The organism is Thermophilibacter immobilis, assembly GCF_015277515.1.
Lineage (GTDB): Bacteria > Actinomycetota > Coriobacteriia > Coriobacteriales > Atopobiaceae > Thermophilibacter > Thermophilibacter immobilis.
In genome coordinates this window covers 1,435,960-1,551,023 of the sequence record NZ_CP063767.1, presented here as the reverse complement: position 1 = coordinate 1,551,023, position 115,064 = coordinate 1,435,960, and the positions used below count along the sequence as shown (strand labels likewise).

At 67.5% G+C, this 115,064-nt stretch carries 106 protein-coding genes and 1 other RNA gene (2 of these 107 only partly in view); 86 read left to right on the top strand and 21 right to left on the bottom strand.

Features of this window, described 5'->3' with window-relative positions; genetic code table 11:
* The 8 genes from INP52_RS06975 to INP52_RS06940 form a co-directional block, all read right to left on the bottom strand.
* Positions 1-424 carry the 5' end (the start) of a glycerol dehydrogenase gene (locus INP52_RS06975; protein ID WP_194370311.1) on the bottom strand. 689 nt of this gene lie to the left of the window's left edge, so 424 of the gene's 1,113 nt are visible here — the first part of the coding sequence; it begins with the start codon at positions 422-424; its stop codon lies beyond the left edge, outside the window.
* Positions 425-436: 12 nt separating this feature from the next.
* The gene (locus tag INP52_RS06970; protein ID WP_194370309.1) at positions 437-1,087 is read right to left on the bottom strand and encodes a transaldolase family protein; all 651 of its coding nucleotides are present in this window, start codon (positions 1,085-1,087) and stop codon (positions 437-439) included.
* A 69-nt stretch (positions 1,088-1,156) separates the two neighbouring features.
* A complete protein-coding gene (locus tag INP52_RS06965; protein ID WP_194370307.1) occupies positions 1,157-1,855 on the bottom strand; it encodes a transaldolase family protein in 699 nt (232 codons plus the stop codon).
* Positions 1,856-1,863: 8 nt separating this feature from the next.
* On the bottom strand, positions 1,864-2,685 hold the full coding sequence (locus INP52_RS06960) for a PTS system mannose/fructose/sorbose family transporter subunit IID (protein WP_194370305.1): 822 nt from the start codon (positions 2,683-2,685) through the stop codon (positions 1,864-1,866).
* Positions 2,669-3,448 carry a PTS mannose/fructose/sorbose/N-acetylgalactosamine transporter subunit IIC gene (locus INP52_RS06955; protein ID WP_194370303.1) on the bottom strand — a complete coding sequence of 260 codons (780 nt, stop codon included), beginning with the start codon at positions 3,446-3,448 and terminating at the stop codon, positions 2,669-2,671. The genes INP52_RS06960 and INP52_RS06955 overlap by 17 nt, the downstream gene beginning before the upstream one ends.
* A gap of 36 nt (positions 3,449-3,484) precedes the next feature.
* A complete protein-coding gene (locus tag INP52_RS06950; RefSeq protein ID WP_194370301.1) occupies positions 3,485-3,958 on the bottom strand; it encodes a PTS sugar transporter subunit IIB in 474 nt (157 codons plus the stop codon).
* Positions 3,959-3,980: 22 nt separating this feature from the next.
* Positions 3,981-4,835 carry a sugar phosphate isomerase/epimerase family protein gene (locus INP52_RS06945; protein WP_194370299.1) on the bottom strand — a complete coding sequence of 285 codons (855 nt, stop codon included), beginning with the start codon at positions 4,833-4,835 and terminating at the stop codon, positions 3,981-3,983.
* A 2-nt stretch (positions 4,836-4,837) separates the two neighbouring features.
* Positions 4,838-5,245, bottom strand: a complete 408-nt coding sequence (locus INP52_RS06940; RefSeq protein WP_194370297.1) for a PTS sugar transporter subunit IIA — start codon at positions 5,243-5,245, stop codon at positions 4,838-4,840.
* 231 nt (positions 5,246-5,476) lie between these two features.
* On the opposite strand from INP52_RS06940, the gene INP52_RS06935 reads away from it, so the two are divergent.
* Complete coding sequence (locus INP52_RS06935) at positions 5,477-5,728, top strand: twin-arginine translocase TatA/TatE family subunit (RefSeq protein ID WP_194370295.1); 252 nt, start codon at positions 5,477-5,479, stop codon at positions 5,726-5,728.
* 223 nt (positions 5,729-5,951) lie between these two features.
* Here INP52_RS06935 and INP52_RS06930 read toward each other — a convergent pair whose 3' ends face one another.
* Positions 5,952-6,821, bottom strand: a complete 870-nt coding sequence (locus tag INP52_RS06930) for a LysR family transcriptional regulator (protein WP_194370293.1) — start codon at positions 6,819-6,821, stop codon at positions 5,952-5,954.
* Between the two features lie 225 nt (positions 6,822-7,046).
* On the opposite strand from INP52_RS06930, the gene INP52_RS06925 reads away from it, so the two are divergent.
* The gene (locus INP52_RS06925; protein ID WP_194370291.1) at positions 7,047-7,274 is read left to right on the top strand and encodes a hypothetical protein; all 228 of its coding nucleotides are present in this window, start codon (positions 7,047-7,049) and stop codon (positions 7,272-7,274) included.
* Positions 7,275-7,398: 124 nt separating this feature from the next.
* Here the strand turns inward: INP52_RS06925 and INP52_RS06920 are convergent, their stop codons facing one another.
* Positions 7,399-8,571 carry a M20/M25/M40 family metallo-hydrolase gene (locus tag INP52_RS06920; protein WP_194370290.1) on the bottom strand — a complete coding sequence of 391 codons (1,173 nt, stop codon included), beginning with the start codon at positions 8,569-8,571 and terminating at the stop codon, positions 7,399-7,401.
* A gap of 212 nt (positions 8,572-8,783) precedes the next feature.
* Between INP52_RS06920 and fucO the strand changes: the two genes are divergently transcribed.
* The gene (gene fucO / locus INP52_RS06915) at positions 8,784-9,944 is read left to right on the top strand and encodes a lactaldehyde reductase (RefSeq protein WP_194370288.1); all 1,161 of its coding nucleotides are present in this window, start codon (positions 8,784-8,786) and stop codon (positions 9,942-9,944) included.
* 101 nt (positions 9,945-10,045) lie between these two features.
* Here fucO and INP52_RS06910 read toward each other — a convergent pair whose 3' ends face one another.
* Positions 10,046-10,411 (bottom strand): phage holin family protein, encoded by a 366-nt coding sequence (locus tag INP52_RS06910; RefSeq protein WP_194370286.1) that lies wholly within the window; start codon positions 10,409-10,411, stop codon positions 10,046-10,048.
* Between the two features lie 300 nt (positions 10,412-10,711).
* Here INP52_RS06910 and INP52_RS06905 point away from each other — a divergent pair, with 300 nt between their 5' ends.
* The 5 genes from INP52_RS06905 (at position 10,712) to INP52_RS06885 (ending at position 19,752) form a co-directional block, all read left to right on the top strand.
* Complete coding sequence (locus INP52_RS06905) at positions 10,712-11,368, top strand: FGGY-family carbohydrate kinase (RefSeq protein WP_194370284.1); 657 nt, start codon at positions 10,712-10,714, stop codon at positions 11,366-11,368.
* Positions 11,369-11,887: 519 nt separating this feature from the next.
* Positions 11,888-12,199 carry a hypothetical protein gene (locus INP52_RS06900; protein ID WP_194370282.1) on the top strand — a complete coding sequence of 104 codons (312 nt, stop codon included), beginning with the start codon at positions 11,888-11,890 and terminating at the stop codon, positions 12,197-12,199.
* Positions 12,200-12,611: 412 nt separating this feature from the next.
* Positions 12,612-13,031: a Trp family transcriptional regulator gene (locus INP52_RS06895; protein ID WP_332307358.1), complete on the top strand. Its 420-nt coding sequence runs from the start codon at positions 12,612-12,614 to the stop codon at positions 13,029-13,031.
* Entirely contained in the window at positions 13,022-16,303 is a 3,282-nt protein-coding gene (locus tag INP52_RS06890; protein WP_194370280.1) for a PD-(D/E)XK nuclease family protein, read from the top strand. Before INP52_RS06895 ends, INP52_RS06890 begins: the two co-directional genes overlap by 10 nt.
* Complete coding sequence (locus tag INP52_RS06885) at positions 16,300-19,752, top strand: UvrD-helicase domain-containing protein (RefSeq protein WP_194370278.1); 3,453 nt, start codon at positions 16,300-16,302, stop codon at positions 19,750-19,752. Before INP52_RS06890 ends, INP52_RS06885 begins: the two co-directional genes overlap by 4 nt.
* Positions 19,753-20,010: 258 nt before the next feature.
* Here the strand turns inward: INP52_RS06885 and INP52_RS06880 are convergent, their stop codons facing one another.
* The 3 genes from INP52_RS06880 to INP52_RS06870 are packed head-to-tail and all read right to left on the bottom strand — an operon-like array spanning position 20,011 to position 22,856.
* Entirely contained in the window at positions 20,011-20,544 is a 534-nt protein-coding gene (locus INP52_RS06880; protein ID WP_194370276.1) for a methylated-DNA--[protein]-cysteine S-methyltransferase, read from the bottom strand.
* Between the two features lie 49 nt (positions 20,545-20,593).
* Positions 20,594-21,238, bottom strand: a complete 645-nt coding sequence (locus tag INP52_RS06875; protein ID WP_194370274.1) for a cupin domain-containing protein — start codon at positions 21,236-21,238, stop codon at positions 20,594-20,596.
* A gap of 13 nt (positions 21,239-21,251) precedes the next feature.
* A complete protein-coding gene (locus tag INP52_RS06870; RefSeq protein WP_194370272.1) occupies positions 21,252-22,856 on the bottom strand; it encodes a DUF438 domain-containing protein in 1,605 nt (534 codons plus the stop codon).
* An 804-nt stretch (positions 22,857-23,660) separates the two neighbouring features.
* Here INP52_RS06870 and dnaE point away from each other — a divergent pair.
* From dnaE to ruvB, 7 genes are all read left to right on the top strand, one after another.
* Entirely contained in the window at positions 23,661-27,488 is a 3,828-nt protein-coding gene (gene dnaE / locus INP52_RS06865) for a DNA polymerase III subunit alpha (protein WP_194370270.1), read from the top strand.
* Between the two features lie 76 nt (positions 27,489-27,564).
* Complete coding sequence (locus INP52_RS06860; protein WP_194370268.1) at positions 27,565-29,046, top strand: hypothetical protein; 1,482 nt, start codon at positions 27,565-27,567, stop codon at positions 29,044-29,046.
* Between the two features lie 85 nt (positions 29,047-29,131).
* The gene (locus tag INP52_RS06855; protein ID WP_194370266.1) at positions 29,132-29,512 is read left to right on the top strand and encodes a desulfoferrodoxin; all 381 of its coding nucleotides are present in this window, start codon (positions 29,132-29,134) and stop codon (positions 29,510-29,512) included.
* A 129-nt stretch (positions 29,513-29,641) separates the two neighbouring features.
* Complete coding sequence (locus INP52_RS06850; RefSeq protein ID WP_194370264.1) at positions 29,642-31,462, top strand: nitrilase-related carbon-nitrogen hydrolase; 1,821 nt, start codon at positions 29,642-29,644, stop codon at positions 31,460-31,462.
* A gap of 65 nt (positions 31,463-31,527) precedes the next feature.
* Positions 31,528-32,034, top strand: a complete 507-nt coding sequence (gene ruvC, locus INP52_RS06845) for a crossover junction endodeoxyribonuclease RuvC (RefSeq protein ID WP_194370262.1) — start codon at positions 31,528-31,530, stop codon at positions 32,032-32,034.
* The gene (gene ruvA, locus INP52_RS06840; RefSeq protein ID WP_194370260.1) at positions 32,031-32,663 is read left to right on the top strand and encodes a Holliday junction branch migration protein RuvA; all 633 of its coding nucleotides are present in this window, start codon (positions 32,031-32,033) and stop codon (positions 32,661-32,663) included. Before ruvC ends, ruvA begins: the two co-directional genes overlap by 4 nt.
* A complete protein-coding gene (gene ruvB, locus INP52_RS06835) occupies positions 32,663-33,727 on the top strand; it encodes a Holliday junction branch migration DNA helicase RuvB (RefSeq protein ID WP_194370258.1) in 1,065 nt (354 codons plus the stop codon). Before ruvA ends, ruvB begins: the two co-directional genes overlap by 1 nt.
* A 174-nt stretch (positions 33,728-33,901) precedes the next feature.
* On the opposite strand, the gene INP52_RS06830 is transcribed toward ruvB, so the two are convergent.
* The 4 genes from INP52_RS06830 to INP52_RS06815 are packed head-to-tail and all read right to left on the bottom strand — an operon-like array spanning position 33,902 to position 36,815.
* Entirely contained in the window at positions 33,902-34,288 is a 387-nt protein-coding gene (locus tag INP52_RS06830; protein WP_194370256.1) for a hypothetical protein, read from the bottom strand.
* A 12-nt stretch (positions 34,289-34,300) separates the two neighbouring features.
* A complete protein-coding gene (locus INP52_RS06825; protein WP_194370254.1) occupies positions 34,301-35,305 on the bottom strand; it encodes a sugar kinase in 1,005 nt (334 codons plus the stop codon).
* A gap of 2 nt (positions 35,306-35,307) precedes the next feature.
* Positions 35,308-36,234 carry an AEC family transporter gene (locus INP52_RS06820; protein ID WP_194370252.1) on the bottom strand — a complete coding sequence of 309 codons (927 nt, stop codon included), beginning with the start codon at positions 36,232-36,234 and terminating at the stop codon, positions 35,308-35,310.
* 17 nt (positions 36,235-36,251) lie between these two features.
* Positions 36,252-36,815 carry an STM3941 family protein gene (locus INP52_RS06815; RefSeq protein ID WP_194370250.1) on the bottom strand — a complete coding sequence of 188 codons (564 nt, stop codon included), beginning with the start codon at positions 36,813-36,815 and terminating at the stop codon, positions 36,252-36,254.
* Between the two features lie 352 nt (positions 36,816-37,167).
* On the opposite strand from INP52_RS06815, the gene INP52_RS06810 reads away from it, so the two are divergent.
* From INP52_RS06810 to INP52_RS06470, 69 genes are all read left to right on the top strand, one after another.
* Positions 37,168-37,494, top strand: a complete 327-nt coding sequence (locus INP52_RS06810) for a PTS fructose transporter subunit IIB (protein ID WP_194370248.1) — start codon at positions 37,168-37,170, stop codon at positions 37,492-37,494.
* On the top strand, positions 37,494-38,615 hold the full coding sequence (locus INP52_RS06805) for a PTS fructose transporter subunit IIC (RefSeq protein WP_194370246.1): 1,122 nt from the start codon (positions 37,494-37,496) through the stop codon (positions 38,613-38,615). The genes INP52_RS06810 and INP52_RS06805 overlap by 1 nt, the downstream gene beginning before the upstream one ends.
* 132 nt (positions 38,616-38,747) lie before the next feature.
* On the top strand, positions 38,748-39,638 hold the full coding sequence (locus INP52_RS06800) for a class II fructose-bisphosphate aldolase (protein WP_194370244.1): 891 nt from the start codon (positions 38,748-38,750) through the stop codon (positions 39,636-39,638).
* 5 nt (positions 39,639-39,643) lie between these two features.
* Positions 39,644-40,795: a glycerate kinase gene (locus tag INP52_RS06795; protein WP_194370243.1), complete on the top strand. Its 1,152-nt coding sequence runs from the start codon at positions 39,644-39,646 to the stop codon at positions 40,793-40,795.
* Positions 40,792-42,408, top strand: coding sequence for a class I adenylate-forming enzyme family protein (locus INP52_RS06790; protein ID WP_194370241.1), 1,617 nt, complete (start codon positions 40,792-40,794; stop codon positions 42,406-42,408). Before INP52_RS06795 ends, INP52_RS06790 begins: the two co-directional genes overlap by 4 nt.
* Positions 42,409-42,410: 2 nt before the next feature.
* Positions 42,411-44,006, top strand: a complete 1,596-nt coding sequence (locus INP52_RS06785) for an acyl CoA:acetate/3-ketoacid CoA transferase (protein ID WP_194370239.1) — start codon at positions 42,411-42,413, stop codon at positions 44,004-44,006.
* A gap of 43 nt (positions 44,007-44,049) precedes the next feature.
* Entirely contained in the window at positions 44,050-44,898 is an 849-nt protein-coding gene (locus INP52_RS06780; RefSeq protein WP_194370237.1) for a 3-hydroxyacyl-CoA dehydrogenase family protein, read from the top strand.
* Positions 44,899-44,945: 47 nt separating this feature from the next.
* Positions 44,946-46,163, top strand: a complete 1,218-nt coding sequence (locus INP52_RS06775; RefSeq protein WP_194370236.1) for a thiolase family protein — start codon at positions 44,946-44,948, stop codon at positions 46,161-46,163.
* Between the two features lie 124 nt (positions 46,164-46,287).
* Complete coding sequence (locus INP52_RS06770) at positions 46,288-47,478, top strand: iron-containing alcohol dehydrogenase (protein ID WP_194370234.1); 1,191 nt, start codon at positions 46,288-46,290, stop codon at positions 47,476-47,478.
* 84 nt (positions 47,479-47,562) lie between these two features.
* Positions 47,563-48,537 (top strand): aldo/keto reductase, encoded by a 975-nt coding sequence (locus tag INP52_RS06765; protein ID WP_194370232.1) that lies wholly within the window; start codon positions 47,563-47,565, stop codon positions 48,535-48,537.
* A gap of 9 nt (positions 48,538-48,546) precedes the next feature.
* The gene (locus INP52_RS06760; RefSeq protein WP_194370230.1) at positions 48,547-49,761 is read left to right on the top strand and encodes an MFS transporter; all 1,215 of its coding nucleotides are present in this window, start codon (positions 48,547-48,549) and stop codon (positions 49,759-49,761) included.
* Positions 49,762-49,912: 151 nt separating this feature from the next.
* Complete coding sequence (locus INP52_RS06755; RefSeq protein WP_194370228.1) at positions 49,913-50,371, top strand: PTS sugar transporter subunit IIA; 459 nt, start codon at positions 49,913-49,915, stop codon at positions 50,369-50,371.
* A gap of 80 nt (positions 50,372-50,451) precedes the next feature.
* Entirely contained in the window at positions 50,452-51,036 is a 585-nt protein-coding gene (locus tag INP52_RS06750; RefSeq protein ID WP_194370226.1) for a DJ-1 family glyoxalase III, read from the top strand.
* A 339-nt stretch (positions 51,037-51,375) separates the two neighbouring features.
* Positions 51,376-52,452 (top strand): N-acetyl-gamma-glutamyl-phosphate reductase, encoded by a 1,077-nt coding sequence (gene argC, locus INP52_RS06745; RefSeq protein ID WP_194370224.1) that lies wholly within the window; start codon positions 51,376-51,378, stop codon positions 52,450-52,452.
* Between the two features lie 24 nt (positions 52,453-52,476).
* Entirely contained in the window at positions 52,477-53,760 is a 1,284-nt protein-coding gene (gene argJ, locus INP52_RS06740; protein WP_194370222.1) for a bifunctional glutamate N-acetyltransferase/amino-acid acetyltransferase ArgJ, read from the top strand.
* A gap of 50 nt (positions 53,761-53,810) precedes the next feature.
* The gene (gene argB, locus INP52_RS06735; protein ID WP_194370220.1) at positions 53,811-54,728 is read left to right on the top strand and encodes an acetylglutamate kinase; all 918 of its coding nucleotides are present in this window, start codon (positions 53,811-53,813) and stop codon (positions 54,726-54,728) included.
* A complete protein-coding gene (locus INP52_RS06730) occupies positions 54,721-55,995 on the top strand; it encodes an aminotransferase class III-fold pyridoxal phosphate-dependent enzyme (protein WP_194370218.1) in 1,275 nt (424 codons plus the stop codon). Before argB ends, INP52_RS06730 begins: the two co-directional genes overlap by 8 nt.
* A gap of 106 nt (positions 55,996-56,101) precedes the next feature.
* Positions 56,102-57,067 (top strand): hypothetical protein, encoded by a 966-nt coding sequence (locus INP52_RS06725; protein WP_194370216.1) that lies wholly within the window; start codon positions 56,102-56,104, stop codon positions 57,065-57,067.
* Entirely contained in the window at positions 57,061-57,588 is a 528-nt protein-coding gene (locus tag INP52_RS06720; protein ID WP_228478288.1) for a very short patch repair endonuclease, read from the top strand. The genes INP52_RS06725 and INP52_RS06720 overlap by 7 nt, the downstream gene beginning before the upstream one ends.
* Before the next feature lie 115 nt (positions 57,589-57,703).
* Positions 57,704-58,477 carry a metallophosphoesterase family protein gene (locus INP52_RS06715; RefSeq protein WP_194370215.1) on the top strand — a complete coding sequence of 258 codons (774 nt, stop codon included), beginning with the start codon at positions 57,704-57,706 and terminating at the stop codon, positions 58,475-58,477.
* Complete coding sequence (locus INP52_RS06710) at positions 58,464-60,320, top strand: GNAT family N-acetyltransferase (protein WP_194370213.1); 1,857 nt, start codon at positions 58,464-58,466, stop codon at positions 60,318-60,320. The genes INP52_RS06715 and INP52_RS06710 overlap by 14 nt, the downstream gene beginning before the upstream one ends.
* Before the next feature lie 128 nt (positions 60,321-60,448).
* The gene (locus INP52_RS06705) at positions 60,449-61,702 is read left to right on the top strand and encodes a deoxyguanosinetriphosphate triphosphohydrolase family protein (RefSeq protein ID WP_194370211.1); all 1,254 of its coding nucleotides are present in this window, start codon (positions 60,449-60,451) and stop codon (positions 61,700-61,702) included.
* 321 nt (positions 61,703-62,023) lie between these two features.
* Complete coding sequence (locus tag INP52_RS06700) at positions 62,024-63,373, top strand: replication-associated recombination protein A (RefSeq protein ID WP_194370209.1); 1,350 nt, start codon at positions 62,024-62,026, stop codon at positions 63,371-63,373.
* A 57-nt stretch (positions 63,374-63,430) separates the two neighbouring features.
* On the top strand, positions 63,431-63,997 hold the full coding sequence (locus INP52_RS06695) for a DUF948 domain-containing protein (RefSeq protein WP_194370207.1): 567 nt from the start codon (positions 63,431-63,433) through the stop codon (positions 63,995-63,997).
* A gap of 8 nt (positions 63,998-64,005) precedes the next feature.
* A complete protein-coding gene (locus tag INP52_RS06690; RefSeq protein ID WP_194370205.1) occupies positions 64,006-64,374 on the top strand; it encodes an ATP-binding protein in 369 nt (122 codons plus the stop codon).
* Positions 64,364-65,194 carry a SigB/SigF/SigG family RNA polymerase sigma factor gene (locus tag INP52_RS06685; protein ID WP_194370204.1) on the top strand — a complete coding sequence of 277 codons (831 nt, stop codon included), beginning with the start codon at positions 64,364-64,366 and terminating at the stop codon, positions 65,192-65,194. The genes INP52_RS06690 and INP52_RS06685 overlap by 11 nt, the downstream gene beginning before the upstream one ends.
* Before the next feature lie 25 nt (positions 65,195-65,219).
* Positions 65,220-66,551 carry an AI-2E family transporter gene (locus tag INP52_RS06680; RefSeq protein ID WP_194370202.1) on the top strand — a complete coding sequence of 444 codons (1,332 nt, stop codon included), beginning with the start codon at positions 65,220-65,222 and terminating at the stop codon, positions 66,549-66,551.
* Positions 66,552-66,965: 414 nt separating this feature from the next.
* Positions 66,966-68,039, top strand: coding sequence for a hypothetical protein (locus tag INP52_RS06675; RefSeq protein ID WP_194370200.1), 1,074 nt, complete (start codon positions 66,966-66,968; stop codon positions 68,037-68,039).
* Between the two features lie 600 nt (positions 68,040-68,639).
* The gene (alaS, locus tag INP52_RS06670) at positions 68,640-71,303 is read left to right on the top strand and encodes an alanine--tRNA ligase (RefSeq protein WP_194370198.1); all 2,664 of its coding nucleotides are present in this window, start codon (positions 68,640-68,642) and stop codon (positions 71,301-71,303) included.
* 1 nt (position 71,304) lies between these two features.
* Positions 71,305-71,718, top strand: coding sequence for a Holliday junction resolvase RuvX (ruvX, locus tag INP52_RS06665; RefSeq protein ID WP_194370196.1), 414 nt, complete (start codon positions 71,305-71,307; stop codon positions 71,716-71,718).
* Between the two features lie 9 nt (positions 71,719-71,727).
* Positions 71,728-72,990, top strand: a complete 1,263-nt coding sequence (gene mltG / locus INP52_RS06660) for an endolytic transglycosylase MltG (RefSeq protein ID WP_194370194.1) — start codon at positions 71,728-71,730, stop codon at positions 72,988-72,990.
* Between the two features lie 40 nt (positions 72,991-73,030).
* Entirely contained in the window at positions 73,031-73,534 is a 504-nt protein-coding gene (locus tag INP52_RS06655) for a YqeG family HAD IIIA-type phosphatase (protein WP_228478287.1), read from the top strand.
* Positions 73,535-73,568: 34 nt separating this feature from the next.
* The gene (locus INP52_RS06650; protein ID WP_194370190.1) at positions 73,569-74,117 is read left to right on the top strand and encodes a shikimate kinase; all 549 of its coding nucleotides are present in this window, start codon (positions 73,569-73,571) and stop codon (positions 74,115-74,117) included.
* Positions 74,114-75,283 (top strand): dehydroquinate synthase/iron-containing alcohol dehydrogenase family protein, encoded by a 1,170-nt coding sequence (locus INP52_RS06645; RefSeq protein ID WP_194370188.1) that lies wholly within the window; start codon positions 74,114-74,116, stop codon positions 75,281-75,283. Before INP52_RS06650 ends, INP52_RS06645 begins: the two co-directional genes overlap by 4 nt.
* A gap of 2 nt (positions 75,284-75,285) precedes the next feature.
* A complete protein-coding gene (locus tag INP52_RS06640; RefSeq protein WP_194370187.1) occupies positions 75,286-76,410 on the top strand; it encodes a M24 family metallopeptidase in 1,125 nt (374 codons plus the stop codon).
* A 548-nt stretch (positions 76,411-76,958) separates the two neighbouring features.
* Positions 76,959-77,945 (top strand): PTS sugar transporter subunit IIB, encoded by a 987-nt coding sequence (locus INP52_RS06635; RefSeq protein WP_194370185.1) that lies wholly within the window; start codon positions 76,959-76,961, stop codon positions 77,943-77,945.
* Between the two features lie 15 nt (positions 77,946-77,960).
* Positions 77,961-78,776, top strand: a complete 816-nt coding sequence (locus INP52_RS06630; protein ID WP_194370183.1) for a PTS mannose/fructose/sorbose transporter subunit IIC — start codon at positions 77,961-77,963, stop codon at positions 78,774-78,776.
* 21 nt (positions 78,777-78,797) lie between these two features.
* Positions 78,798-79,715: a PTS system mannose/fructose/sorbose family transporter subunit IID gene (locus tag INP52_RS06625; RefSeq protein WP_194370181.1), complete on the top strand. Its 918-nt coding sequence runs from the start codon at positions 78,798-78,800 to the stop codon at positions 79,713-79,715.
* 99 nt (positions 79,716-79,814) lie between these two features.
* A complete protein-coding gene (locus INP52_RS06620) occupies positions 79,815-80,201 on the top strand; it encodes a DUF956 family protein (RefSeq protein ID WP_194370179.1) in 387 nt (128 codons plus the stop codon).
* Between the two features lie 361 nt (positions 80,202-80,562).
* Positions 80,563-81,129: an elongation factor P gene (gene efp / locus INP52_RS06615; protein ID WP_194370177.1), complete on the top strand. Its 567-nt coding sequence runs from the start codon at positions 80,563-80,565 to the stop codon at positions 81,127-81,129.
* A 239-nt stretch (positions 81,130-81,368) separates the two neighbouring features.
* Complete coding sequence (gene mobA / locus INP52_RS06610) at positions 81,369-81,881, top strand: molybdenum cofactor guanylyltransferase (RefSeq protein WP_194370175.1); 513 nt, start codon at positions 81,369-81,371, stop codon at positions 81,879-81,881.
* Positions 81,882-82,152: 271 nt separating this feature from the next.
* Entirely contained in the window at positions 82,153-82,629 is a 477-nt protein-coding gene (locus INP52_RS06605; protein ID WP_194370173.1) for a formate/nitrite transporter family protein, read from the top strand.
* A 170-nt stretch (positions 82,630-82,799) separates the two neighbouring features.
* Entirely contained in the window at positions 82,800-83,162 is a 363-nt protein-coding gene (locus INP52_RS06600) for an Asp23/Gls24 family envelope stress response protein (protein ID WP_194370171.1), read from the top strand.
* A gap of 1 nt (position 83,163) precedes the next feature.
* Positions 83,164-83,754 (top strand): transcription antitermination factor NusB, encoded by a 591-nt coding sequence (gene nusB / locus INP52_RS06595; RefSeq protein WP_194370169.1) that lies wholly within the window; start codon positions 83,164-83,166, stop codon positions 83,752-83,754.
* Positions 83,754-84,026, top strand: coding sequence for an exodeoxyribonuclease VII small subunit (locus tag INP52_RS06590; RefSeq protein WP_194370167.1), 273 nt, complete (start codon positions 83,754-83,756; stop codon positions 84,024-84,026). The genes nusB and INP52_RS06590 overlap by 1 nt, the downstream gene beginning before the upstream one ends.
* 1 nt (position 84,027) lies before the next feature.
* The gene (locus tag INP52_RS06585; protein WP_194370166.1) at positions 84,028-84,801 is read left to right on the top strand and encodes a TlyA family RNA methyltransferase; all 774 of its coding nucleotides are present in this window, start codon (positions 84,028-84,030) and stop codon (positions 84,799-84,801) included.
* A gap of 309 nt (positions 84,802-85,110) precedes the next feature.
* Positions 85,111-85,968, top strand: a complete 858-nt coding sequence (locus INP52_RS06580) for an NAD(+)/NADH kinase (RefSeq protein WP_194370164.1) — start codon at positions 85,111-85,113, stop codon at positions 85,966-85,968.
* Complete coding sequence (locus INP52_RS06575) at positions 85,969-87,597, top strand: DNA repair protein RecN (protein WP_194370162.1); 1,629 nt, start codon at positions 85,969-85,971, stop codon at positions 87,595-87,597.
* 102 nt (positions 87,598-87,699) lie between these two features.
* Positions 87,700-89,349, top strand: a complete 1,650-nt coding sequence (locus INP52_RS06570) for a CTP synthase (RefSeq protein ID WP_194370160.1) — start codon at positions 87,700-87,702, stop codon at positions 89,347-89,349.
* Positions 89,350-89,377: 28 nt separating this feature from the next.
* Positions 89,378-90,319 (top strand): site-specific tyrosine recombinase XerD, encoded by a 942-nt coding sequence (locus INP52_RS06565; RefSeq protein WP_194370158.1) that lies wholly within the window; start codon positions 89,378-89,380, stop codon positions 90,317-90,319.
* Between the two features lie 466 nt (positions 90,320-90,785).
* On the top strand, positions 90,786-91,244 hold the full coding sequence (locus INP52_RS06560; RefSeq protein ID WP_194370156.1) for a division/cell wall cluster transcriptional repressor MraZ: 459 nt from the start codon (positions 90,786-90,788) through the stop codon (positions 91,242-91,244).
* A gap of 35 nt (positions 91,245-91,279) precedes the next feature.
* Positions 91,280-92,212, top strand: a complete 933-nt coding sequence (gene rsmH / locus INP52_RS06555; RefSeq protein ID WP_232364349.1) for a 16S rRNA (cytosine(1402)-N(4))-methyltransferase RsmH — start codon at positions 91,280-91,282, stop codon at positions 92,210-92,212.
* 247 nt (positions 92,213-92,459) lie between these two features.
* Positions 92,460-92,972, top strand: coding sequence for an FtsB/FtsL family cell division protein (locus tag INP52_RS06550; RefSeq protein WP_194370154.1), 513 nt, complete (start codon positions 92,460-92,462; stop codon positions 92,970-92,972).
* 5 nt (positions 92,973-92,977) lie between these two features.
* Positions 92,978-94,762, top strand: coding sequence for a peptidoglycan D,D-transpeptidase FtsI family protein (locus tag INP52_RS06545; RefSeq protein ID WP_228478284.1), 1,785 nt, complete (start codon positions 92,978-92,980; stop codon positions 94,760-94,762).
* 19 nt (positions 94,763-94,781) lie between these two features.
* Positions 94,782-96,218: a UDP-N-acetylmuramoyl-tripeptide--D-alanyl-D-alanine ligase gene (locus tag INP52_RS06540; RefSeq protein ID WP_194370152.1), complete on the top strand. Its 1,437-nt coding sequence runs from the start codon at positions 94,782-94,784 to the stop codon at positions 96,216-96,218.
* Positions 96,218-97,249, top strand: a complete 1,032-nt coding sequence (gene mraY, locus INP52_RS06535) for a phospho-N-acetylmuramoyl-pentapeptide-transferase (protein ID WP_194370150.1) — start codon at positions 96,218-96,220, stop codon at positions 97,247-97,249. The genes INP52_RS06540 and mraY overlap by 1 nt, the downstream gene beginning before the upstream one ends.
* Positions 97,250-97,258: 9 nt before the next feature.
* Positions 97,259-98,686 carry a UDP-N-acetylmuramoyl-L-alanine--D-glutamate ligase gene (gene murD, locus INP52_RS06530; RefSeq protein WP_194370149.1) on the top strand — a complete coding sequence of 476 codons (1,428 nt, stop codon included), beginning with the start codon at positions 97,259-97,261 and terminating at the stop codon, positions 98,684-98,686.
* A 1-nt stretch (position 98,687) separates the two neighbouring features.
* Entirely contained in the window at positions 98,688-100,172 is a 1,485-nt protein-coding gene (ftsW, locus tag INP52_RS06525) for a putative lipid II flippase FtsW (protein WP_194370147.1), read from the top strand.
* A gap of 11 nt (positions 100,173-100,183) precedes the next feature.
* Positions 100,184-101,332, top strand: coding sequence for a UDP-N-acetylglucosamine--N-acetylmuramyl-(pentapeptide) pyrophosphoryl-undecaprenol N-acetylglucosamine transferase (locus INP52_RS06520; protein ID WP_194370145.1), 1,149 nt, complete (start codon positions 100,184-100,186; stop codon positions 101,330-101,332).
* Positions 101,333-101,396: 64 nt separating this feature from the next.
* The gene (gene murC / locus INP52_RS06515; RefSeq protein ID WP_194370143.1) at positions 101,397-102,812 is read left to right on the top strand and encodes a UDP-N-acetylmuramate--L-alanine ligase; all 1,416 of its coding nucleotides are present in this window, start codon (positions 101,397-101,399) and stop codon (positions 102,810-102,812) included.
* Complete coding sequence (gene murB, locus INP52_RS06510; RefSeq protein ID WP_194370141.1) at positions 102,809-103,723, top strand: UDP-N-acetylmuramate dehydrogenase; 915 nt, start codon at positions 102,809-102,811, stop codon at positions 103,721-103,723. Before murC ends, murB begins: the two co-directional genes overlap by 4 nt.
* An 8-nt stretch (positions 103,724-103,731) precedes the next feature.
* On the top strand, positions 103,732-104,835 hold the full coding sequence (locus tag INP52_RS06505) for a cell division protein FtsQ/DivIB (RefSeq protein WP_194370138.1): 1,104 nt from the start codon (positions 103,732-103,734) through the stop codon (positions 104,833-104,835).
* A gap of 239 nt (positions 104,836-105,074) precedes the next feature.
* On the top strand, positions 105,075-106,211 hold the full coding sequence (gene ftsZ, locus INP52_RS06500) for a cell division protein FtsZ (RefSeq protein ID WP_194370136.1): 1,137 nt from the start codon (positions 105,075-105,077) through the stop codon (positions 106,209-106,211).
* A gap of 26 nt (positions 106,212-106,237) precedes the next feature.
* Entirely contained in the window at positions 106,238-107,059 is an 822-nt protein-coding gene (locus tag INP52_RS06495) for a polyphenol oxidase family protein (protein ID WP_228478283.1), read from the top strand.
* Positions 107,060-107,061: 2 nt separating this feature from the next.
* Positions 107,062-107,784, top strand: coding sequence for a YggS family pyridoxal phosphate-dependent enzyme (locus INP52_RS06490; protein ID WP_194370132.1), 723 nt, complete (start codon positions 107,062-107,064; stop codon positions 107,782-107,784).
* A gap of 48 nt (positions 107,785-107,832) precedes the next feature.
* Entirely contained in the window at positions 107,833-108,504 is a 672-nt protein-coding gene (locus INP52_RS06485) for a cell division protein SepF (RefSeq protein WP_194370130.1), read from the top strand.
* Positions 108,505-108,512: 8 nt separating this feature from the next.
* Positions 108,513-109,334 carry a pyrroline-5-carboxylate reductase gene (gene proC / locus INP52_RS06480; RefSeq protein WP_194370128.1) on the top strand — a complete coding sequence of 274 codons (822 nt, stop codon included), beginning with the start codon at positions 108,513-108,515 and terminating at the stop codon, positions 109,332-109,334.
* A gap of 22 nt (positions 109,335-109,356) precedes the next feature.
* Positions 109,357-109,626 carry a YggT family protein gene (locus INP52_RS06475; protein ID WP_194370126.1) on the top strand — a complete coding sequence of 90 codons (270 nt, stop codon included), beginning with the start codon at positions 109,357-109,359 and terminating at the stop codon, positions 109,624-109,626.
* A 66-nt stretch (positions 109,627-109,692) separates the two neighbouring features.
* Positions 109,693-110,379 carry a DivIVA domain-containing protein gene (locus INP52_RS06470; RefSeq protein ID WP_194370124.1) on the top strand — a complete coding sequence of 229 codons (687 nt, stop codon included), beginning with the start codon at positions 109,693-109,695 and terminating at the stop codon, positions 110,377-110,379.
* Between the two features lie 814 nt (positions 110,380-111,193).
* Here the strand turns inward: INP52_RS06470 and rnpB are convergent.
* Positions 111,194-111,562, bottom strand: an RNA gene (gene rnpB, locus INP52_RS06465) — RNase P RNA component class A.
* Between the two features lie 114 nt (positions 111,563-111,676).
* On the opposite strand from rnpB, the gene INP52_RS06460 reads away from it, so the two are divergent.
* Positions 111,677-112,357, top strand: a complete 681-nt coding sequence (locus tag INP52_RS06460) for an IMPACT family protein (protein WP_194370122.1) — start codon at positions 111,677-111,679, stop codon at positions 112,355-112,357.
* Between the two features lie 46 nt (positions 112,358-112,403).
* A complete protein-coding gene (locus tag INP52_RS06455; protein ID WP_194370120.1) occupies positions 112,404-112,772 on the top strand; it encodes a VOC family protein in 369 nt (122 codons plus the stop codon).
* A gap of 105 nt (positions 112,773-112,877) precedes the next feature.
* On the opposite strand, the gene INP52_RS06450 is transcribed toward INP52_RS06455, so the two are convergent.
* Together INP52_RS06450 and INP52_RS06445 are read right to left on the bottom strand one after the other, a co-directional pair.
* A complete protein-coding gene (locus INP52_RS06450) occupies positions 112,878-114,371 on the bottom strand; it encodes a C1 family peptidase (protein ID WP_194370118.1) in 1,494 nt (497 codons plus the stop codon).
* A 9-nt stretch (positions 114,372-114,380) separates the two neighbouring features.
* Positions 114,381-115,064: the 3' portion of a C1 family peptidase gene (locus INP52_RS06445; RefSeq protein ID WP_194370116.1), read on the bottom strand. It continues 675 nt past the right edge of the window; the window shows 684 of its 1,359 coding nt (coding positions 676-1,359); the start codon falls outside the window, past its right edge; its stop codon occupies positions 114,381-114,383.

Below are 115,064 nucleotides of genomic sequence, written 5' to 3'. Positions count from 1 at the left end.
GGATAACGATGTCGTTCATTGTGCCGTCGTCGGTGTAGAGAATCGACATCGCGCTTGTGGGGGCGTCTGTCGCCGCGATGGTCGGGCAGACCACGAGGCTCACCTTGCGCTTCGCAGCGAGCATCTTGGCCACGTCGATGACCTTGCCGCCCCCTACGGCTACGATGACGTCGGGAGCTCCGCAGATTTGAGACTCAATGTCCGCGATTGTGGTACGCGAGATCTCTCCCTCAAAGAGCACCGTCTCGTGAGAGCACTCGGGACGAGCCTCATAGGATGAGAAGAGCCGCTTGCCCAGAAGCCCTTGTACGAACGAGTCGATGACAAAGAGGTGTGACGTGCCAAAGAGACCTGCGTAGCGTCCGACCTCACCGATGACGTCCGGTCCCTGCAGATAGTGTCCGACGGATCCCCACGTGCGCATGGCGGTTCCTTCCTATTTGGATTGAGTAAAACCTACGGATGACGTACCCAAAGGCGAGGACGCCATTACCTCGAGCAGGCTTAGGTCGACCGTGACGTTTTGGGCTCCGCAGAGAAGGGCCTGCTCGACGTCGCACGCCGTCTTGAGCGAGGCCGCGCACACCATGCAGTCGATGTCATGCAGGTCGAAGGCGGCGCGTATCTGATGCACGACTCCCAGTCCGCTCGAACCCTGTCGGTCGAGACGGCTCACATAGACGGCGACGCACACTGCACCCGCCCGTGCGGCGAGAAGCGCCTGTCCAACATCGAAGATGGCTGTGCAGGAGGCACGGATGCCCAGTTCGCGGAGGCGCTCGAGGGCGCGATAACCCTCTTGGCAGGCAGGTATCTTCACGAGTGTGTTTCCGCCCACCTCGGCGACGATTCGCTGCGCGTCGGAGACCATCTCGTCTGTGGTGTCGCCCATCACCTCGAGATAGAGCTTGACGTCATCTCCTACGAGCGATCTTACCTCGCGGGAGCGCTCGAAGAAGGAAGTATCGGCGCTCTCAAGTGCACGGACGGCAACGGTAGGGTTATCAGCGAAGCAGTTGCAGGGGTAGACGTCCGTTACACATCTTATTTCCTCGGGATCCATGCTGACCAGACAGAGCTCAATCATAGGTGGCCTTCTTTCAAGAAGGACCTCGCCCTTTGAAGAGCGAGGTCCTATCACGAGGCGAGCTCGCCTCTAGTCGACCATATTTGCTATGCGAATCCCTTTCCCGAACAGGCCCTCCCAGTCGGACTTGAAGGTCTCGAGGGTCTTCTGGGTCATGGGGTGGACAGCGAGTGCGTCGAGCATGTCGAGGTCCACGGTGACATTATCGGCACCGGCCTCGATGGCCTCCTGTAGCGCAAGAGGTGTCTTAAGCGAGGCGGCGCTGACGACGCAGCTGATGTCATGGCCAAGGAACGCCTGCTTGATCCGCCGGACGACGTCGATTCCATTTCCGCCATTCTTGTCAAGGCGGCTCACGTACACGGCGACGTAGGAGGCGCCGGCCATTGCGGCGAGCATGGCCTGATTGAAGGTATAGATTGCGGTGCAGGATGTGGGAATTTCCAGCTCGCAGAGCATTCGAATGGCCTTGAAGCCCTCGGGGCATGCCGCAATCTTGACGAGGGTGTTACCGGGCACCGCCTTGACCATGGCCTGTGCGTCCTCGACCATCTCCTCAGCCGTATCTCCCATGGCCTCGAGGAAGAAGGGCACATCCTCACCGATGACCTCACGGATGTCCAGGGCATTTTGAATGAAAGACTTTCCCGTGCCCTTGAGACATCTGACTGCGATGCTCGGGTTCATGCTGTAGCAGTTGAGGGGATATATCTTGCTAGCCTTCCTTACCATGTCGAGATCGCCCGTATCAAGACAAAACTCAAGCATACATACTCCTATCCAAGGATTCCGAAGATGCCCAGCACAACGCCGATCACCATGATCCCGATAATCTGCGCAAGAACGTTGACACCCCTCTTATTGAGGGCAAAGAGGCCCGCGAACACTCCGACGGGCAGGAGGGCCGGGAAGATGGAGTCAAGCGTCTCCTGGAGTGAGAAGGCCGTACCGCTGAGGTCGAACGCAAGGGGAGTGGTGACTACGACGTTGGTGGCGATCATGCCCCCGATGACCATGAGGCCGACGATCGAGAGCGCGGCGGTTAGCTTCTGCATTACGCTCGCGTCAGACACCTGGGAGATGATGTTCTCACCGAGGTTGTAGCCGTACTTAACGCCCAGGTAGCGCAAGGCAATCGTGATAACGTTGTAGAGGGCGAGGAAGAGGATCGGGCCTAGGATGCTCCCGCCCATGCACAAGCCGCCAACGATGCCCGTCGCGATGATGCGCAGGGTTCCCGCGATGAGAGAGTCTCCGATTCCCGCGAGGGGACCCATGAGCGCGACTTTCATGGAGCTGATCGAGGACGTGTCGAACTCCTCGTTGTTGGCGTTCTCTTCCTCCATGGCTGCGACGATGCTCGTGATGAGAGGCTGCATGGTCGTCTGGCAGTTGTAGAACTCGAGATGGCGCTTGTAGGCCGCGATGCGATCCTCGGGCTTGTCATAGAGCTTCTTGATAGTCGGAATCATGGCGAAGCAGAAGGACAGGTGCTGCTGACGCTCGTAGTGCCAGGCATGCGAGGTGGTGAACGTTCTCCAGAAGATGCTCGAGAGTTCCTTCTTGCTGAGTTTCTTCTCGCTAGAACTCGTTGTCATCGTCAGCCTCCGTCTCAAGTGAGCGATTTTGCGAGGGAATAAAGATGTGCGCCATCATCAGGACGCCGACAATCACGATGGCAAAGCAAACGATGCCGAGGATGGGCACCTTGAGGTAGGCCGCCAGCAAAAAGCCGAGCAGCAGGAAGACGGCGGTCTGCTTGGAGACGATCATGGTCACGAGCTGGGCGAAGCCGAGCGCGGGAAGGATGCCGGTCGCGATGGCGATGCCCGTGGTGAGCCAAGCCGGGATGCTTGCCACGAGTGCGGAGACGGCGTCGCCCCCAAAGAGAAAGGCTACGAACGCGATGATGGCAAAGGTGACGTCAAAGAGGAAGCCGTTGGCAAGGAAGATCGCAGTGATGCCGCGGTCGTTGTCCTGCTCAGCGAACCTGTCGGCCGAACGGGCCATGATGGGGGTTATGACACCGTAGAACAGGTTGACGACAAAGGCGGAGAGCACCGCAGCGGGCATGGCGATAGTGATTGCTGTGTTGATGCCGTTGCCGGTCGTGAGGGCGAAGGCGGTCCCCAGGACCGATCCCACGATCATGTCGGGTGGGACTGAGGCTCCTATCGCCTGCATTCCCATGAAGACTAGCTCGAGCTGAAATCCGATGATGATGCCCGTGCTGACGTCCCCCAGCGCTAGTCCGACGAGGGCTCCCAAGACGAGGGGCCTTCCGAGCAGGGCCGTGCCGACGAAGTAGTCGGCTTTGCCTATGAACACGATGAGTCCGATAAGTAGTGCCTGTAGTAACATCGTCCCTCCTTAGAAATGTGTGGCGTGGGACCGAGGCTAGAGGTCCTCCTCGGCAAGAACGACCTTTTTGTCCTTTGCTACCTGTCTGACTTCCACCTCGATTCCGTCTCGAATCAGCTGTCGAATGATCTTGCGCTCCTCGTCGCTGAGGTGCACGGCGATGCCGAGCGACTTGGTCGTGCTCTTGTTCTTCTCGGTCCCACCTAGGTTGAGCGAAGAAATCCCACATGTTTTTACTAGGCGTGTGGCGTCCGCGACGCTGCCGACGACGATGAGGAGCTTGTACTTGTCGGTGGCACCGCTCTTGATGGCTGCGATGGAGTCCGCGATGCTCTTGATTACGAGCTTCATGCCGACGGGCTTGGCGAGCCTCATCGCTTTCATGCGGATGGGGTCTGCGGCTGCGGCGTCGGACGCGACGAGAATGGCGTCGACTCCGAGCGCATGGCTCCAGGAGAACGCGACCTGTCCATGAAGCAGCCGGTGGTCCACTCTGCAGAGCTTGATCATGGGGAACTCCTTTCCTTACGGCTTACCTCTCGTCAGATCGTGGGTGCAGCTCTTTGAGGCACCTCTCGAAGAGATCCCTTGTCTCTCTCGTGAAGAGCTCGGGCTCCTTGAAACTCATGGGGTGTACGTACTCGAGGGAGAAGCCCCCCTCATAGTCGTTGCGATCAAAGGACCGAAGAAGCTCGAGCATGTCCAGGGAGCCGTGACCCCAGGGCATGTGACCCGTGGGGGTTCCGTCGACGAAGTGACAGTGTGCCACGTCCGCGCCGAAGGCGGAGAACCACTGGTCAACCGTCTCTTTCGCGTCGCTCATGGCCCCCAGGTCGAGCGTGAGCTTGAGGTTGTTGCTTCCGACGCTCTCCTTGAGCAGTGCGATCTTCTCGATGGTGGGAGCTACCTGGGAGGCCTTGGTCCAGATGCTCTCGAGCACGAGCGTCACGTCTCGCCCGTGCGCATAGTCGGCAAGGGTGCGCAGCATGCGAGCGCTGCGCTCGCGAGCGTCTTCGACGGTCTCGTCGTAGTAGTTCCATCCGGGGGTAACGAGGACTTTGGGGCAACCGATGAGCTGTGCGAGATCGATGACGCGTTTGAAATAAGATGTGGTGTTGTGTATGAGGAGCTCGCCACGTGCTGCCATGTTGTTGGGCTTGGGGTTGTTCTGCTCGCCGCACAGGCAGGCAATCTGGACGTCGTATTCCCTCATGAGACTTTGAAGGCGGGCAGGGTCCTCGGAGAACTGGCCGTTGATGAGGTAGTGCTGGGGGCACAGCCATAGCTCTGCCTGCCGCAGGTCGAGGTCTGCGCAAGTCTTGAAGAAGAACTCGAGGTCGAAGTATCTAAAGTCTATGTTCATGGGTATGAGACTCCGAAGGTTCATGGCTAGAACTCCTCCGTTTCCTCTGGGTCTGCCAGATCGTTGCAGACAAGAATTGACTGGGCACATGTGGAGACGGCGTTTCTGACGTCGTCGGGGCTTGGGTCCCCGCAGGAGAGAAGCTCTACGAGTAGGGGCATGTTCATGCCGCTCACAAGGGTGAAGTCGTGATCTGACAGACGGGTCATGAACTCGTTGTTGACGCTTCCTCCAAAGAGATCCGTCACTACGATGAGATGTTCGCCTGCGGGAGCAGAAGCAAGCGCCTCATCAACCTGGGCCTTGAGGGAGACGCTCTCATTAACATAGGCGCACAGCGTCGTGACGTTGGGCAGCTCCCCCAAGATGATGCGAAGCGCATTGAGCATGCCTTCGGAGAGACGCCCGTGCGAGGCGAGGACAACGTGAGCCAATAAAATCACCCTCCTTTTTCTTATTTCATTATGTGTCATGATATAATGTCGCATGACAATATTATTATGAACAGAATAGGGGAGAGTGTCAAGAGTCATTTTTTGTGGCGAGGAAGGTCTTTGCCATACATTTTATAAATGTCATAGCCCTCGTATATGTATTTCACTTATCACATGGGAGGGACTAGCATCGAGGGCGTACGAAGCGTACGTCGTCTGGAGGCACCTCTCATGATCCTTGGCATGGGCGTTCCCGAGCTTGCCATCATCCTTCTCGTGGTCCTTGTGGTCTTTGGTCCCAAGAACCTTCCAAAGCTTGGTGCCACTATCGGCAAGACCGTCAAGAACGTCCGCGAGGGCATGGAGGACGGCGAGCCCGCCCCTGCCGAGGCTGCGGCCTCCGCCGATGTCTCCCAGGCCGTCTCCGGCCAAGAGGCCGATGTCTCCCAGGCCGTCTCCGACCACGAGGGCGACGCCGAGTAGCGCCCCTCTCGTCTTTCCCGTGCGCCCTTCCTTCCCTTGCCCCCGGACTCCTCCCGTCCGGGGGCCTCCTTTGCGAAGGTACGAGAGGGTGGCCTGTGGTTCTCCGGAAGAAGCAATAACTCAGATACCGGAGGGGACGCACGCAAAAAGCTTCCCACGCGGGGGCGGGGCAGGGGACCGGGGCCCGGAGTCGCGGCCTGGGGAGCGCGAGGCGAGCCTTCGACTACGACAGGTCGCCGAGAAGGGCCACGACACGCTCGGCGAGCGGGGAGAGCGCGCGGTCGGCCTTCCACACCACGGCCGCGCGCGTCTCCAGGTCCCTCTCGTCAACAGCCTTCACAAACTGGTCGCCCGTGTCGCAGATGCGCAGAAGCGAAGCGGGCACCAGCCCCACGCCCAGCCCCGCGGTCGCGCACGCGCAGGTCGTGCGCGCGTCCTCGGTGAGGCAGGCAACAAAGGCCTCGAGCGAGCGCGCGGCGAGAAGACGCCGCACGGCCTCGGCGCAGCGCCGGTCGCAGACCAGGGGCACCCGTGCGAGGTCGGCGAGCGTGACCGAGAGCTCGCCGCCCACCTCGAAGCTCGGGGGCATGACGGCCACGAGCTGCTCGGCGGGGGCGTAGCGGCAGCGCAGCCCCTGGCTCGCAAAGGGGGTCCTCACCACGCCGACCTCCGCTATGCCACTGCTCACCAGCTCGAGAACCTCGCTCACCGACCCCTCGCGCACCTCGAGCGCGACCCCGGGGTAGTGCGCGCCCAGCTCGGCGAGGCGAGCGGTGGGGGCGCGCCCGGCAGTCGAGCTCGCCACGGCGAGCGTGAGCGTGCCGGTCATCCCCTTGCCGAGGCTTGAGACCTCGCGGGTGGTCGCCGTGGCCAGAGCGAGGATGGTGGTCGCACGTTCGTAGAGGAGCTTTCCGGCTTCGGTGAGCGCGGTGCCGCGCGGGCCGCGCTTCACGAGCTGGGTGTCGAGCTCGCGCTCCAGCTGGGCAAGCTCGTAGGAGAGCGGCGGCTGAGAGATGTGAAGCCTCTTCGCCGCCGCTGTGATCTGGCCCTCCTCGGCTATGGCCACGAAGTATCCGAGCTGCTTAAGATTCAAAGAGATCCCCCTCCCTGCTTCTGCCATAGAGAAATTGTATGTCGGAAAAGACGGGAGAGAAGGGACCTTGCAGAGTTCTTTCGAATACCTTACCGGGCCGTTACGCCCCGTTTCGGAGTTGTAAGGGTTTCTCCTCAAACCAACCATCTGGTAGAATACGCGCCACATGGTGGGTAGAGTGTGGGAAGCCCTCATAAAGAGGGGAGAGAAGAGAGGAGGTTTGCTATGACAAGAATCAAGGACATGAGTCGCTCGCAGCGCAAGGTGCTCGAGGCCTGCCGCAACGGCTGGTTCATGAGCGGCGAGTACCGCGCGCTCTTCGACGACCACGAGCGTCGCTTCTGCGCGGACAGCCCCAAGATGCTGTTTCACGACGTCGATCGCTGGTATTCTCTGCACACGGAGAATCACGACGAGGCTCCCGTGCTGGTCAAGTGCGTTCAGGCCCATTAGGGCCGGCGCGCGCGGGAGTGGACATGCGCCATACGGAGAGGGGAGCCACGGGCTCCTTTTTTCATGTCGTTCGGTGGTCGCCTGGGCCCGCGCCCACGGTCGCGCCCGGGGCTGTCCGAACCCCCTATGCCCCCGGCAGCTCGGTTGCCCCTGGCAGCTCGACGACATGGGAGAGCATGAGGGCCATGATGACGGCGAGACCTCGTGGCAGGCTCGCCTTCTCGATCCACTCCTCGCGGGTGTGGAGAAGGTCGCCCTCCACGGCGCCCACGGTGTGGGCGGGAATGCTCAGGGAGAGCGGGATGTTGGCGTCGGTGGACGACTCCACGTGGATGGGCTTGACGTCCGCCAGCTCGCGCAGCGCCTCGTCGGCCTGGGTGACCAGGGCTGCCTGACCGGCAGGAACCAAGCCGCCGCTCGCGGGCCTGCGGCCGATGAGCTCGACGTCGATGCGGGTCTTCTCTTTGAGGTGCTCCTCCACGAGCACCACGAACTTGCCGTACATCTTCTCGAGGCACCCCTCGGAGGCCGAGCGGTACTCCACGAGCACGCTCGCCTCCTCGGCAATAGCGTTGACGGTGGTGCCACCTACGAAGCGCCCCACGTTGATGGTCGTCTTGGCCTCGGTGGGCAGCTCAAGCGCGTAGAGATCCTCGATGAAGGAGCAGAGGGCCTCGATCGCGTTGTCACGTCCGAAGTTCTCCCAGGAGTGGCCTCCCTCGGTGGTGCAGCGCACGCGCCAGCGGTGCGACCCCACGGCGCTCGTCACGTGCATGCCCAGGTAGAGGTCGAACGAGGTGAACTCTGTTATGCGCCCGGCGTACTGCCGGAAGAGCTCGCGGGTCCCGGCAAGGTTGCCCAGGCCCTCCTCGCAAGAGTTTGCTACCACCAGGAGGGGGCGCGCGAGGCGCGGGCGCCTCTTCAGAAACCAGCGCGCCGCAAAGAGGAGCCCCACGAGGTTTGCCGTGTCATCTCCCACGCCGGGGGCGTAGAGACGCTCGGCGTCCTCCGCGAGGGGGAGGGGATCGGTGTCGGGAAAGACGACGTCGGTGTGGGCGGAGAAGACCGCGTAGTCTTCTCGGCTCTTGGCCCCGAGCACCAAGATGACGTTGTTCGCGTCATCGATGCGCACGTCGGAGGCCCCCTGGGAGACGAGCCACTCGCGCACGAAGCGGGCGCGGGCGTCCTCGTGGTGGGAGGGCGCGGGAATCTGCGCGAGCGTGCGGAGAAGGTCGAGCTCCTCCTCGACGCACGAGGCGGCGTAGGCGGATGCGACCTCTTTGATCCTCTCGTCCACGATTCCTCCGTCTGGCTTACGGGTGTCTTTTCTTTACCCTACCTTACTCAGGTGGCTGGGGGGCCGTCTTTTCGGCCATGGGGGTCGCGGGCACCCCTCGCGTTTCGCATGGCCTACTCGCGCGACGCGCAGCTACGGCGCACCCGTTGATAAGGACTATGATGAGCCGTAGCCCGCCGGGCGAGGGTCCGGCTGTCACAAAGGAGAGAAGCATGGCAAATCGCATCGCTCTCAACACCATCTCGTATCACGGGGCCGGTGCCATCGAGGAGATCCCCGGCGAGCTCGGGCGCCGCGGCCGCAAGAGGGTCCTCGTGTGCTCCGACCCCGACCTCGTGGAGCTCGGCGTGACCTCCAAGGTCACCGACCTCCTCGACGCGGCCCACATCGCCTGGAGCATCTACTCGGAGATCAAGCCCAACCCCACGATTCAAAACGTCCAGGACGGCGTCGCCGCCTTCAGGGCCGCCCAGGCCGACTCCATCGTGGCCGTGGGCGGCGGGTCCTCCATGGACACGGCCAAGGCCATCGGCATCATCGCGAGCAACCCCGAGTTCGCCGACGTGCGCTCGCTCGAGGGCGAGGCCCCGACCAAGAACCACGCCGTCTTCACCATCGCCGTTCCCACCACGGCGGGCACTGCGGCCGAGGTCACGATCAACTACGTGATCACCGACCCCGAGCGCGTGCGCAAGTTCGTCTGCGTGGACACCAACGACGCCCCCGAGGTCGCCGTCGTCGACCCGACCATGATGGCCACCATGCCCGTGGGCCTCACCGCCGCCACTGGCATGGATGCGCTTACGCACGCCATCGAGGGCTATACCACCAAGGCCGCCTGGGAGCTCACCGACATGTTCCACCTCGAGGCCATCGAGCTCATCTCCAAGAACCTGCGCGACGCCGTGGCCGAGGCCAAGAGCGGCAAGCCCGGCAGCGGTCGCGAGGGCATGGCCCTCGCCCAGTACATTGCCGGCATGGGCTTCTCCAACGTGGGCCTGGGCATCGACCACGCCATGGCCCACACGCTCTCCGCGCACTATGACACCCCGCACGGTGTCGCCTGCGCCATGCTGCTGCCAATCGCCATGGAGTTCAACAAGCCGGTCGTGACCGAGCGGCTTGCTCGCGTGGCCCAGGCCATGGGTGTCGACATCGCGGGCATGAGCGTCGACGAGGCCGCCGACGCGGCGATCGCCGCCGTGCGCCGGCTCTCCGAGGACGTGAACATCCCCAAGGTCTGCGAGGCCATCACGGCCGATGACCTTGACCGGATCGCCGACGACGCTCTGGCCGACGCCTGCTACCCCGGCAACCCGCGTGAGGCCGATCGCGCGACCGTCGTGGAGCTCTTCAAGAAAATCATGAAGTAGCGCGCGTTTTATCAGATTAGCTAGAAAAAGGAGGTGGGGCCCGTCGGCCGTGAGAGCTGACGGGCCCCGCTTTGATGGAGAGAAAACATCCGATGTGCTTGCTATGCGTCCGTGCCCACGATGCCGCCGACGACCATGCTGACCAGCGAGATGACGATCGAGGCCACGATGGCTGAACCAAGTGAGTCAATGACGATGCCCGCATGGAAGATGTTGCGCGCGAGATAGCTCGCGAGCTCGAGCACGACGGCGTTGACGACAAGGTAGAACAGGCCGAGGGTGAGCAGCGTGATGGGTGCCGAGATGAGCTGCATGATAGGCTTGACGGTTGCGTTGAGCAGGGCCAGCACGAGCGCGAACGCAAGCGGCGCCCCCCAGCTGCTGCCCACGGGCGTGATACCCGGTACGAGCCAGATGGCGACCGCGCACGCGATTGCTGTGACGAGCCACTTGAGGATGAAGTGCATGAGGACCTCCCTTGCGGTCGCTTCGGGCGACCTTTTCGGTTAGGGAGAAGGGTACCCAAAATGGGTGGCGCCTCTCGCGGGGCTCTTCTTGGGTTTGGGCTCGCGATGAATGCTCGATGTCGCTCTTACAAAAGTCACGGTCTTATCGACGTTTTCCCAGTTGACACTCTAGAAATCCCGACTTTTGTGAGAGCGCCCTGAGCTCGGAGTCATGAGCTGCGAAATAGGTGGTTGGGTCATCGAGTTTGGATTAGGATGCCGAAAGGATTCTCGCGCTATAGGTCAATGCAGACGGGCGACATGGTTGCGGAATCGACCTCTGGGCTAGTCTCGTCGGTCGCTTGGGATTTTGGCGGCAAGAAGAGCTATGTACTTGAGGGCAATCTCAACTATACAGGTGCCGTGGTCTCCTGGCTCAAAGATCAGCTGGGCATCATCTCCGACTCGTCTGAGGTGGAAATGATAATTTCACAAGCCAATCCCACTGATCGTGCCTACTTCGTTTCCGCCTTCACGGGACTCGGTGCACCATGGTGGGACAGCGATGCCACTGGCTTGCTCACGGGGATTACGCGTACGACGGGTCGCGCTGAAGTGGTCAAGGCTTGCAGCGAGTGTATCCCGTATCAGGTTGGTGATGTCGTTGCGGCTCTGCGTAAGGACACGGGCCTCCCCATTAGAGAATTGCGCGTTGACGGAGGGCCTACGCGCAATGGCTACCTCATGCAGATGCAGGCAGATGTTGCTCGTTTGAACGTCGTGACCTCGAGTCTCGCGGAACTTTCTGCAGCGGGCGCAGCCTTTGTTGCGGGGCGAGCGGTAGGCGTATGGAGCGAGAATGTTATCTATGAGCAGGTTAATCACGTCTCCTTTTTGTCGTCCATGCCGGATGAGATGCGCAAGGAAAAGCTTGACGGCTGGCATGCGGCTGTTAGGCAGGCCATGACACACGAGTAATGTGCTCATGAATACATCGATATGATGTCTATTGAGGCGTTCATGGTCGAAGTTCGCGATATTATGTTCGGCAAGGTGCAATCGATTGCCTACGACTTCGTCGATGACATGTTCCCCGCGCTCGACGCATGGGAGGCTCGTTCTTATCGCCTCGCGTACGGGCGTGCACGCTGACCCGTTCGACGAATAGCTCATAAGAAGCGCGTCAATAAGGGCGCGGATCCTCATGTTGAGCGAGCCCTTGCCCGCCGTTCTCTGAACGCCATCGGCAGTTCGGGGCAAGAATGGTGCCTCCAGACTGTCGAAAACGTTCAAAGAGCGGCGGGGTGCTCGCATAGGATGCCCGCGCGCGGGGCGTTTTCGGAGATGCTCCCGCTCAGGATATGGGGAATCGACGCACGTAAACTAACCGAAGAAGGAGGCTAGGCTGAGCGAGCAGCAGGGGCCCCATGGGCGGATGAGGGATACTTTCGCGAGGGTGGCAAGAAGGCCAACCTCTATCTGACGGCTGACGCCCTCGTGGTCTACAAGGGGAGCCTGTTCAAGGAGTTCGGAAGGGCCTTCGGGGCCGTGGGAGGTCTCGTGGGCGGCCCGCTCGCCGAGGCCCAACAGGCTGACAAGAACGTCCTCTACGCGGCGAGTTTTGCAGACGTTAAGAAGGTCTCTGCGAAGAAGACCCTCTTGACGGGCAGCCCCCTCGACTTCGAGATGAGCAACGGGGACAGCATCAACTTCGCAGGCAACGTGATGAGTCTCGGCTGGCTCAAGAAGTGCCTCGTTGAGGTCTCCGAGATCATACGGCGCGTGAGTCCCGCGCTGGCGGTGGAGTAGCGCTCGCAGCCGAGCGCTCTTCTCCCTGCCCCTGCTTGTGGCACCCCGTCGTTCAAAGAACGGCGGGGCACTTCACGCTCTTTTCGGTAGGAGAGTGCCGCACGTGCCCCGCTCGGCTCTTCTCGGAGACCTACTGCGGGGCGCTTGCGGCTCTTCCGGCATCGTAGTTGCTGCAGATGCCCCGTCGGAAGAATCGAGAGGATCCCAGCGGGGCGCTTGCAGCTCTTTAAGCGACAAAATCCCCGCAGATGCCCCGTCGGAGAAAGCAAGGGGACTTCCGGCGGGGCGCTTGCAGCGTTCGTGGCGTCGAGAAGCTCCAGCCGCCGCCTCGCTCCGTGCTCAGCAGCTGCCGCAGGACCGCGCTCATGAGCTAAAATGCAACGGTGGGAAGAAATCGAGACAGGGAGTGCGGATGCCCGTGACGGAGCATGCAGGCGATGGGACTCAGAGGCTCTTCTCGGCGCTCTGCGCGCTGAGCTCCTCGGATGAGGCGTGCCGGTTTCTGCGGGACCTGTGCACCCCGCGCGAGATAGAGGACCTCTCGCAGCGTCTCGAGGTGGCCACGATGCTGGCCGGGGGGGGCCTCCTACCTCGACGTCTCCCATGCCACGGGTGCCTCGTCGACCACGGTCTCGCGTGTCTCCAAGTGTCTCAACGGTCCGGTCGGCGGCTATCGGCTCGTGCTCGCGGGCCTCGACGGAGCCTCGCCCGAGCGCTAGGGCACTCGTCCTGCCCGAGTCCCGGCGGGGCCTGCGATTGTTGTCCGGCCGGGGGAGTACGCTGGTCCCGGCAATCAAGAAGCGAGAAGACCCGAGGAGCTTCATGCCTCTGAACCTTGTGCGCACCACCGAAGAGGGAATCGTCGCCGCGACGGTCGCGGACACCCTGCGCCGCGCGCTCGTCGCGCGTGGTCGCGCCACGCTCCTCGTGCCGTCGTTCGCACAGGCGCTCGACGCCCAGCGCGCGCTCGCCGCGGCGGGCGGGCTCTCCCTGGGAGTCACCGTGACGACGCCCGCGGCCTGGGCGGCCGAGCGCTGGGAGGTCTGGGGGGACGGGCGTCGCCTGGTGGACGACGTCTCTCGCGACGTACTCTGCGCGCACGTGCTCTCTCGCGCGGGGGGGCTGGAAGCAGCCGTGCGCGACAACCCCGGCACGGCCTCGCTTCTCGCTGACCTCGCGCGCGCGGGCATGCCCTGGCTCATGGCCCGCACCGCGACCCCGGAGGCGGTGAGCGACGCCGAGGCCAGCGTGGTGGCGCTCGTCGACGCCTATGCGGATCAGCTTGACGCATGCGGCCTCGTCGAGGAGTGCTCGGTCATGGCCGCCCTGCCGCAGGCGCTCGACGTCGCCGGGGCGCAGGTGGACCCGCTCGTGCTCGTGGGCTTCGACGAGATGACCCGCGCGGCGCGCGAGCTCGTGTGCGGCCTGGCCGCGACGCATGAGGTCACGTTCGTGGCACGCCTGGACGCGGGCCCCGCCTCGGCCGAGGCCTCCCGTCTCGCGGACGAGCTCTGCGCACTCGCGCGTGCGAGGGGGCCGCAGGTCGTGGAGGGAGCCGCGGATCCGGAGCCGGTGGCGGACCCAGAGACGTCCGTCGCCGTCCGCGCATCAGAGCTCTCGGACGTGCTCGCGCGGCTCTTCTTGCCGGCGGAGCGCCTCGTGGAGCCCACGGGGGCGCTGCGGCTCGCCCTGCCGGCCGGCCCCTCGGCCGAGGGCGAGCTCGTGGCCCGCGAGGTCCGCGCGCTCGCGGACGCGGGCGCGCACGACGTGATACTCGCGGCACCCGACCCGCGCGCCGCCTGGAACGCTCTCTCCACGCGTCTCGCCGCGCGCGGCGTGTCCGTCCGCGCCCAGCTGAGCGTGCCCTCCGGCGAGCTCGAGGCGGGGCGCGCCTATCTCGAGTTCGCGCGCACGGTGGCCCAGCTCGACCAGCTCGCCCAGAGCTGGCCCGCGCCCGCTCCGGCGGCAGGGGGCGTGCGGGTGAGCCTGGGGGACATGTCCTGGTGGCCCCCTCGCTCCCTCTCGGACTTCCTGCTGAGCGACGTCTCCCACCTGGACGCGGTTCGCGCGCGCAGGCTCGACGCCGAGTGGCGCTCGAACCGCCTGCTCACGCCCGCCGCGGTGCTCGAGCGCCTCCAGTCCGAGAAGGACGTCTCCTTCGAGGTCGCCTCCGCCACGCGCGAGCTTCTGCGCGGGCGGCTGGGGTCGGCCGCCTCTAAGCTCCTGGCCCCCTACGTACGGGGGGACAAGGTCGCGAGCCCCGCGGCCCCCCAGGCGATCGGTGCCCTCACGGCCGTGCTCGGCGTGGCCAAGAGCCTGAAGGAGCTCGGCCTCACGGCCAACCCGCAGGACTCGGGGGCCATTTCGCTCGTCGAGCTCGTGGCCATGGCCGACGCGGCGCTCGCGCGCGTGCGCGTGAGCCTGCGCCCCGAGCGGGCGGTGGAGGGAGCCGCCTGCGCGGTGCGCCTCATGGACGTGGCCTCGGCGGCTCGCCTGGCCCCGGGCTCGACCGACGCCCTCGTGCTCCTGGGCCAGACCTCCACGGAGTCGGCCGTCCCGACTACCGACGACGTGCGCACGGCGTTGCTCGCCTCCTATGGCGTGGAGCCGCTTCCGCACACCATGGACCGGGTCCGCGCGCGCTTCTCGGCGCTCGTGCGCGTCCCGCGGCAGACGCTCGTGCTCGAGCGACTGCTCTTTGGCGTGGACGGCAGGCTCGCGTATCCCTCCGTGATGATGACGGAGCTCCTCGCGTGCTACGGCGTCGCGGCCGACGCGCGTCCGTCAGAGCTCGCGGACGCGCTGGGCCGGGAAAACGTGGTCAACAGGGGGGAGGGCCTCGTGCGCGAGAACGCCTCGTGCGCGGGCGTCGCCCCCGCCTGGCAGGCACGTGAGACGCCCGCGCCCGCCGGGAGGATCTCCGCGCGGGAGCGCGCCCTCGTGCTGCCCCCGCCCGAGGGCATGCCGGTGGATCAGGGGGTTCCTCTGCTCTCGGCGTCCCAGATCGAGACCTACCTCGAGTGCCCGTACAAGTGGTTCAGCCTGCGCCGCCTGAGGCTGCGCGACGCCGACGCCCGCTTCACTGGTGCCGAGCTGGGCACCTTCGTCCACCGCGTCCTCGAGGTCACGCACCGCGAGCTCCTTGCCCGCGCCTCCGAGCGCGCCGAGAGGGGCCACCTGCTCGCCGAGCTGCGCGCCCAGACCCCTGAGGCCCTACAGGACGAGACGTACCGCGCCGCGGTCGAGGGGCTTCTCGCCCGCGCGCAGGCTGACCCCACCGTGCGCCTGCCGGGCTCGTCCACCTCAGACGCGGAGGCGCTCGAGGAGGCCCGCCAGATCCTCTCCGAGGAGTTCGACGCGCACCTCTCCCATCAGTACCAGCTCGCGGGCGGTCGCCGCCCGCTCCCGCAGGCACTCGTCGCGCACAGCGCGCAGGAGCACGCTCAGGTCCAGGGGCTGCGTCGCGACCTCTCGACGCTCCTGGACTTTGAGGGCCGCATGCTCGTGGGCTACGAGCCGCGCTTCTTCGAGTGGGGGTTCGGGCGCGGCGGGGCCGAGGTGAGCTATGCGGGCGTGCGGATCGTGGGCACCGTCGACCGCATAGACGTGGACGCCCACGGGCAGGCCGTCGTCATCGACTACAAGCATAAGTCCGATGCCGGCTTCGCGCGCGAGTACGACGTCTTTGGTCCCAAGGGCGCCCCCGCGGGCGCGTTCGCGCTGCCCCGGCGCGTGCAGTCGCTCATCTACGGCCAGGTCGTGCGACGCGCCTTCCCGGACCTCACGGTGCGCGCGGCGGTCTACCTCTGCACGAAGGGCGGCCACGCCCTCGCCGGTGCCGTGGACGACGACGCGCTCGAGCCCGTCTTCGGCGAGGAGCTCCCCTCGTCTCGCCGCGCCCTGCGCGTCGCGGTTCCTCGCACGGCCAGCTTCGGGCGCACGGGGGAGGCCCGCGGCATGCAGGCCCTGCTCGACGCCTGCGAGGAGGCCATCGCCGGACGCATCGAGCGCCTGCTCGCCGGCGACATCGAGGCGTGCCCCCTGGAAGCGGGCGCCTGCTCGTACTGCCCGGTCCTGAACTGCGAGAGGAGGCTCCGGAAGTGAGCGGCACTGTCGACCTCTCCGGGCTCAACGAGCCGCAGCGGCGTATTGCCACGACGCTCGACCGGCCCCTCTTCGTGGAGGCGGGCGCCGGGTCGGGCAAGACGTTCACCCTCACGAAGCGCGTGGCGTGGGCGCTCGCTCCCGGCTCGGGCGCGGGCGGCGCGCCCTTCCTGGACGGCCTCGACCAGGTGCTCGTGATCACGTTCACCGAGGCCGCCGCGCGCGAGATCAAGGAGCGCGTGCGCTCCACCCTGCGCCGCGCGCACATGGGACAGGCCGCGCTCGCGGTCGATGACGCGTGGATCTCCACGATTCACGCCATGTGCTCGCGCATCCTGCACCGCCACGCGCTCGACCTGGGACTCGATCCCGCCTTCAGCGTGGCGGAGGGATCCGAGGCCGCGGCGCTTCTCGCCCGCGCCATGGACGACGTCATGCGCGACGCCCGGCGCGACCCCGCCTTCGCAGGAGCCTTCAAGGAGTACGACCTGGGAGTCTACAGTCCCCAGAACGGCTACAAGGGCGGCGTCATGCAGCGTGTCGAGCGCCTCGTGCGCGAGGGGCACGCCCAGGCGGACGGGCTCGGTGCCTTTGCGCCTGCGACGGCGAACGAGCAGAGCCTCAATGAGGCCGTGCGCGCCCTCGCGGCGCGCACGGAGGAGCTTGCGGCGTGCAGGCTCACGCCCGCAGCGGTGGCATCGGTGGTGCCGTCGCTCGAGGCCCTGCGCGCCTACGAGGGGCTCGCCCCCGGTGCGCGCACGAGCGAAGCCGTGCGAGAGACGCTTGCGGCTGTGAGCGTCCCGCGCGCGTCCAAGGCCATCTCCGCCGAGGTCGCGGCCGTCAAGTCCGCTCTCGAGCTCGCGCGCGCCGAGGCCGAGCTCGTCCGGGTGGCCCCGCTCGCCGACGAGCTCCTCGAGCTCGCCCGGTGCGTGGAGGCGCGCTTCGGGGAGCTCAAGCGCCAGGGGAGCTGCCTGGACAACGACGACCTCGTGCGCCTTGCGCTTCTCGCCGTGCGCGACCACGAGAGCGTGCGCCGTGACTACGTCGGGCGCTTCCGCCTCGTGATGGTCGACGAGTTCCAGGACACCGACGAGATGCAGCTCGAGCTCATCGGCCTGCTCTCCGGCGAGGGGGCCTGCCACCTGTGCACCGTGGGCGACGCCCAGCAGTCGATCTATCGCTTCCGCGGCGCCGACGTGGGGGTCTTCCGGTCGCGGGGGGAGTCCGTGGACGCGGGCGGGGCCGTGCGGCTGGACACCAACTACCGCAGCCACGCGGACGTGCTCTCGTTCGTGGAGCGCGTGGCCACGGGTGGCGGGGGCCCCTCTGTGGCGGGAACGATGAGCGGCTTCATGCACCTGGGCGATTGTCCCATCAGAAAAGACGCCTATCGGGCGCGCGGGCTGCCCCGCATCGACGTCGAGGTCGTGGGGGGCTCGTCCAGGGGGATGACGGCGGCGCGCAAGGAGGCCATGGCCGCTCAGGTCGCCGAGGCCCTCGCGCGCTATCGAGACCACGGGGAGCGCCCCGGCGGCATGGCGCTTCTTCTGGGCGTGACCACCCACGCCGACCTCTACATCGACGCCATACGCCAGACGGGGATGGAGTGCGTGGTCACGGGCGGCTCCACGTTCACGTCAACCGACGAGGTCAAGGTCGTCTGCGCGCTGCTCCACACGCTCGCCAACCCGACCGACACCCAGTCAGGTCTGTTCCCGCTGCTCGCGAGCGAGATGTTCGGGCTCGACGCCAATGACTTCTGCGAGCTCGGCACGCGCCTGCAGGACAAGCTCGACGCCCCCACCAAGCGCCCGATTGACCGGGGTCTCCTAGACATGGTGTTCTACGGGGGACACGAGCCCTCAGCCCGGCTCGTTCGTGCGCACGACGTGCTCGTCCGGGCCCTCGGCGACGTGGCCACGCGCCCGGTGGCCGACGTCTGCGCGGACGTGGCGCGCGACTCCGGCTGGCTCGCGCGCCTCGAGGCGGCGGGGGCGGCGGGGCTGGCCTGCGCCGCCAACGTGCTCGCGGCCGTGCGCTACGTGCGCGACCTCACGCAGAGCCTGGGCCTGGGCGCGGCGCGGGCGGCCACGGAGTTCGACCTGTGGCTCGCGGCGTCCAAGATCGCGCCGGCGTCTCTCGCGGGCGCCGACGAGGGGGACGCGGGCGGCACGGTGCGCGTCATGACGATACACGCGTCGAAGGGGCTCGAGTTTCCCGTCTGCGCGGTGGCCGAGTGCTGGGGCAACTCCGCGGGGGACTCCGCGCTCGCCTTTGCGTCGGGCGCGGATGGCCGGCGTTCCTTCGTCCTGCGTCCCCAGGACCCTCTGAGCCTTGCGCACGTGGACCCCGAGGAGCTCGAGCCGAGCGCCGACAAGTCCCAGGAGCCGCTGCTCGCCGCCCGCTATCTCGCGGCACGAGCCTCAGACGACGAGGCCGAGGCCCAGGAGAAGGCGCGTCTGCTCTACGTGGCGCTCACGCGCGCCCGCGAGGCGCTCGTGCTGGGGATAGACGCCTCCGCCGGCAAGGCGGGCGTCTCGTCGAAGCTCGCGGCGGCCGCGCTCGGTGCCTTGGGCGTCGACGCGGGCACGGCAGGCGAGACGAGCGTGGACTACGGCGGCAGCGAGCCCGCGGCCGTGCGCTGCGCGATCGTGGAGAAGGACGACGCCGATGCAGGCGAGGAGGGCGATGCCAGTGACGGCGATGCAGGCCCGGCCCCCGAGGCTGCTCCCGATTCCCAGCCGGAGCCGTTCGACCTCTATGCGCCGGAGGCCCCGGCGCCGGGGGCCCTCGGCACCTGGCGCGCCCGCGCGGGAGTCTTCAGCTACTCGCGCGTGCACGAGGAGCTCGCCGGTGACGCCCACGCGGGCGCGCGGGAGCTTCCCGGGCGCGACGAGCGCGAGGACGCAGGTGCCCTCGCGGCCGAGGACGCCGACCGCGCCACCAGCCTGGGCTCGGCCTTCCACGAGCTCGCTCAGGCGATGGTCGAGTCCGGGCACACGCCCCATGAGGCCCAGGTCCAGGCCATGACGCGCCGCTGGAACCTCTCCGTGCGCGCCGAGGGGCGCCTCAGGGCCGCGCTCGCGCGCTGGTCGGGCTCGCACGTGCGCGCCGAGGCCCTCTCCCACGGGCTCGTCCGCGCCGAGGTCCCGTTCTTCCAGCGCGTCGACTCTCCTCATGGTGACTACCTCGAGGGCGCTCTCGACCTGCTCTGCACGGATGCCGATTCTGAGCGCGCGCTCGTCGTGGACTACAAGACCGGCGACGCGGGCCTCTCCCTCGACGAGGTTCGGGCGCGCCACGCGCTGCAGGCCCAGTTCTATGCGGGGGTCCTTCTCGCCGAGGGCTACGCGCGTGTGGACTGTGCCTTCGTCTGCGTGGAGCGCGATGACCCGGACGCCCCCGGCGAGCCCCTCGTCATCCGCTACGAGTTTGAGCGCCCGGCCTGAAAAGCTGCGCTTTTCTCGAAACCCTAGCCCCTCTCGACTGCTCGGCCCTCTCGCACGATTGGGGCGCTTTTTTGATGTAAAGAGGCTTGGGAGCGAGACGTTTCCAGCGTTTTCCCAGGTAAAAAAACTCTAGATACCAAAATGGTGTCTCAAATATAAAAGTAGTGCCCCAATTTAGGGCGCAGTTCTGACGGGCGGCGTTTTGACGGCCGGCGTTTTCGAAAACGCCGGCCGCTACTCCGGACTTCTCGACCGGGCCTACGGTGCCGTGCTGCGACGGGGGCAAAAGAGCCCGTCCATGTTCGTGCCCTCGTGCTCGAGGAGCCACGTCTTCTTGTCGATGCCGCCAGCGTAGCCGGTCAGGCTCCCCTGCGCTCCCACGACCCGGTGACAGGGGAAGATGATCAGTATCGGGTTGTGGGCCACGGCGCCTCCGACTGCCTGCGCGCTCACGCGCCCGCGACCCTGCTCCTCGGCCATGCGCGTCGCGATCTGGCCGTAGGTCGTCGTCTGACCGAAGGGGATCGAGCGCATGATCTTCCAGATGGCCTGTCTGAAGTCGGACCCGAGCGGTGCGACCGGTGGCGCGAAGTCAGGCTCCGCGCCACCGAAGTAGGTGTCGAGCCAGCTCGCGGTCTGAGCGAATACCGCGAGCGCGGCTCCCTCGTGCTCACGGCCGAGCGTGGCCGCAAAGTGCTTCTGCCCGTCGAACCACAGACCCGTGAGCGCCTCGCCGTCGCTTGCGAGCGTGAGGGCCCCGAGCGGAGACTCGTAGTGGCTCGTGTACTGCATCTCGAATGCCTCGCTTTCAGTCACGTTGGCCAGGCCGGCCGCGTCGCCGCTACCTGAGCGTCAGCAGCAACGCCATCTTGAACCGGCCGTTGGCCGTGACCGCGTGCAGCCCGCCCTTCTCGAAGCGAAACGTCTGGCCGGCCTCGATGGGGTAGTCGTCTCCCTCGTAGCCGATCGTGGCCCTGCCCTCAAGGGCGAAGACGAGCGCGTCGCCGGGGGCCCGATGCGGGCTCAGCGCCTGGCCGTCGTCGAACGCCATGACGACGAACTTCATCGCCTCGTTGGATGCGACGTCCATGTTGACGACGCTCCCGTCCTCGTAGGGGAGAAGCTCGGCCAGCTTGAAGACCTCGCCCGCGTGCACTGCCTTGTTCATGGTCAGATCCTTTCTTGGCATGACCTCTGCATATACGAGCCCCTCCTCGGTGGACGCCCCGCACGGGGTGTCGGGTGCCACGAGAAGCGCGTCGCCCTCGCCCAGGCGCAGACCGTCGACGGCTCCGTTGCCGAACCGGCCCTCTCCCGTCATCCCCACGTACAGGACGGGGGCGTCGTAGCTCTCGGCACTGATGTCGGTCCCCGACCCGAGCGAGAACCACGTGATCGAGGTCTCGGAGGCGAGCCTCGCCGGGGTCGAGATGGTGAGCCCGTCTTTGGGGGCGTGCTCGCGCGCTACGGAGAAAACCCTGTTCATGGTCGCGGCCTCCCTAGGCCTTGAAGTGCTCCTCGGCAAATCTCATGTTCTGGACGCACTCGAGCGTTCCCAGGTACGTTCCCGAGCCGTCGCGCACGGCGATGTAGCGGACGAGGACCGGCTCGCCTGCCTTGTTCGCCCACACGTCCACGTGATCCTGCTCTCCCGTGCGGAAGCTCTCCAGAATCTGACGCACCATGGTCTCGACCTTGGGAGGATGGCAGGAGAAGACGTCGCGGTCGATCGCCATGTCGGGGCGCTTGAAGAGCTTCTCGCCGTCGTTGAAGTACCGGTTTACGTTGTCCTCGTCCACGAAGGTGAGCTCCATGGGGACCGTGTCGAGAACCGCCTCGATCTGGGACGCTGTCATGTGGCCGCTCCCAAGGGTGATGAGGCCGGCCCCCGCGCCATCGTCCTTTTGGGCGTTCTCATGTGCGGCCTGGGCGGGTCTGCCGCCGACGGTCTTGAGCTCCGCGCGCCTCTCCTCGGCCGCGTCCCAGACGGGGCAGCCCCCGGCAAGGCAGGTCTCGTAGGCGCTCATCTCGTAGTAGATGCGCATCCAATCCTCCTCGGAGAACTGCTGCGCACAGAGGGGGAACAGGATGTTGTTCTCCTTGTAGACCATCTCCTCGGCGCGGGTGAGGACCTTGTCGGCGCGCGAGGAGAAGTCGGGAAGCGCCGGGCCCGCCTCGGCGAGGAGCCTCAGCTCGTCGCGAATCTCGTCGTCCACGCTCCACATGACCTCGGACGGGCCAGAGAAGGCGTAGGTGCGGTTGAGCAGCGGATAGATGAGATCGCCCTTGCGCGCGTAGTGCACGGTGGCACAGCGCAGGTCCTGGAGCTTCTCGGTGGTCTGCTGCGCGGAGGCTTCGGAGGCAAGGCTCGCCCGCGCGGCGGCGATGAGGGCGGCGATCGACTCGTTCTCCCGCATGAACACGTTGACGGGGTGGCCGTCTATCCGGGAGCACGCGAGCGCGGCCGTCTCCTGGGAGGCGTCTTTGGCCGGAGCTCCCGCTTCTCCGGCTGACTCTCCCAGCTTCTCCCGCACGGCTGCCCCCGCACGGGCGATGAGCTGCTCCTGCATGGTCGCCCCATGGAAGAGCGCCGAGTGGACGTCGCAGAGCCTCTGCACGTCGGAGACCTTGGCGCCACCCTGGATGAGCTCCTGCTCGGCCCGCGCGATCTCCGCGGCGTCGACGCTCTCGAAGTTCCGCACGAACTCGGCGCGCACCACCTCAAGGTCCTCGCCTGCCGAGAGACGCGCGACGTAGCCCTTGAGCAGCTCGGCGCGTGCCTCGGGGGTGTCGGCGGGCGCGTCCTGAGCGGCTGGGGCTGGCGTGGGCGCATCGGCGACTTCCGTGAGGCCGAGGCTGGCCTCGGCGGAGTCGGTGGTGCCGACAATCTCGAATCCACGCTCCTCGAAGGTGGAAATCACCTGCGTGAGGTCGATTCCCTTGATTGCGGCCCCCTTGGGGATGGTCATGATCTTGCCGACGGTGTCGAGCGCCAGCGGCTTGGTGATGTCCTTGAACCCCAGGGCGACCATGACGTCCTTTACCTCGGGGTCCGCAGCGACGAGCTCGTACACCGTCTTTTTAAGGTCGAGCGTCTTTTTCATGGCGCGTCTCCTATTCGCTGGGGGATAAATCGCCCCCTCTTCTGACCGTATGGCTAAATCCTACTGGATTGCTATGAGAATGACGTTGTCATACCAACAAGAAAGATGGAATCCCAAAGAAGGCCGGTTCGCCTCGCTTCGCCGCAATGCCCGCTGACGAAGCAGCTACGCAAACCGGCGTTCTGATGATAAAAATGCTGGTTTGCGTAGCGTGAATCTCAGATCAGCCCGTTAGCGCGAAGAAATATTAAAATCGAGGCTGGTGCCAGCTCCTCCGGTGTGTCGAAGGTCCAAACTGCGACCGCTCAGCGTGCTCGAAAGCCTCTCGTTCACGTGCCGCACGTCGCAAGATACGCGAGGTGACGGACGGGGGCTGCCTGGTGACGCTTAGGGCCGTGTGTCCGTCTGCCCAGAGGGGCCGCATCGCGCCACGGGTGGAATGGGGGGCGAGTTCTTGACGCTGCACTCTTCTTTTTGACGCCGGTGACAGCGTTTTTCCAGTTGGCAGACGCGCGCCGGTCGTCTCAGGCCCGTCATTCATAAAACTTGCTCCCCAATTCTCATATCTTCGGGCAACGGCGCGCGGGGAGGGGCCGGCAGGTGCGAGAAGACCTCCGTTTGCGGAGAAACTCTGCATCTTTGACCTGCGCAAAAGCAATGAAGCGCAGCTCGTGCCCATGCGTTGCGGCCTGTGCGCGCCCGCGCCTTAGGCTATTCTAGAAGGCGATAAACTGACGCGCCGCTGCCCGCATCCCGCCCGTACGCTGCCCGCACGCCGACGCGACGACGCACGCAAGGAGCCCCATGGCCTTCGTTCACCTTCACAATCACTCGGACTTCTCGATCCTGGATGCCGCCACGCGCGTGCCGGCTATGGTCAGGCGGGCCGTCGACCTCAAGATGCCGGCCCTGGCCCTCACGGATCACGGTTACATGTTCGGCGTTCCCGAGTTCGACCTCGAGTGCCGCAAGTACAACGATGCCCAGCAGGACATGCACCAGTGGAAGCACGACGTCGAGTGCTTCGAGAAGGGCTGGGAGCTCGAGGAGCCCCCCGCCGACGCCGCAGAGGCCGCCGGTCACGACTGCGCCCACGCGCAGTGGGCCTCGGACGTCCGCGTCTGGGGCCAGGCGCACGACCTCGCGGCTGTGCAGGCCAACCGGCCCTCCCTCACGATCAAGCCCGTCTTTGGCTGCGAGGCCTACTTCATCACGGACGACTGCATCGAGAAGGGCACCAAGCAGCACCGCTACCACCTGATACTGCTGGCCAAGAACGAGCGCGGCTACGTGAACCTCATGAAGATGATGTCCGAGGCCGCCTCGGGTGACATGTTCTACTACTACCCGCGCACGACCCTCGAGATGCTGCGCCGCTACCATGAGGGAATCATCTGCAGCTCGGCGTGTGTGTCGGGCATCATCCCGCAGATGTACTTCGCCGGTCGCGCCGACGAGGCGCGCCTCTGGGCGCTCACGTACCGCGAGATTTTCGGCGATGACTTCTACCTCGAGGTCCAGGACCACGGCCTGTCCGACCCCAGCTGGGGCGGCTTCAGCGACCGCACCCTCTCCGAGCAGATCGTGCGCCTCGGCCACGAGCTGGGCATCAAGGTCATCGCCACCAACGACAACCACTACCTCACGCGCGACGACGCCCCCACCCAGGACGTGCTCAGCTGCATCGGCACGGCCTCCAAGCTCGACGACGCCAACCGCAAGCGCATGACGGGCTCCGAGTTCTACCTCAAGAGCGAGGACGAGATGCGCGAGCTCTTCTCGTGGGCGCCCGAGGTCATCGAAAACACCCTCGAGGTCGCCGACAAGTGCAGCTACGAGCTCGACTGGACCCACATGTACCTGCCCAAGTTCCCTGACCTCGCGCCCGGCGAGACCTCCGAGGAGCGCTTCCGCAAGGAGTGCGAGGAGGGGCTCGCCCGCCGCTACGGCCCTGACTGGAAGAACACGGTGGTCGCCGGGACCAACGTCTCGGAGCGCTTCGAGTACGAGTACAAGATCATCTGCGACAAGGGCTTCGCCGACTACTTCCTCATCGTCCAGGAGTACGTGAGGTGGGCCAAGCAGAACGGCATCGGCGTGGGGCCGGGACGAGGATCTGCCGCCGGCGCCATCGTGGCCTATGCCATGGACATCACCACGTTTGACCCGCTCGAGAACGGCCTCATGTTCGAGCGGTTCCTGTCCCCGCAGCGCTCTGAGATGCCTGATATCGACATGGACTTCGACGACGAGCGCCGCCTCGAGGTCGTCGAGCACGTCCGCCAGCTCTACGGCCCCGAGCGCGTCTGCCACGTCATCACCTACTCCACGATCAAGGCCAAGCAGGCCATCAACGACGCCGCGCGCGTGCTGAGCTTTCCCGTCTGGGCCGGCCAGAAGCTCTCCAAGATGATCTCCAACGACCCTAGGCTCACGCTCGACCACGCTCTGCACAAGTCCGATGACGCCCCCGACCAGTACTCCCCGGACTTCGAGGAGGCCTACCGGACCGACCCCGACGCCACGCGCATCATCGACGCCGCGCTCTCGATCGAGGGCCTGCACCGCGGCGAGGGCGTCCACGCCTGCGCCGTCCTCATAGCCCCCACGCCCGTCAACGACCACGTGCCCACCAAGATGGACACCAAGGGCGGCGTCGAGATCACCCAGTACGAGGGCCACTCGGTCGCGGACATGGGCCTGCTCAAGATGGACTTTTTGGGCCTGCGCACCCTCACGGTCATCAGCCGCGCCAAGGCCAACATCAAGGCCAACTACGGCATCGACATAGACGTGGACAAGATCCCCTTCGACGACCCCGAGATCTACCGGCTCATGCGCGAGGGCCGCACCGCGGGCGTCTTTCAGATCGAGTCCGCAGGCATGACGTCCACGATCAAGGGCATGAAGCCGACCGAGTACAAGCAGGTCGTCGCCCTTATCGCCCTGTACCGCCCCGGCCCTTTGGGCGCCGGCATGGTCACCGACTACATCGACCGCATGAACGGCAAGAAGGAGGTCGTCTACTACGACGACCGCCTCGCCGACATCCTGGAGGAGACGTACGGCACGATCGTCTACCAGGAGCAGGTCATGCAGATCTCCATGAAGATGTCGGGCTTCTCGGCGGGCGAGTCCGACAAGGTCAGAAAGGCCGTGGCCAAGAAGAAGATCAAGCTCATGGAGGAGACGGTCCAGCACTGGGACGACGGCACCGACGAGACCATGCACGCGCACTGGACCAACGGAGCCGAGCGCAATGGCTACAGGCGCGAGCTCGCCGAGCGCATCTGGGCCGACGTCTTGAAGTTCGCCTCCTACGCGTTCAACAAGTCCCACTCGGCCGGCTACGCCATCCTCGTCATGCAGACGGCCTGGCTCAAGGCCCACTACCCGCGCGAGTACATGGCCTCGGTCCTCACGAGCTACATGGGCAAGACCGACAAGATCGTCCACTACGTCACCGCCTACCGCCACGAGGGCGTGGACATCCTGCCCCCCGACATCAACGAGTCGGGCCGCGACTTCACGGCCACGAGCGAGGGCGTCCGCTTTGGCTTCGCGGGCATCCGCGGCGTGGGCGAGGGCGTGGGCGAGGCCATCATGGCCGAGCGCGAGAAGGCCGGCCCCTTCAAGAACTTGCACGACTTCGTGGACCGCATGGACTCCGGCCAGGCCAACCGCCGCGTCGTCGAGGCGCTCATCTGCTCGGGGGCCTTCGACTCCACCGGCTACACGCGCATGCAGCTCATGCGCTTCGTGGACAAGACCAACCCCGAGAACGTCGTCGACGCCGCCACCCGGCGCCAGAAGCAGCGCGCCGTCGGGCAGTTCTCAATGTTCGACCTCTTCGGCGACGTGGAGGGCTCAGGCTTCGAGAGCAGCATCCCCGAGCCGGACAACGTGGAGTGGGACCGCTCGATCAAGCTCTCCCGCGAGCACGAGGTCCTGGGCCTGTACGTCTCCGACCACCCGCTGCGCCCCTACGAGTACGCGCTGGCCAAGAACCGCGACTACACGATCGCCGACATCGAGGTCTCCGAGGAGGTGGCCGACCCCTCGGGCGGCGTCCGTGAGCGCTTCAAGGTGGCCGAGGGCAAGCCCCTGCGCCTGGCGGGGATGGTCACGGCCGTGCAGAAGAAGACCACCAAGAACGGCGACTCCATGGCCATCGTCACGCTCGAGGACATGGAGGGAGAGGTCACGCTCGTGGTCTTCCCCAAGCTCTACAAGAAGTGCGCGGCGACCCTGGCCGGCGAGGTGGACGAGGAGACCGGCGATTCGGCCTCCGACGTCTTCGTGAAGGTCGAGGGCAAGCTCGAGCGCTCGGATCGCGGGAACCAGATCATCTGCCTGTCCGTGGAGCCGCTCGTCTTGGACGAGAAGTCCAACCGCCCCAAGGTCCTCGAGGTGAACATGCCCTCCTCGCTGCTTACGCGCTCCTACATGGACAGCCTGGGGAGGATCCTCGCGCGCTATCCCGGCCTCGACCACGTCGAGCTGCGCGTGGAGTCGACGTGCGGCGACGTCATGTGCATGGAGCTGCCCTGCCGCGTCGACGCGCACAACATGGTCCTTCTGGCCGAGATGATCGACCTGGTGGGCTCGGGCGGCTGCGTCAAGGTGGCGTAGGGAGGGGTCTCAGGGATGCGCGTTCGGAGAGGCCCCGGGTGCGTAAGAGCAATCGCCAGACGGGGAGGCAGGCAGCATGACAGAGAATGACGTGGAAGACGATGAAGAGAATGACGCGGGGAGCGACATGAGGCTCGGCTCGCGCGCACTCGAGGACGAGTTCAACCAGATAGTCCGCGCTCGGGACGGCGACGCGTCCGGCCGCGCCCGGGGCGACTCCTACCTTGCCGGCACGCACGCCCTCTACCACGGTGACCCCACGCCCTGGGCGCTCACGCCCAAGGTCTTCGACGCTCCCACCGTGGAGCTCCTGCGTGACGCCGCCGAGACCATGGGTGCCATCATGGACAAGCTCACCCGCGCGTTTCACACGAGCCCGACCATCCGGGCCCAGTTTGCCCTCGATGCCGGCCTCGAGCAGCTCTGCCTCCTTGACATGGGCTACGAGCAGCAGATCCCGCTCGCGCGCGTGGACGTCTTCCTCAACGAGGAGACGGGCGCCTACCAGTTCTGCGAGCTCAACACCGACGGCTCGGCCGGCATGGTCGTAAGCGACGAGATCGCCCACGCGATTCGCCTCTCCCCGTCGTTCGCGCAGTTCGAGGCGGCCCACCCGGGCCTGTGGTCCCCGGACATCTGCGGCTCCTGGGTCGACGCGCTTCTCGAGACGTACCGGGGCTGGAGTGGGGCGTCGGCGGCGGACAAGCCCCTGGATCTGGCCATCGTGGACTTCGCCGAGAGCATCGACGAGGAAGATGTGCGCCACTTCGTGGAGCTCCTGCGCGCCCGCGGCGTCAACGCGCGCTTCGCCGACGTGCGCGACCTGCGCGTAGAGGAGGCGCTGCCCGGGCAGGCGCGCCTGGCCGACGCAGCCGGTCCCCTCGACTGCGTCTGGCGCCGCGCCGTGACCGGAGAGCTATGGGGCAAGTCCTGCGCGGGCAGAGACGCCCTGGTCCGCGCGGTCGGGGAGAACCTCGCCTGCGTCATCGGCGGGTTTCGCACCTGGCCCTGCGCCACGAAGACCGTCTTCGCAGTGCTGTGGAGCGACGCGGCCGCGGAGGTCTTCACCCCCGACGAACTGCGGTTCGTTCACGAGCACGTCCCCTACACCGAGGTGCTCACGCCACGGAGCGATCTGGCGCGCTTCTCCGATAAGGACGCCTGGATCGTGAAGCCGGCGGGCGGCTACAACTCGGTCGGCGTGCTCGCCGGGCTCGACGCCACGCCCGAGGAGTGGCACCGCGAGCTGGCCGTCACCGCACGCGAGGGCGGCGTCGTCCAGCGCTACGCGGAGCAGTACCGCACGGCCTGCCTGAGGGGGACCCTCGTGGACGGCCCCCACCGCGGCAAGCCGGACATGTCCGACGAGCTGGGCTTTGCCGAGGCGTCCAACATGGAGGGGCTCTACCTGTTCAACGGGCGCTTCTCAGGCGTGTACGCGCGCTGCGGGTTCGCTCACACCATCGGGGAGTGGACGAGCCGGCTCAACATGGGCTGCTTCTACGAGGGCGCACCCCGCGACTCCCGAGCGGATGAAGAGCGTGGGGCGACGTACTAACCTCCGCGCGGGGCGGGTATCATAGGAGATGTCATGTCGCCGGAGGGGCGGCCTTGATTCGCGAAAAGAAGAGAGAGGAACAGCTATGGCCGAGATCAAGTTCTATCGCTGCAATCACTGTGGGAACATCGTCGCTGTCATCAACGATGGTGGTCCCGTGCCCGTCTGCTGCGGAGAGCCCATGGAGCTGCTCGTGGCCGACTCCACGGACGCCGCCACCGAGAAGCACGTGCCCGTCGTCACGCGCGAGGGCGACAAGCTCACGGCCCACATCGGTTCCGTCGATCACCCCATGCTCAAGGAGCACTACATCCAGTGGATCGCCGTCGCCTACGAGGGCTCCGTCGCCCTCACGTACCTCAAGCCGGGCGACGTTCCCGAGGCCACGTTTGACGTGCCCGCCGGCAAGGACGTGACGGTCTACGAGTACTGCAACGTCCACGGCCTCTGGAAGGCCGAGGCGTAGGTCGTCGCATCTGCGCGCGGGACGGGGCCTCGGGAGACCGGGGCCCCGTCCTTTTTACGAATTCGTGCGCGGTGCGCAGGACCGCTATCATGGAACGATAGGGTACCGACGAAGAAGAGAGGCACGGCCATGAAGATCGCCATTGCCCAGATGAGCACGCGTGCGGGCGACTTCGAGCGCACGGTGGAGCGCATGGTCGACTATGCGCGCCGCGCCGCCGACACGGGGGCCGACCTCGTCGTCTTTCCGTCGCCGGCGCTGTGCGGTACCACGCCGGTGGCCTTCGGGGACCGAGAGGGGTTCCTTCTGGACCTGGCCGAGTCCCTGACGCGCCTTTCCGAGGAGGCCGCCTGCCCCTGCCTGGTTCCCGTGCTCTCCGACATCGAGGGGGCTCCCATGTCCGAGGCGCTGCTCCTGTCAGAGGGCGACGTCGTTCCCGTGCGCCTCTCGGCGTACCTGGAGTCCATGGCCGGCTCCGAGGCCTCCGACGACGAGGACGCCGCCGCGAGCCCGCTTCCCGAGCTCGAGTTCGCCGGTGCGCGCCTGGGCATCGCCTTCACCTACGAGGACCTCGACGACTACGATGACTATGACTACGACGTCGACGTCATCGTGTTCTTGTCCAGCTATGGATTTGCGACCGACGACGTCTCGAGCGCGTTGGGGACCTCGCTCGCCGAGGGGCGCTTCCCCGTCGACGCGGAGACCACGGGTGCCTGGATCGTGGGCGTGGGACCCGTTGGCTGCTACGGTGACCAGGTGTTCTGCGGCTCGAGCTTCGTGCTCTCCCCCTGGGGGGAGCTTGCCGCGCAGGCCCCCGGCCTCGAGGAGGCCCTGCTCGTCTGCGACGTGGACCCCTCCTCAGAGGGCCCGCTCGAGAGCCCCCTCACGCCCGAGGTCTATGACGCGCCGCTCACGACCTGGGGCGCGCTGACCCTGGGGCTGCGCGAGACGGTCGCTCGGCAGGGCTGCTCCGACGTCTGCGTTCTCGTGGATCCTGACCTCTGCTCCCTGCTCGTGGCCACCCTCGCCGTCGACGCGCTGGGCCCCACGCACGTGCACGCCCTCGTCCTCCAAACGGGGGAGCGCGAGGCCGACGAGGCGACGGCCGAGCTCGTGCGCAACCTGCGCCTTCCCGAGCACAACGTCGAGCGCGCCGACGCGCGCGGCGAGAGTGACCCCACCCTTGCGCGCGACCTCGCCGAGGTCCGTCTCGCCGCCCTTGCGCGTCACAGCGGGGCCCTGGCGCTCGGCTCTTGGGACAAGACCGCGCTCGCGCTCGAGGCTCCCGTTGGCGTGGGGGCGGCCCGCCTCATGCCGCTGGGCGACCTCTATCGCTCCGACGTCGTGGCCCTCGCGCACCTGCGCAACACGATCTCCCCGGTCATTCCCGCGCAGGCGGACGTCTCGCTTCCAGCGGAGGGCCTCGCCGGCCTCGACGAGCTAGCGTCGGCGGAGACGCGCCTGATGTTCGTCGACCTCGTGCTGTCGAGCTACCTCGAGTGGGAGCAGTCCCTCTCCGACATCGTGTCCGAGCACGGCCACGCCGCCCTGGTCGCGTCTGTCCTCGAGCGCCTGCACGCGGTCGAGCCCCTGCGTGCGGACTGCGGCATGCAGATAGCCCTGTCCTCCAAGACCCTCGCAGAGGCGCGCGGCCCGCAGGGGCTCGCCTGGCGCGACCGCCCGCGCAAGGACTCCGAGCGCCTTGACGAGAAGGCCTTCTCCACCCTCGTCCAGGAGGATGCCAACGACGAGGACGACGACGAGTCCGCGGCCTCAGCCGCGTATCGCCGCGAGAAGGACGTCCACGACCTCCTAGGCTACCTGCGCGACTTCTCTCTGGGCGGGGGGCTCTCGTCTTCCGGTGCGCCCGGGGAGGGGGGCGGCCGCCATGGGTCCTCGGGAGGCTCCTCGCAGCCGTTCTGGCAGGGGCCCTTCTCGGAAAACTGACGTGGGTCGCGCGTGCCCTGTGCTACCATGTAACGAACATTAGTTCGCTCTCAAGGGGAAGGCGCATGGTCATCCTTGGCATAGATCCGGGACTCGCCCACACGGGCTGGGGCGTCGTCGAGACGCGCGGTCCCGTCTGTAGGGCGCGGTCGTACGGCTGCGTGGTCACCCAGGCACACGAGTCCATCGACCTGCGCCTGGGAAGAATCTACACGGAGCTCAGGCGCGTGATCGAGAAGTACGGCCCCACCGAGCTCTCCATTGAGGGCATCTACTTCGGCGAGAACACCAAGTCCGCCATCGCCACGGCCCAGGCGCGCGGAGCGGCCATCGTGGCATGCTCGACGGCTGGCCTCTCGGTGGGGGAGTACACGCCCATGCAGATCAAGCAGGCCGTCGTGGGCACGGGCGCGGCCGACAAGCATCAGGTCACATACATGGTGAAGAACATTCTCGCCCTGGACCACGAGCCGCATCCCGATCACGCCGCCGATGCTCTGGCGGCCGCGGTGTGCCATGCCAACGTCTCCAGGACCGAGCGGCTCGGCAAGGAAAGGAGGGCGCTCTCGTGATAGTCCAGCTGACCGGCACGCTCGTCGAGGTGCTGCCCGCGCGTGTGGTGGTCGACGTGGGAGGCGTGGGCTACGAGCTCGGCGTCTCGTCGACCACGGCAGCGGCTCTGCCGCACGTGGGCGAGGCCGGCGTCACCGTCCTCACCCGCATGATCGTGCGCGAGGACGCGATGGAGCTCTACGGATTTGCCACGCGCGACGAGCGCGCCCTCTTTGACCAGCTTCGCGCCATCTCGGGCGTGGGACCCAAGCTTGCGCTCTCGGTCCTGTCCACCTTCTCGCCCGCGGTGCTGGCCCAGGTCGTGAGCGCCCAGGACGCGACGCGCATGGCGCAGGTACCTGGCGTCGGCCGCAAGAAGGCGAGCCGGCTGCTCGTGGAGCTCTCGGACGTCTTCTCCAAAAACGTCGAGCTCAGGGGCCTTGTGGGCCTCTCCGAACCGGGTGCGGCCTCGCTGCCCCTGGCTTCGGGTGCCTCAGGGGCCACGGCCGAGGCCACCGAGGCCCTGCTCTCCATGGGCTTCACCTCCCCCGAGGCCGAGCTCGCCCTCGAGGGCCATGACGAGGCGGGCGCCACCACGATCGAGCAGGTCCTCGCCTACGCGCTGCGCCGTCTGGGGAGTGGTCGCTGATGTGGGAGGCGGGCGAGAAGGACCTCTTCGGCGTACCCAATCCCGCCCCCGCGGCGGGTCGCTCGACCGCGCGCGAGGTGTCCGGAGACCTCACGTCCGACGACCTCGACCAGGACCGCACCCTGAGGCCGCACACGCTCGACGACTACATCGGCCAGGAGCGCGTCCGCGAGAACCTGCGCGTGCTCATCCAGGCCGCCCGCGACCGCGGCGAGGCGCTCGACCACGTGATCTTCTCGGGGCCCCCGGGGCTGGGCAAGACCACGCTCGCCGGCATCGTGGCCAACGAGATGGGGGCCAAGATGCACACGACCTCCGGGCCCGCAATCGAGCGCGCCGGCGACCTCGCGGCCATCCTCACCAACCTCGAGGAGGGCGACGTCCTGTTCGTGGACGAGATTCATCGCCTGAATCACCAGATCGAGGAGATCCTCTATCCCGCCATGGAGGACTTCTTCCTGGACATCGTGATCGGCAAGGGCCCGGCGGCGCGCTCCATCAGAATCGACGTGCCGCGCTTCACCCTCGTGGGGGCCACCACGAGGACCGGCCTGCTCACGGGGCCCCTGCGAGACCGCTTTGGGATCTCGTATCGCCTGGACTACTACACGCCTGAGGAGCTCGCGGTCATCGTGGGGCGCTCGGCACAGATTCTGGACGTCCAGATTGACGCCCAGGGCGCGGCCGAGATCGCCTCGCGCTCGCGGGGGACTCCCCGCCTGGCCAACCGCCTGCTCAAGCGTGTGCGCGACTACGCCCAGGTCAAGGCCACGGGGTCCATCAGCGCCGAGGTCGCCGCCGAGGCCCTCGAGTTCTTCGAGATCGACGCTCTGGGGCTGGACACCATGGACGTGCGCATCCTCACGTCCCTCTGTCGAACCTTCAGGGGGCGTCCCGTGGGCCTCACCACGGTCGCGAGCGCGGTCTCGGAGGACCCCTCGACGTTAGAGGACGTCTACGAGCCCTACCTCCTGCAGCGCGGGCTCATCGTGCGCACGCCCCAGGGTCGCCAGGCCACCCTGGCTGCCTTCGATCACCTGGGCCTGGAGCCTCCCACGCGCTAGGCGGCGCAGGCGCGCGGGGCACGCAGGGGGTGCACATGAAGGCGTGCTGTGGCTCGCTTACGAATCCGGACCCAGGGCACGTGCGCCGACGCTTTGCGCATACATAGAGGGCTGCGGCACGCCCCAAGGGACCCAGTCGTGCCATAGCCCTCGATTCGTGAGCGGGTCCGTACGCTACGCGTTCGTATGTGTCGTGCTCCCGCCGCGCCACGCACGGAGGCGATTAAGCAGGCTGGGGGCCTGCATCGCCTCGTCGTTGATGGAGACAATCTTGTCGCGTCCCGCGTGGGCGGCGATCGCGCGCAGGACGCCCACGCCATCGTCTGCGGCGTAGAGGGTGACGCGCCCCGTGGCGTCATGAAACTCGATGGAGCGTATGCGCCCTCGGAAGATGTCGCAGCGGACCTGTGCAAGCTCGCCCCAAGCCAGCCGTTCGTGCATGGCACCCTCGTCGGCAATGAACTCCAGCCCGTCCGCGTCCAACACAAGCGTGCCCGGCTTGGGCAGGACGTGTCCGAGCAAAAGCTCGGCGGCGGTTTCTAGCTCATGACTCTCGTTCATGGGGTCTCCCACCTACTGACGGATGTTCGGCTTCGCCCCTGCTGCGAGCAGGGATGCGATTTCGGTCTCGCTCGCCGAGGTGAAGTCCCCGTAGACCGTAGCCTTGAACGCGCTTGACATCGTTGCGTAGTCCACGGTGAACTGGCGGTCCCAGTGGCAAGCGTCACCGTGCACGATTGCGGCGGCAAAGACGCTACCGCTGCTTGAGATGTCGGCAACGGCGACCTGCTGCAGACGAGAGAGAAAGGTCTCCTTGTGCGTCACGATGGCACTGCGAATGGAGGCGACGTCGTAGCGGTCGATCTGGCGGACGACGAAGCACAGTGACTGCAAGGCGTGATCGACCATCATGCCGTGGGCCCATGACAGGCAGTAGTCGAAGAGCTCGGTCTCGTCGACGTGGCCTCCCTCGTAGGAGAGGATGTCGTCCTCTGAGGCGATGAGCTGGTCGACGTAGGGGAGCAGTGATCCGATCTGTTCGTGCGCCGCCTCGCGCGAGGGCCACATCGTCTCGCGGTAGTTGAGATCCATGACCGTGTGGATACCGCGCCCCTTGCAGGCCCTGAGCCCCTCGAGACAGGTTTGGTACATCTCTCCGGAGATGGCGGGCACGACTCCCGAGAAGAAGAACGCCTCGATGCCGTTGAGCATGTGATCCCAGTCAAAGTCGGCGTGATGGGCATTGGCCATCGCGGTGCCCGAGCGATCGTACGTGACGACGGTTGGGCGAATGGAGAGACCCCGCTCACTGTAGTAAATGCCCATCCGATCGTCCGAGCGGATGACGCGCGAGGTGTCCACCCCGTAGCGAGAGAGGTTCATGAGGGCATTGGTGCCCAGGTGGTTGCTTGATACCTTCGATGCAAAAGAGACGCTCTCACCCTGCTGGGCGAGGGTTATGGCCACGACCGTCTCGGCGCCGCTGTAGGAGATGTCAAGACTGCGCGCCTCGTCGAGACGCTCGTGCGCAACGGTTGCGAGCCTTACGAGGGGCTCTCCGAAGCAAAGGATGTTCACACCTAGACTCCCATCACGAGCACGAGGGAGGTCATGACGACTATCCCCACGAGAACGGTCAGTGCATTTGCCATGCCCGCGAGTCCCTCGTCCCCGCCGGCCCACAGCGTATAGAGTGGACCAGTCGACGCGGCGGGGGCCCATGCGAGGACGGCGACGACCTGGCGGACTCCTGCGTCGAGAGGAAGCACGAACACGGTGGCCAGCGAGAGGACCGTCGCAAAGGCAAAACGCCAGCCAAGGAGCCTCACGAGCTCGACGGCCTTCCTCCCGTCAAGGGAGAATCTAATCATAAGTCCAATCATGAACAAAGACAGGAAGGAATTTGCGCTTGCGATTGGGTCGATGAGGGTGATGAACTGGGGGGGCAAACGGACTTCTCCGAGGCCCAAGGCGATGAGCACGAGGTAGCAGTCGAACGGCACGGAGGAGAACAGCGTGCGCGCGAAGACGCCCATGCGCTCGTGTGTTGAGGTGTCGTCTGCGTCGAGGACGACCGCGCGCATGAGCGCCCAGGTGCCACCCGTGCTCATGAGGGAATTCCCCGCATCGAACAGGCAAGTGGCAACCACGCCCGAGACGGGAAAGAACGCCTGCACAAAGGATAGGGCGAAGCAGCCAATATTGAGGCCTGAAACATTGGCCTGCTGGATGACGCGCTCTTCACGGGGCTTTTTCCGGTAGACGATGAGGGAGAAGAAGAATGGAAGGGCATTCGCGAGAAAGCCGAGGACGATGAGACCCAAGAGGGCTGGCTCGAGCTCAGTGGTCTGGAAGGCACGCACAATCGCGGCCGGAAGGGTGAGGTTGAAGACAATGCGCGAGACGAGCCTGCCGGCGCTGTCTCCAAATGCGGAGCTACGCGCGGCACCGACGCCCACGAAGATGATGACGACGAACGAAAGGACCTTGACGATGACGTCGAGCATGGATCGGCGGCTCCTCCTTAGTACTTTGGCTTGCGGACGCGGGTGACCTTCTCGGGGTGGAAGCGCCGCACGGCACAGAGCCCGTCCTGGGCGGTGTAGGTGTCCGTGACCTTCTTGAACTGTATGCGGATAGGGGCGAAGCCGGCGTCGACGTTGGCCTGCGCGAGACGCCTCTGACGCGTGCTGAGCTGGGTGCACCAAGCGTTGTAGTCACGAGGAACCGCGCATAGGTAGGTATCGTCCTTGAGCTTGAGGAGGAAGACCTCCTCAAGGTCGTCCCAGGAGATGAAGCCAGGGGCCATACCACCGGTGTGGTCAGTGATGCCGCGCTCGTCCACCACGATTGCGTCGCGGCGCGTTAGTATCTTGCGCACATTGAGCGCGATGAGCGCTACGGCAAGGGGGAATCCGAGCCAGCCCATCGTAACCTTCATGAGCAGGGGGTTCTCGGCGTAGGGGAGCGGCTGGGTCAGGGCGAGGATGGATGCCACAAGCAGGCAGGCGCCCATGAACGTGTAAATGATGAGCAGAACGACGTTGTTTGTGACCGAGAATCTCTGCGTGGCGGCTGTCTGAGACACGTGGGCCCCTCTCTTCTAAAAAAGCGTCGAGCGCTTGTCCTTCTCTGTGGGCATTGTCCCCTGCATCATAGCTAAGAGAGGGGGAGACAAAATCATCTCTGCACTTATATGAAGAAAGTATGATGGTATGAAGAAAAAGAGTTTGTACAAAGATACTTTTCTCAGTCTAATCGAACTAAAAAAGAACAAAAAGTGTGTAAAATATGGATACATCTACATAAGACAGTTTCTATCTCAAAATGACTGTGGAGTAAATATGATGAATTCCATAGACCCCCACGACAGTAGAAACCCAAAGATGGGTCAGGAGGGGTCATCTTCGGTAGATTCGAGTAAGAGGAGAGGAGGAAAAATGGCAGGAAAGAAGTTCATCGTCGGCGTGACCGCATGCCAGATCGGCATTGCGCACACCTTCATGGCCGCTGAGTCTCTCGCCACGGCTCTCGAGAGGCGGGGGTGCGAGGCCAAGATCGAGACTCAGGGTGCCACCGGAGCCGAAAACGTCATCACCGACGAGGACCTTGCCCGCGCGGACGCGGCCATCATAGCAGCCGACGTGAAGATCAAGGACAAGGAGCGCTTTGAGCCCATTCCCACGTTGAGCTGCAAGACCAATGAGGTCATGACCCTGGAGACCGCACTTTCGGTCGTGGACGAAGTATTGGAGGCTATTGACTAATGGCTGAGATTCAGCGCAAGAATGCCAAGAAGAGGAGCCAGGGACGCGTCGTGTGGGACGCCGTTCTGACTGGTATCTCCTATATGATTCCGTTCATCGTCGGTGGCGGCGTGCTTGAGGGGCTTGCCAAGGCCATGGGCGGCTACAACATCGCTGCGGACATGAAGGAGCTCACGTACACCGCCTACTCCTTTGCAATGGTCGTCTATGCCATCGGTGCCGCCATCTTTGACGTGAGCGTGCCCATCATTGGAGCCTACGTCGCCTACGCCCTGACCGACAAGCCCGGTCTCGCTCCCGGATTTGCCGTCGGCGTCATCTCCAACACGATTAAGGCGGGCTTCCTCGGTGCTCTCATCGGAGGCATCCTGGCCGGCTACATCGTGAACCTGCTCAAGAGCTGGTCCAAGAAGGTCCCAGGCTCCGTGCAGTCCGTCTTTCCCATCCTGGTCATTCCGGTCGTGGGCACCGGCGTGACGTCGTTGCTCATGTGGTACGTCATCGGCGTGCCCATCGGCTGGCTCATGACCCTGATCACGGGTGCCCTCATGAACCTCCAGGGCGTGGGCGGTTTCATCTTCGGCGCCGCTATCGGTGCAGGCATGTCCACCGACCAGGGCGGCCCGATCTCCAAGGCCGTGGCCCTCGTCGCCAACGGACTCAACGCCGATGGCGTCCTTGGGCCCGCCGCCTGCAAGATGTGTGGCGGTATGCAGAACCCGCTCGGCGTCTGCTTCGCCCAGGTCATTGATCGCTTCACCGGCAAGAAGAAGTTTACCGAGAAGGAGCGCTCCACCACGCTATCCGGCGTCGTGCTCGCATGCTGCTACATCCAGGAGTACGTCATTCCGTTCCTCGTGCAGGATACGTGGCGCTGCCTCGTTCCCTGCCTGATTGGTGGTGCCATTTCGGGCGGTCTGTGCGGCTACTTCGCGCTCGAGTCCGTGGCCGTTCACGGTGGCGTGTTCGTCATTCCGATGATGAGCAACCCGCTCCAGTTCGTCTTGTTCTGGTTCGCCGGCGCGGCCGTCACTGGCATCCTGTACTTCATCCTCCGCAAGCCCGTCGCGGAAGAGGGCGACATGGCTGGCAACGGCGTCCTCGACCAGCTGCTCGGCTAGTCCTTACTCGCCGGGGCGGGGAGGCTCGCCTCCCCGCCCGTCTTGCACGTGCTTTTCTGCTCCATCGCTTTGTCTTTATAGCTGACCCATCAGCTCATGCCGGCGAGTCAGGCATTCAAGGAGGACTCACACATGTACGTTTCCATGAAGGAAATGCTCCAGCACGCAAGCGTCAACCGCTACGCGGTTCCCGCCCCGAACTGCCCGGACTTCAACATGGTCAAGGCTGCGCTCGCCGCGGCCCAGGCCAACAAATCTGCCGTCATCATTGACGTCTCTCCCCGACAGGCGCACCTCAATGCCACTCCCGAGGCCTTCGCCCCCATGGTCAGGGCCCTCGCCGAGCCCCTCAACGTTCCCGTCGCCCTGAACTTGGATCACGGTGCCGAGTTCGAGGACATCTGCCGCTGCATCAAGGCTGGCTTCTCGAGCGTCATGTGCGACGCCTCCAGCCTCCCCTTCGAAGAAAACATTCGCCGCGTCCAGCAGGTCGTGGCGTTCGCCCATGCTCACGGCGTCTCCGTCGAGGCTGAACTTGGCCACGTCGGCCAGGCGGCCGACGGCGACGGGCGCTCCGATGACATGTACACCAAGGTCGACATGGCCGTCGAGTTCGTCGAGCGCACCGGGTGTGACGCTCTGGCGGTGGCCATCGGCACCGCGCACGGCAACTACCCCGCGGACTACGTCCCGCACCTCGACTTCACCCGTCTCGCCGAGATTAAGGCGGCCCTGGGCGAGAGGTACCCGCTCGTCCTGCACGGTGGGTCTGGCGCCGGTGACGAGAACTTCAAGAAGGCCGTCGCGGGCGGCATCAACAAGGTCAACCTGTGGACCGACTACTCAGCGGCCTACGTCTCGGCCGTGCGTGCCTTCCTAGTCGACAGGGAGCGTCCCGACTACCTCTTTGTCTCCACGAATGCCGAGGAGAAGGCCTCCGCGTGGCTCGCGCGCTACATGCACCTCTTCGGCTCTGCGGACCGCTACCAGTTCAGTGAAGAGCACGTCGAGGAGACGGACTAGCTCCCATGGCCCGCTTTGTCTTCGCATGCGACTCGTTCAAGGGGACGATCTCGTCTAGGCGCGCCGCCGAGCTTCTCGTGCACTCGGCGCGCGTGCGCTTCCCGGCCGTGAGCTGCACGTGCGTTCAGGTTGCTGACGGCGGCGAGGGCACAGTCGACGCTGTCGTGGCGGCAACGGATGGAGAGTTCATCCACGTGGCGGTGTCCGATCCGCTCGGACGCAGCGTGTGTGCTCATTATGGGATGCTTCCCGAAGGTCGTGCCGTCATCGAGATGGCCGCCGCCTCGGGGCTTCCCCTACTCGTCCCTGACGAACGCAACCCGCTCGCCACGAGCAGCTACGGAACGGGTCAGCTCATAGCTGACGCTCTCGCACGCGGCGCGACCGACGTCTCCATCGCCATCGGAGGCTCCGCGACCAACGATGCGGGGATGGGGTGCATGCGCGCCCTCGGAGCACGCTTCCTGGACGCAGATGGTGAGGATCTGGCAGGCGTTGGGTCTGACCTGGGCCGCGTGGAATCGATTGACGTCTCGGGCATGGACGGGCTCCTCGGTCGGGCGCGCTTTCATGTGATGTGCGACGTGGACAATCCCCTTGTGGGCCCTCGCGGAGCGACGCGCGTCTTCGCCCCGCAGAAGGGAGCTCGTCCGGCTGTGGTTCGCGAGCTCGAGGACGGCATGGCGTCTTTTGCCGACGTGCTCGCACGCACCTTTGGGGTGGATGTGTCCCAAGAGCCTGGCATGGGTGCTGCTGGGGGCCTCGCCGCCGCTGCGCGGCTCTTCTTGAGCGCCGAGGTCGTGTCCGGCGTCGACTGGGTGCTCGACCTTGTTGGCCTGACCGCGGCTCTCGAGGGGGCTGACCTCTGCATCACCGGCGAGGGTCACGCGGACTCCCAGTCGTCTCATGGAAAGGTGGTGAGCGGGGTGTCCACACGTTGTCGTGCCGCGGGCGTTACGTGCGTGGCCATCGTTGGCGGCATGGACCCCGGTGCCCTCGGGCTCCTCTCGCAGGGCGTGGACGCGCTCGTACCCACTGCCATCGGCGCGGGCAGCGTCGCTGACGCTCTCTCCCATGCCGAACGGAACTTTGCGCTTGCGGCGGATCGGACCTTCTCGCTTCTGGCTCTCGGACGGGGAATGGGGGAGTGCTCATGATGAGCGGTGCAGTCTGCTGGAACCGCGCGTTGCAGCGCGGCATGGGCCCCCACGCTCGGGGCGCTCACATGGTTCACACCTTCGACGAGATGCCTTCGAGTCTCTATCACCTGCTTCGTGCCTCGGCACGTCGTACTCCCGAGGCCGTGGCCGTGGTGGATGACGCTGGTAGGCCCACGACCTTCTCGCAGCTCCTCGGACATGTCGACGCGCTTGCCTCCCATCTTGCATGGCTGGGCGTGGCGCGCGGATCACACGTGGGGCTGCTCATGTACGCCGACCTCGAGTTCGTTGTGGCGCTCTTTGCCGTCTCCAAGCTTGCCGGCGTCTGCGTGCCCCTGCCCACCAAGTATCGCGTGCTCGAGGTGGCCTCACTCGTGGAGGCGGCCGATCTCTCGCTGCTCGTGGCGGGAGGGGAGTTCGGGGGCTGGGGGGCGCGTCTGCCTCTGGCGGCGGATCGCATCATCTGGACCCGTGGCGCCTCCGGGGACTACGGTTTCTCCGGTCTGGGAGGATTTCCCTGCGAGGCCGCCGGCACGTCGGACGATCCCGCCATCATGATGTTCACGAGTGGCACTACCTCAGCGTGCAAGGGGGTCGTGCTTACAAACGCAAACGTCTGCCATGCCTCCATGATCTACGCCCGTCTCATGGGGACCACGCCGTATGATCGCTGCCTCATCTCGACTCCCATCTACTACGTGACGGGCCTTGTCGCTCTGCTCGTACAGTTCCTCTACGTGGGTGCGACCACGTATCTGCATCGCGTCTTCGACGCATGTCGCACGCTTGCCTGCGTGCGCGACGAGAAGATCACGTATCTGCACGGCTCGCCGACCTTCTTCGCCGAGCTCCTCGCGCTCAAGGACGAGTTCCCCGAGCTCCCGAGCGTCCGGGCGCTGCTCAGCGGGTCGAGCTACGAGCCCGTTGCCACGATGCGCGCCTTTCACGCATGGATGCCCCCGGCGAGCTTTCAGGTGGTCTATGGCATGACCGAGACCTCCTCGCCCGCCCTGCTCTTTCCCTACGACGCGCCCACGTCGATCTTTGCGGGGGCTACGGGAAAGCCCGTCCCCGGCGTGGACGCCAAGATCGTGGACGAGGATGGTCGCGAAGTCGCCTCGGGGCAGACCGGCGAGCTCCTCGTGCGGGGGGCCTGCGTCACACAGGGCTACTACGGTGGAGCCGCGGGAGGTCCCGACGACGAGGGCTGGCTCGCCACCGGCGACATGGCCCATGCCAACGAGGAGGGCATGGTCTGGGTGGTGGACCGCAAGAAGGACATGATCAACCGCGGCGGCGAGAAGGTCTGGTGCTCGGAGCTCGAGGAGGTCCTCTGCGAGCTGCCGGACGTCGCGGGCGCCTGCGTGACCGGAATCCCACACGAGCTCTATGGCGAGGTGCCCGTGGCCGCACTCGTACCGGCTCTGGGCTGCTCGCCCACCGAGGAGGGCGTTCGCCGGGCGCTTGCGGGCCGTATCGCTCGCTTCAAGATTCCCGCGCACGTGGTCTTCGTCAAGAAGATTCCGCAGACCGCTGCCGAAAAGCCCGACCGAGCGGCCGTGCGCGATCTGATGCTCTCCTCGCTCAGCGCTCATGAACAGGAAGGCTAGACATGGCAGACGCAAGCCTCAAGGCCGTCTTCGTCACCCCCGAGGAGGCTGCGGCCTCCATCGTCGACGGCTCCACCCTCTGCACGATCGGCATGACGCTCGTCTCTGCCTCCGAGTCCAACCTCAAGGCCATAGAGCGACGCTTCCTCGAGACAGGCCATCCTCGCGGTCTCACGCTGCTGCACTCCTGTGGCCAGTCCGACCGCGCACGCGGCATCCAGCACCTCGCGCACGAGGGCCTCGTGACGCGCATCATCGGCTCTCACTGGGGCCTCCAGCCAAGGTGGATGGACATGATCGCCCACGACCAGGTAGAGGCCTACTGCCTGCCGCAAGGGCAGATCGCGCAGCTCTACCGTTCCATGGCCTGCGGGCTGCCGGGCAAGATGAGCAAGGTGGGCCTGGGAACCTTCATCGACCCGCGCCTCGAGGGCGGCAAGATGAACGCGCGCACGCGCGCGCTGCCTGACATCTCTGAGGTCATCACCATTCACGGAGAGGAATACCTGCTCTATCACGAGGTCCCCCTCGACGTCTGCCTCATCCGCGGCACCACCTGCGACGAGATGGGCAACCTCACCACAACTGACGAGGCCATGAAGCTCGAGGTCTTGAGTGCGGTTCTCGCCACCAAGCGCTACGGCGGTCAGGTCATCGCTCAGGTCCGTGAGGTGGCCCAGATCGGCACGCTCAACCCTAAGGAGGTGACCGTCCCGGGCGTCTTCATCGACCGGGTCGTGGTCTGTCCCGATCCCGAGGAGGATCATCGCATGACCTCCTCGATCTACTTCGATCCGTCCTTCGTGGGCCAGCTGCGCGTGCCCTCCTCCTCGATGGAGCCCGCCCCCTTCAACGAGCGCAAGCTCATTGCTCGCCGGGGCTGCCAGGAGCTCTACCCAGGCTGCGTGGTCAACCTCGGCACCGGCATCCCCAACGACATGGTGGGGCGTGTCGTCGCCGAGGAGGGTCTCTCCGACAAGGTGATGGTCACGGTCGAGAGCGGCATCTACGGCGGCGTCCAGCTTGGCGGCGTCGACTTCGGGATCGGCCAGAACCTGCTCGCCATGGTGAGCCACGCCGAGCAGTTCGACTACTACGACGGGGCGGGCGTCGACGTGACCTACATGGGCATGGGCGAGCTTGACGGCGAGGGCAACGTGAACTCCACCAAGATGGGGGAGCGCTGCGCCGGTGCCGGAGGTTTCGTCGACATCACGCAGAACGCCAAGATCGTGGTGTTTCTTGGCACGTTTACCGCCAAGGGCGCGCGTTACCGCTTCGAGGGCGGGCGTCTCACCATCGAGCGTGAAGGGGCCATCAAGAAGATGGTCTCTCACGTGGCGCAGCTCTCGTTCAACGGACCGGACGCCCGCGCCCGCGGCCAGCGCGTCGTCGTGGTCACCGAGCGCGCCGTCTTCGAGCTCGTGGACGAGGGCGTCATGCTCACCGAGCTCGCGCCTGGCGTGGACCTTCAGACGCAGGTCCTCGACATGATGGGGTTCGCGCCGATCGTGAGCCCGCACCTCAAGGAGATGGATTCCGCCCTCTTTGCCCCGGACGGGCCCTGTGGCCTGGCCGCAGGCTTCGCCCGCCCGTAGGAACCCCCACCCGTTAGATCCTCACACAAAGAAAGGGACAACGATGGACAACAAAAAGGTAGCAGTCATTGGCTCCGGGCTCATGGGGGGAGGCATAGCCCAGGCGTGCGCCCAGTCTGGCCTGGAGGTCACGGTGGTCGACGTCGCCCAGGAGCCCCTCGACAAGGCTCATGCCCTCGTCGCAAAGCTCCTCCAAAAGAAGGTCGAGAAGGGCAAGCTGGGGCAGGATGACGCGGACGCCACTCTTGCGCGCCTCTCCTACACCACCGACTACGCGCGCATCGCGGGTGCCGCCCACGTGATAGAGGCCGTGCCGGAGCGCCTCGACTTCAAGCGCGCGACGTTCCAGAAGATGGACGAGTTCGCCGACGCGGGGGCCACCCTGCTCACCAACACCTCCGGCATCAACATAGATGACATAGCGGCGGCGACCACCCGTCCCGCTGACGTCTTGGGCATGCACTTCTTCTATCCCGCGCCGGTCATGAGACTCGTCGAGCTCATCCGGGGCAAGAAGACCTCCGACGAGGCACTCGCATCCGCGCGCGAGCTGGCGGACGTCCTGGGCAAGACGTCCATATCCGCGCCCAACCAGCCTGGGTTCATCGTCAACCGCATCATCGTGCCGTACCAGAACGAGGGCGCCTTCCTCGTCATGGAGGGCTGCACCCCCGAGGACGTGGACGCGGGCATGAAGCTCGGCTGCAACCACCCCATGGGGCCCTGCGAGCTCATGGACTTCACCGGCATCGACGTGGTCTTGGCCACGATGTCTGGTCTCTACGAGAGCTTCGGGGACGAGAAGTACCGTCCGTGCCCGCTGCTCAAACAGATGGTCGACCAGGGCCGGCTGGGTCGCAAGACCGGTCGCGGCTTCTACGACTACCGCTAGGGAGACGGGACTTCCGCTCTTCCGCACTTTCGAAAGGAGCATCACCGATGAGCAATCGCACCTTTGAGAAGCGACCCGACGACGTCGTCATCGTCGCCGGGGCCCGCACCCCGATCGGCAAGTTCGGGGGTAGCCTCAAGACCGTCTCCTCCATCGACATGGGAGCCCTCGTGGTCCGCGAGGCCGTCTCCCGTGCCGGCGTCAAGCCCGCATCTGTCGACGAGGTCATCGTCGGTCAGGTCGGATCTTGGGGCGAGAATGGCTTTCTGGCGCGCGCCGTCAGCCTCAAGGCTGGCCTGCCAGATGAGACCTGCGCCTACTCCGTCAACCGCCAGTGCGGCAGCGGCCTGCAGTCGATCGTCGACGCCGTCATGGAGATTCAGACCGGAGCGGCCGACGTCGTGGTGGCCGGTGGCTCCGAGAGCCTCTCGCAACTGCCCTACTACGTGCCCAGTGCTCGCTGGGGAGCCCGCATGGGCCACAAGCAGCTCGAGGACGGCGTCATCGACATCCTCACCTGGCCGCTCGACCACTCTCACAACGGCGTCACGGCCGAGAACGTGGCCCGAAAGTTCAACGTGAGCCGCGAGGAGCAGGACCGCTTTGCTGCCCGCAGCCAACAGCGCGCCGTGGCGGCCGTCGCCGCCGGGGTGTTCTCCGAGGAGATTATCCCCGTCGAGGTCAGGGGCCGCAAGGGCTCCGTCACCGTCTTCGATGCCGACGAAGGGCCCCGCGAGGGCGTTACCGTCGAGAGCCTCGCGAAGCTCAAGCCGTGCTTCGTCACTGACGGCACGGGCACCGTCACGGCCGCCAACTCCTCCTCGCTTAACGACGCGGCGGCCGCGGTGGTCGTCATGACACGCGCCAAGGCCGCCGAGCTCGGCTGCACCCCCATGGTCGCGATTCGCGGCCACGCCGTTGCTGGCTACCATGCGGAGCTCATGGGCTACTCGCCGTACTTCTCGAGCAGGAAGCTGGCCGAGCAGCTCGACCTCGACCTCACCAAGATTGACTTCTTCGAGATCAACGAGGCCTTCGCCTCCCAGGCGCTCGCCGTGACGCGTGACCTCGGTCTCGACGACGAGCGGGTCAACATCTACGGTGGAGGCATCTCTCTCGGTCATCCGATTGGTGCCACTGGCACGATTCTGGCCATCAAGTGCGCCTATGAGCTCGCGCGCCGCCACCCCGAGAAGCGCGATGCCATGGTGTCGATGTGCATCGGCGGGGGCCAGGGCATCTCTATGTACTTCACGGCGGAGTAGCCGGGCGAGGGGCCTGCCGCCGCGTGCGGCGCCAGGCCTCTTTCGCGCCGTCGCCGCGCACGGCGTCCGACCCCTCGGGCGCTCCGCCGCACGTCCACTACCGGATCTAGGAAAGGATTTTACTATGGTTAACTTTGAGTACCTCGTACCGACCAAGGTCGTGTTCGGCAAGGACACCGAGGGCGAGGCCGGTCGCCTCATCAAGGAAAACGGCGGCACCAAGGCCCTGATCCACTGGGGGGGCGACTACGTCCGCACGACTGGGCTGCTCGGCCGCGTCGAGAAGGGCCTCGATGACGCTGGCATCTCCTACGTCGAGCTTGACGGCGTCGTGCCCAACCCGCGCCTCTCGCTCGTGAAGAGGGGAGTCGAGCTCGCCCGCCAGGAGGGCGTCGACTTCGTGCTCGCCATCGGCGGCGGCTCCGCGATCGACTCCTCGAAGGCCATCGCCTACGGCCTTGCCAACGACTTCGCCCTCGAGGACCTCTTTCTCGGCAAGGTGGGCACGGACAAGATCGCCAAGCTCGGTGCCATCTCCACGCTTGCTGGCACGGGTTCGGAGACCTCCAACTCTGCGGTCATCAACATCGACACCCTGGGCGAACGGATGCTCAAGCGCTCATACAACCATGAGTGCGGTCGCCCCCTCTTCGCCATCATGAATCCCGAGCTCACCTACTCGGTGCCGGCCTATCAGACCGCGGCTCCCGGTGCTGACATCATGTTCCATACGATGGAGCGCTACTTCACCAAGGTCGATCATGTCGAGCTTACCGACGCCATGAGTGAGGGGCTCCTGCGCACCGTCAAGACCGCCGTCCCCGAGGCCCTCGCCGACCCGAAGAGCTATGCGGCTCGTGCGAACCTGATGTGGGCTGGCTCTCTTTCTCATTGCGGCCTGACGGGCACCGGGCGCGTCGGCGACTTCGCCTGCCATGCCATTGAGCATGAGATTGGCGCCCTGTTCGACGTCGCACACGGTGCGGGCCTGACTGCCATCTGGTCGAGCTGGGCCAAGTACGTGATTGACGTTGACCCTGCGCGCTTCGCTCAGTTTGGCGTCAACGTCTTTGGAGTGGAAAACGACTTCCATGACGCGCGCGCCACCGGATTGCGAGGAATCGCGGCGTGGGATCAGTGGTGCCATTCGATCGGCATGCCCACCTCGCTCAAGGAGCTTGGCGTCAATCCTACCGACGAGCAGATTCATGAGATGGCCGTCGGCGCCGTCGACGCGCGTGGCGGTGATCACGCCGGCTTCTTCAAGGAGCTGCACGTAGAGGACATCGAGCAGATTCTGAGGGATGCACGCTAGTCTCTGAAGGAGTCGTTTCAGGTGAAGCGGGCGCGGGGCCGTCACCAGCCTCCCCGCGCCCGTCGCCTTTGTGAAAGGAGTTTCATGAGCGTCTCTGCCCGCTCCATACGTCCCGTCGACGTCGCCGGCGCGGATCCCGCCGGGCGCCTCCTGCCGCGCGTGCGCCTCGCGGGGAAGTGCGACCGCTACGTCCTCGCCAACGGCGTCGAGCTGCCGTGCCTGGGGTTCGGCACCTACATGATCGCCCCCGACGAGGCGGGGGAGAGAGCCGTGCGCTCCGCCCTCGACCTCGGCTTCAGGCACATCGACACGGCCGCTCAGTACGGCAACGAGAAGATGGTGGGGCGTGCCATCGCCGCCTCCGGGGTCGCCCGCGGCGAGCTCTTCGTCACGAGCAAGCTCAGAAACGACGAGCAGGGCTACGAGGGCGCGCTGACCGCCTTCGAGCGCTCCTGCGCCGACCTGGGCTGCGACTATCTCGACCTCTACCTCATCCACTGGCCCAAGGTGGGAGGCCACGAGGGCGAGTGGCGCGAGCGCGTCCGGGACAGCTGGCGGGCGTTCGAGGAGCTCTACGCCGCGGGGCGCGTGCGCGCCATCGGCGTGTCCAACTTCCTCGTGCCCCATCTGGAGGCCCTGCTCGAGGGCGCGAGCGTGGTGCCGCAGGTCGACCAGATCGAGCTCAACCCCACCTACCAGCAGCGCGAGACCGTGGCGTGGTGCCGCTCCCGCGGCGTCCAGCTCGAGGCATGGGCGCCGCTCGGGCGCGGGAGGCTCTTCAGGAGCCCCGAGGTCGTCGCCATGGCCGAGCGCCTCGGCAAGGACGTCGGGCAGGTCTGCGTGCGCTGGGCGCTGCAGAGCGGGTTCGCCACGATGCCCAAGTCGACGCGCGCGGGGCGCATCAGGTCCAACAGCGAGGTCTTCGACTTCGAGCTCGACGCGGCCGACATGGCCGTGCTTGACGCCCTCGACACGACGGACGGCTACACCTTCCACCCGGACCGGCTCGAGGAGTGGGCCGTGCGCGTGGCGCAGGCGCATGCCGAGTCGGGGGTGTAGGGGGCGGTCGTGATCGTTGCGAGAAGACGCTCCCTCATCTTGGGCATGGGGGCCGCGCTCCTTCTGTTCATGGGGCTCATCTACGCGTACTCGGTCCTCCTGGCACCGCTCAAGGGCACCTTCGGCTGGGACGTGGCCAGCATGACGCTCGTCTTCGCCCTCTCGATCATCTCCTTCACGGTCGGGGGGATCGTCTCGGGGGAGCTGGTCCGCCGCGGATGGGAGCGAGGGGGGCTCGCCTTGGGCGCCGCCCTGCTCGCCGCGGGGTTTTGGGGGACCTCCGCGGTAGACGGGGCCTCCGGTCTGCTCGTGGTGTGCGCGACCTACGGCGTGACGGCGAGCGCGGGGATCGGCATCGTCTACAACATCGTCATCCCGACGGTCACCTCGTGGTTCCCTGACCGAGTCGGCCTGGCCCAGGGAATCTGCCTCATGGGCTTCGGGTCGGGGGGATTCGTCCTCGGCCCGCTCGTCACCCACCTCTACGCCCTCCTCGACTGGCGCGTGGTCATCAGGGGGTCGGGGGTGGCTCTCGCGGCCCTCGCGCTCGCGGCGGCCGTCGTGATGAGGCCTCCTACGGACGAGGGGCGGCGGGCCGCCCCGGGGCCCCCGAGCCCCTCCGGGCCGAGAACGCCTGCGAAGTCCGCGCCCGCCGAGCAGGGAGCCGCCGCCATGCTGCGCGACCGCACGTTCTATTTGCTCTATGCCTTCCTGTTCCTCTTGGGGTGCGTCGGCATGGGCGTCACGGGCATCGGGAGGGAGCTCCCGCTCTCCCTGGGCGCGAGCGATCTGGAGGCCGCTCTCGTCATAGGGTGCGTCAACGTCGGCAGCGGGCTGGGACGCCTCGGGGGAGGCGCGGCGCTCGACCGCCTCGGCCGCTCCCGCACGATGAGGGGCGTCGGGGCGCTTGGCCTGGCGGGCCCCGTGGCCATGATCTTCTCGCTGGCGACGGGGTCGCTTGCCCTCCAGGCAGTCGCGTGCCTGCTCACGGGGGTGAGCTGGGGGGCCGCGGTGGTGAGCATGCCCTTCGTGACGCGGACGCGGTGGGGACAGCGGGGCATGGCGCAGAACATGGCCCTCGTGAACACCTACAGCGTCTTCGCCTCCCTCGTCGGCTCGTGGGGGACGGGGCTGCTCTCGGCGGCCGCGGGCTCCTACGTGCCCGCGCTGCTCGTCATGGCGCTCATGGGCGCGGCGAGCGTCGCGGTGGCGCGGGCGCTGTGAGGTGCGAGGAAGTGCGCCCAGGCAAAAAAGGTAAAATCCGAATGTGCGCCGCACTGCCCCTCAACCGAGATGGCGCTAACGGCTATCATGGCAGTGCACAGCAGACGCGACGCCTGATGGGGCGTCTTACCGTACAGCAAAGGGGATCCACGTGAGCGACTTCGTCAAGGAAGAAAACGTCTTCGTCAAGCAGAGCATCGACACGCGCGAGAACGTGCTGCGCTTCATCTCCGATCGCGCCGCCGCGCTGGGTGTCACCGATAACGCCAATGCCGTCTACGCTGCCTTTCTCGCCCGCGAGGAGATGGGCGAGACGGGCATGACCGATGGCTTTGCGGTGCCTCACGCCAAGGACGCCGCTATCAAGCGTGCCGCGGTCATCGTGGTCAAGAACGACCACCCGCTCGAGTGGCCGAGCTTCGACGACAAGCCCGTGGATATTGCGATATCACTGCTCGTCCCCGAGGGCGAGGCCGGCACCACGCACATCAAGCTCCTCTCCAGGACCGCCGTCCTGCTCATGAAGGACGACTTCAAGAGTCTCGTGCGCGGCTCCGACGACGCCCAGGCCATCGCCGGCGCCATCAACGCGGGCATCGACGAGGAGTAGCTCTAGCTCTGCGCATCGACCGACGAGGGACCCCTCCGGCATTCGTCGGTGGGGTTTCTTTTCAAAGGAGGAGGTTTCTCATGTTCAAGAAGGCAAGCGACAAGCGCGTGGCCGTCTTCATCGCCGAGGGGCTCGAGGAGGTCGAGGGGCTCACGATCGTAGATGTGCTCTTTCGCGCGGGGGTGAGCTGCGACACCGTGTCAATCACGAGAGAGCGGCAGGTCACGTCGTCACACGAGGTGACCATCGTCTGCGATCGCACGATCTTCGACGAGGGCTTCTCGTTTGATGACTACGACCTGCTCGTTCTGCCTGGAGGTATCCCCGGGACGCCCAACCTGCGCGCCTGCGCGCCGCTCTGCGAGGCGCTCGTCTCGTTTTCCTCGCGTGGCGCCGACATCGCGGCCATCTGTGCGGCCCCGTCGATCCTGGCCGAGCTGGGCCTGCTCAAGGGACGTCGTGCGACGGCCAATCCGGGCTTTCAGCACGTGCTTTCCGAGCACGGTGCCGAGCTCGTGGCCGACGAGCCCGTCGTAGTCGACGGCAACCTGGTTACGAGCCAGGGCGCGGCCACGGCCATGGACTTTGGCCTCGAGCTCGTCCGTCGTCTTGCCGGCGACGAGGCCGCTTCGCACGTGGCCGAGGGCGTCGTGTATCGCTCGTAGCCTCCCTGCTCCTCTCATAGTCCCTTCCCAGCCTCTTTCAGCATCGAGCGGGCGAAAGTCCAGGCATACGGACGGCGCGTGGGGACTTCTCGTCAGCGTTTGCCCTGTTGGCGGGAAGCTCAGACGCGCTGCATGACGTGACTTTCGCGTACTCGAAGCTAAAAGCCGCAGGGAGCTGCTGGGCCGTGGCTCGTCCGACGCCGTCGAGTGTGTCGGGCAGGTGTCCGAACGGGCGCCCTTGTTGACAGCCTTTGCCCTACTCTCTATATTCACCGTATTAAAAACCGGTATATTTGCATATTAATACCATAATATGCAATAAAAAAGGGGATGGGATGCATGAAGAGCATACGGGTCTGCATCGTCGGCGCTACGGGATTCGCCGGAATCGAGCTCTGCCGCCTCGTGCTTGCGCATCCCTGCCTCGAGCTCGTCATGGCCACGGACCGCAAGGCGGCCGGAACGCTCCTGTCGGAGGTCTACCCATCGTTCGCAGGTGCCTGTGACCTCGAACTTTCCCAGCCCGAGTCGGACCTCATCGCCCAGCGTGCGGACGTGGCCTTTCTCGCCGTCCCCCACACCGCCTCGCTCGCCCTCGCACCGGAGCTGCTCGCGCGTGGCGTCACGGTGCTCGACCTCTCGGCCGACTATCGCCTCCACGACCCAGCCGTCTATGAGGCCTGGTACGAGACGCCCCATACGAGTCCCGAGCTCCTCTCGCAGACCGTCTACGGCCTGCCCGAGCTCAACCGCGCCGGCCTCCGAGCCCTGGCCGCTCGCCGCGCCATCGGCGAGACCGTGCTCGTGGCCGTGCCGGGCTGCTATCCCACGGCCACCGCGCTCGCCGCCACGCCCGCCCTCGAGGCGGGTCTCGCGACCGGTGACCTCGTGATCTCCGACGCCATCTCGGGGGTCTCGGGAGCGGGGCGCGCGCCCAGTGACCGCACGCACTTCTGCCGCGCCAACGAGTCCGTCCAGGCCTACGGCGTCGCGTCCCACCGCCACACTCCCGAGATGGAGCAGACCCTCTCCGAGGTCGCGGGCCGTCCGATCTCGGTCGTCTTCACGCCGCACCTGGCGCCGCTCACGCGCGGGCTTCTCGCCACCGTCTACCTGGAAGCGGCCGCAGGCGTTGCCCTCGCCGACGTGCGCCGTGCCTACGAGGACCGCTACGCCAACGAGCCCCTGGTCACCACCCTGCCCGCCGGCGAGATGCCAGCCACGGCCTCCGTCTTTGGCACCGCGCGCGCCCAGGTGGGCGTGGCCCTGGACGACCGACGACGCAAGACGATCGTCGCCTCCTGTGCCATCGACAACCTCGGCAAGGGGGCGGCCTCCCAGGCCGTCCAGTGCGCCAACGTCATCCTGGGCCTGCCCGAGACGCAGGGGCTCGTCGCCCCCGCGCCCCTCGTCTAAGAGCTCGCGTCGAGAGGTACCCTCATGAACCTTGAACCTATTCACGTGTCATCTTGCGCAGACGCCTCGGAGGACGCGGGCTTTGTCGCCTGCGCGGGCGGCGTCTGCGCCGCCTCCGGCATCCGCGCCTCCGGCGTCTCGGCCGGGTTTCGCAGGAACCCCCACCGTCTTGACCTCGCGCTCGTTGCTGCCGAGAAGACCTGCGTGGCCACCGCCACCTTCACCACCAATCGCTTCTGCGCCGCTCCCGTCGCGCTGAGTCGCGAGCGCGCCCGCGCCGGCCGCGCCCGCGCCGTGGTGCTTAACTCCGGAAACGCCAACGCGGCCACGGGGAAGCCGGGGCTGGCGGCCGCGGCTCGCGGGGCCGAGCTCGTGGCCCATGAGCTGGGGTGCGCCGCCGAGGAGGTGCTCATTGCCTCGACGGGCGTCATAGGGGTGCCGCTGCCGCTCGCTCCCTACGAGACCGGCGTGCCCGTCGCCGCGGCCGCCCTCGCGCCCAATGCGGCCGCTGCTCACGATGCGGCCTCGGCCGTGATGACCACCGACACCCATGCCAAGGAGGTGTCCTTCTCGGGCGACGTGCCCCAGCGCTCAGGCGAGCCCCTGCGCGTTCACGTGGGAGGCTTCGCCAAGGGGTCCGGCATGATCCAGCCCACCATGGCCACCATGCTGGCCGTGCTCTCCACGGACGCCCCGCTCACGTCTGAGGCGGCCCACGAGGCGCTCCTCGCCGCCGTGCGCGCCACGTTCAACAAGGTGACGGTTGACTCGGACACCTCCACGAACGACTCATGCTTCCTTCTTGCCACGGGTGCGGCCGGCGGCGAGAAGGTTGACCTCAATCACCCCGCCTTTCCCGTCGTGGCAGCCGCGCTCGAGCGCACCTGCTCCGAGCTTGCGCGCCAGATCGCCGCAGACGGGGAGGGTGCGACCAAGCTCGTGACCGTCAACGTCACGGGGGCCGCAGACGAGCGGGATGCCGACGCGGCGGCGCGCGCGATCGCCAACTCGCCTCTCGTGAAGACGGCGATCTTTGGCCACGACGCCAACTGGGGGCGCGTCGCGGCGGCAGCCGGCAAGAGCGGCGTGGCCTTTGACCAGGCTCAGGTCGACATCGACTTCATGGGCGTACCCGTGTGCCGCGGTGGTCTCACGGTTCCCATGGACGAGGAGGACATGCTCCGCCGCTTCGAGGCACCCGAGATCGTCATTACCGTGAACTTGGGGCAGGGAAGCGCCCACACGCGCGTCTGGACCTGCGATCTCACCCACGACTACGTGACCATCAACGGGGACTACCGCACGTAGGCGTACGGTTCATTCGTCTCGCGTCCCAAGCTCACAACCCGGAGGAAGATATGCAGAAGCGCGATAGGAGGCAGCGCGACCTGGCCCGGTCCAAGGTCGAGACCCTCACCGAGGCGCTGCCCTGGATCAGCCAGATGTCCGGCAAGACCTTCGTCATCAAGTACGGCGGCTCGGCCATGGAGGATGACGACCTGTGCCGCCAGGTCGTCTCCGACATCGAGCTGCTCAAGCTCATGGGCATCAGGGTCGTGCTCGTGCACGGCGGCGGCAAGGCGATAAACTCCCTTCTCACCGACCTCAACCTGCCCGTGAGCTTTAAGGACGGACTGCGCGTGACCGACGACGCCACCATGGAGGTGGTCCAGGAGGTCCTCGTGGGCCGGGTCAACCAGCATCTAGTCTGGGCCCTGAACGAGTTCGGCCACAACGCCGTGGGCATCTCGGGTGCGGACGGCAAGACCCTCCAGGCCGAGCCCGCCGACCCCGAGCTGGGCCGCGTGGGCCGCATCCGCGAGGTGAGCTGCGAGCTCATCGAGACGGTCCTCGAGGACGGCTACACGCCCGTCGTCGCGAGCGTGGGCTGCGGCGCCGACGGCTTCTACAACGTCAACGCAGACGCGGCCGCTGGCAAGATTGCCGAAGCCATGAATGCCGACAAGCTCATCTACCTCACTGACGTCGACGGGCTGTACCGTGACGTCTGCGACGAGGACTCGCTCGTGGCAAACCTCACGCGCTCCGAGACCCATGAGCTTCTCGCCTCAGACTCCCTTGACGGCGGCATGATTCCCAAGGTCCGCTCGATTGCCGACGCGCTCGATTCGGGCGTCCGCGAGGTCGTCATCGTCAACGGGACCTTCCCTCACGCGCTGCTGCTCGAGATATATACGGACGCAGGCTGCGGTACCCTATTCACGCAGGACGAACCCGGGCCCTCCGGGTCCCTCGAGAGGAGCTCGAATGTCTAACACGAACGACGCCCCCTTTGCGACCGTGCCTCCCCAGGTCGCCGCCGACGACGCCACCTACCTCATGCACACCTACGCCCGCCTGCCCATCGAGTTCGTCTCCGGGCACGGGGCCACGCTCACGGACTCTGCGGGCAACGACTACCTCGACATGCTCGGCGGCATCGGCTGTGCGAGCCTGGGACACGCAAATCCCCAGGTGGCCCTGGCCCTGACCGAGCAGCTGAGGAACGTCTGGCAGGTAGGCAACTACTTCTACGTCGAGAATCGCAACGAGCTCGCCCGCGCTCTCTCGGGCTTCTTGTCCACGACCACCGACGAGGGCGGTCACTGCGTGGGGTCCACGGGAACGACCTGGCAGACCTTCTTTGCCAACTCGGGAGCCGAGGCCAACGAGGGAGCCTTCAAGGTCGCGCGGCGCTGGGGCGAGAAGAAGCTCAACGGCGCATCGGGCATTCTCACGGCCTGCAAGAGCTTCCACGGACGTACCCTGGCCACGCTCGCGGCCACGGGGCAGGAGGCGTTTCACCAGAGCTTCCGGCCGCTGCCGGCCGGATTCGCCGCCGTGCCGTTCAACGACGCGAACGCCCTGGCCGCGGCGCTCGAGCATCCGAGCGAGCAGACGGGCCCCGTCTGCGCCGTCCTGCTCGAGTGCGTCCAGGGCGAGGGGGGCGTGTGGAACGCCGACTACGACTACCTGCGCGCTGTCCGCGACCTCTGCGACAAGAACGACGTCCTGCTCATGGTGGACGAGGTCCAGACCGGCTTCTTTCGCTGCGGCTCGCCCTTCTGCTACCAGCGCTCCGGCATAGAGCCGGACGTGGTCAGCATGGCCAAGGGCATCGCCGACGGCTTTCCCATGGGCGCCGTCTCCGCCCGCGCCGAGGTGGCCGACCTCATGGGCCCCGGCGACCACGGCTCCACCTTCGGTGGCAACGCGCTGGCCTGCGCGGCCGGTCGCGCGACCGTCGGGCTCCTGGTCTCCGAGAACATGGGCGAGCACGTGCTCGAGGTGGGTCGCCAGCTGCGTAGACGCCTGGCGGCGATGGACCACGTGAGCGAGGTGCGCGGCCACGGCCTCATGCGCGCGGCCCAGCTCGACCTGCCGATAGCCGGTGAGCTCGTGGACGAGGGCCTGGCCGCGGGCCTGGTCCTCAACCACATCGGCGACTCCATCCTGCGCTTCCTGCCGCCCCTCGTGATCAGCCGCGCCGAGGTCGACGAGGCGTGCGACCGCCTCGAGGTCCTTCTCGCCCGCCACGTGTGATCCTTAGGAGTGAGACCGCCGCGGGCTGTGTGGACTCGGACCCCGGTGCGCCCACCTGCTTCCCATGGGGCATAATCAGGGCAGCACACAAGACGAAAGGTCTGCCATGCCTGCCATCCTGACCCATGACTTCTTTGGACGCGGCGTCTTCGACGATGCCTCCGACCTGCTCGGCTTTCGCTCCGTCGACGAGAGGGATGCGTTTCTCCTGGGCAACCAGGGGCCGGACCCCCTCCTGTACCTCGTGATCGACCCGCTCATGTCCAAGTGGGTACTGCTCTCGCGCGCCATGCACACCGCCCGGCCTGCGGCCCTGCTGCTCGCCATGCGCGAGGCCGCCGAGCGCTTGGAGGGCCGTCAGCGCCAGATCGCCAAGGCCTACGCGGCGGGCTTCGCCTGTCACTGGCAGCTCGACTCCGCGGTTCATCCCCTCGTCTACCACTGGCAGCACGACCTCACCTCCGCAGGGGTCAAGGGGCTCGACGAGCGCGTCGCCTCCGAGGTCCATGCCGAGGTCGAACGGGACCTCGACGAGATGGTCCTCTTCACGCTCAAGGGCCGCACCGTCGAGCGCTACCGTCCGCATGAGCGGGTCCTCATGGCCAGCTGGCCGGTGCTCGACGCCGTCAACAAGCTCTACTTCTACGTGGCCCTATGGGTCTACGCGCGTGCCATCGACCCCCGGGCCTTCTCGGTGGCGGTCCATGAGTTTCGCCTGGTGCAGCGCGTGCTCGATTCCCCGAGCGGACGCAAGCGCGGCGCTTTGGGGCGCGTCGAGCGCGCAGTGAGAAGACGCCCGTTCTCGCTCGTGTGCGCCATGTCGCATCGGGCGCGCGCTTCCGAGACCTCGGACTTCGACAACCGCGACCACGACGCCTGGGAGAACCCCTTCACCCACGAGAAGAGCCGTGCGAGCTTCTGGGACCTCTACGAGGGCGCTCAGGCCAAGGTGTTGGGCACCCTAGACGAGCTCTTCTCGGATGGGTTCGACCTCGAGCGTGCCCGCGCGCTCACGGGTGACGTGAACTTCGAGGGGGCGCACGCGGCGCCCGACGCGCCGTTCGCGTGGTAGCTCGCTCGACCGCGCCTGCGGCCTCCTCCGTGGCCGTGCGCCACGTCATGCAGGCCAATCGAAGCAAGAACACCAAGCCCGAGCTCATGGTTCGCGCCGAGCTGCGCGCCCGCGGGCTCACGGGCTATCGAATCCACTGGAAGGGCGTCCCGGGCCATCCCGACGTCTGTTTCGTGGGCCGCCGGGTGGCCATCTTCGTGCACGGCTGCTTCTGGCATCGCTGCCCGCACTGCACGCCGTCCGTGCCCAAGTCCCACACGCAGTTCTGGGAGGAGAAGTTCGCGCGCAACCGCGCCCGCGACGCACGTGATAACGCGCTCCTGATAGAGGCGGGCTGGACGGTCCTGGTGGTGTGGGAGTGCCGCCTCAAGCCGGGCTGCCTCGACCAGACGATGGAGGAGGTCGTCTGCGAGGTCCATCGCGCCGCGGGGCCTAGGCGTCCGGGTCGTCTTATAGAGGTCGGTTCTCCCGCCGCCTGGAGGCTGGGCCGTGCGCGCGAGCGGTTTGGCAGGCGCAGGTAACGGGTTCGCGCGTGCGTCCGCAACTGGTCTTCTGAGCATCACGGTGGTAGGCTATGCGGAAATGATTCGCAGCTCGCATCCCGTGTCGTGGATGAGAGAAGAAAGGATGCACCCCATGTCCACCTATGTCTTCTCGGACGTGCACGGACACCGGGCAGCGCTCGAGCGCGTCCTCGAGCGCGTCTCGCCGACCTCTGACGACCGCGTCTTCTGTCTAGGAGACATGATCGATCGCGGTCCTGACCCGGTGGGGGTCATCGCCGTCGTGCGCTCACTTCCCCACGTGTGCGTGCTCATGGGCAACCACGAGGACCTGATGCTCTCCTATCTGGACGACCCGGAAGACGGCAGCGCGGCCATGAACTGGGGAATCAACGGGGGCTCGATCACCTCGGACGCTTTGGACGCGCTTCCAAAGGAAGATGCCGACGAGCTCGTCGGTTGGGTTCGGGCCCTGCCGCGCTGGGCGTGGACGCGGGTGGGGGAGCTCCTCTACCTCTTCGTCCATGCCGGCGTTCGTCTGGACCTGCCGCGTCCCCCCTCGTGGGATGACGCGTCCGTCAAGGGATTTCTTGTCCGGCAGGACCCCGAGGACCTGCTCTGGATCCGGGAGGACTTCTGGGGCGCCCGCGCGGGCCTCGCGGGATCTGACGCCGCGGGTCCGATCGTGGTGTGCGGTCACACGCCGACGCCCTATCTGGACCGCATGACCCACGACCTCGATAGGCCTGCATTGGGTGAAGACGGCCTCGCGCGCATGGTGCGCGTGGGAGGTGACCGCTGGGACGTGGACTGCGCCGCGGCCGGCGGCGCGGGCATGGGTCAGGTGCTCGTCTTGCGCCTCGACGACGGCGAGGAGTTCTACGAGCCGGTTCGTGAGGGGGAGTAGCGCCACGCGACGCGAGGAGGGTCCCGGGGCCACAGAGATGAGCGTGGACGCGGCGTGCCTCTTGCACGGGGCACTTGACGTGCGCGTTGATGCGGACGGTCGCGCGCGCCCGAGCCGCTTCCTCCCGGGGCAGCTGCGTGCCCTCGCGAGCGTCCGGGCCTGGCATCCGGGCTACTATCGCCAGCTCGCCGCCTGTACGTCGGGCATCGCGCTCGAGTTCGAGACCGATGCCAGCCGCGTCACGGTCGAGGTGGCCCTCGACGAGCCCCCACGCGGCACGCGCTCCGTCATCGCCGACGTGCGCTCCTGGGGGCATGCGCCCGGCGGACCCTATGACGGGCTCTCGGCGGAGGTCGACGGTCATCGCCTGCCCCTCGCCCTGCCTGACGAGAGAGGTCGCGTGAGCTGGGACCTCGACGACCCTGAGGGCGCGCCCACGGTTGGTCAGCAGCGCCTTCCCGGAATGGGGGAGCCGCATCGTGTGCGTGTGTGGCTTCCGTGTCTGACCTCGTGCTTGTTGGGTCGCGTGCGCGCTGACGGCACCTACCTGGAATCCGTGGGCGCCCGTGCGGACCTGCTCGTGCTCGGGGACTCCCTCGCCCAGGGCTACGTGGCCCACGACCCCGGTTGCAACTGGCCGGCGCTGCTCGCGGCGCGCAGGGACCTGGACCTCGTGAACCAGGGGGTGGGCGGGCAGGTCTTCCAGCCGGGAACCCTCCGGGGCCTGAGCGGGTGCGTGCGACCGGAGTCCATCATCGTCGAGCTGGGGGAGAACTACCGCTACGAGCCCTGCCAGGCGTCGCGCGTCGAGCGCGACGTGCGGGGCTTTCTCGCCGAGCTCTCCGGGGCGTTTCCCGCGGTTCCCATCTGGGTGCTCACGACCCTCCCTCACCTCGAGGATCGCTACCCCACGCATCCCGCGAGCTGCTTTGCGGTCGTGGACGACCTGATTCGCTCCGCCTGTGCCGCCCATCCCCAGATGCGCCTCGTCGAGGGCTCGGCCCTGCTTGACCGCGGGCCAAAGGACCTGGCGGAGCTGCTCGCGGACGGTTCCGACCACCCCGGCCCCGCTGGCCAGAAGATGGTCGCCGAGCGCCTCGGCTTCGTGATGGACGCCACGGCCGACCCCCCCGAGACGCGTCGAGCCCGGGGCCTCGAGTTCGCCGAGGCCGCCGGAGACGTTGCCTTCCCCCTGGCGGAGTGCCTGCGGCGCGGGATCGCCGAGGTGCTCTTCGCCCAGAGGGACGCACTCGTGGCGGAGGTCTCGGACGGCTCGAGGCTCGTCTGGGCGCGCGACCGCGCGCTCGCGCGCCGTGCCCTCACGTGTCTGGGCCGGCCGCACGCGGGTGTGACCTGCGTCTGCGGCGGCGCTGCGCTCGCCCGCGAGATCGCGCGCACCCTCGGGTCCGCAGCGCGCCCCTGTCATCTGGTGATCCTTGCGGGCGCGTCGCGCCCGTCGGGCCCACGTCGCGACGTCCGCGTGCTCACGCCCTCCTATGCCGACTCCATCCGAGCGCACTATGCGCACGTGGAGTACCTCTCGCCCGGTGAGCTCGAGCGGGCGCTCGCGGGGGGCGCGCTCCTCGGCGGCTTCGAGGACGGCCGGCTCGTGGGGTTCGTCGGCGAGCACCCCGAGGGATCGATGGGCATGCTCGAGGTGTTCAGGGGCCATCGCCGCGCGGGATGGGGCACGCAGCTCCTGCTCGCCCAGGCGGCCCGCGCGCACGCCCGCGGCTGGACGGCCTGGGCCGAGGTCTGGCCCGACAACGCCGCCTCGCTCGCCCTCATGCGTGCGGTGGGCGGTGAGGTCAGGCCCGCCGACCAGCTGTGGTTTGTGTCCTAGGGGTGCCGTAGGCTGTTCGTGTGGGTACAGTACAAAGAGGTGGGGCGCGCGGGTCCACGGGACCCCCGTCGCCCGTGGCACGCAAGGACAACGGTCGCGCCCGTGCGGGGCAGAGAGGCTGGCACCAGATGGCACAGAAAGAGGAGAAGCGCAACAGGCTCGCGCCCGGTCTCACCGGGAGGCTCTCGGACGAGGCGACGCGCCTGGTGAGCGAGCGCATCCGATCGGGCGCCCTGTCGCCCTTCGCCTGCCACGACGCCTCGGCCATTCGCCGCGACGCCTGCGAGCGCGACCGCGACACCTGCGTGCGCCCCGCCTTCGTGCGCGACTCCGAGAAGATCGTGCACCTGCCCGCCTATAACCGCCTGGCCGGAAAGACGCAGGTCTTCTCGTTTCGCGCGAACGACGACCTGACCCGCCGCGGCCTGCACGTGCAGCTCGTCGCCCGCGTCTCGCGCGACGTCGGGCGCGCCCTCGGGCTCAACCTGGACCTCATCGAGGCCATCGCCCTGGGCCACGACATCGGCCACACCCCGTTCGGCCACGCCGGGGAGCGGTTCTTGTCGGACGTCTACCACGAGCGTCGCGGCCGCTGGTTCTTCCACAACGTCCAGAGCGTGCGCGTGCTCGACCAGCTCGCCGGCCGCAACATCAGCCTCCAGACCTTGGACGGCGCGATCTGCCACAACGGCGAGTTCGAGCAGCAGGTCTTCGAGACGAGCGGGCTGGCCGAGTTCGACACCTTCGACCGCGTGGTCGAGTCGTGCTGGGAGCTCGGCGACGAGGAGATCAGCCACCTGCGCCCCATGACGCTCGAGGGCTGCGTGGTGCGCGTCTCGGACATCATTGCCTACGTGGGCAAGGATCGCCAGGACGCGATCGCGTGCGGCCTGTGCTCCGAGGACACCTTCGACGACGGACTGGGCGGTGCCTACAACGCCTGGGCCCTCTCGGCCTTCGTCGCCGACGTCGTGGAGCACAGCGTGGGCAAGGACCGCGTCGAGATGAGCGAGGAGGGCTTTGCCGAGATGCGCCGCGCCAAGCGCGAGAACTACGAGAAGATCTACGGCGCGGGCGAGGTCAACGGGGACTTCTCCGTGCCGATGCGCGAGCTTTTCGCCAGGCTGTATGCCCATGAGCTGGACGCGCTGGAGGCCGGCGACGAGTCCGCAGCCATCTTCGCGCACCACATCCGCCCGCTCGAGCGGCGCCTCGCCTTCTACGGGCGCACCTACGACTGGGAGGGCGACCCCGACCGCACGGTCGTGGACTTCATCTCCTCGATGACCGACGACTACTTCGTGGCCACCTGCGAGGCCGCCTTCCCCGACGCCCGGAGCCTCTTCCCCCAGCGCGGCTACTTCACCGGCGTTCGACCGTAAGGGGGCGGCGTCGGGTTGGCGGCCTTCTCGGTGCACCGTCTTGGCTGCTGTGCCCTGTCGTCACATCTCCGCCGCGGCCAGGATTGGGGCGTGTTTTTGAGGCTCAACGAGGAAGTTGGCCGCTTCAGGGCGCATGCACTTCTCGCCACCTGGGAAAACTCTCTGTCGAGAAGGACCGTGCATCAAAAAAGCGCCCCAATCCACCGTCCCAATCCGCGTGAGCGCACACGAGCGGCAATCTGTCGTGGCGTCCGTCCCCGTCCCCGTCCGTCCCCGTCCGTCCCGTCCCGCGCCGTGCCCGCATGACGTACCATTGCTTCCATGGATACCTTGTTCACGCACATCGAGAGCGCGCGCAAAGACGACAACGCGCCTCTTGCGGTCCGCATGCGTCCCACCACGCTCGACGGCTTCGTCGGCCAGGAGCGGGCCGTGGGGCCCGGCAGCTGGCTCAGGCGTGCCATCGAGCATGACACGCTCTCGTCGGTTCTGCTCTTCGGCCCGGCCGGCACGGGCAAGACCACGCTCGCACGGATCATCGCCCACACCACGCACGCAGAGTTCGTGGAGGTCAGCGCCGTCACGGGCACGGTCAAGGACCTCAGGCGCGAGATAGAGGCCGCCGAGAGCCGCCTCATCTCCTACGGCCGGCGCACGATCCTGTTCGTCGACGAGATTCACCGCTTCAACCGCGGCCAGCAAGACGCCCTTCTGCATGCCGTCGAGGACCGGACCGTGGTCCTGGTGGGCGCTACGACCGAGAACCCCTACTTCGAGGTCAACTCGGCGCTCATCAGCCGTAGCCGCGTCGTGGAGCTCCAGCCGCTGGACGATGACTCCATTCGCACCCTGCTCGAGCGCGCCTGCGCCTCCGAGCGCGGCCTCGGGGGGGCCTTCGAGCTCAGCGGGGACGCCGAGCGGGAGATCGTGACCCTCTCGGCCGGGGACGGCCGCGCGGCCCTCACCTCGCTCGAGCTCGCGAGCCAGATGGTCGACCCCGATCCCGACGCCGCTCCCGGTGAGCCGGCCGTCATTGGCCCCGAGCACGTGCGCGAGGCCAACCCGCGCCGGGGCCTGCCCTACGACAAGTCCGGTGACGTGCACTACGACGTCATCTCGGCGTTCATCAAGTCGATGCGGGGCAGCGACCCGGACGCGGCGCTCTACTGGCTCGCGCGCATGCTCGACGCGGGCGAGGACCCTAAGTTCATCGCGAGGCGCATCATGATCTGCTCCTCGGAGGACGTGGGCAACGCCGATCCGCAGGCGCTGCTCGTGGCCGAGGCGGCCTTTCGGGCCACCGAGGTCATCGGCCTGCCCGAGTGCCGCATCAACCTCGCGCAGGCCGCGTGCTACCTCGCGCTCGCGCCCAAGTCCAACGCGGCGGAGGCCGGCATCGACGCCGCCCTTTCCGAGGTGCGCTCGGGTCCGCGTCGCGAGGTGCCCAGCCATCTGCGCGACCGTCATCGCCCCGGCGCCGACGAGTACGGCCCCTACCTCTACCCCCACAATTACCCGGCCGGCTGGGTGAGCCAGCGCTACCTACCCGAGGGACTCGAGCGCGGCGGCTTCTACCGCCCGAGCCCGCGCGGCTGGGAGGCCTGGCGCGAGGAGGCCATCGGGCGAGACTGCGCCCAGGCGGACCAGAACGAAGATCCCCCGGTTGGGTAGAATGAACGAACGTGTGGGCGACGCCCGCATCAAGCGAGACGCTCAAAGGAGGGCGCAATGAGCTATCTGGACATAGCGCTTCTGGTTCTTGTCTGCGTGGCCGTGTGGGCGGTGGCCGAGCTGGCCCTCACGGTGCGTGGCGCGCGCCGCAGCATCGACGAGGTCACCGCCTCGGCCAACGAGGTCATCGAGCAGACCCAGCCCATCGTGGCCAAGCTCGACGGCATGGCCGACGAGCTCGAGCCCGCCATCAAGGGGGTTACGCCGATCGTCGAGAAGGCCGATGTCGCCGTCAGCTCGGCCAACGTCTCCCTCGAGCGCGTCAACGCCATTCTCGCGGACGTCTCGGCCGTCTCCGGGGCCGCCTCGAGCGTCACCGACGCGGTCGGCCATGCCGCCGAGTCCGCCGCCTCCGGCGTGGCCAGCGTCGTCTCCAAGCTCGGGGGCGGTGTGGGCAAGCAGAAGCCCGGCGCCCGCCTGTCGGGCTCCGACGCCAGCGCCCTCGACGGCCATGACGAGGCGCGCTATGTTGACTACGGCGACGCCGCCTCCGCCACGCCCGCCTCCGACGCCAGACCCGACGAGAAGAACACCACGACGAGCGCCCCCGCGGACGCCGAGTAGGAGAGATGATGGAAGAGAAGAACGTGAAGCTGAGCGTCCCCGCCGAGGCGGACTTCGCGCGCCCGGTGCGCATGATGGCCTCGAGCCTTGCCGTCTGCTGCGGCATGGGCGTCGAGGACGTCGAGGACGTCCGCATGGTCGCCGAGGAGGGCTTCGTCTACGCCTGCGCCACGGCCCCCTCTGAGCTGGGCGTCACCTTCGCGCTCTCGTCGGGCGCCATCGCGATGGACTTCTCGCTGGGCACCGACGAGCCCGCCGGAGAGTCGATCGAGCTCGTGGAGGTGCTCCTCTCGGCGGTGTGCGACGAGTTCAGCCTCTCCGAGGACGGGCGCACCCTGCACCTCGCCAAGCGGGCGGGCGATGCCCATGCCGCCTAGGGACCTCGCCGAGAAGACCGCCCCCCCGCGCATCTCGCGGCGCATCCCCGAGGGCAAGGCCGCTTGGGACAAAGGCCGCACCCGCGAGCTCTTCCGGCGCTTCAAGCAGGGGGGCGACGAGGAGGCCCGCGAGCAGCTCATCGTGAGCCATCTCAACCTGGTGCGCTTCCTCGCCTCCAAGTTCAAGAACCGCGGAGAGTCCCTCGAGGACCTCGTCCAGGTGGGCACCATCGGCCTCATCAAGGCCATCGACCGCTTCGACCCCGAGCGCGGCCTCGAGTTCACCACGTACGCCACGCCCACGATCATGGGCGAGATCAAGCGCCACTTCCGCGACAAGGGCTGGTCGGTGCGCGTGCCGCGCCGCCTGCAGGAGCTCTCCGCCAAGGTCAACCGGACCAACGACGAGCTCACCAACCAGCTGCAGAGAAGCCCCTCGGTGGCCGAGATCGCCGAGCACCTCGACGTGAGCGTTGACGAGGTCCTCGAGGCCATGGAGTCATCGAGCGCCTACAGCTCGGTGCCGCTCGAGGGCGGCGGCTCGTCTGACGACGACGAGGCGCCCTCGGTCATCGACCGCTACGCGACGGAGGACGCCGACCTAGCCGCCTCTGACGACCGCATCGTGCTCGAGGAGGCCATCGCCGACTTCTCGCCGCGCGAGCAGGACGTCATCAGGATGCGCTTCGTCGAGGGCCTCACCCAGGTGGAGATCGCCGAGCACCTGGGCGTCTCGCAGGTGCAGGTCTCGCGCCTCCTGCGCAGGACCCTGAGGCGCATACAGGACAAGATCGACCCCGAGGGACTGCTCGCTCCCTAGGGGCCAGGCCAAAGAAGAGGAGCCCATGGACCACGATGACCCCTGTGCTGCCGCCCGCGCCCGACGCGCTCGTCTGGCCTGCACCAAGGTATGGACCCTCGTCGGCCTCGTCGCCCTTGCCAGCGTGGCCCTCTTCGTCCTGGGCAAGGTCTCGAGCGTGCTCGTCTTTCTCGCGGTCGGCTGCGTCGTGGCCTACGTGGCCACCCCGCTCGTGAGCCTGCTCGCGCGCCATCGCGTGCCGCGCTCCGCGGCGGCGCTCGTGGGAATCGTGGTGGTGGCGCTGGGCGTGGTCCTGCTGTTCGCCCTGCTCGTCCCCCTGTTCGTCTCCCAGATGACCGAGCTTCTGAGCGACTTGCCCGCCCGCATCGCCGAGATGGGGACGTGGTTCACCAACCTCCAGCAGGACTATGAGGTCTTTCAGACGATCGGCCAGTACGTCGAGGTCTCCTCGATGGTCGACTCCCTGCAGAGCCTGCTCACCAAGCTGGTCTCGAGCCTACTGTCGGCCGTGGGTACCGGCCTGGTGCCGGCCGTGAGCAACCTCGCCTCCGCGCTCTTCGTCGCGTTTCTGGGACTCGTCCTCGCGTACTGGATCGCCTGCGACTACCCGCGCATCAACGACGAGATCTGCCGCGTGCTCGGCGAGGGCCGCGCGGGCGACTACCGCCTCGTGGTCGCCGTCATCTCGCGCTCCGTGGGCGGCTATCTGCGCACGACGGTGATCGACTCGCTCATCCAGGGCACGCTCGCGTTCGTGGGCTTCTCGCTCGCGGGCCATCCCTATGCGGGCGTCATGGGCGTTATCTCGGGCGTGCTGAACTTCGTGCCGGTGGTGGGACCGGCGGTCTCGGCCGCCATCGCCACCGTCGTGGCGCTCTTCTACAGCCCCTCCATGGCGTTTTGGACCCTCGTGGCCGCCGTCGTCGCGCAAAACGTCACCGACAACCTCATCGTGCCCAAGATCAACCAGTCGACCATGCAGATCCACCCCGTGCTCACGCTCACCGCGATCGTGCTCGGCTCCACCCTGCTGGGCACCGTGGGCATGATCATCGCGATCCCCCTGACCGCGGTCGCCAAGAGCCTCTTCGTCTTCTTCTTCGAGTCGAGGACCAAGACTCAGCTCGTCTCCTACGACGGCGCTCTGTTCAAGGGAACCCCCTTCGTCGACGCCGCGGGAGCTCCCGCGCCCGCGGCGGATGCCTTGGGTGACGCTGGCTTCAGCGTGGGCCCCACGGACGCGGACTCGGACGCGCAGCCTGCGGCCACGGCGACTCCCCGGCCCCCGCGCGTCCGGGACCGCGCGGCGCGCTGGCTCTCGCGCTGGCGGCGCGGGGGCGGCGACGAGCGTCGCTAGCTGCGGCGCGCTACACCGTCCTGGCCTTGCAGGAGTACCTGAGGCGCGAGGGGTTCTACAACTGACGGCGCTGGCGGACGAGCCGCGCGCGAGGCTGCCGCCCGCGCGGCCTGTGGCGGGCGGGTGGGGATCGCGCGGGCATGCGCGGAGGAGGGCCAAGGCGTGCTACAATGGCCACCAGCCTGTGTTCGCTTGCTAACTCGTGGTGGATGTCGTCCAGCACATCGGCTATACGCGGAGGTCGGAGAATCGGCGACGGCTAGCCCCGGGGCCAGAAATCCGGGGCACAATGCACATGCACGCAAAGATGCCCCTCCTCGCCTCGTGCGGGGAGGGGCATTTTCGTGCCGCAATGCCATGTGTGGACGCAAGTGGCCTATATTCGTAGCCACCTGATGGGGGGAGGTGCCAAAGATGGGCGATTCACCGAGAGAACGCCGGCTCATTGACAGGATGTCCATCCACGTCTCCACGGATGGGATCGGGGACGAGATCTCGTTCAAGAGGCTCAAGGAGATGCTGGATGGGTATGACACGTTACTTAACATTGTCTCCGACGAGAAGTCATATGATCCCGACGACAAGCGTGCCTCTCGGCCCAAACCGTCTGAGGGGAAGACGACTCATGCCATCTACCTGGCACCGGCCGCAAAGGGGTGCTACTGCGCCGAGGCGCTCCTGTACGACGAGTCGGACGAGCCCCAGGCCAGGCTCTCTTTCGCCGGGGGCGGGTTCGAGCCAGCTCTCAGCCTCATAGAGTCGGTCTCCAATGGGGAGGCCGAAGCGCTCGCAGCCCAGATTCCCAGTAGGTGCGCCCGGGACCAGGCAGTCAAGGAAGTCGAGAATATACTGCCAAGGGGGAACGAGAGGATCTCGGTTGCGGTCGGGGAGGACGGCTCCGAGAGAACCGAGCTTAAGCGTGCCGACCTGATCGACTTCGCCAGCATGCGCCTGGCCACCGGTGAGTACATCGACGGCTCCATCATCGCCAGGGTCGTGGGCGTGGACTTCGAGGCGGAGAAGATAGGCCTCAGACCGACCAATGGCAAGAAGAAGTTCTGGGTCGATTACGATCCCGATATTGAGGACCGGCTTGTCTCTAACCGGCTTAGGCCCATGACGGTGAACTGCCGCTACAGGTACGACATCAACGGGGACATCGATGACGTCAAGGACGCCAGCGGGATAGAGGAGCTGGACCTTCGCGTCGTCGTGGTCAGCGAGTTCGAGGCCGGCGGGGAGACGATTAGGCTCAAGGAGCCTCTCTCGATAGAGGTCGGGCTCGACGAGGACGCGGGCCAGGTCTTCATCGCCGAGTGCGAGCCGTTGGGCATGGTGGTCTTCGCGGAGCACCAGGACGAGATCCGCCAGGAGGTCCTCGACGACCTCGCATGGCGCTGGTCCTACATCGTCAACGCCCCGGAGGAAACGCTCGCCGAGGACGCCGTTGCCGCCCGCAGGAACCTCCTCGGCTTGGTCGGGGCGTAGCCGTGCCGAGCCTGTCAAGCACGATGATCCTCAAGAACCTCAAGAAGAAGGGCTTCGTCTGCAGGGACGGGGACCACAAGTATCTTTGCTACGAAACGCCTGATGGGAGGCGCACCAGCATCCGCACAAGGGTCAGCCATGGGGGCAAGAAAGAGCTCAGCAGCGGCATGGTCTCGGCGATGGCGCAACAGTGCCACCTCAGCACCACCACACAGTTTTGTGAGTTCGCGAGCTGCCACATCGGCCAGGGCGGCTACGAGAGCATACTTCGAACGTCAGGTTATTACTCACATCTGTCTGGATGACAAACCCCTGACCCCTCGTGTCATGCTCGAGTCCGATGGGGGGCTCCTATGCCGCAGCTCGAGATCCCGCTGCGCGAGGCGTGGCCTCGCAGGTGCTGCGCGCGGGGCGACAAGCTCAACATTTTTTCGCAGGATTTCCGACCCTAATTTAACCTAAGTCCCTGTAAGTACGGGAAATGTGGGACTCTGAAAACGTATATACGCAGGTAGATAGCATCGTGTGTAAGTGTCGGTAAATGCATATATACTGTTCCAGTTACGCATACGAGAAGCACCCGAGTGCAGAGGGAGCACCATGAGCACGCCTGACTACAAGACCATGACCACCGCCCAGATCCGCGAGGACTTTCTCGCCTTCTTCGAGGCCAAGGGCTGCACTCGCTACCCGTCCTCGTCGCTCGTCCCGGACGACCCGTCCCTGCTGCTCGCCAACGCGGGCATGAACCAGTTCAAGGAGTACTACCAGGGGACCAAGACCATGGACGGGCCCGGTGCCTGCTCCTGCCAGAAGTGCCTGCGCACCAACGATATCGACAACATCGGCGACCCCCGCCACCTGTCCTTCTTCGAGATGCTCGGCAACTTCTCCTTCGGGGGCTACAGCAAGGCCGACGCCATCGCCTGGGCCTGGGAGTTCATCACGAGCCCCGAGCACCTGGGCCTGCCCCCCGAGCGCCTCCACATGACGGTCTTCACCGATGACGACGAGGCCGCCGAGCTCTGGTGCGCCCAGGGCGTGGCCGCGGACCACATCACCCGCCTCGGCGAGGAGGACAACTTCTGGGCCGCCGGCCCCACCGGCCCCTGCGGCCCCTGCTCCGAGATCTACTTCGACCAGGGCGAGGAGTTCGGCTGCGGAAGCCCTGACTGCGCCCCCGGCTGCGACTGCGACCGCTACCTCGAGTTCTGGAACCTCGTCTTCACGCAGTACGACCGCCAGGAGGACGGCTCCCTGCCCGAGCTGCCCCACAGAAACGTGGACACCGGCATGGGCCTCGAGCGCATCGCGGCCATCATGCAGCACAAGGGGACCAACTACGACGGTGACCTCCTGAGCTCGCTCATCACGGTGGGGGAGCGCCTGTCCGGCGCCTCCTACGGCGTCGACGCCGCCCGCGACCGGAGCCTGCGCATCGTGGCCGACCACGCCCGCGCCGTGACCTTCATGATCTCCGACGGCATCCTGCCGTCAAACGAGGGACGCGGCTACGTCCTGCGCCGCCTTCTGCGTCGCGCCGTCTACCATGGTCGCCTCATGGGAGTGCGCGGGGCGTTTCTCACCACCTACGTCGACGAGGTCACGCGACTCATGGGTCAGACCTACCCGGCGCTTGTGGAGAGTCACGCCCTCATCGAGGGCATCGTCCGCGCCGAGGAGGGGCACTTCGGCACCACGCTCGACGCCGGCGAGCAGAGCCTCGCCTCCGAGCTCTCCGGCCTCGCGGCGGACGCCGAGCTTGCCGGCGCGGTCGCCTTCAAGCTCCACGACACCTACGGCTTCCCGATCGACCTCACGCGAGAGATCTCGGACGCGGCCGGCCACGAGGTTGACATGGCGGGATTCGACGCCTGCATGGCCGACCAGCGCGAGCGCGCCCGCGCCGCCGCCAACCGCGACGCCTGGGGCAGCTTCAACAACGTCTGGAGCGAGCTCTCGGCCCGTCTGGTGCCCACGCAGTTCGACGGCTACGACCATGACGAGCTCGAGGGGTGCCGCGTGCTCGCCCTCGTGGTGGACGGTGCCTCGGTCGACTGCGCGCATGCCGGTGACGCCGTCGAGGTCGTGCTCGACCGCACGCCCCTCTACGCCGAGATGGGCGGCCAGTGCGCGGACACCGGTGCGCTCGCGGCCCCCCACGCCACCCTGCGCGTGACCGACGTGCAGGTCAAGGAGGGGCTCTACGCACATGCGGCAACGCTCGAGGAGGGATCGGTCTCGGTGGGCGAGCGCGTGGTCGCCTCGATCGACCGGGGACGACGCGAGCTCGTTCGACGCAACCACACCGCCACGCACCTGCTCGACGCCGCGCTCAAGGCGGTCCTGGGGCCGCACGTCTCCCAGGCCGGCTCGCTCGTGGCCCCCGACCACCTGCGCTTCGACTTCACCCACTTCGAGGCCCTAACGCCTGACGAGCTCGAGCGCATCGAGGGCATGGTCAACGCCGAGATCTTCGCGGCCGAGCCCATCGTGACCCGCGTCATGCCGCTCGCCGAGGCCAAGGCCTCCGGCGCCGTGGCCCTGTTCGGCGAGAAGTACGGCGACGTCGTGCGCGTGGTCAGCGCGGGCGCCTCCGAGACGCCCTTCTCGCGAGAGCTGTGCGGCGGCACGCACGCGCGCAACACGGCCGACCTCGGCCTGTTCAAGATCGTCTCCGAGAGCTCGGTGGGATCCAACGCGCGACGCATCGAGGCCGTCACCTCGATGGGCGCGCTCGAGTACGTCGACGAACAGCTCGCGGTGCTCACCCAGGCCGCGCACCTGCTCAAGTGCCGCCCGACCGACCTGGTCGAGCGCATCGAGTCCGTGCGCGACCAGGCGCGCGACTCCGCCAAGAAGCTGCGCGATGCCCTCACCGGCGCTGGCGCGGGCGCGCCAGCGGCCGCCGGGGGTGCCGAGAGGACCCTCGACTGCGGCGCATACACGTGCGTGATCGTCCGGCGCGACGGGCTCGACTCCCAGGGCCTGCGCGAGCTGTGGGACTCCATCCGCGAGAAGGCGGACGGTCCCGTCGCCTGCGTCATAGCAACGCGGACCCCCGAGGGCAAGGTGGCCCTGCTCGCTGCCGGCACCGACGCGGCCGTGCGCGCGGGCTTTGGCTCCGGCGACTTGATTCGCAAGATCTCCGGGCTCGTGGGCGGGCGCGGCGGCGGGCGTCCCAACATGGCGCAGGCCGGCGGCTCGGACGCCTCCGGCATCGACGCCGCCCTCGACGCCGCGGCCACAGAGCTCTCCCACTAGCGTGCGCGTCCTGGCGCTCGATATAGGCGAGGTGCGCATCGGCGTCGCCGTGAGCGACCCGACCGGCCGCGTTGCCTCGCCCGTCTGCGTCCTACCCGCCAACGAGGTCCTCGGCTGCGCCGCGCCCTTCCGCCGCGTGCTGTCCGACTGGGAGCCCGAGCTTCTCGTCTGCGGTCTGCCACGGACCCTGGTGGGCCAGGAGGGGCCGCAGGCCGCACGCATCCGAGCCCAGGCCGAGCAGGTGGCCGCCACCTGCGGACTTCCGCTGGAGTTTGTCGACGAGCGACTCTCCTCGGCCGAGGCCAAGCGTATCCTGAGACGCCAGGGCCTTACCGAGCGCTCGATGCGCGGCAAGGTGGACATGGTCGCCGCGTCCCTGTTCCTGCAGTCCTGGCTGGACGCCCGACACGTCTGAGAGGCAATGATGGCCACACCCACCGGCAAGACTCCCGCGCACGGGGGATCTCACTTCGACGGCGGTGCCCCCGACCGACGCCCGTCTCCTTCCCGCTCCTCCCACGCGCGTCCGCGCACGGCGCAGCCGTCGCGCTCGGGCTCGTCGGGAGCGCGCGTCTCCGCGAGAAGCGCCGAGGCCACGCGCCGCGCCCAGGGCCACCGCGTCCGGCGCGCCCCCGAGCCGCCCGGTCGCGGCCGGCTCCCGCTGATCGCGGCCGGCGTCGCCGTGGTCGTGGCGCTCGCCTGCGTCGTGGCCTTCGTGGTGATCCCGCGCCTCACGGCAGGCTCCGGCGACGATGCGCCCAACGTGGCGGCGGGCACCCAGGTCACGCTCACCATCCCCGGCGGGGCGGGCGCCAGCGAGGTGGCCCAGGCGCTCTATGAGGCGGGGGTCATCCCGAGCACGAGCGAGTTCCTCTCGCAGGTGCGCCGGGCCGAGGCCGACCAGGGTCTCAAGAGCGGCACCTACACGTTCACGGCCGGTGACGACCTCACGAACGTCATCAACCTGCTCGTGAGCGGTCCCAACGCCTCCTCCTCGCAGCTCACCATCCCCGAGGGCTACTCGGTGGCCCGTACCGCCCAGGTCGTCCAGGACGCGCTCGGCATCTCCGCGGATGACTTCGTCGCCCAGGCCAAGGCCTCGAACTACGCGCCCGACTACGCGTTTCTCGCCGACGTCGGCGACGATTCGCTCGAGGGCTACCTCTTCCCCAAGACCTATGACTTCACCGGCAAGGAGGTCTCGGCAGACGCCGTGATTCGCGCGATGCTCTCCCAGTACCAGAGCGAGGTGGCCTCGCTCGACCTTGCGGGGGCCGCGACCACGCTCTCCGCGCGCTACGGAATCGAGCTCGACGAGAACGACGTCGTCACGCTCGCCTCCATCGTGGAGCGCGAGGCCCTGACCGACGAACAGCGCGGCCAGATCGCCTCGGTCTTCTGCAACCGCCTCGCGGCCGGCATGGACCTCCAGAGCGACGCGACCTTGGCGTACTCGCTCGGGCGCGAGGTCACGGCCGACGACCTCACGGTCGACGACCCGTACAACACCTACCTGCGCTCCGGCCTCACCCCCACGCCGATCTGCTCGCCGAGCCTGGAGTCACTCGAGGCGGCGGCCAGCCCGGATGACACCGACTACTACTACTTCTACATCTCAGGCGACTACGCCGTGTTCTCGCATACCTATGAGCAGCACCAGCAAGCCATCGACAACCGCCCGCAGTAGGCGAGCGCCGCGGCGCGGCCCCTTTGCGGCGACGCGCTACGTGGCGTCTCTGCCCCTCGTGGACGTGAGTGAGCTTGCCCGCGCAGGCGTGCGCCTCGTGCTCGTCGACCGCGACAACACCTGCGTGCCGCGCGACACCGGCCACGCCCCCGCCGAGGTGCGCGCCTGGCTCGACGCCGCGCGCGCAGCGGGCCTCTCGGTCTGTCTCGTCTCCAACAACTTTCACACCGCCGAGGTGGCGGCCTCGGCGGCTGATCTGGGATGCGCCGTCGTCGATCACGCCATGAAGCCCTCGCCCTTCGCGCTCAGGCGCGCCATGCGCGCGGCGGGCGCGCGCGCTGACGAGACCGTCATGATCGGCGACCAGGTCTTCACCGACGTCCTCGCCGGCAACCTCGCGGGTGCGCGCACGATCCTCGTGCGGCCCCAGTCACCAAGCGACCTGTGGTACACCCACCTCCTGCGCGCCCTCGAGCGCCTCGTCTTGCGCGACGTGGAGTTTCTGGGGGAGGAGGGGGCTAAAACGGGGACCGGGCTAACCTGATAGAATCTTCTGCGGTGTCAAGTCGTGGAGGTTCATGGTGTCAGGTGATGCGGGCTACGTGGTGCACGAGGGATGTGATCACATCTTCTTCGTGGGCTTTCTAGGCGCGGGCAAGTCGACCCTCGCTCGTAACCTGGGCTCCCTGTTTCATCGCTCCCACGTTGACACGGACCGCCTGGTTGAGCGCCTCCTGGGCAAGAGCGTCTCGGAGGTCTTCGCCGAGGACGGCGAAGGGGCCTTTCGCGACGCTGAGACCGGCGAGCTCGCCGCCCTCGCGCGGCGCAAGTCCCTGCTCGTGAGCTGCGGCGGCGGCATCGTGGAGCGCTCCAAGAACTGCGGGCTCATGCACGAGATGGGCGTCGTGGTCTACCTCGAGGGCGACCTCGCGGACTCGCTGCGCCAGATTCGCTGTCCCGAGCGCCGGCCCGACCTTGGGTCAAACGCTCATGCCGCCGCGGTTCTCACCCGCCGCCGGCCGCTCTACGAGGAGGCCGCCGACATCACGGTTGATATCAGGAACAAGACGTTCGAGCAGGTCGCCCTCGAGTCGGGGGGACTGCTCTGGGAGAGGGGCCTGCTATGAGCGAGACGCACGTCACCGAAGAGACGCACGGTGCCGAGAGGAGCAGCGTGCGCCAGTGGGTCACGCTGCGCAACTCGTCGATGGACGTGCGGGCGGGCGTGGGCACGAGTGTCACCTTCGCGCACGACCTGCGCTCCTGCGTGGGAAAGCCGCACTGCTGCGCCCTGGTGCACGAGGGCGACGCCGACGAGCTCGTCTCGCGGCTCCGGGTCGACCTGCTCGCCGAGGGCTTCGAGGTCCGCCTGATCGAGATGCCCGCAGGCGGCTGCGAGCTGGCCCGCGCGGGCGCGCTCGACGCCCTCTTCGCCAAAGCCGGCATCACGGCCGATGACCTCGTCGTGGCCGCGGGAGGCGAGAAGACCCTCTCCGTCGCCTCGTTCGCGTGCGCATCATGGTGCGGGGGCGTCTCCCTGGCTGAGGTGCCCCTCGACCTCGTGAGCGCTCTCACGGCCGGCACGACGCCTCTGGCCCTCGACGTGCCGGGAGCCCCATCCCTGGTCGTCCAGGAGGGCTCCGCGCGCTTCTCGCTCGTCGACGTCGACCTTCTGGGCTTCGATCCCGTGCGGGAGCGGGCTCGCCTCGGCTTCGCCCACATGGTCGCCACGGCCATGGACGATTCGGACAAGGCCTTCGGACGGCTCTGGGACAGCGCTCCCGACCTCGTGGCGGGCGATTTCTCCGCGCTCGTGACGCAGCTCCTCGACACGGTCAAGAGCCGCGGCAAGGTCGTCTCGTCCACCTCCCTGGCCACGCGCCAGTCGGCCGCCTACGGTCAGGACTTCGCCCGCGCGCTCGCCGGGCTCGTGGGCCCCGAGGTGCCCGCCTCGGCGACGCTCGGCGACGCCCTGCGCTTCTCGGCGCGTCTGGCCGTGGGCATGGAGCAGTTCTCCGTCGACGACATGCTCTGCCAGGACGAGCTCCTCGAGCGGCTCGGGGTGGGCACGACCGCGGCCGTGGTCGATCCCGAGGTGCTCGTGCGCGCGCTCAAGGCCGAGCGCTTTCGCCGCAGCAGGCGCTTCATGCTCCCGCTCCCGCGCGCCATCGGGCGCGTGCGCCTTGCGATCGTCGCCGACGACCTCATCGCCGAGCACGCGCGCGCCTGGTGTGCCGCGCGCCCGGTCCCCCCAGAGGGCCCCGCGCAGAACAACCTCGAGAGAGAAGAGTAACTATGGCAGATCAAGCAGCCTGCACCGCGCGCGTGGAGCGCTTCCGCGCCCTCATGGCCGAGCGCGGCTACGACGCCGCGATCGTGCGCAACAACCCCGACCTGCGCTGGCTCACCGGCGCGCAGCGCACCTTCGATGACGAGGTGGCCCACACGGCCGTGATTACCGCGCACGACCTGTGGCTCCACACCGACTCGCGCTACTACAACACCTTCCTCACCCGCTTGGGGTCAGAGAGCGCCTGGCAGATCGACATGGACCAGGTCGACCCCGCCGCCTGGGCCGCGCGGCGCGTCTCGGGCGCCCGAGCGCGCGTCGTCGCGGTCGAGGACACCTGCGACCTTGCGTTCTTTGACGCGTTCGCCGAGGCGTGTGCGCATGCGTCAATCGCCTGCCTGATGCCGCGGATGCACCAGGACCTCTGCGACCTGCGCATGGTCAAGGACGACGAAGAGATTGCCCTCATGCGCCATGCGCAGTCGATTACTGACGCGGCCTTCGAGCACATCTGCGGCTTCATCAAGCCGGGCCTGACCGAGCAGCAGATTCGCGTCGAGCTCGAGAACTACATGCTCAGCCACGGGGCCGACGCCCTGTCCTTTGGCACGATCGTCGCCACGGGGGTCAACGCCGCCAACCCCCACGCCCAACCCGGCGAGACCGTCGTCGAGCGCGGGGACCTCGTCGTGATGGACTACGGCGCGCTCTACCACGACTATCACTCCGACATGACCCGCACCGTGGCCGTGGGCGAGCCAGGCGAAGAGAAGCGCCACGTCTACGACGTCGTGCGCACCGCGCACGAGACCTGCGCCGCCGCTGCCAAGCCCGGCTGCATCGGGCGCGACATCCACGAGCTCGCCGTGAGCGTCATCACCGAGGCGGGCTACGGCGACTACTTCAAGCACGGCCTCGGCCACGGCGTGGGCCTGGAGATCCACGAGCGCCCCAGCTTCGGCCGCGCGTGGGCGCGCCCGGTCCCCGAGGGCTCCGTCATCACGATCGAGCCGGGCATCTACCTGCCGGGCCGCTTCGGCATCCGCCTCGAGGACTTCGGCCTCATGGGACCTGCGGGCTTCGAGCCGTTCACGGCCTCCCCGCATGAGCTCCGGGTGATCGACTGCTAGCTCGCTCTTAGCATCGGGTGCACGGGGCGGGTCCCCCTGGTGGGGTCCGCCCCGTTTCTCTCCTTCTCGCCCTCTCCGCGCTTTTTCCTCAGCCCACCTGCCTTCTCGTCCCTCCTCCCCGCCGCGCGAGGATTGGGGCACATTTTTGATGCCCTGGCCCCCTGCGAGCGTTTTTTTGCTGCCTCCGGCGGCGTTTCCTCAGGCCGCAGAGAAGGGCGGGTGCCCTCAGAGGCGCTGAATATAAAAATTGTGCCCCAATCCTACGCTTGGCTGCGCACCCGGCTGCGCGCTCGACCGTGCTGGTCGCGCGCCGGGGCCCCGCACCCTCCAGAAGATAGGTGGGGGTATAAATTCCAAATGTCAACACCGAGGCCCCCGAACGGCGCCCTCTCTTCCGTGAAGAAAAAAAATAAAATAAAGAGTTGCATATGTCGAATTTAAGAATAGAATATGGACGTCTCATGGAGCAGAGAAGGAGAATTCATGAGGGATTTTCCTACCTGTTGCATGCATGCGTATTCATTTGCGTTGGGAAAAGGAGGTAAGCAGTGGTTAGCATCGTTCTAGCCAGTCATGGCACGTTCGCCGAGGGCATCAAGACGTCCGGTCAGATGATCTTTGGTCCGCAGGAAAACGTGGCAACCGTGACGCTCACGCCCGAGATGGGGCCAGGCGACCTCAAGGCGAAGCTTCTCGAGGCCGTTCAGGGCCTCGAGGACCAGGAGCAGGTTCTGTTCCTGGTCGACCTCCAGGGGGGAACGCCCTGGAACCAGGTCAGTTTGCTGCTTGACGAGGAGGGACACGAAGGCTGGGTCGCCCTGGGCGGCCTGAACCTGCCGATGCTCGTCTCGGCCTACGGCGCGCGCCCCGGCTCCGAGACCGCCGCCGATGTCGCCAAGGAGGCCTTCGGCGACGCCAAGGCCGGTGTGGTCGTCAAGCCCGAGGACCTGGCGCCCACAGCTCCTGCGCCCGCGGCTCCTGCGCCCAGCGCCCCGGTCGGATCCATCCCCGAGGGAACCGTCCTCGGAGACGGCCACATCAAGTTCGTGCTCACCCGTGTGGACACGCGCCTGCTCCACGGCCAGGTGGCTACCACCTGGACCAAGATGACCGGTCCCGACCGCATCATCGTGGTCTCGGACGCCGTGGCCCATGACGAGCTGCGCAAGTCCATGATTGAGCAGGCGGCGCCTCCAGGGGTCAAGGCCCACGTCATCCCCATCGACAAGATGATCGAGGTCGCGCACGACCCGCGCTTCGGGGCCACCAAGGCCATGCTGCTCTTCGAGACGCCGCAGGACCTCCTGCGCGCGGTCGAGGGCGGCGTGGACGTGCACGAGGTCAACATCGGCTCCATGGCCCACTCCGTGGGCAAAGTCGTCGTCAACAACGCGATCGCCATGGACAACGATGACGTCGAGACGCTCGAGAAGCTCAAGGCCCACGGCATCAAGTTCGACATCCGCAAGGTGCCCGCCGACTCCGCGGAGTCGTTCGACGCGCTCATCAAGAAGGCGAAGGCCGAGCTGGCCTAGGAAAGGGAGGGACCAATGTCGGTATTTACCGTTATTCTCATTGCCATTGTGGCCCTGCTCGCGGGCATGGAGGGTGTCGTGGACGAGTTCCAGTTCCACCAGCCGCTCGTGGCATGCACCCTCATCGGACTCGTGAGCGGTCACCCCACCGAGGGCATCATGCTCGGCGGCTCGCTGCAGATGATGGCCCTCGGCTGGGCCAACATCGGCGCCGCCGTCGCCCCTGACGCCGCGCTCGCGTCGGTCGCGTCCGCCATCATCATGGTGCTCGCCCTCGACGGCGGCACCACGGACACGCAGACCGCGATCAGCGCGTCGATCGCCGTGGCCGTACCTCTGTCCGTGGCCGGTCTGTTCCTCACGATGATCTGCCGCACCATCGCAATTCCCATCGTTCACATCATGGACAAGGCGGCCGAGAAGGCCGACTTCGGTGCCATCGACCTCTGGCAGGTTGTGGCCATCCTCATGCAGGGCGTCCGCATCCTCATCCCGGCGGTCGCCCTGTGCTTCGTCCCGTCCGAGGCCGTGACGGGCGCCCTGAACGCCATGCCGGCCTGGCTGGCGGGCGGCATGACCGTCGGTGGCGGCATGGTCGCCGCCGTCGGCTACGCCATGGTCATCAACATGATGGCCACCAAGGAGGTCTGGCCGTTCTTTGCCCTGGGCTTCGCCCTCGCGGCCCTCTCCCAGCTCACGCTTATCGCCTTGGGTGTCATCGGCGTCTCCCTTGCCCTCATCTACCTCGGTCTCAAGGAAGAGGCCAAGCGTGGCGGCGGCATGGGCGGAGGATCCGGCGATCCGCTTGGCGACATCCTGGACACCTACTAGGCCTCGAGAGGAGAAAACAACATGGCAGATAGAATCAAGCTCTCCAAGCACGATCGCTTCTCGGTGGCTTGGCGCCATCAGTTCCTGCAGGGCTCGTGGAACTACGAGCGCATGCAGAACGGCGGCTGGTGCTACTCGATGATCCCGGCCATCAAGAAGCTGTACGGCTCCAAGGATGACCAGGTGGCGGCCCTCAAGCGGCACCTCGAGTTCTATAACACGCACCCGTACGTCTCCGCCCCCGTCATTGGCGTCACGCTCGCCCTCGAGGAGGACCGCGCCAACGGCGCCCCCGTCGACGACGTCACGATTCAGGGCGTCAAGGTCGGCATGATGGGTCCTCTGGCCGGCGTCGGCGATCCGGCGTTCTGGTTCACCCTTCGCCCCATCCTGGGCGCGCTCGGTGCCTCGATGGCCCTGTCCGGCAACGTGCTCGGCCCCATCCTGTTCTTCGTCCTGTGGAACGTCATCCGCTTCGCCTTCCTGTGGTACACGCAGGAGTTCGGCTACAAGGTGGGCGTTTCGATCTCCAAGGACCTCTCGGGCGGCCTTCTGGGCAAGATCACCGAGGGAGCCTCCATCCTCGGCATGTTCATCATCGGCTCGCTCGTCGAGCGCTGGGTGTCCATCTCGTTCACCCCGGTCGTCTCCACGGTCCAGCAGGCGTCCGGCGCCTACATCGACTGGGACGCCCTGCCCGCCGGCACCGAGGGCATCAAGGCGGCGCTCACGCAGTTCGCGTCGCTCGGTGCCAACGGCCTCGACGTCAGCAAGGTCACGACGCTCCAGCAAAACCTCGACCAGCTCATCCCGGGCCTTGCGGCCGTGGGCCTCACGCTTCTGTGCTGCTGGCTGCTCAAGAAGAAGGTCTCGCCGATCGTCATCATCCTCGCGCTGTTCGCGTTCGGCATTCTTGGTCGTCTTGTCGGCTTCATGTAGCCAATGAGTCAGTGGGCCGCGGGAGCTCCGCGACCTGCCCCGGGGCCGCACCTGCTACGATATGAGGTGCGGCCCCCTTGATGGAAAGGTGCTCTTCGCATGGCACAGTCTCTCAACACACATGTTGACCTTACGATCAGGGCCAACTCGTATCTGGGTCTGGGCACGCACGGCGACGTCCTGGTGGGCGACCGCGCCTTCGAGTACTACAACGAGAAGAACCCCGAGGACTTCATCCAGATTCCCTGGGACCAGGTCGACCACGTGGCCGCCTCCGTCCTCTTTGGCGGCAGGTGGATCTCACGCTTCGCGGTGTTCTGCAAGGATGGCCAGGGGACCTACTCCTTCTCCACGCGCGACGACAAGGCCACGCTGCGCGCGATGCGCGCTCACCTCGGTGCCCAGAGGCTCGTGCGGTCTGCGAGCTTCTTCCAGGTGGTTGCGGCCGGGTTCTCGGGCCTGGTGCGGAGCCTGACGAGGCGCTAGGGGAGGCCTGCTCTTCTCGCCACGGTGCCTCGCTGCGGGGCGCCTCATCAGGGGGCCATTCCACGAAGGGGGCGTTTTTTTGATAAACCCGCGAGGATCTTGCTCCAAAGAGCGACCCTTGTTGAACGTTTTCCCAGTTGGCGGTTCACTTTTGCTGCAAAGTAGGGGCTCGTTAAATCAAAAAAATAGCTCCAATCCTCAGAAGGCCGAGGAGACTCAGGAGGCGGCGGAGGTAGCGGCGGCGGGCACCTCAGCGCGACCCTTGCGGCAACGCCAGAAAACGAGCGGCCCTCCTGCGTGTGCTAGAATAATCCCCCGTATGTGAGCGCTCGCATGAGCGGGCAGCAGGGGAAGAGAGCACATGGCAGCTATTAGCACCGCAGACTTCAAGAACGGCATGGGTCTCAAGATCAATGCCAAGTACTACACCATCGTCGAGTTCCAGCACGTCAAGCCCGGCAAGGGCGGCGCCTTCGTTCGCTACAAGATTCGCGATCTCAAGAGCGGCCGCGTGATCGACCAGACCTGCAACGCCGGCACCAAGTTCGAGAGCGTGCAGCTCATCACCAAGGAGATGCAGTACCTCTACAACGACGGCGACATCTTCTACTTCATGGACAACGACACCTACGAGCAGACCGAGGTCCCCGCCGACTTCATCGGCGACTCAGCGAAGTGGTTCAAGGAGAACGACACCGCCCTTCTGCTCTATGCGGACACCGAGCTCCTGGGCGTCGAACCCCCGATGTTCATCGAGGCCGAGATCACCGAGACCGACCCCGGCTTCAAGGGTGACACCGTCCAGGGAGGCACCAAGCCGGCCACGCTCGAGACCGGCGCGCAGATTCAGGTGCCGATGTATCTCAACCAGGGCGAGGTCGTCAAGGTCGACACCCGCGACGGCGGGAAGTTCATCTCGCGCGTCTAGGGGCCCTTTCGGAGAGCCGTCTACCGTGGCGTTGCGACCGCTCGTCTTATCCCTTCGGGGATAGGCGAGCGTTTTTGTAGTTGTAGTAGTGTTCCGCCTTATATCACTTCAGTGATTGCATTAGTGACAATTTCACTTCTCCGGCTGGCTCCTGCGTAGGTGGATGTGGGGCTGGGCGGGAAAGCATGCAGGAGCAAGAGGTAACAACAGCCCCTCTGTGTGGGGGCAAAAGCCGTCGTATGGGCTTTGACAAGGCACTTTTGCAGGTGGATGGCGGCTATGCCCTCGAGCGAACCTGCCGGACGGCCCGGGAGGTCTTCTCCCGTCTTATTCTGGTCGCCGACATCAGGGACAAATTCCCGCAGCGCGCCCAGCAAGGCTACGAGATCGTCGAGGACGAGTTTCCCCAGACGGGTCCGCTCGGCGGACTCGTCATGGCCCTGCATCACGCGACGACGCCCCACGTGTTTCTCGTTGCCTGCGACATCCCTCATATCAGCGCAAAGCAGATACGTTGGCTGGCCGAGCGAGTTCACGACCAGCAGGTGGTGGCGTTCTCGGGCTCTCACCTCGAGACGCTGTTCGCCTTCTACCATCGCAGCTGCCTGTCCGTCTTCGAGCGACGCCTGCCGGCGGGGGAGCTTCGAATCAGGACAGGCTTCTGCGAGCCGGACGTCGAGTGCGTGGACATGGGGGAGGCCGCGCTGGACAACGTCAACATGCCAGCGCAGCTGCACGAGTGGCATGAGTAGGGAGAGATCATGAACAGCTTCTCAATCAGAGAGACCATGGAGAACTTTGCCGACAAGGCCGTCGACAAGAGTGGGCTTGCGTTCTGGAAGTCGGCGCTTCTGGGCATCATGCCGGTGCCTTCATCGCGCCGGGATTTCTGGCGTTCGTCCGCGTCAGCGGGATCGTGCCCCAGGAGTGGGGCAGCTTCGACACGTTTCTGGGGGCCTGCCTGTTCCCCGCGGGCCTTCTGTCCATCGTGTCTCTGGGGGAGAGCTCGTCACAGGCAATGCCATGGTCATGATGTTCGGCGTGCTCGAGAAGAAGATCAAACTTTCTGACCTGGCCAAGAACTGGGTTCTCATCTCCCTCTTCAACATCGTGGGCGGCGTCTTGGTCGCGTGGTTCTTCGGTTACGCGCTGGGACTGACGGAGGGGAACTTTGCAGCCAAGACCATCGCGGCGGGCTCGGGCAGCCCGGTCATGGGGTCGGTCTGGGACGGGGGCGTGATCTTCTCGCTCTTGGGTGACCCGCACGCGTCCCTCGTCGACTTCCACGTGTTCTACTGGCACCTCCTGGCCCACTTCCTGGGCTTTGCGCAGTTTTTGCCCGAGGGGCGCCACGCCCGGCTCGGGCAGGACTTCCGCAGGAGGGGGACCTCACCCGCCTCATCCGAGCCATGCTTACCAATGACGTGGTCAGCTTTCCGGAGAAGGACCGCCACCTGTCCCACGGCCTCTACAACTGTATCGTCGTCCAGCCCCCGATGACAGAGCTCGCGCGCGGTCAGGACGTGTAGCTCCACACGCTGCCGCGGTGAAGCGAGGATGATGCGCGCAGGCAGATGATATTTCTTAGGAGCGCGAGCCATTTAGCATATACTGAATCGGATACCATCGCACGCCTCGGGCCCCGCGCCCGTCTCTAAAGGAGGTCCTTCATGGCCGAAAGCGAGCTCTGCGTTTCTGGCATCGGCATCTCGAGGGATGTCGTCTCCACGATCGTCTCCCTCGCCGCCCGCCGCGTCGAGGGCGTCGCCTCCGTGGGGGGCAACGACATCGCCTCGAGCCTCATCTCCGTCTTCACGAGCAGAAGCGTGGCCCCCGACAAGGCCGTCGAGTCGAGCGTCGAGGGCGACCTGCTCCACGTGAGCGTCCATCTCGCCGTGTTCTACGGCTATCCGTTCACCAAGCTCGCCGCCGACGTCCGCCAGGCCGTGTCCGAGGCCGTCTGCGAGCAGATCGGCGTTGGCGTCTCCGCCGTCGACGTGCGCATTGACAGTCTCGTCTTTCCCAAGGAGTAACTTGAGCATTCACTTTGGCGGTCGCAGCCTCGCCCGCAGCCAGGCCCTCCAGCTGCTGTTCCAGGCGGAGGCCAATCTTCGCAGCGTTGAGGAGGTGCTGGCAGGGGAGTACGCCCTGTCCGAGGGTCCTCTCGACGAGTACGCGCGCACCCTCGCGCTGGGCGCCGACGCCCGTCGCCACGACCTGGACGCCATCATTTCCCAGCGCTCTACCAGGTGGGCGCTCGGTCGCATGAACGCCGTCGATCGCAACCTGCTGCGCCTGGCCCTCTACGAGATGCTCGACGTCGACGAGGTCGACGTCGCCGTCACGATCGACGAGTGCGTCGAGCTCGCCAAGGCCTACGGCACCGACGAGTCCTCCCGCTTCGTGAACGGTCTCCTGGGTCGCGTCGCCGACGATCTTGACGCGGGCGCCGACGTCGTCGCGGGAGCCCGCGCGGCCCTTGCGGCGCGCGCCGCCGACAGGGGCCGCGAGGAAGGCCCCGAGGAGGGCAGGGAGCCCGCCTACGACGACGAGGCGTACGAGCGCGACGCCTTCGTGGACGACAGCGAGCTCATCGACGCCTCCCATGGCGGTGAGGAGCTCTGATGGGGCGCGTCGACGTATCGCGCTACCAGACGTTCGGTGAGATCTCCGAGCGCCTTGACGGCATCGTCGGCCAGGTGCGCGACAAGGACGTCTCCCTCGAGCGTTCGCTCGACCTGTTCGACGAGGCCATCGCGCTCGGGTCCAAGGCCGTGGGGCTCGTCGACGCCACGGACTTCTCGCCCGAGGAGGAGGCGCGCCTGGTTCAGGAGGCGCCCCACGCTCCCGACGGGGGCGACGCCTCGGGTGCCGGAAGCAACGACGCGCAGGACTAGCGTGCGTGCGCGCCGCCGTCTTGACGAGGAGCTCGTCGAGCAGGGATTCTTCGCGAACACGGACGAGGCCCTGCGCGCCGTCATGGCGGGCGAGGTCTCCACGACCGACCGCCGCCTGACCTCGGCGGGCGAGCGCGTGGCGCCGGGCATAGAGCTGCACGTCCGCGGCCGCGCCCCCTATGTGAGCCGTGGCGGGCTCAAGCTCGAGCGCGGCCTCGCGGCCTTTGGCGTGGACCCCGCGGGCCTGGCCTGCCTCGACGTGGGCTGCTCGACGGGGGGCTTCACCGACTGCCTGCTCGCGCGCGGCGCGGCCTCGGTCCTGGCGGTCGACGTGGGCTACGCGCAGTTCAGCTGGGCCCTCAGGCAGGATGCGCGCGTCAGGCTCCTCGAGCGCACCAACATCGTCGACGTGCCGGGGGCCGTGGGCTCCTCCGTCGTCGACCTGGCCGTCTGCGACGTGTCGTTCACCTCCGTCCTCACGGTCCTACCCGCCGTGCTCGAGCTCCTGCGCCCGCGCGGCGCGTTCCTCACGCTCGTGAAGCCGCAGTTCGAGGCCGCGCGCGAGGACGTGGGGGCGGGTGGCGTGGTGCGCGAGCGCGCGGTGCGCCTCGCCGCCCTCGAGCGGGTCGCAAGGGCCTTCTGCCGGGGTGGCCTGGGCCTGTGTGGTGCCTGCGAGAGCCCGATCCGGGGTCACAAGGGCAACGTGGAGTACCTGCTTCTGGGTGTGCGCGGAGGCGCCAGCCTGCCCCTCGACGAGGTCATGGCCGGCCTCTAGGCTCCCTCCCCCTAGTCCCCTTAGGGTACGTACACCACCTCGTCGGGTACGTATATAATTTCTTGGTTGATATTCTTCTCGCCAGGCGTTCTACCTGAGGATTCTCCGCGATGTGCCAGCTGTAAAAATGGTAACTGTGTGCGTACCGGGGGACAGCGTACGTACCCTGGCAGGCGGGAGAGGAGCAGCGCCAGCGCCCTCGGATCCTCGCGCGCGGGATGGATGGACGGCATCGGGAGGCCCCTGACGGTCGTCCGCGAGGTGCTAGACTGGGAGTTCCCGTAGCTGCTCTTGAGGAGAGGTGCGCCCGTGAAGGTCCTCATCGTTCCCAACCACTCGCGTGACGATGCCATGCGCAGCGCGCGCCGCCTCGAGCGCTGGCTGGACGACCAGGGCGTCGAGGTCTCCTGGGCCCATGACAAGCGGCTCTATCCCCGCCTGAGCGTCGACGCGTCCGACTGCGACCTCGTGGTCTCCCTCGGCGGCGACGGCACGCTCCTGCGCGCGGCGCGCATCGTGGGATATGCCGGCGTCCCCATCGTGGGCATCTCCTACGGCCACCTCGGCTTTCTCACCTCGGCGGGCCCGGCCGACCTGATCGACACCGTGAGCTGTGCCCTGTCCGGAGAGCTGCACGCCTCCCGGCGCGCCACCCTCGACATCGAGTGCGCGTTCGATCACCCAGACGGCAGCACGCACGCCCAACACAGGTTCGCGCTCAACGACTTCGCGCTCTCGCGCGGCGGCCTGGGCGACATGGTCGAGTTCGACGTGTCCGTCTCGGGAAGGCACATCGACCGTCTGCGCGGCGACGGCTTCGTGGTCTCCACGGCGACGGGCTCCACGGGCTACGCCCTCGCGGCCGGCGGCCCCATCGTGACCCCGGAGTTCACGGGCATGGTGTGCGTGCCCATCGCCCCGCACACCATCCTCGCGCGTGCGTTTCTCACCGCGCCGTCCGACGTCGTGGAGATCGAGATCTCGCCTGAGCGGCCCGTGATGCGCCACTTCTTTGCCGACGGCCGACCCATCAATGACGAGGAGGGCAGCTGCGGCATGCGCGCCTCGGTGCGTCGCGGCCCCGGTGACGTCATCCTGCTCGATCGCGGCCAGGCGAGCTTCTACGACTCCGTCTCGCGCGTCTTCTACGGTCAGGTGGGCAAGTAGATGATCGACGAGCTTCGCGTGCGCGACGTCGCGCTGATTCACGAGGCGACCCTCGAGCCGGCCAGCGGCCTCACCGTCCTCACGGGCGAGACGGGGACGGGCAAGACGGCGCTGCTCTCCTCGATCAAGCTCCTGGTGGGGGAGCGCGCCGACGCGGGCATGGTCCGCGAGGGGGCCTCGGCTCTCGAGGTCGAGGGCCGCCTGTTCTCACGTGCGGGCGACGGGCAGGACGTGGTGGTCCGTCGGCGCGTGTCCTCGGACGGGCGGGGCCGCGTGGAGCTTGACGGCCGCATGGCGAGCGTGCGCGAGCTCGCGGCCCAGGTGGGCTCGACGGTCGACCTCTGCGGCCAGCACGAGCACCAGCGCCTCCTTGACGCGAGGACGCACGTCGAGATGCTCGACGCCTGGGCGGGTCCGGCCGCGGGCGATGCGCTCGCGGCGTATCAGGACGCGCTTGCCGCAGCGTCCGAGGCGTCTGCGGAGCTCGAGCGCGTGCGGGAGCGCAGCCGTGCGACGGGCGAGAAGCTCGACGAGGCGGCCTTCGTCACGCGGCGCATGGACGAGGTGGACCCCCGTCCAGGTGAGCTCGAGGAGCTCGAGGCCCAGCTTCCGCGCATCGAGCACGGCGAGGCCCTCGCGAGCGCCGCCGCGGGCGCGCGCGAGCTCCTGTCCGCAGACGGCGGCGCGCTCGACGCCCTGTCCGAGGCCGCGCGCGTCCTCACCGAGGCGGCGCGCTACGACGCGGCCCTGGAAACGTGGGCCCAGACGCTCGAGAGCGGCCTCATCGACATCGAGGACGTGGCCTCGGAGCTGCGCTCCTATGCCGACGAGGTGGACTTCGACCCCGACGAGCTCGAGCGCATGCAGGCGCGCCTGGCCCAGATCGAGGGCCTCATGCGCGCCTACGGCCCCCGCATGGCCGACGTCCTCGCTCGGCGCGCCTCGGCGCGCGAGGTCGTGGAGGCCGCCGGCGACGGCGGCGAGCGCGAGCGCGCGGCCACGCGGGAGGCGGCCCTGCGCGAGAAGGAGCTGGCGGCTGCGGCCGACGCCCTCGACGCCGCGCGCGCCGAGGCGGCGCCGCGCCTGGCGGCCGCCGTCAGCGAGCAGATGGCGGCCCTGGAGATGGGGGGCGCCGGGCTCGAGGTCGCACAGAAGCGGCTCGCGCGCGGGGAGTGGAGCCGGCGCGGCCCCTCCCGCGTGGAGTTTCTCTACCGCCCCGCTGCCGGCCTCACGGCGCGGCCGCTGCGGCGCATCGCCTCGGGCGGCGAGATCAGTCGCGTGATGCTGGCCTGCAAGGTTGTCCTCGGGGAGGCCGACGACTGTGACACCCTCGTCTTCGACGAGGTCGACGCCGGCGTGGGCGGGGCCACCGCCGTGGCCCTGGCGGGCGTGCTCGCGCGTCTCGCGACCACCCACCAGCTCATCGTGGTCACCCACCTCGCCCAGGTCGCCGTCGTGGCGGACCGGCACTACCTCGTGGAGAAGTCCGCAGGTGAGGTTCCCGAGACGAGCCTCGTGGAGATAGACGGGGAGGCTCGCGTCCGAGAGATCGCCCGCATGCTCAGCGGCGACACCGGCGAGGCCTCGCGCGACCTCGCGCGCGAGATGCTCGCGGCCCGGGCCCGCTAGGCGCGGGGCTGTGCAGTCGGTGAACGGCGTTGGCCGCAGGCCCCCGACGCGCTAACATAAAGACCCGTAGAAACGCTTCGAATGACTACGGGAAGGGTCCCCATGACCAAGCACATCTTCGTTACCGGCGGCGTCGTCTCCTCGCTCGGAAAGGGCATCACGGCAGCCTCGCTCGGCAGGCTTCTCAAGGCTCGCGGCTACAAGGTCATGATGCAGAAGGCCGACCCCTACCTTAACGTGGACCCGGGCACGATGAGCCCGTTTCAGCACGGCGAGGTCTTCGTGACCGAGGACGGCTACGAGTCCGACCTCGACCTCGGCCACTACGAGCGCTTCATCGACGAGAACCTCACGCGCAACTCCAACTTCACTACGGGAGCCATCTACCAGTCGCTCATCGCCCGCGAGCGCCAGGGGGACTTCCTTGGCGGCACCGTCCAGGTCATCCCCCACGTGACCAACGCGATCAAGGAGCGCTTCCGCCGCATCGAGGAGCAGACCGGCGCCGACGTGGTCATCACCGAGCTCGGCGGCACGATCGGCGACATCGAGGGTCAGGCGTTCGTCGAGGCCATCCGGCAGTTCCGCAAGGAGAAGGGCTACGAGGACTGCTGCATCATCCACGTGAGCCTCGTGCCGTACATCGCGGCGGCCCACGAGGTCAAGACCAAGCCCACGCAGCACTCGGTCCGCGAGCTCAGGTCCATGGGCATTCAGCCCGACTTCATCGTCTGCCGCTCCGACCACGAGGTCGACGCCGACATTCGCGCCAAGATCGCGAGCTTCTGCGACGTCGAGTGCGACTGCGTCTTCGAGAACTCGGACTGCCCGTCCATCTACGACGTGCCGGCCCACCTGGCCGAGCAGGGCTTCGACCGCAAGGTCTGCGAGCGTCTGAGCCTGGACCCGCGCACGGGCGACATGAGCCGCTGGTACGACTTCACGTCCGCCATGCACGCCGCCAACGCACGCGCCGACGTCACCCGGATTCGCGTCGTGGGCAAGTATACGCAGCTGCCCGACGCGTACCTCTCGGTCATCGAGGCGCTGCACCACTCCGGCGTCGCCTTTGGCCGCCACATGGACATCGAGCTCGTGGATGGTGAGGAGCTCTCCGAGGACAACGTCGAGGAGGTTCTGGGAGACGCGGACGGCATCCTCGTGCCCGGCGGCTTCGGCCTGCGCGGCATCGAGGGCAAGGTCTGCGCCGCCCGACGCGCGCGCACGCTCAAGGTGCCCTACCTCGGTATCTGCCTGGGCCTGCAGGTGGCCGTCTGCGAGTTCGCCCGCGACGTCTGCGACATGCCCGGCGCCTCCTCCACGGAGTTCGTGCCCGACTGCGCCTACCCGGTGATTGACCTCATGCCCGATCAGGCCGACGTCACCGACAAGGGCGGCACCATGCGCCTGGGCGCCTACCCCTGCAAGGTCGTGACCGGCACGCTCGCCGAGGAGGCCTATGCGGAGCCGCTCGTTTACGAGCGCCACCGTCACCGCTACGAGGTCAACAATGCCTTCCGTGACCGCCTCACGGCGGCGGGTCTCAAGATCTCGGGTCTGTCCCCTGACGAGCGCCTCGTCGAGATGGTCGAGCTGCCCGAGGACGTCCACCCCTGGTTCGTGGCGAGCCAGGCCCATCCCGAGTTCAAGAGCCGCCCCGACCGGCCGGCACCGCTCTTCCGCGAGTTCGTGCGCGCCGCGATCGCCCGTCACGAGGGGTGCGACCGTCACGAGGTCACGGCGCTCGCCTAGCCGAGCGCGGGAGGGGAGTCTGAGGAGGATGGAGCTTTCCCGCGCCCGCGAGGAGTACCTGGACTACCTCGCCGTGGAGCGCGGGAGCTCGCCCAACACGCTCGACGCCTACGGACGCGATCTGGCTCGCTACGTCGCGTGGCTCGCCGAGCGCGGGGTCACGGAACCGGCCGGCGTGGACCGTGCGCTCATCGAGGAGCACGTGGCCGCCCTCGTCGAGGTGGGGCTCGCACCCTCCTCGGTGGAGCGCTCGGTCTCGGCGATCAAGGGGTTCCATCGCTTCATGGTGGCCGACGAGCTCAGCGCCGCGAGCCCCGCCGCGGACGTGCCCCTGCCCGCCAAGCCCCGACGCCTTCCGGACGTGATCTCCGTCGAGGCCGCCTCGGCCCTGCTCGACCAGCCGTTCGCCTCCACGCCGTGCGGCCTGCGCGACCACGCGATCCTCGAGGTTCTCTACGGCTGCGGCCTGCGCGCGAGCGAGCTCACGGGACTCGACGTGCGCTCCGTCGACCTGCCCCAGGAGGTGCTGCGGGTCCTGGGCAAGGGCTCCAAGGAGCGCATCGTCCCCATCATGGGCTCTGCCGCCCGGGCGCTCGACGCCTATCTCGAGCGCGGCCGGGGCGCGCTGGCGGGCCGGCGCCCGGAGCCCGCCGTCTTTCTCAACGCCCACGGCGGGCGGCTCTCCCGGCAGTCGGTCCACGCGATCGTCGAGCGCTACGGGCGCGTGGTGGGGATTCGCGGCCTGCACCCGCACACGCTGCGCCACAGCTTTGCCACGCACCTCTTGGAGGGCGGTGCCGACCTGAGGGTCGTCCAGGAGCTTCTCGGCCACGTCAGCATCGCGACCACGCAGCTCTACACGCATATAGACCGCACGCACCTGCGGCGCATCTACCTCGCCGCGCATCCCCGTGCCAACGCCACTGACGGGCGCGGGGACGGGCGTCCGGGTCCTGTCGGCCGCTCATAGATCGAGGGCTGGGGCATACTGCGAGGCGCTCTGCTTACGAGTTCGGGGGCGTGGCGCGCGCCGCGGTTCCCAGGCGTGCCCTGGCGGCCGATTCATGAGCGCGCCACGCCGGCTCCGAGCATTCCGCGCTTCGGATACCGTCTTAGGTGTGGGACGGTGTCCCACCACGGTGAGCTGGCGCTTCTCGGCTCAAAGGCAAGCATTTAGCGAGCGACCTGCGCATTCATCCCCCGAACACAAAATGTTTCGATAAAAGGGGAACGCGCAGGTTCGCTTTAGTGGCCTCTACGTATTCAAACACAACATCTGGGGTCTCATAGCGACATCTCCAACCGCTCAGGGGGCAATTCCAACCATAGGGTGTCGCAAAGTGTTTTTTGGTGTCGGAAAGTGTGGCTAATGACGTATAGTGATTGGCACGTTCCGCACAGGGTCCGTCCCTGCCGTGAGGGAAGGGAGACAAGACATGCTCATTGGCGCGTATCCGATGTCCGTGGATGCCAAGGCGCGTGTCACGCTTCCCTCCGCCTTTCGCAGGCAGATGGACAAGACGATAGTCCTCGTCCCCTTTGCAGGACACGTGAACGGCTTCACCCAGCAGGACTTCACGACGTGGCTGAACGGCCTGTTCGACCACGGCGAGGAGCGCTTCAACCCGCGCGATCGTCGCGACGCGAAGCTCAAGAGCGGCATACTCGGTGCCGCCCTGGAGGTTGACCTCGACAGCGCCGGACGCCTCGCGCTCGGCAAGCTCGACGCCTCCAAGCCCGGCTCGCGCGAGCGCCTGGGCCTCACGGCGGACGTCGTGGTCGTGGGCCAGGAGGACCATTTCGAGGTGTGGAACGCCCAGAAGTGGAACGCCGAGCAGGAGAGCTTCGAGGAGGACATCGACTCGCTGCTCTATGGCGACGAGGGAGCTCGGTGAAGGTCTTGACAAGAGAATATCGGCACGTACCCGTTATGCTCGCCGAGACTCTGACCGAGCTCGGTCCCCAGCCGGGAGAGGTGGTCTGCGACTGCACCCTCGGAGGGGCCGGACACGCGGTGGAGCTTGCGAGGCGGGTGGCTCCCGAGGGTCTGCTCCTGGGCATCGACCAGGATGACGCAGCCCTCGAGGCGGCGGCTGAGCGCCTTGGGCGCGAGGCCGCAGAGGCGAGGGTGCGTCTGCTCAAGGGCAACTTCGGCGATTTGGACGAGCTTCTGGTCGCGGCCGAGGTCCCCGGCGTGGACTGCTTCCTCTTCGACCTCGGCGTCTCGTCACCCCAGCTCGACGTCCCCGAGAGGGGCTTCTCGTACCACGAGGACGCCCCGCTCGACATGCGCATGAATTCGGGGAACCACACCCTTACCGCAGCAGAGGTCGTGAACACCTACACCGAAGCAGACCTCACCCGAATCCTTCGCGTCTACGGCGACGAGCGCTTCGCGAGTCGTATCGCCCACCGCATCGTGGAGACGAGAGCCCAGGAGCCCCTCGAGACGACCCTCCAGCTCGTGGATGTCATCAAGCGTTCCATCCCCGCAGCGGCCAGGCGACATGGCGGGCACCCGGCGAGAAAGACCTTCCAGGCCCTGCGCATCGAGGTCAACCACGAGCTCGACGTACTCGACCGCGGGCTCAGGGCGGCCGCTCGCTGGGCCAACCCGGGCGGGAGGATCTGCGTCATCTCCTACCACTCGCTGGAGGACCGCATCGTGAAGCACGTCTTCACGGAGCTCTCCCAGGGCTGCACCTGCCCACCGGATCTTCCGGTCTGCGTGTGCGGTCACGTGCCGATAGTCGAGGTCAGGACGAGAAGGCCCCTCGTCGCGTCTGACGAGGAGGTCGCGGCGAACCCGAGGTCGCGCAGCGCCCTCATGCGCGTGGCGGTCAAGCTCGACGCCGAAGGATGAGAAGAAGGATGTGGCCGGCCCGCGCCGTCTACATAGCACGTCAAACGAGGTAGCACGCAGCACCACGAAGCTTAAACGCAGCACCATCGCAGCACTCACGTCGTAGAGGCCCCAACCCTGTAGTAACTCTTAAGGTCACTCAGGTAACCCTCGAGGAAAGGCGTCAACGAGCCCTCGAGTTCCCTGCGTACCTGCAACCGTAGCAAGCACAGCGGCCCACCGGCTGCGCAAAGACGAGGAAATCGTGATGAGGTACCAGGGGTCCGAGGCATACAGCATGGAAACGCCCGTCCGCAGGCGCGAGCGTCCGGAGCTCGAGGAGCGTCCCTCCTTCGAGGTCGTCTCCGGCGGCGGCCTCGACGCGAGCGCACGTCGCGGCGTCTCGGCCCAGTTCGTCTCCCGCCTGCGCGCCATCGCGCTCGCGGCGGCCGTCCTCATCGTCTTGGGCGCCGCGCGCGTCACGCTTGCGGCGGCCACCGTCTCGCTCCTGCAGGACAACGTCTCCACCAAGACGCAGATCAGCGAGGCCCAGAGCCTGAATGACGAGCTCAAGATCGAGCGTGCCGTGCTCTCGAGCAACTCTCGCATCAGCCGGATCGCGACCCAGAACTACGGCATGGTCCTGCCGGGCGAGCACGTGACGATCTCCCTGGACGATGCGCCCGACGACACATCCTCGGGCCAGGCCAGCTCAGCTGATGGGGAAGCTGCGCAGACCATGAGCGAGCCGTCCTCCCAGAGCGGCCTGGCGCTAGACTGACGAGCGTGACGCGCAACGACAGACAGAGCCGCCCCAGGCGGAGCAGGTATCCGGAGGCCTCGTATGACGAGGCCTCTCGTGCGCGGTACCGTGAGCGCGCCGAGCGACCCGGCGGCTCGGGCGAGGGGGGCTCGGATCGGGGGCTCGTGGTCACGCGCCGCGCGCTCGTGGGCCTTCTCGGCGTGGTGGCGCTGCGCCTCGCATGGCTCCAGGTGTGCTCACCGGACCTCGCCGGGGCGGCCGAGAAGCAGCGCACGAACGTGGTGACCCTGCACGCCAGGCGCGGCACGATCTACGACCGCAGCGGCAGCGTCCTCGCCATGAGCGTGGAGTGCGACACCGTCTACGCCAACCCCCAGGAGGTCAGCGACCCCTCGGGTGTCGCCGACGCGCTCGTCTCGAAGCTCGGCGGCCAGAAGGCCGACTACATGAGCCTGCTCACGCAGGACACGACCTTCGTCTACCTCCAGCGCAAGGTCGACCAGGACGTCGCGGACTCCCTGTCCGAACTGCTCTCGGAGAAAAACCTGACGGGTGTCTACTTTCTCGCGGACACCAAGCGCGTCTACCCCTACGAGGCCGTGGGCGCGCAGGTCCTGGGCTACGTGGACTCCTACGAGGGCACGGGCCTGTCGGGTCTCGAGTACCAGTACGACGAGCTGCTCTCGGGCACGGACGGGCAGATGCTCGTGGAGACCGGCCTCACCGGCACCCCCATCGCGGGCGGCGCCTCCCAGGTCGACGAGGCCCAGAACGGCACGGACATCGTGGTCGCGCTCGACATCGACCTGCAGGAGGCCTGCGAGAGCATCATTGCGGCCGCGATCGAGACCTATGACGCCGAGTCGGGCTCGGTCATGGTCGTCGACCCTCGGACCGGCGAGGTCCTGGCCGCGTGCTCGACGCCGCTGCCGGACTTCTCCGACCTCACCGACGCTACGGCCCTGAACCTCAAGCTCGTCTCGAGCTCCTTCGAACCCGGCTCCGTCTTCAAGGTGCTCACGACCTCGATCGGCTTTGACCTGGGCCTGTTCACCCCCGACTCGACCTATTCCGTCCCCACCTCCGTGCTCGTCGGCGACGACTACGTTACCGACGACGACAGCCGCGACTACACGATGGACATGACCGTGCGCGAGATGCTGAGACGCTCGTCGAACATCGCCATGGCCATGCTCGTCCAGGACGTGATCGGCGCCGAGCGCTTCTCGGAGGGGGTGGCGCGCTACGGCATCGGGGAGAAGACCGGTATCGACTTTCCCGGGGAGGAGGCCGGCCTCGTCAAGACCCTCGACGAATACGATGGGGCCACGGCGGGCTCCATGGCCTTCGGCCAGGCCGTCGCCGTCCCCATGGTCCAGGTCGTGCGCGCCTTTGCCACCGTGGCCAACGGGGGAATCCCCCTGACGCCGCACTTCCTCGTCTCGAAGGGGGAGGAGGAGGTCGCGTGGCCGGCCGGCGAGCGCGTCGTCTCGGCCGATGCCTGCAGCATGGAGACGGACGTCATGCGCACCGTCATGCAGGAGGGCACCGGCATGAACGGCCAGGTTGACGACTACGACATCGCCGGCAAGACCGGCACGGGCGAGCAGGCCTCGGCCGAGGGCGGCTACGAGTCCTACAGCTACGTCGCGTCCCTGTGCGGCTTCGCCAACGCGAGCGATCCCGAGGTCCTCGTCTACGTGGGCCTGAACGGCCTGCCGCACCTGGCGTCCCAGTCATCCGCGCTCGTCTTCCACGACGTCATGTCCCAGGCCGTCAGCATCCTGGGCGTCACGCCGGCGAGCTAGCTTCGGGAGGGGTTCTTCGATGATTCGCATGTCCGTTACCGACCTCGCGCGCGCCACGGGGGCGTCCGTGCTCCTGGGGGGCGCGAACGACGTTGCCGGCGAGGTCGTCATCGACTCGCGCGAGGTGAGCCCGTCCGGCCTGTTCGTGGCCTTCGCCGGCGAGCGCGTCGACGGCAACGCCTACCTCGCCCCCGCGGCCCGCGCGGGCGCCGCGGCCGTCGTGGCCACCGGCGAGGTCTGTCCCGACGCGCTCGAGGCGGCGCGAGGAGCCGGCTGCGCGGTCCTGCGCGCCGCCGGCGACGACGCCGAGGAGTTCCTGCTGCGCCTCGCCGGCCATTGGCGCGCGGCGCACCCCGACTGGCTCGTCGTGGGCGTGACGGGGTCGGTGGGCAAGACCACGACCAAGGACATGCTCGCCTGCGCGGTGGGCTTCCAGCGGCGCTGCCACGCCACGAGGGGTAACCTCAACAACCTGATCGGCCTGCCGCTCACCCTGCTCTCGACCCCCGAGGACACCGAGGTCGTCGTCTGCGAGCTCGGCATGAACCACCCGCACGAGATCGAGCGCATGGCCCGGGCCTGCGCCCCCACGCTCGGCGTCATCACCAACGTGGGCACGAGCCACATAGGGCTTCTGGGCAGCCGCGAGAACATCGCGCGCGCCAAGGCCGAGCTCGTGGGCGCCCTGGTGCCCCACGGCTCCCTCACCCCCGCGCTCGCGCTCACGAGCGCGGGGGACTTCACCGACTTCATCGTCGGCGGCTTCGCGCGCCCGGCCGGCGTGGACGTCGCGCTCGTGGGCTCCGGCCCCTCCGACGCGGTCCGCGCCACAGGCGTCAAGCTCGACGACGAGGGCCGCGCCACCCTCGAGCTGACCTGCTCCGACGGCTGGTCGCGCCCGGTTCGACTGCCCGTGCCCGGCAAGAGGGTCGTGGACGACCTCCTGCTCGCCGTGGCCGTCGTCTGGCGGCTCGGCCTCGATCGCGGCGCCTGCGTGGACGCGATCGAGCGCATGAGCGCCCCGCGCATGCGTCTCGAGGTGCGAGACGCGCCCTCGGGCGTCCGCGTGATCGACGACTCATACAACGCGTCCCCGGCCTCGATGGCCTCCTCGCTCGACGTGCTCCGCTCGATGAGCTGCGCGGGCCGTCGCGTCGCCGTGCTCGGTGAGATGGGCGAGTTGGGCCGCGAGGCCGCGCGCCTGCACGGCTACGTGGGGGCCTACGCTGCCTCTACGGCTCCTGACCTGCTCGTGCTCGTCGGCGACGCCCTGGCCGACGAGATGGCCGAAGCGGCGCGCACGATGGGCCTCTCCGAGGACGCCATCGAGCGCTTCGACAGCGCGCAGGCCGCCCTCGACGTGATGGGTCCCGTGCTCGCCGCGGGCGACCTCGTGCTCGTCAAGGCGTCGCGCGCCGCCGGACTCGACAGCTTCGTGAGGGGAGTGCTCGCCTGATGATCGGAAATCCTGCCTATCCTACCTACCAGGTGTTTCTTGCCATTGCCATCGCCGCTGCGGTGACGGGCCTTCTGATGCCGCTCTTCATCAGGCTCATGCGCTACGAGGGGCTGGGGCAGCAGATCCGCGCCGACGGCCCCCAGCGCCACCTCGTGAAGCAGGGGACCCCCACCATGGGCGGGATTGTGATCCTCGTGGGCGTGCTCGTGACCTGCGCGCTTCTCGCCCGCTGGACCACCGACCTGGTCCTGGCCGTCGTCGTGACGCTCGCCACGGGGTCCCTGGGCCTGCTCGACGACGTCGAGTCCGTCGCGCACGGCCGCTCGCTCGGGCTCACGCCCCCGCAGAAGATGGCCGGTCTCGTCCTTGTCTCGGTCGCCTTCTGCCTGGTCGCCGTCAACGTCTGCGGCATCTCGGCCGAGGTGCGCTTCCCGGGAGGGGCCGCCGTGGACCTGGGCGTCATCACCTGGGCTCCCGAGGTCGCCGGCACGACCGTCCAGGTGCCCGTGCTCTACGTCGTCTTCGTCTTCCTGCTCATGGCGGGCCTCTCCAACGCCGTCAACCTCACCGACGGACTCGACGGCCTGTCCGGCGGCTGCACGATGGTGGTCATGCTCGTCATGGCGATGGTGGCCTTCAACTACGAGGAGGTCAACCTCGCGATCTTCGCCGCCTCGATCGCGGGTGCCTGCGTGGGCTTTCTCTGGCACAACTGCTACCCGGCCACGATCTTCATGGGCGACACGGGCTCGCTCGCCCTGGGCGCGGCCTTCGCGGCGCTCGCGGTGCTCACCAAGACCGAGGTCACTTCGCTCGTCATGGGCGGCCTGTTCATCGTCGAGGCGCTCTCCGTCATCATCCAGGTCGCGAGCTTCAAGCTCACGGGCAAGCGCGTCTTCCTCATGGCTCCCATCCACCATCACTTCGAGAAGAAGGGCTGGTCGGAGACGAAGGTCGTCACGCGCTTCTGGATCGTCTCGGCGGCCTTCGCGGCGCTCGGCTTCGCGCTCTACTTCCAGCTCGGCTAGGGGGCTCACGTGACCTCGCACACTTCCCAGGCACCTCTCGGCGACGTGCTCGTGCTCGGTCTCGGCCGCACGGGGACCAGCGTGGCACGCTACCTTGCCACGCTCCCCGCGGGCCGCGTGCGCTCCGTCACCCTGTACGGCGGCACCTCCTCTGAGCCTGGCGAGGCCTCTTGCGCGCTCGAGGGGCTCGGCGTCGCCGTGGCCTTGGGCACCGACGAGGTCCGCGGCCGCTTCGACCTCGCCGTGGCCTCCCCCGGCATCCCGGAGCGCTCCGCGTTCTTTCGCGCGGCCGCGGCCACCTCGACCGAGGTCATAGGCGAGCCCGAGTTCGCCTACCGCGAGAGCCCGGCGCGCTGGGTGGCCATCACGGGGACCAACGGTAAGACCACGACGACGTCTCTGACCACGCACGTCCTTTTGAGCGCCGGCCTGAGCGCGGAGTCCGTGGGCAACATCGGCACCAACGTCTGCGACCGCGTCCGCGAGCGTCCGCAGGACAGCTGGTTCGTCGCGGAGCTGTCGAGCTTCCAGCTCGCCACGACGCGCCTGCTGCACCCCCGCGTCGCGGTCCTGCTCAACCTCACGCCCGACCACCTCGAGTGGCACGGCACCCTCGAGGCCTACGCCGCCGCCAAGGAGCGCGTCTTCGCCAACCTGGACGCGCGCGACCTCGCGGTCGTCTCGGTCGACGACGAGCCCTGCCGCGCGGTCCGCGACCGCCTCGCCCAGCGCGACCTGCGCGTCTGCGAGCTCTCCGTCTGCGGCGCGCCCGAGTCTGCCTGTGCCGCCTTCCTGCGTGAGGGCATGCTCGTGGTGCGCCTCGACGGCGTCGAGCACGTCCTCGTCGCGGCCGACGAACTCCAGATCCGGGGGCTCCACAACGCCGAGAACGCGCTCGCGGCCGCGGCCGTGGCCCTCGAGCTTGGCGTCAGCGAAGAGGCCGCGGCCGCGGCCGTGCGCACCTTCTCGCCGATCGAGCACCGCATCGAGCCGGTCGCGACCGTCCGCGGCGTGAGCTTCATCAACGACTCCAAGGCCACCAACACCGACTCCGTGGAGAAGGCCCTCACGGCCTTTGCCGCTGGCACGGTCGTGGTGCTGCTCGGCGGCCACGACAAGGGGACCGACCTCGCCTCGCTCGCGCGCGCCGTCTGCGCGCGCTGCCGCGTGGCCGTCTGCTTCGGGGCGGCGGGCGAGCGCATCGCGGCCGCCCTCGAGGACGCGCGAGACGCGCGTGACGAGAAGGACCCCGCCCTCGTCGTCCTGCGTGCGGCGCACCTGCGCGAGGCCTTCACAGCTGCCGTGGCCGCTGCGCGGCCGCACGATACGGTGCTCCTCTCGCCGGCGTGCTCGTCGTTCGACGAGTTCTCCAACATGGCCGAGCGTGGCCGCGCCTTCAAGGGCCTCGTGCGCGACCTCGCGCGGGGGGGGGAGTAGCATGGCCGCAGCCGGGACACGGCGCGGGGGTCGCCCCCAAAGCGCGCCCCCGAGGCGCGGCGCGTCCGTCGTGCCCGAGCGCTTCATGCGCCCGCGCCTGATCCTCTACGTCATTGCGGCGATCCTCGTGGGCTTCGGCCTCCTGATGGTCTACTCGGCCTCGTCGGTCACGGCCCTCGCCGACATGGGCGACGCGGCCTACTATCTCAAGAGGCAGCTCGGCTTTGCCGCGGTGGGGCTCGTCTTGGCCCTTCTTCTCGCCCGAAGCGACTACCATCTGTGGAGCCGCCGCCTCCTACGCCCGATCTGGTTCGCCACGATACTCATCCTCCTTCTGGTCTTCACGCCCTTCGCGGGCCAGGACGCGCTCGGCGCGAACCGCTGGATCAACATCGGGGGCTTCGGCCTGCAGCCCTCGGAGTTCGCCAAGATCACGATCGTGCTCACGGCCGCCAACCTCGCCGAGGGCTACTTCGAGGAGGGCTCGCTCACGTGGCGCGAGTTCGTGAAGCTCTTGGTCGTTGGCGTGGGCGTCCCGCTCGCGCTCATCATCGTCCAGCCCGACAAGGGCTCGACGATGGTCCTGGGCATCACCATCGTGGTCATGGGCTACCTCGCCGGCCTGCCCAAGCGCTACCTGGTGGGGTTTCTCGTCGCCGGCCTCCTGGCCTTCTTTGCGCTCTCCCTCAAGGACGACTACTCGCGCCAGCGCTTCCTCACCATGCTCAACCCCTGGGCCGACCCCTACGGTACCGGCTACCAGCTCATCCAGGGCTTCTACGCTTTTGCCTCGGGGGGCCTGCTTGGCGTCGGCATCGGCTTCTCCAAGCAGAAGTACTCCTACCTGCCCATGGCCCACAACGACTTCATCTTCGCCGTCATCGGCGAGGAGTGCGGGCTGGTGGGCGCGCTGGGGCTTCTCGCGGGCTTCGCGCTGTTCCTCTGGGCGGGCCTTGAGATTGCGCGTCACGCGCCCGACCTGGCCGGCCGCCTCATCGCGGCGGGCTGCAGCTCGCTCGTGATCGTTCAGCTCCTGCTCAACGTCGCGGGCGTCCTGGGCATCTTCCCCCTGTCCGGCAAGCCCATCCCGTTCGTCTCGTACGGCGGGTCCTCCATCATCGCGAGCCTCATGCTCGTGGGGCTGATCGCTTCCGTGTCCCGTCACTCCCGCCTGCCCGAGACCACCCATGACAGCGCTCGCCGCTCGTGGAGGGTCTCCGAGGCCGCCGGCGCTCCTGCCGCCTACGACGCCCCGTCGCTCGTGGGCGAGCCGCGCCGTCGCTCCGAGCGCGCCACGGCCGACCGGCGCTCGTCGCGCCCGAGGGGCTTTTCGGTCGTGGCCGGCGGCGCGCGGCCGCGTGGGAGCGCCCCGGGCGGCCCCCGCGTCCGGAGTGCGACGGGAGAGGGGCCACGCAGGAGAATCGACCTCGGGCCGGGGGCTGCGGAGCGCCTGCGCAACGGCGGCTCCGGCCCGAGGACCAGATGAGAGGAGACACCATGGGCGAGGGGACCCTCGAGGTCGCGATCGCGGCCGGCGGCACGGCGGGCCACATCAACCCGGCGCTCGCGCTCGCCGAGGAGCTCAGGGAGCGCGGTCATCACGTGAGGTTCTACGGGCAGACGGCCAAGCTCGAGGGCCGCCTCGTCCCCGAGGCCGGCTTCGAGCTCGTGCCCATCGTGGTCTCGGGCTTCGATCGCTCCCGCCCGTGGACGCTCGCGACCTCTCTCGTGCAGATGCGCCGCGCCGAGCGCCAGATGCGCCGGCGCTTCGCCGACGAGGGCGCCCCCGACGTGGCCGTGGGCTTTGGCGCCTACGTCGAGATGGCCCTTCTCGCCTGCTGCCGCTCCGCGGGCGTCCCGTACGTCCTGCACGAGCAGAACTCCGTGCCGGGGCTCGCTAACAAGGCGCTCGCGTCTCACGCCGCCGCCGTGTGCATCTCGGTGCCCGCCGCGCACGTGGCCTTCGAGCACGCGGGGCTCGCCCCCGAGTCGGTCGTGCTGACGGGCAACCCCGTGCGCCGCAGCGTCGTGTCGGCGACCCGCGCCTCCGGGCGTGCGGTCTTTGGGGTCCCCGAGGATCAGGAGATGCTCGTCGTCTCTGGCGGCTCGCTCGGCGCCCGCCACGTCAACGAGGCGATCAGCCGCCTCAAGGGCGAGCTCCTCGCGCGCGAGGAGCTCGTGATCGTGCACTCCACGGGCGCCGACGACTTCGACCGCACCGTCGCCGCGCTCGCGCTTTCCCCCGTCGAGCAGCTCCGCTGGCGCGTGGCGCCCTACGTCTCCAACATGGGGGACGCGCTCGCGGCCGCCGACCTCGTGGTCTCGCGCGCCGGGGCGTCCTCGATCGCGGAGATCGCCGCCACGGCCGCGCCGAGCGTGCTCGTGCCGTACCCCCACGCGACGGCCGACCACCAGACCACCAACGCGCGCTACCTCGTGGACGCGGGCGCGGCGCTACTCGTCTCCGACGACCAGCTCGATGAGCCCGCCTTCCCCGAGGCGCTTCTCGGCCTCGTCGACGACCCCGCCCGTCGCGCGAGGATGCGCTCGGCGGCTGCCGGCCTGGGCCAGGACCGCGCCGCGTCCGCCCTCGCAGACCGCGTGGAGAGCGTCGCGCGCGCGGACGAGACCGTGGGCATGGGCTAAAGTGGAACAGTCTGCGCGCCCGAACCGGGTCGCGCACGGAAAAGAGCAGACGGAAGGTAGACCCATGTCCGAGCAGACCCACATCGCAAGCGCCCACTTCATCGGCATCGGGGGCGCCGGCATGAGCGGCATCGCCCTCGTGCTCCACGAGCGGGGCTGCAAGGTGACGGGCTCGGACCTCAAGAGCTCCCACTACGTCCGCGAGCTCGAGCGTGCCGGCGTGGACGTGCGCGTGGGTCACGAGGCCGCCACGATCGACGAGGTGGCCCCCCAGGTCGTGGTCACCTCCACCGCCATCCCCGAGTCCAATCCCGAGGTCATGCGCGCCCGCGAGCTGGGCATCCCCATCTGGCCGCGCGCCAAGATGCTGTCATGGCTCTCGGGCACCGCCCGCACCGTGGCGGTGGCCGGCACGCACGGCAAGACCACCACGTCCTCCATGGTCGCCACGATGCTCGACCGCCTGGGGCTCGACCCGTCCTTCCTCATCGGAGGCATCGTGGAGGGCTACGACACCAACGGAAGGAACGGCTCCGGCGAGCACTTCGTCTGCGAGGCCGACGAGTCCGACGGGTCCTTCCTCTACCTCAACCCGAGCGTGGTCGTGGTCACCAACATCGAGGCGGACCACCTCGACCACTACGGCACCCTCGCCAACCTCGAGAAGACCTTCTGCACGTTCATGGGCCTCGTGGGCGAGAGGGGCACGGTGGTGGCCAACGGCGACAGCGCGCGGGTGGTCGAGCTCGCCCGCTCGACGGGCAGGCGCACGGTGAGCTACGGCTTCGACGAGTCCTGCGACTACGTGTGCGTGCCCGAGGACTCCCACCATGGCCTCGAGTCCAACCTCTCGGTGCGCCTGCCGGGCGCGCGGGGGCCCGTCCACGTGACCATTCACGCCAACCCCGGCCGTCACAACATGGCCAACGCGACGGCGGCCGTCGCGGTGGCCGACGTGCTCGGCCTCGACCCCGCGGCCGCCGCGGCCGCGCTCAGCCAGTTCAAGGGCGCCCGCCGCCGCTTCACGCACGTGGGCAACGTGGCGGGCGTGACCGTCGTCGACGACTACGGACACCACCCCACCGAGATCGCGGCCACCCTGGGGGCCGCTGCCGACCTCTCCTTCGAGCGCGTGGTCTGCGTCTTCCAGCCCCATCGCTACAGCCGCACCCAGGCTCTCGCCGACCAGTTCGGCCGCGCCTTCGACCATGCCGACGTCCTGCGCGTCATGGACGTCTTCTCGGCCGGCGAGCTACCCATCCCCGGCGTGTCGGGCAAGACGGTCGCCCAGTCGGTTCTCGCGCACGGCCACGTGGACAACGTGGCCTACGTGCCCAATCGCCGCCAGCTCATCGACGACCTCTGCGAGCTCGTCCGTCCCGGCGACCTGCTCATTACGCAGGGGGCGGGTGACGTGACCTCGATCGGCCCGTCGTTTATCGCCGCGATGCGCGCGCGAGAGGGCGGGCAGCGCGCGTGAGCGTCTTCAACGCCTACATGAGCCTGTCGGGTGCCGTCGACGCGGACGTCCTGCGCGCGGAGAGCCTCGCGCGCAGGACCACCTATCGCATCGGCGGCCCCGCCGCCCTTCTCGTCGTCGCGCACGGCTACGCCGCGCTCGCGCGCACCCTTGCCGTTCTGGAGCAGGAGGGCGTGGCCTGGGTCATCGTGGGGAAGGGCTCCAACCTGCTCGTCGCAGACCGAGGCTACGACGGATGCGTGATCGTGCTGGACAAGGAGTTCGCGCGCCTCGCCGTGGGCGAGGACGCGACCATCACCGCCGGGGCGGGCGTCGTGCTCTCCAAGGTGGTCAACGAGGCGCTCAAGGCGTCTGTGGCGGGGCTCGCGTGCTGTGCCGGCATCCCCGGCACGCTGGGCGGCGCCGTCTCGATGAACGCGGGGGACCGCCGCGAGGGGCTCGGGGCGCGCGTCCGCGACCTTGTGGTCCTGCGCCCGGGGAAGGGCCTGCACCGCTACGCGGGATCCGACGTCGAGTGGGGGCAGCGCTCCACCTCGCTTCCCACCTCGGAGATCGTCCTCGAGGCGACCTTCGCGCTCGAGCGCACGGCGCAGGCAGACATCGCCCGGGACATGGAGTCGCGCCTGCGCCGCAGACGCGAGACGCAGCCGCTCGGCGCCCCGAGCGCGGGGGCGGTCTTTCGCGACCCTCCCGAGCGCTCCGTCGCCCTGCTGATCGAGTCCTGCGGGCTCGGGGGCCTTGCGGTGGGGGGCGCGCAGCTCTCCGGCGAGAACCCCAACTTCATCCTCAACCGGGGGGGCGCCACGGCCGCCGACGTCGTGGCCGTCATGGGCCGCGTCCACGACAGCGTCTGGGAGCGCTGCGGGGTGGACCTCTCCTGCGCGGTCAAGCTCCTCGGCTTCGGCGCGTAGGGGGACCCATGGCGAGAAGCGAGTCAAGGCGGCCGACGCCGCGTCAGAAGTCCCCCGCGAAGGCGGGCTCGTCGCGCACGTCGCGCACGGCGAAGACGTCCCGCGCGCCCCGAGCGAGGCCCCCGCGCTCCGCGGGAGGCTCCCGCGCCCCCAAGGCCGCCCGCCCGCTCGGCTCCATGGCGCCGCACGCGGGCACGCGTCCCGCCTTCTTGGATCGCGCCGCCTCGGGGCCCGTGTCGAGCGCTCGTCCCGCGCCCGGGCGCGAGCGACGCCAGCGCTATCAGCGCGCGCAGGCCATGCGGGTCGTGGCCCTGGTGGCCGCAGGCCTTGCGGCGCTCGCCCTGGTGGGCCTCGTCGCCTTCTTCGTGCTCCGCGGCTCGTCGGCGTTCGCGATCGCGCAGGTGGAGGTCGAGCCGACCGAGCACGTGTCGCAGGAGGACATCCAGAAGCTCGTGCAGGTGCCCGCGGGCTCGACCCTGCTCAACGTGGACACCTCCGCTCTCGAGGCCGACCTCAGGCGCAACCCCTGGGTCGCCTCGGTGAGCTTCGAGCGCGCCTTCCCCTCGACCCTCAAGATGACCATCACCGAGCAGGACGTCGACATGCTCGTGGTGATGAGCTCCGGTTCGCTCGCCTGGTACCTCGGGGACGCGGGGGTGTGGATCGAGCCCGCAAAGATCCAGACCGTCGAGGGCCAGTCGCTCGACGACGTCGCCCTCGGCATGGCGACCTCCGAGGGGTGCCTCCTGGTGACCGACGTCCCCGCCACGGTTGACCCCGAGTCGGGGGCGCAGGCGACCGACGAAGTGCTGACGGCCGTCCAGGCCTTCCGCGAGGGCTTCTCGGCAGACTTCTCCGCGCAGGTCGTGAGCTACGCGGCCCCCTCGCCCGACAGCGTCTCGTGCACCCTCAAAAACGGCGTCGAGGTGCTCCTGGGATCGGCCACGGACATCTCCACGAAGGAGCAGGTCGTCTTGCGCTACCTCGAGAAGTACCCCGACAACCTGCTGTACCTCAACGTCCGCGTGGTGTCGAACCCCGCCGTGCGCACCGTCGAGTCCGACAACGTCCAGGCCGGCAGCGGGGAGGCCGCCACGGGCGACGCGGCGTAGCCGTCCTTCTTCTCGGTCTCTTCTCGCAGGTGAGCGGTAGGGCTCCTGACGTGGTGATTCCATGATTGCTCCACACGGTTTGACGGGGGACCCTCAAGTGTGCCAAGATACGTCGCTTTATCTAAAGCGTTGAGCTTAACTTGAGCTTTAGGGTTTCTGCCAGCGCCGCGTCAAGGTCTGGCATGAAAGAGATGCAAGCGCATGCAGAGTTGCGAGAGGGTCCCAACGAGGAGGACACGATGATCAAGGACACCGACACGCTCAGTAACTACCTCGCCGTGATCAAGGTCGTGGGCGTGGGTGGCGGCGGAACCAACGCCGTGAACCGCATGATCGAGGAGGGGATTCGCGGCGTCGAGTTCGTCGCCGTGAACACCGACGCCCAGGCGCTGGCGATCTCCGACGCCGACATCAAGGTCCACATCGGGACCGACATCACCAAGGGTCTGGGTGCCGGCGCCAACCCCGAGGTGGGCAAGGAGTCCGCCGAGGACTCCCGCGACGAGCTCAAGGCGGCGCTGGCCGGCTCCGACATGGTCTTCATCACCGCGGGCGAGGGCGGTGGCACCGGCACCGGCGCCGCCCCGGTCGTGGCCGACATCGCCAAGAACGACGTGGGCGCCCTCACTGTCGGCGTCGTCACCAAGCCCTTCACCTTCGAGGGGCGCAAGCGCTACACCTCGGCCACCGACGGCATCTCCTCCCTGTCCGAGAACGTCGACACGCTCATCGTGATCCCCAACGACCGCCTGCTCGACCTCTCCGAGAAGAAGACCACCATGCTCGAGGCCTTCCGCATGGCCGACGACGTCTTGTGCCAGGGCACCCAGGGGATCACGGACCTCATCACGGTCCCCGGCCTCATCAACCTCGACTTCGCCGACGTCTGCACCATCATGAAGGGCGCGGGCACCGCCATGATGGGCATCGGGACCGCCTCCGGTGACAACCGCGCCACCGACGCCGCCGAGGAGGCCATCTCCAGCCGCCTGCTCGAGAGCTCCATCGACGGCGCCACGCGCGTCCTTCTCTCCATCGCCGGCAACAAGGACCTCGGCATCCAGGAGATCAACGACGCCGCCGACCTCGTGGCCAAAAACGTCGACCCCGAGGCCAACATCATCTTCGGCACCGTTGTGGACGAGTCCCTGGGCGACCAGGTCCGCGTGACCGTCATCGCCACGGGCTTCAACGACTCCAACGTCCAGCAGACGCTGCCCTCGATGTCGATGCCCTCCGCCCGCCCGTCCTCCTCGCCGCGCGAGCGCACCACGCACGCCCCCGCTCCCGCCGCGGCAAGCCGCCCGTCGAGCTCGTCTTCGGCCAACGACAAGGAGTTCGACATCCCGGACTTCCTGAAGCGCAGCCGCATCTAACGATGCCCTCGCTGGACAGATATCACGTGGGAGACGTGACCCTGCTCTCTGACACCGCCGGAGAGGGGGTCGCGTTCGCCTTCACCGAGCGCACGGGCGGGGTCTCCGCGACCCCCTATGCCTCGCTCAACCTGGGCTCGCGCTGCGGGGACGACCCCGCCTGCGTGGCCGAGAACCGCCGTCGGGCCCTCGCGGCCCTGGGGGCGGCCGATCTGGCCGCGCGCCTCGTGTGCCCTCACCAGGTCCACGGCGACCGGGTGGTCGTCGTGCGCTCGGGCGCCCCGGACGAGGTGTCGCGCGCCCAAAAGGGGGCCGAGACGGGAGCCGACGCCGTGGTCTGCGTGGCCGAGGACGTGCCGGCGCTCCTGTGCTTCGCCGACTGCGTCCCCGTGGTCCTCGTGGCCCCGCATGGCTTCGCCGTCGTGCACTCGGGCTGGCGCGGGACCCTCGCGCGCATCTCGGCCACGGCGGCGCGCACGCTCGCGAACGAGGCCGGATGCGCGACCTCGGAGCTTCTCGCCTACGTGGGACCGCACGTGGGGGCCTGTGACTACGAGGTGTCGGACGAGCTCGCGGCGCGCTTCGTTGCGGAGTTTGGCGGCGTCGTCTGCCAGGGACGTCACCTCGACCTCTCTCGCGCCGTGCGCGCGGCCCTCGCCGAGGCGGGCGTGGGCGCGCAGGCGGTGGCCGAGGTCACGGCCTCGACGGCGTCGAGCACGGGCCGGTTCTTCTCGTACCGGTCGGAGGACGGCGCCTGCGGACGTCACGGGGCCCTCGCGCTCATGAGGTCTCGTCCGTGGACGTGGCCCACAGGTGCGCGCGTCGAGGAGGGGGAGCGGTTTCAATGAGCATGAGCGAGGACACGTACGAGGACTTCCTCCTGCGTCGGCACCGGGAGATCGGTGCGCTGATCGCGCAGGCTGCCGGGCGCTCGGGTCGCGACGCCTCCGAGGTCCGTGCCCTGGCGGTCTCCAAGACCGTCGGATTCGAGGAGGTTCTCGCCGCGTGGCGCGCCGGGTGGCGCGCGTTCGGCGAGAACCGGCCCCAGGAGCTGGTCCGCAAGCTCGACGCCGCCCAGGCGACGCCCGAGATGGCGGGCGTGCGCTTCGACATGATCGGCAACCTGCAGAAGAACAAGATCAACCAGGTGCTTGGGCGCGCCACGCTCGTCCACTCCCTCTCGTCGGAGCACCTCGCCCGCGCGGTCTCCGCGCGCAGCGAGGCGCGCGGGCTCACGACGGACGTGCTCCTGGAGACAAACGTCTCCGGGGAGGCCTCCAAGTCGGGCTTCTCGCCCGACGAGCTGCGCGCTTCCGCGGAGCGCCTCGTGGGCCTTTCGGGCATTCGCGTGCGCGGCCTCATGACGATGGCGCCCGCGCATGACGCCACCGCCGCGCGCAGGACCTTCTCGGGCCTGCGCGCGCTGGCCGAAGATCTGCGCGAGCGCACGGGCCTCGCCCTCGACGTGCTCTCGTGCGGCATGAGCGACGACTTCAGCATTGCGGTGGAGGAGGGCTCTACCCTCGTCCGCCTGGGTAGGTGCGTGTTCGACCAGGACTATCGCCTGCATTAGGACGACGTTTGCGCGTGCAGCCGCCGCGCGACAGAAAAGGAGAAGACCATGGGCTTTCTCGACTCTCTCAAGCAGCGCATCCACGGGGACGCGGATGACAACTACTACGAGGACGACTACTACGAAGAGGGCTACGAGGGCGACGGGGACGACTACGCGCCCGAGCAGCGCGAGCGGCGCCGGGACACGGGCTCGAGCACGCGCCTTCTGGGGACCACGCCGCGCCCCGAGGCCGAGAGCGTCTCGGTCTACACGCGCTCGGGGCGCCCAGTGGGTCCCGCGACCACCGACTACGAGCCCCGCGCGACGCGCGCCCCGCGCACCTACGCGGAGCCCGCGCCGGTCGAGCCGTACGTTCCGAGCTACGACGCCCCCCTGGGCGGCTCCGGCGCTCCCACGCCCGGAGACCTGGGCCCCAAGACCATTGCCCGCGTGAGCTCGGGCCAGCTGCCCCCCTACGTGCTCAAGCCCGTCTCCTACGACGACGTCCAGACCGTCGTGCGCCGCGTGCGCACCAGCCAGCCGGTCGTCATCGTGTTCCGCAACACCAACATCGAGACGGCCAAGCGCATTCTCGACTTCTGCTTCGGGCTGTCCTTCGGCCTGAACGGCGAGGTGCGCGAGCTGGGCGACCGCGTCTTCGCGGTGCTGCCGGCCGGCATCGACCTCTCTCGGTCCGACCTCGACAAGCTCGTCGCCGACGGCGACCTTATCCGCTAGGGGGCGCCATGACCGAGAGGAGCGCGCTGGGCGCGCAGGTCGCAGGCATCGTCGGGGGAGGCTCCATGGGGGGCGCCATCGCGCGCGGCCTCGTGGAGTCGGGCTCGCTCGCGGCCGAGCGCGTGCTCGTCGCGGATCACGGGCAGGAGCACCGCCGCGCCCTGGCCGAGCTCGGCATCCGCACGTTTCCCGACGAGGGGGAGCTTCTCGCCGAGGAGCCCGGCGTGGTGGTGCTCGCGGTCAAGCCGCAGGTCCTGCCGCAGGTGATGGCATCCGTCGCGCCGTCGTGCGCGGGCAGGCTCGTGATCTCCATCGCGGCCGGCGTGCCCCTGTCCGCCCTTGAGGCGGCGCTTCCCGGTGCTCGCCTGGTGCGCGCCATGCCCAACCTGCCCGTCCAGGTGCGGTCGGGCGCCACGGTGCTCGCTACCGGCCCCACGGCCACGCCTGCCGACGTCGAGCTCGCCCGCGAGCTCTTCTTGGCCCTGGGGGCCGCGAGCGTCATGCGCGAGGACCAGCTCGACGTCGCCGGCGCCGCGGTGGGCTGCGCGCCGGCCTTCTTCGCGCTGTTTGTGGACGCCCTCACGCGCGCCGGGCTGCGCGCCGGCCTGCCGGCTGCCGGCTGCCGCGAACTCGTGGAGACCACGATGCGTGGCTGCGCCGAGCAGCTCCTGGACGAGGGGGTCCACCCGCGCGCTTACCTCGAGCGGGTGACGTCTCCGGGCGGGACCACCGCAGCCGCCCTCTTCGCGCTCGAGCCCGCCCTCGTCGAGGGATCGTACGCCGCCGTCGACGCCGCCCTCGCACGCACCCGCGAGCTCGCCGGCGCGTAGGAACATCCAGAAAGGCAGGCTCATGACGCTCTACACCGTCGCCTCGCTCATCCAGAAGATCTTCTACCTCTACGAGGGCCTCATCTTCGTGTGGATTCTCATGTCGTGGATCCCGCGCCGGCCGGGCGGCCTCGTCGAGGACATTCGCGGCGCCCTCGGCATGCTCGTGGAGCCCTACCTCAACCTCTTCAGGCGCTTTATCCCGCCCTTCGGAGGCATCGACTTCTCGCCGATTGTGGCGATATTCGTCCTTGGCCTCATCGAGCGTCTCATCCTGTCCATCATTTTGTAGAATTCTGTACTGTGCACGGTTGCGCGGGTCTCGCCCCGCGCCCCGACGAAGCGAAAGGGAACAAGAATGGCAATCACACCCGCGGACATCGAACAGCAGACCTTCTCTCCCTCCAAGCACGGCTATGACACCGAGGAGGTCGATTCCTTCCTCGAGCAGCTCGCCGGTGAGATCGACGCGATGCTCCAGAAGATCGCGGACCTCAAGGGCCGCCTAACCAGCTCCGAGCAGCAGCTTGCCTCCGCCCAGGCACAGATCGCCAACCTCGAGGAGCAGGGCACCGTGCTCGCCGCCCCCGTGCCCGCGCCGGTGGCTGCCGCGAGCGCGCCCGTCGACTCCCTGGGTGCCTCCGAGCGCCAGATCTCCCAGGTCCTCATCGTCGCCCAGCAGTCTGCCGACAAGCTCGTCGCCGACGCGCGCGACAACGCCGAGCGCATCCGCAACGATGCCGACGCCAAGGCCCGCGAGGTCATCCGCCAGGCCCTCGCCGAGAAGCAGAACGAGCTCGACGAGATCGACCGCCTCAAGCAGTCCCGCGAGGACTTCCGCGGCGCGTACCACAAGCTGCTCCAGAAGTTCATGGACGACGCCGAGGCCGTCTTCCCCACGCAGATGTCGCTCTCCTCGTCCCCCACGGGCTCCGCAGGCAGCACGCGCGACGTGACCCCCGCGCCCGTCGCGGTCTCCGCGCAGGTGTCCGCGCCCTCTGCGATGCCGCCCGCAGGTCTCGGCGACTTCGGGGACCTCGACTAAGCACTCTTCTCGCGCGTCTTCGCAGCCGCCCCGGGCATCGCGCTCGGGGCGGCTTTTTTGGCGCGCGCCGCGCCGCTTCTCTCGCTATTCTTCTCGCCGAGCCTGCCACTATGCACAGAACGCCACCCTCAGCGCGCCGTTTTGTGCATAGTGGCAGGCTCGTGGCGCGCGGGCCTCTCGTTGCCAAAGAGGCGGCGCCGGGCCAGGTACCGCTCGCCGAAGCGCCCCGTCAGCTGGGGCGCGAACGGGGGAGGATGTCGGGCCACGACGGCGCGCGGGAGGCGCAGGAGGGGAGAAGAGCATGAGCGGGAGGGTCGCCACCTTGCTCAGCGAGGCCGAGGCCGCAGGCAGCTGCCTGGCTGCCTCCCGTCGCGCGGACGCGGTCGCGCTCGAGCGACGCCTGGGCCCGACGACCCCTCTGTGGGGAGGCTCTTCTCGCCCCGGCAGGGCCTCTACGTGCGCGCGGCGCGCTGGGGGGGAGGCGCGCAACGTGCGGACGTTTTGGTCTCTGGTCAATCCATGTGGCATACCGCACGGGAATCCACCCGCACGCCATCGGGGGATTCCCGTCAGCGCTCGCGTGGGTGGCTGGAAGCCTGGCTGCGGGGCAGGAGGCCTCCTTCTGCCTGATGGAGAAAAGATCTCCTACCTTGCCGTTGCGGTCTAGGCCGCGGTCCTTCTCGCCGAGAAGGACCTGTGAGGGAGCTGCTCGAACTCCTCGAGCGTGCCACTATGCACAAAAAGACGGCTGCGTGAAACGATTCTGTGCGGGACGGCAGGCTCGCCGGCAGGGGGGCGCCGAGAAGGGCAAGAGGTGCGAGGTGGGCCGATAAGCCGGGTTCTGTCGCGGACGACCATTTATCTAGGGCGACCGTCGCCGGTCGCCTCGAGCGCGCAACCCGAGCGCGGTGCGGGCCACACCATGGCGCTCCTATTTGCGCTTGCTCCGGATGGGGCTTGCCAAGCCGTCGTGTTGCCACGACGCTGGTGGTCTCTTGCACCACCGTTTCAGCTTTTCCCTTTGCGCCCGAGGGCGCAGGTGGGAGTCTTCTTTTCTGCGGCGCTTTCCGTCGGGTTTCCCCGCCCGGCCGTTGGCCGGCATCCTGCCCTGTGGAGCCCGGACTTTCCTCATGGTCGCGACCACCTTGCGGCGGCGCGGCCCCGCGGTCGTCTGGCCCACCTCGCGCAGACGATTCTAGCACGAATCGCGTTGAACTCTGCCGCGAGTCCCGTCGTGGGCCCCGCTGCGCGCGCTCGTCTACAATGGCCCGTGGTCGCGTCGTCGTCTGGAAGGGTCGTGTCCGTGAGTCTGCCCGAGGGGGAGCCCGTCGGTACCGATGGAGCCATGGGATTTCGCACGCTGCGGGCCGGCGCGGAGGCGACCGGCACGTGCGAGGACCGTCGCAGCCGCTTCATCGCGCAGCTCGTGCGCGTCTGCGACGAGCACGAGGCCGAGGAGCATCTCGCCCGCGTTCGCGCGCAGCACCATGACGCGCGCCACCACGTCTTCGCGTGGGTCCTCGCGGACGGGCGCGAGCGCTGCTCGGACGACGGGGAGCCCTCCCGGACCGCGGGCATGCCCGTCCTGGACGTGCTGCGCGGCACCGGCCTGGCGGACGTATGCTGCGTGGTCACCCGCTACTTCGGGGGCACGCTTCTGGGCCCGGGCGGCCTCGTGCGCGCCTACGCGGCGGCCGCCTCGGACGCCCTCGCAACGGCCGAGAAGGACGGCTCGATCGCACAGATGACGCTCGTCACGCCCGTGGTGGCCCAGCTGCCCTATGCGCTCTACGAGCGCGTGGCCCGCCTCGCCACCGAGGCGGGCGGTCGGGTCGACGACGCCCTCTTTGCCGAGGACGTGCAGCTCACCTGCCTGTTTCGTGCGGGCGACGAGGAGCGCTTCTGCGGCGCCGTGCGCGAGCTCGCGTCCGGAGAGGAGCTCTGCCGCGCGCTGGGGCCGCGCTTTGCGGAGTTCTAGCGCCTGCGCTAGGATTGGACGACAGAAGCCGACGAAGGGAGTCCCCATGAAGGCCAAGCTCATCCACCACAACGTCCACGTCCTTGACCTCGAGGCCTCGATCGCGTTCTACGAGAAGGCCCTTGGCATGCGCGAGTTGCGTCGCAAGGGTCCGGAGGACGGCTCATGGGCCATCGCGTTCATGGGCAACGACGAGTCCGACTTCGAGCTCGAGCTCACCTGGAACCGCGGGCGCACCGAGCCCTACGACAACGGCATCGGCGACACGCACATGGCCGTGCGCGTGGACGACTACGATGGCTTCCATCGCCTGCACGAGGAGATGGGCTGCATCGTGAGGGAGAACCCCGCCATGGGCCTCTACTTCATCGCCGACCCCGACGGCTGCTGGACCGAGATCCTGCCGCCGGAATAGAGCATGGACACCATCGCGTCGTCGCATAGCAGCAAAAAAGGACTCCCGCGCCGAGAAGCGCGGGAGTCCTTTCGTGTGAGGAGCCAGGGGCGTGCGCTGACGCCGCTAGTCCTGGAGCGGCAGGCAGGCCCCGACGGGGTCCCAAGGGGCCACGTCGGTCGTGGGCGCCTCGTCCCACAGGGCGAGCACGTCGTCCGGGACGAACTCGCGCCTCACGACGACCTCGCCGCCGTAGGTGCGAAACCAGTCGGCGCTCGCCACGAGGTAGCCGTCCTTGCAGGCCTCCTTGCCCCAGCTGTTCTCGATGCGCCAGGCCACGGGGGAGCCGTCCGCCCCCAGCTCCACGCCCTGGAAGGTCATGGCGTGGGTGAGGCTCGTCTCGTGCAGGTCGAGCATCTGGGTGCGGTCCATTCCCAGCTTCACGCCGAGAAGGCCCTCGTAGTCCATGGTGTCGCAGGCGAGCACGCCGGGGAAGTCCTCGATGTGGCGGGGGAAGTCCTGCATCACGTCGCACGACATCGAGCACGGCTGCCCGGCGCGCAGGGAGGCCACGGCCGCGGCCTCGAGGACGCCCTGCTCCACGTTGAGCCAGCGCACGGGGCGACCGCCCTCCACGGAGTCGGTGAGCGTGGGATGCCACGCGGTGCCCCAGGGGCGCCCCTCGCCGGGCATGCAGACCAGATCGACGCAGTCGGCGGGGTCAAGGGGGACGTAGCGCTCGCAGAACGCGCGCGGGGTGAGGCCGCGGTCAACGAGGAGCCAGCGCTCGACGTCCTTGTCGGCCTTGTCGGCGCCCTGGTCGTCGGCGTCGGGCGCGCCCTCCTGGCGCACGAGGCGGCTGCGGTCGAGCCGGCACTTCTTGCCCACGGGGAGCTCGAGGTCAAAGGTCAGGGGAGGCTCGCCCAGGCAGACGCAGAGCACGCGATGGCAGGCGGCGACCATCTCGCGTCGGGCGTCGTCGAGCTCCGCGGGCGTGGCACCGGCCGCGGCGCGGGCGCGCAGCTCGCCGGCCGAGCGATGGAACAGGCGCTGGAGCTGCTGGTTCATCTGCGAGGAGTCCTTGGAGCAGGCGGTCTCGGGCATGGCGTCCTTGGGCACGAGGCCCCACTTGGCGATGAGGTTCATGGCGAAGGGGTAGAAGCCGCCGTCGCCCATGGCCTCGTCCAGCACGTAGGCGACCGCGCGATCCGAGGTGGGCCGTCCGGCGGTCTCCGCGATGCGCGCCAGGCCGGAGTTGAACTTCTCGAGCTTGTCGTAGAACATGCCGTAGGCCTGCGAGAACTCGAAGCTGTCCACGTCGAGAAGGTCCATGGTGGCCGCGCGGGCCACGTTGAGTGCCGAGAACATCCAGCAGCGGCCGGAGTGACGCTGGTTGGTGACCTCGCCCGTGCGGGGGCGGCTCACGCCGAAGGTGTCGTGGTACGTGCGCAGCGCGGAGACGTTGCGCGCCGCCTTCATGAGGTTCGACGAGGTCGCGGCGTTTCTGGCCACGCGGTTGGCGCGCTCGTCGGAGAAGCGGGCGGTGAGGTCGTCCGACCAGGCGGGGTCAAGGGCGCCTGGGACCGCGGCGGGCCGGCCGGTCTTGTTGGTATCGGTCATGGCCGCCCCCTAGCGCACGCGGGCGAGCGAGCCCATGGGGTCCCACGGGGCCAGATGCGTCGGCTCGGCGGTCTCATAGGTGCGGCGCTCGTCGTCGGTGAGGTACCTCTTATCAACGACGACCTGGTAGACGTACTCGTCGAACCAGGGGTCGGAGAGGGTGTCGAAGCCGTTTCTGCCGTGGTCCTTGCCCCAGCTGTTCTCGACCTTCCAGAGCGTGGGTGCGCCCTTCTCGTCCAGGTTGACGCCCTCGAGGACCATGGCGTGGGTCATGGCCGACTCGCCGTAGTCCAGGCGCTCGGCCTTGTCCATGCAACCTTCGACGTCAAAGCCCAGAAGGCCGTCCACGTCGAGCGCGGCGACGTCCATGATGCCCTCGTCGCGCACGTAGGACTGGTCCACGTCGCAGCCGAACCACACGGGCAGATTGTCCTTGAGCTGGGCGATCGCCACGCGCTTGAGCTCGTCCGGCGGCAGGTTGAGGTAGCGCACGCCGCCGGCCTCCACCACGTTGCCCAGCCGGTCGACCGTGTAGACGTGGCCGAAGGGCTTGTCGGCCGTGGGGGCGCTGATGAGCGAGACGTAGTCGTCGAGCTCCATGCCCACGGCCTCGGCGAAGAACTCCTGGGGCGTGAAGGTGCCGGAGAGGGCGAGCTTGTCGTCCCTGTCGCGCACGCGCGCCGAGAAGGACTG

Bases quoted from the DNA above. Each gene is read 5' to 3' on its own strand.
- INP52_RS06715 (WP_194370215.1), top strand. From the start codon at position 57,704: ATGTCCACCTATGTCTTCTCGGACGTGCACGGACACCGGGCAGCGCTC.
- INP52_RS06945 (WP_194370299.1), bottom strand. From the start codon at position 4,835: ATGAACCTTCGGAGTCTCATACCCATGAACATAGACTTTAGATACTTC.
- rsmH (WP_232364349.1), top strand. From the start codon at position 91,280: ATGCTCGCCGAGACTCTGACCGAGCTCGGTCCCCAGCCGGGAGAGGTG.
- mltG (WP_194370194.1), top strand. From the start codon at position 71,728: ATGGCCACACCCACCGGCAAGACTCCCGCGCACGGGGGATCTCACTTC.
- alaS (WP_194370198.1), top strand. From the start codon at position 68,640: ATGAGCACGCCTGACTACAAGACCATGACCACCGCCCAGATCCGCGAG.
- INP52_RS06830 (WP_194370256.1), bottom strand. From the start codon at position 34,288: ATGAACGAGAGTCATGAGCTAGAAACCGCCGCCGAGCTTTTGCTCGGA.
- INP52_RS06935 (WP_194370295.1), top strand. From the start codon at position 5,477: ATGATCCTTGGCATGGGCGTTCCCGAGCTTGCCATCATCCTTCTCGTG.
- INP52_RS06625 (WP_194370181.1), top strand. From the start codon at position 78,798: ATGGCAGATAGAATCAAGCTCTCCAAGCACGATCGCTTCTCGGTGGCT.
- INP52_RS06570 (WP_194370160.1), top strand. From the start codon at position 87,700: ATGACCAAGCACATCTTCGTTACCGGCGGCGTCGTCTCCTCGCTCGGA.
- mobA (WP_194370175.1), top strand. From the start codon at position 81,369: ATGGGCTTTGACAAGGCACTTTTGCAGGTGGATGGCGGCTATGCCCTC.
- INP52_RS06685 (WP_194370204.1), top strand. From the start codon at position 64,364: ATGCCGCCTAGGGACCTCGCCGAGAAGACCGCCCCCCCGCGCATCTCG.
- ruvB (WP_194370258.1), top strand. From the start codon at position 32,663: ATGTGGGAGGCGGGCGAGAAGGACCTCTTCGGCGTACCCAATCCCGCC.
- INP52_RS06680 (WP_194370202.1), top strand. From the start codon at position 65,220: ATGGACCACGATGACCCCTGTGCTGCCGCCCGCGCCCGACGCGCTCGT.
- INP52_RS06695 (WP_194370207.1), top strand. From the start codon at position 63,431: ATGAGCTATCTGGACATAGCGCTTCTGGTTCTTGTCTGCGTGGCCGTG.
- argC (WP_194370224.1), top strand. From the start codon at position 51,376: ATGAAGAGCATACGGGTCTGCATCGTCGGCGCTACGGGATTCGCCGGA.
- INP52_RS06785 (WP_194370239.1), top strand. From the start codon at position 42,411: ATGGCAGACGCAAGCCTCAAGGCCGTCTTCGTCACCCCCGAGGAGGCT.
- INP52_RS06550 (WP_194370154.1), top strand. From the start codon at position 92,460: ATGAGGTACCAGGGGTCCGAGGCATACAGCATGGAAACGCCCGTCCGC.
- INP52_RS06590 (WP_194370167.1), top strand. From the start codon at position 83,754: ATGGGGCGCGTCGACGTATCGCGCTACCAGACGTTCGGTGAGATCTCC.
- INP52_RS06895 (WP_332307358.1), top strand. From the start codon at position 12,612: ATGCCCGTGACGGAGCATGCAGGCGATGGGACTCAGAGGCTCTTCTCG.
- argJ (WP_194370222.1), top strand. From the start codon at position 52,477: ATGAACCTTGAACCTATTCACGTGTCATCTTGCGCAGACGCCTCGGAG.
- INP52_RS06810 (WP_194370248.1), top strand. From the start codon at position 37,168: ATGGCAGGAAAGAAGTTCATCGTCGGCGTGACCGCATGCCAGATCGGC.
- argB (WP_194370220.1), top strand. From the start codon at position 53,811: ATGCAGAAGCGCGATAGGAGGCAGCGCGACCTGGCCCGGTCCAAGGTC.
- INP52_RS06450 (WP_194370118.1), bottom strand. From the start codon at position 114,371: ATGACCGATACCAACAAGACCGGCCGGCCCGCCGCGGTCCCAGGCGCC.
- INP52_RS06960 (WP_194370305.1), bottom strand. From the start codon at position 2,685: ATGACAACGAGTTCTAGCGAGAAGAAACTCAGCAAGAAGGAACTCTCG.
- INP52_RS06965 (WP_194370307.1), bottom strand. From the start codon at position 1,855: ATGCTTGAGTTTTGTCTTGATACGGGCGATCTCGACATGGTAAGGAAG.
- INP52_RS06800 (WP_194370244.1), top strand. From the start codon at position 38,748: ATGTACGTTTCCATGAAGGAAATGCTCCAGCACGCAAGCGTCAACCGC.
- ftsZ (WP_194370136.1), top strand. From the start codon at position 105,075: ATGATCAAGGACACCGACACGCTCAGTAACTACCTCGCCGTGATCAAG.
- INP52_RS06540 (WP_194370152.1), top strand. From the start codon at position 94,782: ATGATTCGCATGTCCGTTACCGACCTCGCGCGCGCCACGGGGGCGTCC.
- INP52_RS06575 (WP_194370162.1), top strand. From the start codon at position 85,969: ATGATCGACGAGCTTCGCGTGCGCGACGTCGCGCTGATTCACGAGGCG.
- INP52_RS06640 (WP_194370187.1), top strand. From the start codon at position 75,286: ATGGCAGATCAAGCAGCCTGCACCGCGCGCGTGGAGCGCTTCCGCGCC.
- INP52_RS06775 (WP_194370236.1), top strand. From the start codon at position 44,946: ATGAGCAATCGCACCTTTGAGAAGCGACCCGACGACGTCGTCATCGTC.
- dnaE (WP_194370270.1), top strand. From the start codon at position 23,661: ATGGCCTTCGTTCACCTTCACAATCACTCGGACTTCTCGATCCTGGAT.
- INP52_RS06520 (WP_194370145.1), top strand. From the start codon at position 100,184: ATGGGCGAGGGGACCCTCGAGGTCGCGATCGCGGCCGGCGGCACGGCG.
- ruvC (WP_194370262.1), top strand. From the start codon at position 31,528: ATGGTCATCCTTGGCATAGATCCGGGACTCGCCCACACGGGCTGGGGC.
- INP52_RS06455 (WP_194370120.1), top strand. From the start codon at position 112,404: ATGAAGGCCAAGCTCATCCACCACAACGTCCACGTCCTTGACCTCGAG.
- INP52_RS06875 (WP_194370274.1), bottom strand. From the start codon at position 21,238: ATGAACAGGGTTTTCTCCGTAGCGCGCGAGCACGCCCCCAAAGACGGG.
- INP52_RS06850 (WP_194370264.1), top strand. From the start codon at position 29,642: ATGAAGATCGCCATTGCCCAGATGAGCACGCGTGCGGGCGACTTCGAG.
- INP52_RS06490 (WP_194370132.1), top strand. From the start codon at position 107,062: ATGAGCGAGGACACGTACGAGGACTTCCTCCTGCGTCGGCACCGGGAG.
- INP52_RS06925 (WP_194370291.1), top strand. From the start codon at position 7,047: ATGACAAGAATCAAGGACATGAGTCGCTCGCAGCGCAAGGTGCTCGAG.
- fucO (WP_194370288.1), top strand. From the start codon at position 8,784: ATGGCAAATCGCATCGCTCTCAACACCATCTCGTATCACGGGGCCGGT.
- INP52_RS06765 (WP_194370232.1), top strand. From the start codon at position 47,563: ATGAGCGTCTCTGCCCGCTCCATACGTCCCGTCGACGTCGCCGGCGCG.
- INP52_RS06725 (WP_194370216.1), top strand. From the start codon at position 56,102: ATGCCTGCCATCCTGACCCATGACTTCTTTGGACGCGGCGTCTTCGAC.
- INP52_RS06560 (WP_194370156.1), top strand. From the start codon at position 90,786: ATGCTCATTGGCGCGTATCCGATGTCCGTGGATGCCAAGGCGCGTGTC.
- mraY (WP_194370150.1), top strand. From the start codon at position 96,218: ATGATCGGAAATCCTGCCTATCCTACCTACCAGGTGTTTCTTGCCATT.
- INP52_RS06485 (WP_194370130.1), top strand. From the start codon at position 107,833: ATGGGCTTTCTCGACTCTCTCAAGCAGCGCATCCACGGGGACGCGGAT.
- INP52_RS06705 (WP_194370211.1), top strand. From the start codon at position 60,449: ATGGCACAGAAAGAGGAGAAGCGCAACAGGCTCGCGCCCGGTCTCACC.
- INP52_RS06770 (WP_194370234.1), top strand. From the start codon at position 46,288: ATGGTTAACTTTGAGTACCTCGTACCGACCAAGGTCGTGTTCGGCAAG.
- INP52_RS06880 (WP_194370276.1), bottom strand. From the start codon at position 20,544: ATGCAGTACACGAGCCACTACGAGTCTCCGCTCGGGGCCCTCACGCTC.
- INP52_RS06950 (WP_194370301.1), bottom strand. From the start codon at position 3,958: ATGATCAAGCTCTGCAGAGTGGACCACCGGCTGCTTCATGGACAGGTC.
- INP52_RS06470 (WP_194370124.1), top strand. From the start codon at position 109,693: ATGGCAATCACACCCGCGGACATCGAACAGCAGACCTTCTCTCCCTCC.
- INP52_RS06780 (WP_194370237.1), top strand. From the start codon at position 44,050: ATGGACAACAAAAAGGTAGCAGTCATTGGCTCCGGGCTCATGGGGGGA.
- INP52_RS06795 (WP_194370243.1), top strand. From the start codon at position 39,644: ATGGCCCGCTTTGTCTTCGCATGCGACTCGTTCAAGGGGACGATCTCG.
- INP52_RS06730 (WP_194370218.1), top strand. From the start codon at position 54,721: ATGTCTAACACGAACGACGCCCCCTTTGCGACCGTGCCTCCCCAGGTC.
- INP52_RS06630 (WP_194370183.1), top strand. From the start codon at position 77,961: ATGTCGGTATTTACCGTTATTCTCATTGCCATTGTGGCCCTGCTCGCG.
- INP52_RS06820 (WP_194370252.1), bottom strand. From the start codon at position 36,234: ATGCTCGACGTCATCGTCAAGGTCCTTTCGTTCGTCGTCATCATCTTC.
- INP52_RS06650 (WP_194370190.1), top strand. From the start codon at position 73,569: ATGGTGTCAGGTGATGCGGGCTACGTGGTGCACGAGGGATGTGATCAC.
- INP52_RS06855 (WP_194370266.1), top strand. From the start codon at position 29,132: ATGGCCGAGATCAAGTTCTATCGCTGCAATCACTGTGGGAACATCGTC.
- INP52_RS06690 (WP_194370205.1), top strand. From the start codon at position 64,006: ATGGAAGAGAAGAACGTGAAGCTGAGCGTCCCCGCCGAGGCGGACTTC.
- INP52_RS06475 (WP_194370126.1), top strand. From the start codon at position 109,357: ATGACGCTCTACACCGTCGCCTCGCTCATCCAGAAGATCTTCTACCTC.
- INP52_RS06605 (WP_194370173.1), top strand. From the start codon at position 82,153: ATGGTCATGATGTTCGGCGTGCTCGAGAAGAAGATCAAACTTTCTGAC.
- INP52_RS06645 (WP_194370188.1), top strand. From the start codon at position 74,114: ATGAGCGAGACGCACGTCACCGAAGAGACGCACGGTGCCGAGAGGAGC.
- INP52_RS06700 (WP_194370209.1), top strand. From the start codon at position 62,024: ATGGATACCTTGTTCACGCACATCGAGAGCGCGCGCAAAGACGACAAC.
- proC (WP_194370128.1), top strand. From the start codon at position 108,513: ATGACCGAGAGGAGCGCGCTGGGCGCGCAGGTCGCAGGCATCGTCGGG.
- INP52_RS06890 (WP_194370280.1), top strand. From the start codon at position 13,022: ATGCCTCTGAACCTTGTGCGCACCACCGAAGAGGGAATCGTCGCCGCG.
- INP52_RS06970 (WP_194370309.1), bottom strand. From the start codon at position 1,087: ATGATTGAGCTCTGTCTGGTCAGCATGGATCCCGAGGAAATAAGATGT.
- INP52_RS06505 (WP_194370138.1), top strand. From the start codon at position 103,732: ATGGCGAGAAGCGAGTCAAGGCGGCCGACGCCGCGTCAGAAGTCCCCC.
- INP52_RS06860 (WP_194370268.1), top strand. From the start codon at position 27,565: ATGACAGAGAATGACGTGGAAGACGATGAAGAGAATGACGCGGGGAGC.
- INP52_RS06955 (WP_194370303.1), bottom strand. From the start codon at position 3,448: ATGTTACTACAGGCACTACTTATCGGACTCATCGTGTTCATAGGCAAA.
- INP52_RS06910 (WP_194370286.1), bottom strand. From the start codon at position 10,411: ATGCACTTCATCCTCAAGTGGCTCGTCACAGCAATCGCGTGCGCGGTC.
- murC (WP_194370143.1), top strand. From the start codon at position 101,397: ATGTCCGAGCAGACCCACATCGCAAGCGCCCACTTCATCGGCATCGGG.
- efp (WP_194370177.1), top strand. From the start codon at position 80,563: ATGGCAGCTATTAGCACCGCAGACTTCAAGAACGGCATGGGTCTCAAG.
- INP52_RS06870 (WP_194370272.1), bottom strand. From the start codon at position 22,856: ATGAAAAAGACGCTCGACCTTAAAAAGACGGTGTACGAGCTCGTCGCT.
- INP52_RS06750 (WP_194370226.1), top strand. From the start codon at position 50,452: ATGTTCAAGAAGGCAAGCGACAAGCGCGTGGCCGTCTTCATCGCCGAG.
- INP52_RS06675 (WP_194370200.1), top strand. From the start codon at position 66,966: ATGGGCGATTCACCGAGAGAACGCCGGCTCATTGACAGGATGTCCATC.
- INP52_RS06600 (WP_194370171.1), top strand. From the start codon at position 82,800: ATGGCCGAAAGCGAGCTCTGCGTTTCTGGCATCGGCATCTCGAGGGAT.
- ftsW (WP_194370147.1), top strand. From the start codon at position 98,688: ATGGCCGCAGCCGGGACACGGCGCGGGGGTCGCCCCCAAAGCGCGCCC.
- INP52_RS06805 (WP_194370246.1), top strand. From the start codon at position 37,494: ATGGCTGAGATTCAGCGCAAGAATGCCAAGAAGAGGAGCCAGGGACGC.
- INP52_RS06790 (WP_194370241.1), top strand. From the start codon at position 40,792: ATGATGAGCGGTGCAGTCTGCTGGAACCGCGCGTTGCAGCGCGGCATG.
- INP52_RS06905 (WP_194370284.1), top strand. From the start codon at position 10,712: ATGGTTGCGGAATCGACCTCTGGGCTAGTCTCGTCGGTCGCTTGGGAT.
- INP52_RS06620 (WP_194370179.1), top strand. From the start codon at position 79,815: ATGGCACAGTCTCTCAACACACATGTTGACCTTACGATCAGGGCCAAC.
- INP52_RS06565 (WP_194370158.1), top strand. From the start codon at position 89,378: ATGGAGCTTTCCCGCGCCCGCGAGGAGTACCTGGACTACCTCGCCGTG.